Source organism: Promicromonospora sp. AC04 (genome assembly GCF_003058225.1).
Taxonomy (GTDB): Bacteria; Actinomycetota; Actinomycetes; order Actinomycetales; family Cellulomonadaceae; genus Promicromonospora.
On sequence record NZ_QBUG01000014.1, the window covers coordinates 1 to 114,206 of the forward strand.

Sequence of the window (114,206 nt, forward strand, 5' to 3'; positions counted from 1 at the left end):
CCATCGCGTCCAGTCCAACCTCGCGTGTGTCGCCCTGGGCCACCGTGTTCGTGGCGATCAGGCCGAGGGTGCCCTTCGTCTGCAGGAGTGAGGTCACACACCTCCGTATCAGCGCAGGTCGGGCACAGTAGCGGTCGTGAATATCAGCAGAGTACGTAGATGTGTCCTCTATGCCCGGCTCAGCGTCACGAAGGAGGAGTCTGTCTCGATCGCCCGTCAGCTGGAGGCTGGACGCAGGTATGCCGAGGCGCGCGGGTGGGAGGTCGTCGGCGAGTACATCGACGACGGCGTCTCGGCGACCGTCAACAGCCCCGAGGACCGCAAGGGATGGGCGGCACTTGTCGCCGCGGACGGCTTCGACGCTGTCGTCATCTGGAAGGTCGACCGGCTCGCGCGCCGCGTCTTGGACTTCCTTCATGCGGACGATACGCTCCAGAAGCGCGGCGCGGGTCTCGTTGCGGTCGAGGACCCAATCGACATGACCAGCCCGCAGGGCCGTGCCTTCGCTGTCATGCTCGCCGTGTTCGGGGAGATGGAGGCCGAGGGGATCCGGGCTCGCGTTCGCGCAGCGCGCGCCCACCTGATCAAGGACGGTCGCTTCGTCGGCGGTGGCATTCCCTACGGCTACCGCTCAACCGCAAACCCAGATGGACCTGGCCGGATGCTGGTCAAGGATCCCGAGCGCATCCGCTGGCTCGGCGAAGCCGTGCGCCTCGCACAGCGCGGCGAGACAGTAAACGCCGTCGCGACATGGCTCACCGACCGGGGCGCGCCCCTCCCCATCCGACGCAAGCCCCGGCTCGACCCGGGGAACGTCGCGTGGAACCGTCAAACCGTCGAACAGTTGCTGCGCAACCCGATCCTGGCCGGGATGACGCCCCACAACCCGGGGCGGGCGAGGAGCGATAAGCGGGCAGACCCGTTTGCGGTCGTCCGCGATCCTCACGGCGTCCCCGTGATCGACGAGTCGCTCGCGATCATCACCTTCGACGAGTTCACGCAGGTGCAACGCATCCTCGACGCGCGCGACAGCCCACAATCCCGCAAGCGGCCCGAGAGGGACACGACCAGCCCGTTCCTGTCGCGCGTCGCGCTCTGCGACGACTGCGACGTGTTCATGTACCGCGGGACGAACCAGAAGAAGCCTGTCCTCTACTGCCCGAAGTGTCGGCAGACGCTGAGCCGTGTGCCGCTCGACCCACACCTCACGAACCGGCTCCTCGCCGAGCGCGGAGACGAACCCTGCGCAGGATCCACCGTCCAGGACCGTTGGGACGCGGCCGGTACTGACGAGCTGGCCCGGCGCGAGATCCTCCGGACCCAGCTTGAGAGCCTGAGGATCCGCCGCGGCGTCGTCGGGCGCTACTTCGATGCCGAGCGTGTGTTGCTGCGGTGGCGTCCGGGAACCGTGCCTGCCGGAGCGCATGGGGCCGCGCGGGCCAAGCCGGCCCCCACACCTACCGCCGGATAGCTGCCCGAGTGGGGATCCCGGACCGGCCCCTGGAACTCAACCACGCTCGCGCCGCCGAGTAGCCGCGGTCAGACCTCGTCGGTCTCTTGCTTGCTCGCCGGACGTCCCTTCCGGATCTCCGTGAGGTGGGGGTGCGGGGTCTCGACGGGGATCGTAATCGGGCATCCCGGAACGGCGGCCAGCAGGGTCCGTGCCGTGAGTGCTAGGTGGTCGTAGAGAGCATGTGACGCCCACGGCCCAAGCGATTTGAGAAGTGCGTTGGCTCCGTCAACGTTTGGAGCGGGGGCGTCAGTCCTGTTCCTAAAGAGGAGGGCGCTGCTGGCGGAGACAGCGAGAAACCAAGGACCCTTGGAGACCTGGAGGTCGGAGATAAGAGCGAAGGACGCTTCGTCTCCGTCTTCGGCAGGCACGCAGAACATGTGCAGATTCAGGTCTTGCTCGTCCGACGCAGGCCGTCCACCAGGGAGCCGGCCCTGAATGGTTGCCTGGAATACCTGCACCCCTCCGAGTGCCGCGGACGGGGAACCATCGGGAAACACGTTGACCGGGTTCTTAGCAGAACTGCCCATGGGTGCGGTGCTGTCAGTCATGGCTTGCCCCGACGTTGTACTCACCCGCACTGGCGGGGAGGGGCTCCCATTGCTCGACGAAGGTACTCGGCACTTGAGCGCCCCACGCTGCGGCAGCTGTTGGCGCGCTCGAGACACCCTCGGTGCTGAAATGTGTGATGGACTCCGAAGCGCTCGTGTCCCCACAGCCTGCCGGGTCGACCTTGTGATGGACCATCGCTTCGAGCGCGCGTGCGTACCGACGAACGGTCGACATCCGAGGGTCGTTTCCGACACGCTCGAACAGGCTGACAGCAGCCTGGCTCACACCCATGCGTTCAGCGACAGCCGCCTGGGACAGGCCGAGCTCACGACGCAGCATGACCAGCGAATGCAGGAGGTGCTGGTCCTCTTGCGCGAGTGCTTCTGCCAGGGCCGTCTCAGGCGATGCCAGTAGGGCATCGATCTCATCCGGGTTCATGTAGCCACCTCCTAGTACAAGGTAAACCTTATATCGTGCCGCGCGCTCGCGATACCCTGCTGAGAGTTGATCCGCATCACGGCAGCCCCCACCTGGTGGCATGCCCGAGCGCCAGCCGCCTGCTGGCGATGTCGATCTCGGCGTTCTGCAGGTCGGCAGTCTCGTCGTCGGTGACTCCAATGACCTTCTGGTGCACGTGCAGCGCAAGCACGTGGTGCGGGAGCTCCGGGAGTTCTGCTGTGTAGATGCGGATCAGAAGGCCGAAGGACTCGAGCTGGAATCGAACCTCGAACAGGTTCCGGTCACGCGTGATGTTCTTGACGTCATCCGGATCGATAGCCTGACACGTCGTGATGCGCTGCAAGACCGCCTTGATGTCGGCGATGGCGTCCGGCAAGGCGGCGCGTGGGACGTGCGGCAGCACGGCGGTGACCAGCTCGCGTTCCACCCTGGTGTCGCTGACGACAGCCCAGTGAAGTTGTTGCGGAGCGTTCGACGGATCCGTGCACCTCGACATCCGGTAGTCGCGCGGGTCCATCTGCCTCCTTCTGCGCTGTTCGGTTTGCCGCAAGAACTCTAGTTCGTTGCGGAGGGGAGCGCGCGGTAGCGCGTCAGGATCATCCGGCTGAAGTTCCCCACGCCGATCCGTTCACCCGCCGAGGTCGCCAACTGCCGGGTACCGTGACGGTGACCAGCCAGTACGCAGTGTCGACGGAAGGATGATCGAGGTGAGCGGGGTCTCGACAGGCTCGACTGCCGGTACCGGCTCGACCGCCGGAGCGGCGGGTTCGGCCGCAGCGCCCGAGCTGTCCAAGGAGGCGCGCGAGTACGAGCTTTCGCACCATCCCGCGGGGGAGTGGGACTCGTGGACCGTACGGGAGAACCTGTCCGACATCCTGGAGCGCGAGCTCCTCGGTCCCGCCCACGGGGACGACGAGGCGCTCGAAGCGCAGCCTGATGCGCTCTATCTGGTGGGGCGCATCGCGCCGGCCAAGCTTGTCGGGAAGGGCCCCGTACACCAGGCCGATGCAGAAGATGCTGACGACGAGATCGTATCCGGCGATGAGGCCGACCAGCTCCGCGGTGTCCCGATGTCCACGACAGGCGAAGACCCTGCCTCGGCGGACGACGACGGGGTCGAGGACGCTCCGATCCGCAAGGGTTTGATGATTCCGGCGTCGATGGGGCTGCGCTTTCAGGTGCCGTTGACCCAGGATCGTGTCACCGTGCACGCCTCGTGGGGCTCATACCGAGCCGAGGTCTCGGGTGAGGTCACTCCGAGCGGGCGGCAGGTCCGCCGGTATCGGCGCACGGCACATGACTACTCGAAGTCGGTCGAAGTCGGCTCGCTCACCCCGGGCGAGACGAAGAAGGTCTGGCTCGAGCAGCAGGTGCTGCTCCAGATCGACGTGGTGGACTCCGTGCACTGCCGCATCGTCGAGGTCGCGCTGTGCAACGACCGTGAGACGCCCCGGAAGATCCCGACGGACGCGTGGATGTACCAGACACAGCTCCATGTCGAGGCGGAGGGCAGGGACGCCTTTCTTCCCGTCAACGACGTGTTGCAGGAGTCGACGCTGGACGCGGAGAACGAGCTCGCACGGCTGCAGCTGCAGTACCGGGACAGGCTGGAGTTCGCGATCGGTCGGACCTGCTCGGTCGACTGGACGGTGGAGCCAGGGGCGCGGCGCGCCACGCAGGTTCGAACGCGTTGGCTCCCGGTCGCAGAGACCCCGCAGACGCAGGCGCGCGAGATCGAGGGCGCGCTGCTCGACATGACGATTCTGGCCTCGACGCCGGTCGAGGAGCTGAACGCAGGCCTGCGTCCGATCGTGGCGGGGTACCGGGAATGGCTCGGGACCCAGGACTCGGTGGCGGCGGAGCTGCCGGATCATCTGCGGGAGGTGGCAGAGGACGCGATCCAGGACGCCCGCAAGGTCGCCAAACAGTTAGAGCGCGGTCTGGACTTCCTGCTCGGGGACGAGGAGGCGCTGCGCTGCTTCCGGTTCATGAACCAGGTGATGGCAGACCAGCGCATCCAGTCCCAGGTTGCGGCCCTGCGCGCCGAGAAGCCGGAGCTCGACCTGGCGGCCGCGCGGTCCGAGGTCGAGAGCCGCGGACCCGAGGCGCACTCGTGGCGCACGTTCCAGCTGGCGTTCGTGCTCATGCAGGTCGAGGCGCTGGCCGTGCCTAGTCTTCCGCGGCGATCGGGGGAGGCCGCGAGCGCTGAGCTGTTGTTCTTCCCGACCGGCGGTGGCAAGACCGAGGCCTACCTCGGCCTCGCCGCTTTTGCGTTCGCGGTGCGGCGTCGGCAGGGCGTCGTCGAGAGCGTGGATGGCAAACTCGATGGTGGTGACGGTGTCGCCGTCCTTATGCGCTACACCCTGCGGCTCCTGACCGCACAGCAGTTCCAGCGCGCCACGGCGCTGATCTGCGCGGCGGAGGTGGAGCGCCGGCGGGCCCCGGAGGTGTGGGGAGACGTGCCGTTCCGGATCGGGCTGTGGGTGGGCACGTCGGTGTCGCCCAAGCGGTACAAGGAGGCCGAGGAGCAGCTCAAGAAGGCCAACGAGCTGAACAGCAAGTACGGGCTCACGGTGCTGCAGCTTCAGCGTTGCCCGTGGTGCGGCACCCTGATCGAGGGTGCCAGGCACGTCAAGGGTGATCCGGTCGCGCGGCGGGTGCTCGTGTTCTGCGGCGATGCGTTCGGGGACTGCCCGTTCGCGGAGGGCGCCGGTGACGGGGAGGGGCTGCCTGTCCTGACCGTTGACGAGGAGATCTATCGCCTCACCCCGGCGTTCGTGATCGCGACGGTCGACAAGTTCGCGCGCTTGGCTCGCGAGGGTGAGGCCGCGTCACTGTTTGGGTACGTCGGTCGTCGCTGCGATCGTCACGGATACGTGCACGAGGACTACGAGGGGTGCGATATTCAGCTGGGCGGGATGCACCCCCGCAAGGACGCGTACCCGTCGGCTCGATTGCGGCGAGCTGACCGGCTTCGTCCGCCGGACCTGATCATCCAGGACGAGCTCCACCTGATCACCGGGGCACTTGGAACGGCTGTGGGCGCGTTCGAGATGGCCGTGGACGTGCTCACCACCTGGAAGGACGCCTCGGGCTCCCCGGTACGCCCGCTTGTCGTGGCCTCGACCGCAACGGTGCGGAACGCCGTCGACCAGATCCGGGGCCTCTACGGGCGCAAGGTGACCATGTTCCCGCCGCAGGTGCTGGATGTGGCCGACACGTTCTTCTCCAGCGAGGTCCCGGTAACGCCGTCGACGCCGGGACGTCGATACGTGGGAGTAAGCACGACCGGAGTCCGGCTGACCGCGGCGGAGATCGTGGTCACGAGCAACCTGCTGTCTGCTGGGCAGCTGCTGATCGACCGAGCGGGTAAGGCTGCGGATCCGTATCTCACCCTCGTGGGGTACTTCAATGCGACACGCGAGCTCGCCGGTATGGCGCGGTATGTGGCCGACGATGTGCAGACGGCGATCCGGAAGAAGCGACCTGGCAAGTACTTCCCGACGAGGTTCGGTACTGCATTCAACTCGCTGAACGTAGCTGAGCTGACGTCGCGTGTTGCGAGCAGCGAGATCACCACGACGCTGGACCAGATGGCCGTGGCGTTCGACCCCGCCCACGACTCGACCGAAGCGCGTCGAGAGCGTGGTGACAAGGCCAAGGCCGGGCAGACTCTTGAACGGCGCGACATGAACCCGTTCGACGTCGTGCTGGCCACGTCGATGCTGCAGGTGGGTGTCGATGTGACGCGACTGGGCCTCATGCTGATGGTGGGGCAGCCCAAGAACACGGCGGAGTACATCCAGGCATCCTCCCGTGTTGGCCGGGATCCCCGCTGGCCAGGTCTCGTGGTAGCCCTCGGCAACTGGGCTCGGCCGCGCGACCTGGCGCACTTCGAGCAGTTCCGGCACTACCACGAGACGTTCTACTCGCAGGTGGAACCGCTGTCGGTTACGCCATACTCGCTGACGTCCCTTGAGAGGTCCTTGGACGGCGTTCTCATCAGTGCTGCTCGAGTCCTCGAGGCGCCCCGTGAGAACGGTTTGTCGCCGGAAAGGGCTGCCGGACGTATCGATGATGCTGCCCCGCGCGTCGAGGAACTGATCGAACGGATCGTTGCCCGTGCAGCGATTGCTGGGGGTGAGGCAGCCGCTTACGAGGTCTCCGAGCGGTTGAAGAACAGGCTCGGGCAGTGGCTTGCGCGTCGCAAGGTCGTGGCACAGAAGCACCACGGCCTGGTCTATGAGAAGGTGCGGGACGAAACCAAACAGAGCGCCCTCCTGTTATCGCCTGAGAACTCCCGAGCGGACCAAGGGATCGACAGCGTTCCGTTCACCGTGGCCAACTCGATGCGTGAGGTGCAGCCGGAGATCAATCTCCTCGTGAGTCCGATCAACGAAAAGCTCATGGCGGGAGAGCTGTACGCAGAACCGGAGTGGATGATTGCGACTCCTGGCGAGACGAACGGTGGCGCAGATGACTGACACCCTTGATGAGCCCGTGGGCGACATCCTCGATCCGCTCGGCGATCTCGATGCGGTCGATTCGCAGAAGGCGACCAAGAACCGTGCCAGGGTCGGCTCGGCACGACCGTCGAACCTGCTCTACAACTACGGCCCGGGCGCGATCATGGACCTCCCGCACTTCACCGTGATGCCTGCAGGGCTCGATGACTGGGACCGGATCTGGGCGCGCCGTGGCAGCATCCCCACCGTCTACGCGCCGCGCCTCCTCGATGCCGTTCGACGATTTCCGGGGCAGTTCAGCGTTCGGGAGCTGAGGCCCTTTCCGTGGGCACCGAAGCGGAACCAGGCGTCCAAGGAGGGTGACGATCTTGGGGTGCCGTCGAGGGTGTTTCCGCAGTGGCTGCGCTGCACCGGCTGTGACCTCCTCGCGCCGCTGACCCGGTTCAACTACGTCAACACCAATCCGTTCCGGCCTGACATGGCCCGCTTCGAACACGCGAAGTGCCCAGGGCATCGCGGGAAGCCGAGCAAGGTTCCCCGGCAGGCAGTGCCTGCTCGATTCCTGTTGGCCTGCCCGGACGGTCACATCGACGAGTTCCCCTACGACTGGTGGGTTCACCACGGTGAGGCTTGCCCGGCGGGTGTCGAGCGCGCGCCGCTGAAGATGACTGAGCGCACGGTGGGTAAGGGCGCGTCGGCGACTGTGCACTGTGGCGCCTGCGGTCAGTCCCGTCCGATGAACGCTGCTCAGGGCGAGGCCGGCCGGGACAAGCTGCCGCGGTGCCGCGGGCGGCACCCGCACCTCGGTATGTTCGATCCCAGGGGCTGCAGAAATGCCACGCGGCTGATGTTGCTCGGCGCGTCGAACCTATGGTTCCCTGCGACGCAATCGATCGTGGTGATGCCGGAGTCCGAGTCGGCTGGTGCGGCGGCCAATGACCTGGGGTATCTCTTGGTCACGGAGGCAGGGCACAAGCGGGTCGAGAAGTACCAGGACAGGCTTGACCGAATCCGCGAGTTCCTGGAGGACGAAGACTCGGAGCTCGCGGCATGGTCGGATGAGCAGCTTCGCACGGCTGTGGAACAGGCTCTGGCGCCTGAGCCAACCGAGGAGGAGGTGTACGAGGCTCTCGAGAAGTGGGACCCGATCGACCTCCTTGTCCCGGAGTGGAACTACCTGCAGCAGGAGCCGCTTGGGCCACAGCACGAGGCCGACAAGCAGAGTGGGCTTGCGCTGACGAAGCAGGACGTTCAGGTCGAACTGGAGAAGTTTTCGGTCTCACGGGTGCTCTCGATCGACCGGTTGCGGAAGGTGAACGCAGTCGTCGGCTTCACACGGATCGACGAGATGGAACGGGCCAACGACATGCCCGCGCGCATCGCTCCACTGACCCGGAGTGGTCGACCTACGTGGGCGGTGGCGACCGAGGATCGTGGCGAGGGAATCTACCTTCAGCTCGACGAGGACGCCGTCGGGCGGTGGGAGACGAAGATCGAGGCGACCGACCTGTGGAAAGCGCACCGCGCCGCCCACGAGCGGAACTTCAACGCGAGGTACTCGGAGACCTCCAAGGACGTAGACCCGGACAGCAGGCTCCTGCCCCCGCGGTACTGGCTGCTGCACACCCTCTCGCACGTGCTGATCCGAGAGATGGCAATGTACTCCGGGTATTCGGCCGCGTCGCTCACGGAGCGGATCTATGCGTGGGCGCCGAACGAGGACCGGCCGCCTGCCGCAGGGCTGATGATCATCACGACGGCGTCGGACTCGGACGGGACCCTGGGTGGGCTCGTACAGCTTTCGCGGCCGGACCAGCTATGGCGGGTGACCGAGCGGGCGCTGGAGCGAGCGAAGCGATGTTCGTCCGACCCGGTGTGTGCGCAGCGCACGCCGAAGGATCCGGAGGACTTCCTGCACGGCGCCGCGTGCCACACCTGCGCGATGGCGTCGGAGACGTCGTGCGAGCGCGCCAATCGGTTCCTCGACCGGCGATTCCTTCTGGATCTGCCTGGGGCGCCGGGGCTTGGGTTCTTTGACTTCGCGGGCTGAGGCGCTGCGCGCTCTCGGCGCCCTCCTGACCGGGACCGAGGCGCGGCTTGTCGCGACGGCTTTGGAAGACGAGGAGTCTGTGTCGTCAGCGTTCTCGATGGTGGACCTGGAGCGGCGACCCCGGGCGCTGGAGCTGGTGTCTGTCGCTGGGCTGCGCCTCGACCGGGACCTGCTCGTGGCCGTGCTGCGCGGCGTCGAAGGCGCGCGCTCGGTGACGCGGCGCGTCGAGACAATTTGGACGATGCCCGGCCACCTTGCAGGCGGAGGCGGCCTGACCACCTCGCTGGTGCGTCTGGTCGAGGGCGCGCGGGAATCGGTGGTGTGCTCGACGTTCAACTTCCAACGGTCCTCGGGGATGTGGGGCGCGCTGCAGGCTGCTTCACGGCGGTCCGGGGTTGGGGTGCGCGTGTACGTCGACGCTGGTGCAAGCGCTGATGCGTCTGGTCCCTCGGCCGGTGAACTTGCGGAGTGGTTGGCGCCTGGGGAGGTGTTCCGGACTCGGGACTTTGACGGGAAGCCGGTGCGCAATCACGCGAAGTTTCTCTCGGTGGACCACCGGTTCGTGGTGGTCACCAGCGCGAACTTCTCCTGGAGCGCCGAGAATGGGAACGTCGAGCTCGGGGTGCGAATCGACGATCCGGGCCTGGCCGATCGTGTGGAGCGGGAGATGCGGGACGCGGAGGACGTGCTGTACGAGGTCGTCGAGCGCTGACGTGGGGCCCTACTCCGTATTGGGAAGTAGTTCGCTCTTCTTGCCGTCCCAGATGATCACGAGTTGGTCCCGGGCCCGGGTGGCGGCCACATACAGCAAGGAACGCTCCTGCTGCAGCTTCTCCGTGCGTTCGTCGTGCGGAACCTTGTCGACACCGGCCGGCATGACATCGGATGACACACCGAACAACAGCACCCGCCGGAACTCCATGCCCTTGGCGCGGTGCATCGTCATGACCGGGACGTTGCCCTTGCCCAGTGCGACGCGGTTCCCGACGTACTTGGCGGGGAGCCCACGCTCGACGAGGTCGATGGACAGGTTCTCCCCTTCTTGTCGGTTACGGATGAGTACCGCCAGATTCGAAGGATCGTCATCTGCCCCGAGCCAGTCCCGCAGAATGTTCGCGGCGGCCTCGTACGCCTCGTCTGGCTGGTCAAAGCCATACTCCTGAGGCGGGGGGCCCACACGTGAGGAGCGGTAGCCAAGAGAGGAGGTGTCGGTCTCCTCCATATCGATCATGGGCTCGCCGCCGAGCACGCCCACCGCGTACCGGAGTGTCTGTGCTGTTGTGCGGTAGTTCAGGGTGAGCCTGCGCGACCGGCCCGTCAGGTGGATGCCCAGGTGGCTGGGAACCACATGCTGGCTATAGATGCGTTGCTGGGAGTCCTCTGCGACGAACAGGTCGTTGCTGCCGGGCGCAACCAGTGCCCGCAGGAGCAGGAGCCTGCTGGGGCTGAGGTCCTGGGCTTCGTCGACGAGCACGTGATCGGCGAGCCGAGGACGTCCGTTGGCAGCCAGCATGTCCAGGGCGGAAGCGACGATCAGTGCCCGCTCGTCGTAGTCCGTTGTCCCCGCGTGGGCCGACCGGGTGCGGTACGCCTCGATCACGTCCCAGACTGCTGAGCGATGCTGCCTGCTCAGCCGAACGCCCCGACCCTCACGGTTCGTGCGCAGGTAATCGTCACGTGTCGTCATGCGGCCGGGCAGGACCACATGCGCGTACTCGGCAGAAACGAATGGAACGGCGCGGAGCGATTCGGGAAGTTCCCAGCCCGCCTCCTTGAGCGCCGCTCGCCATACCTGCTCCTTCGTGGTGTCCAGGAGCGACCCCTGCCGTGGTCCGCCGATCACACTGAGCGCAGCATGGACCGGAAGTCCGATCCGTGCCGCGCTGTCTACCAGATGCCAGGTGATGGCATCGACGGTGCCCACGTAGATCCCGGGTTCCCCCGGGGTGGTCGCAATGGGGGCGGAGGGGGCGAGGAGCGCCAGCTGCGCTCGCAGCGTCTCGGCGAGGGTGCGGTTGAACGTGGTCAGCACGATCCGCGCTGTGGGGTTCGACGCCGCAAGCCGGTGTGCTCGATGCAGCAGCACCACCGTCTTGCCGGTGCCCGCACCTCCCGACAACCGGAACGAGCCGCTCATCGACTGCTCCGCATAACGGCTCTGCTCCGGATGGAGGAACAGGCGCCAGCGTCCGAAGTCCGGATCCTCGATGGCGTCACGGAGCACCGCATCGTCCTCGACGTAGGCGAACTCCATACGGGTGGCACGGCGTTCAAGGGCCTCGAGCACGCTCTGGTCCGACGTCGGGTCTCCGGCAGACGGGCGTAGGTCGTAGAGGGCACGTACCTCCGCCAAGGGAGTGCCCGCGGCCAGTTCGAGCAGTGCCTCACCCTGCCACGTGGCTGGGGCGTTATCCGTGAGATCCGCCAGCGCGTTCTCGTCGGCCTCGGTGATCACCCGGTCAGCGAGGTCCTCGGCGATGCCGAGGTCCAGCAGGTCGGCGCGAGAGATGCCGTAGCGCGCGAGGATCGCCGGACGGCCGGTGGCAGGTGATGCACTCGGCGGCGCGCTCCAGTCGCTCGGCTGATCGGGCAGCCAGCTGTCGGATGACGGGGCGGGGGCTTGCTCCCGTAGCAGCTCAAGAACGCCGCTCGCCGGGTTCACCTGCAGGCGGGCCTTCTTCGCAAAGGCGATCGCATCGTCGTGCGGGTAGGTGCCGAGGTAGATGTAGTGGGCCTCACCGCTGCTCGACGCGGTCAGCTTCACCAGGACAGCGCGCCAAAATTGGTCGACGCGTCCGGTGCGTACACGTGGGTCGGAGGTCCCCGTGATTGGCTCGATGTGCAGGCCAGACGTGGTGTCGTCCGTTCGGAGCTTCTCGAGGAACGTGAACGCTTTTCCGCGCACGCTTCCGTCGAGTACAGGGCGCTGCGGCGGTCCGAGTGTCACGTGGGGCACACCAGGCAGGATACGTCGCCCGGATCCGGAAATCTCGGCTTAGGTGCCGCTGGTCGTGATGTTGAGCAGCAGGTTTACCCGCGCAGGGAACGAACTGCCCGCTCGGTGTCCTCGACCAGGTGACGGAACGAGGTCAGCTCGGTGACCGGACCGTCGAGGTCGAGCCGGTCGAGCAAGACGCGACGGTGATCGTTGAACCGGCCGCGTGCCTGCTTCAGACGCCTTCCGCTCGCCTCGCTGGCTCGGACACACGCGTCCGCAAGAATCTCCTTGGGGTTGCTGGTCTGCTCGATCCTTCTGACGCTCGGCAGGCCGAGTGCTGCGCGTCCACGGCTGCGCCCGACGACGTCGCGGATCGCCTGCTCGTCGGTGAGTAGCCACGCCTCCGTCTCCTGGACCGGGACCACGGGCACACCCCTGATCCCCTGTTCGGTGAGCGCGGTGCGCACCTCTTCGATCCGCGGAGTCGGGTCCATGGAATCGGCATCGCGATGCAGGAAGACAAGGTCAAAGGGCGTGGCTGTGTCCTTGGTGAGCTCAGCGAGCTTCTCCCTCGAGGAGCCGGGCCACTGTCGCGGCAGCCCCTCCACCTCGTCCGCGCCGGCTCGTCTGACCAGCTCGCTCAGGATGCCGACCAATGGGTAGTCGCTTGTGCCCTCACCGATGAACACGAACGAGACTGAACGGAGCCCCATCAAGCGTCGGCTCCGGTGCCGGTGGTCAAGTCGACGACGAGCTGATCATCGTCTTGCGTGACCAGGTACGCCTCGACGTCAGCCTTGGACAGGGCGAGGCGCGCCCTCTCGGCGCGCCAGCTACCGCGCATGGGATGGAGGCGAAGTGTTGTGGCCGCGCGATTAGCCCGGGTGACCGTGGTGTTGAGCGCCAAGACGAGGTCTTCGGCGTTCTGCATGCTTACGAACCGCGGCGAGTGGGTGTTCACGATGACCTGGCGCACGGGGTTGGCGGAGTCAAGAGGCTCGTCAGGGTCCACAGCCAGGCTGCGGACGAGGTCGACCATGGCACGCATCCGAGCGGGATGGATGCCGTTCTCAGGTTCTTCCATACAGATCACGCCGCCGAAGTCAGGATCCTCGACCATGATGCAGAGGGCCAGGAACCGCAGGGTTCCATCGGACAAGTTGCGGGCGGGGACCGTTCGCCCCGGGCCTATGCCTGCGTACAGGGTGAGTAGCTCGCGCTTCTCATCAGAGTCGACATCGACCTCGCGGACGTCGGTCAACCCCGAGGCTGTGGCCTTGACTCGTTCGTACGCCGCGCCGTCGTCGAGCGCGGCCATCCGGCTCAGCGCCGAGGCCATATGCGCGCCGTTCTCGGAGATCGTCGTCGGTGAAGTGACCTCGTCAGGTTGCCGCATCGCGGAAGGCTCCAGCGCCAACAGGCTCCAGAGCCGCATCTCATTGCGGGCCGCGAGGATGGTGGGCGCCTCAATCGTCGTCGTTGTGCTCACCGCGGTCCGAGGTGCTCTGCGTGCGGGGGACTTCTGGGGCCGGCCGTCGTGACCGTCTGGATGAACGAGAACAGCGACTTCACCGTCATCCTCCGTGAGCGTCGAGATGAGGTCGGTGCCCTCACTCCCGCTCGTGATCAGGGCTTGACGGAACTTGTCGCGTCTGCGTAGCCACGGCATCCTTTTGCCCGGGATGTCTGTAGTGAGGCTGGTCAGGCTCTCGTGCAGGAGCCGGATCCCACCCGTGCGGCCATGGGACTCTACGGCCGTCGGTACGTCCTCGAGCTCGAGTTCGTAGCGGAGATACGTCGTCGTCGTAGCGCCCAGCCGTCCGAAGTCGTCGGTGACCTCTCGGGGCACGATCATCTCGGCAGCGAGCCTCATCTTCCGGGGCTCGCCGGGCTTTGCCCCGTCCCAGAACAACAGGGATAGGTCGGGCGGCCCGCCATCGATGGCGCGTACTCGCGAGGCAGCCTCGATGAACGTGGTGTCCGCCAGCATCGACAGGAACCGGATTGCGTCGAAGATGTTCGACTTGCCGACCGCGTTAGGCCCGGCAATGCAGGTGTACGGACCGAAGTCCGCTTCGAATCCGAGCAGGTTCTTGAACCCGTCGATCTCCAGTCGGGTCAGCACGGATCGACCCTACCTGTGGGGTCACTGACCGGCTCTGTTGTGGCGGTCCGCGTGTCGGTTGCCTTTACCGGTTTCCGCTACCCGACCGGTGCGTGCGAACGGGTGTATGCCTCGGTTCCATTCCCCGCGGGGATGTACTCCGCAACAACAAGGGGTCTCCGCATCTTGTCGTGTGGCTTTCCACAGTCTTCTCCTGGCCCCGTTTTCCTAGGTTGAACGGCATGTCTACGACTCCCAGACCTCGCCGTGCCCGGCGTGTCATCGCGGTCCTCCTGGTCGTCGCTGTCGCGGCGACAACAGCGGTAGGCGTCTCCCTGACGTTCGCGCGCAGGCAGGTGCTCGCCGCAGTCACGGCGAGCGCGGCGGCGTCGACCTCGTCGACCCTCCTCACCGCCACCGAACCGGGGCCCTGCCAGCACCTGGACGTCCGGCTCCCCACAGCCAAGCGGCACCGCGCTGCCGTCGGGCACAGAACACTTCCGGATCGGCAGCATCACCAAGACCTTCGTGGCAACGGCGATCCTGCAGCTCGTCGACGAAGGCAGGATCAACCTCGACGCCCCCATCGGGACCTACCTACCCGGGGTCGTGCCGAACGGCGCCAACATCACCGTGCGGCAGATCCTCAACCACACCAGCGGGCTGTACGACTACATGAAGGGGGAGGGCTGGTCCACCAACCGGTGGCGCGGCGATGCGCGCTTCGCCACCTTCTCGCCCGACCAGCTGCTGGACGCCGCCATCGGGCACAAGCCGTACTTCGCGCCGGGAGCGGATTTCCGCTACTCGAACACCAACTACATCGTGGCGGGCAAGCTCATCGAGGCTGTCACCGGGCACCCGTACAGCAGCGTGATCGAGCACCGGATCCTCCGGCCATTGAACCTGACAGGGACCTCGTTTCCGGGCACCGAACCAACCGTCCCAGAACCAGCCATCCACGCGACCGCAACGCTCGAGGACGGCCGGAGCGTGGACGTCACCGAGCAGAACGTCTCCCTCGACTGGGCTGCCGGCGAGATGGTCTCCACGACTCGCGACCTGCAGGTCTTCTTCGACGCGCTCCTCGGCGGCGAACTGATCAGTGAGGAGTCCCTGGCGCAGATGTGAACCACCGTCCCGATGGGCATGGGCTTTCACTACGGCCTCGGCCTGGAGCGCTTCGACCTGCCCTGTGGCGGCCAGATCTGGGGCCACGGCGGGCAGCTTCTCGGCTACGTCACCTACGCCTACCGGCGCGACGACGGCCGGAGCCTCACCATGCTGCTCGCCTCCGGCAACGGCGACGGCTTCATCTCCTTCGCGGCCGCCACCGGAGCGGCGTACTGCCTGACGTGACGGGCAGCCAGGTCACTCCTCCGGATCAGACCACGGGCAAGCCAGACCAGGTCTGTCAACGACCCGCGAGAGTGCACCACTCCGGCCGCCCCGGGACAGCCAGCGACCGCTGGCCATGTCCACCGTCGGCTATCGGCCATGCACCGGCAGCTCCCGTTCGGTTCAGGACCTCAGAGCGGCATACCTTCGGTGATCCACTCGAAAGCCCTCGCCTTGTCGGCGCTGCCCTCGCCTGCGACATCTTCGAGCGCGCCGTCGTCGAGCGGATATGTGGTGTCGGACCACCTGGTCGCCCAGAGACTCCCGAAGAGCCTTGTGTCGCCCAGCACGTGGCGAAGGGCTCCGGTCACTTCCTCCCACTCCTCACGGGCGACAACCGCGGCCAGACCCGCCGCGGTCTCCCGCGCGCCGAAGCTGCCGTACACACCGAGCCGCTCGACCAGCCGTCCCAGGGCGATCTGGTCCAGAGCCACGGCGATCGACTGCGGTCCTGTGCCCAACGCACCTTTCCAGTTGACGCGCGCGCCGGTCGCGAGATCCGAGAAGGCCCGGACGACCGCGGTGAGGGTGAGCAGCCGACAGAGCACCTGGACCTCTTCGACGGGGTCCTGGTACGTGGTCAGGTCCTCGGACTCCAGGACGCCCCAGGCATGCTCTGCCCAGCGGAGCTCCGACCCGTCCGCCCAGGAGGCCGGCATGGCCTTCATCAGCGGCAGGATGTCATCGAGGGCAACGACGGAACCGGCGGGCAGGGACATGTCGAACACTCGCGTCGTGGACATGACCCGAGCATATGAGCGACGTTGGAGGTCAGCCACGAACGCGCGGTGGTTATCCACACCCCTACGGCGCCGGGTCGTGGGCAGGGAGGCGGGTTCCGCACCGCACCAGGCCGTTCCACGATCGTGACAGCCAGTGCCCTGTCGAGCTCACGACTCCAGCCACCGCAAGATCGCCAGCACCCGCCGGTTGTACCCGTCCTCCGCCAGCAACCCGAGCTTGTCGAAGATCGCGTTCGAATGCTTCTCCACCGCCGAAGTCGACACGAACAACGCCCGAGCGATCCCCGCATTCGTCCGCCCCTCGGCCATCAGCCCCAGCACAGCCCGCTCCCGCTCGGTCAACCCACCAAGCGCATGCGAGGTATCGCGAAGAAGCTGCCCCACCACCTCCGGATCCAGCACCAGCCCCCCGGCCCGCACCCGATCCAACGCATCCAAGAAGTCGTCGACCCCCATCACCCGGTCCTTCAGCAGGTACCCCACACCCCGCGCCTCATCACCCAGCAGCACCCGCGTAAACCCACGCTCCACATACTGCGACAGCACCAAGATCCCCACCTCCGGCCAGCGCTCGCGGATCCGCACCGCCGCCCGCACACCCTCGTCGGTATGTGTGGGCGGCATCCGCACATCCAGCACCACGACGTCGGGCCGCTCGGCCCCCAGCCGCGCCAGCAGGGGCTCAGCGGAGCCGTAGGCAGCGACGACGTCGTGCCCCTCATCCGTAAGAAGGCTCCGGATGCCCTCCCGCAGCAGGGCGGAGTCCTCCGCCAGCATCACGCGCACGGCAGCGTCACCTCGATCCTGGTGGGCCCACCCACGGGACTGACCACGCCCAACGCCCCGCCCGCGGCAGCCACCCGCCCAGCCAGTCCCGCGAGCCCGTGGCCGGGTCGCGCCACAGCGCCGCCGACGCCGTCGTCGCTGATCACCACGTGCACGACGCCCCCGTCCGGGCGCCCGTCATCAGACCCAACAGCCTGACCAGCAACAGACACCAAGACTCTCGCCTCCCCAGCCCCCGAATGCTTCGCCACATTCGTCAGCGCCTCCGCCACCACGTAGTACACCGTCGTCTCCACACCAGATGGCAGCCGCCCCGCCGCACCCCAGTCCAGCACCGTCGGCACCGCCGCATGCGCCACCAGCTCCCGCAGCACCGGCTCCAGCCCGTGCGTGTCCAGCGTCGTGGGCCGCACCCGCCACGCGACGTCCCGCAGGTCCGTCACCAGCCGCTCCGCCTCCCGCCCGGCCTGCTCCAGCAACAGAGCCCCAGAAGACCCCGGAGCGACAGCCCGCCGTGCCCGGTTCACCAGCAGCCCCACGGCGACGGCGCGCTGCTGCACGCCGTCGTGCAGGTCCCGCTCGATCCGGCCGCGTTCCGCGTCCAGGGCGGCCAGCAGGTCCGCCCGGCTGACAGTCAGCGACTCGACCTGCGCCTCCAGGCGCTCGCTGCGGCTCGGAGAGAACCACCGAGCGGCCGCAGCCCGGTCGAGCAGCCCAACCCCGACCAGCCCCATCAGGTCCAGGTACAGCAGCACCAGGCCTACGGGCACCATCGCGAGCAGGGCGCCCGTCGTCAGCCCCTCGCTCGACTCCGGGTCCACGACCGTCACCCGGATGTCGAACAGCCACGACAGCAGCCCCGCCACCGCGGCGAACAGCCCGTAGGCGAGCAGCCCGAGCACCAGCGTGCCCACCAGCCCGACCCCGACCCGCGCCAGCAGATACCCGGCGGCACGTCGGGTGGTGAGCGGGGCGCCGTCGTCGGCCCAGCCGAGAAAGCGCGCCGTACGACGGCGGTGCCAGGCGACCAGGGCCCGAACCGGCCCGGGCGGCGTCGGGCGCCGCGCCCCGACGAGCGCTACGACAGCGCAGGCCAGGTCCAGCGGCCACGTCAGAGCGCCGAGGGCCGCGCCCCACAAGATGCGGGCAGGGGTGCTGCGCCATACGGGCGGGGCGGGCTTCACCTCGCCAGGATAGGGACGACGCCGGCCGCGCGGACTGCGGTAAACCACAGCGCGCCCAGGCGGGGGAGACGTGCCCGCTATGGGTTGAAAATCACCCATACGAAGGCTACGGTGACATCCGGGAAAACGTTCCCACGTTGGGCCGCCGAGGGCGCACGGCGACATTGCCCCGGCATCGCAACGCCGCTTGATGCAAAGGAGCATCATGTCCCATCGCGATAGTCACGACACGACCGACCAGCAGGATAACGTTCTCCTCGGCATGCCCGTCCGACGGCGGGACCTGCTCACCGGCGCCCTCGCGGTCGGGGGACTGGCCGCCGCCGGGCTGGGCGGCCTCACGATCGGCGCGCCCGCCGCGCAGGCCGCATCCCATCCCGGCATGCTGCACACGCAGGCCGACTTCGACCGCATGTACGCGAAGGTCAGCACCAACACCCAGCCGTGGCGCGCGGGCTGGGAGAAGCTCATCGCCAACGGCCACGCCCAGTCGACCTGGGCGCCGCGGCCCACCGCCACGATCATCCGCGGCGGCGACGGTCAGAACTACCCGCAGCTCTACAACGACATTCACGCGGCCTACCAGAACGCTCTGCGGTGGAGGGTCTCGGGCAACACCGCCTACCGCGACACCGCCGTCAACATCTGCAACGCCTGGTCGGGGACCCTGACCACGCTGACCGGCAACGCGGACCGGTACCTGGCGTCGGGCATCTACGGCTACCAGTTCTGCAACGCCGCGGAGATGCTCCGCGGCGCACCGGGGTTCGACCTGGCCCGGTTCCAGCAGATGATGCTGAACGTGTTCTACCCGCTCAGCGACCGGTTCCTGAACGAGCACAACGACGCGTGCATCACCAACTACTGGGCCAACTGGGACCTGTGCAACATGTGCAACGTCCTGGCCTGCGGCATCCTCACCGACAACAACACGCTGATCAACCGCGCCGTCGACTACTTCTGGAACGGCGGCGGCAACGGCTCGATCAACAACGCCATCCCGTTCATCCACGGCAACCTCGCGCAGTGGCAGGAGTCGGGCCGCGACCAGGCGCACTCGATGATGGGCATCGGACTGATGGGCACGTTCATGGAGATGGCCTGGAACCAGGGCATCGACCTGTACTCGGCCCGCGGCAACGCCTTCGCGAAGGCCGCCGAGTACGTCGCCCGGTACAACCTCGGCTACGACGACCTGCCGTTCACCACGTACAGCTGGGGGACCGGCCAGAACTGCGCGTACCAGGAGCAGACGGTGCTGGGGGCGGGCGGCCGCGGCGAGGTCCGAGCGGTCTGGGAGACGGTCTACCACCACTACTACGGCCGGCGCGGCATGGCCCTGCCGAACGTCCTGCAGATGGTCCAGCAGAACAGCCCGGAAGGCGGCGGCGGCGACTACGGCACCAACTCGGGCGGCTTCGACACCCTCGGCTTCGGCACCCTCGTCTACACGCGGGAGCGGACGCCGTCCGCGCTGAACCGGGTGCAGTCCTACAACTTCCAGGACCGGTACGTGCGGCACAGCAACTTCGACGTGCGCCTGGACGCCGCCGTCAGCCCGGCCGCGGACGCGCAGTTCCGGCTCGTGCCCGGCCTGGCGAGCTCGGCCGGGGTCTCGTTCGAGGCGTCGAACTTCCCGGGCTACTACCTGCGCCACTGGGACTTCGACTGCCGGCTGGACCCGAACGACGGATCGTCGACCTTCGCCGCCGACGCCACCTTCGCCCGGGTGGCGGGCCTGGCCGATGGCGCGTGGACCTCGTTCCGGTCCCACAACTACACCGACCGCCACCTCCGGCACGCCAACAACCTGCTGCGGATCGACCCGATCAGCGACGCGACCGGGCGCGCTGACGCGACCTTCCGGGTCACCACCTGAACCCGTAGCGGTGGTGCTCCGCTACCGCTGCGCGGTCAGCCCTGCCCGGTCCACCAGCACGGCCAGCTCGGCCCGCGTGTTCAGGCCGAGCTTGGCCAGGGCGCTGCTGAGATGCTGCTTCACCGTCGAGGCGGACAGGTGGACCCGGGCCGCGATCTGGTCGTTCGTCAGCTCACCCGCCCAGGCGGCGACGTCCCGCTCGCGGTCGGTGAGGGCGGCGAGACGGCGGACGGCGTCCGCGCGGCGGGTGTCGCGCCCGTCGGCGACGATGCGGTCGACCACTATCCGGGCGGCTGCGCCGTCCAGGGCGCCGTGCCCCGCCGCGGCGTCGCGGACGGCGTCGGCGATCTTCTCGGGGTTCTCGTCCTTGACAAGAAAGCCGACGGCGCCCGCCCGCAGCGCGTCGTGCACCGCCTCGTCCTGCGCGAACGAGGTCAGCGCGACGATCCTTGGCGGGTTCGCGCGCCGCTGCAGGGCGCTGATCGCCTCGATACCGCCCACGCGGCGCATGACGAGGTCCATGAGCACCACGTCGGGGTGGTGCAGGTCTACGGCCTCGGCGACCTCGTCGCCGTCCGACACCTGGCCGACCACGTCGATGCCCTGCCGGGTGAGGATCGTGGCCAGCAGCGACCGGGCGAAAGGGTCGTCGTCGACGAGGAGTACGCGCGTCACACGGGCAGCCTAGGGGGGTTTTCGGCATCGTCGCAGGTAAGGCTAGTCAGTCACCTCCTGCCGGACCCAGGGCAGGTGAGCCTGGACCGTGAAGACGCCGCCGACGTGCCGGGTCTCGAGCAGGCCGCCGATCCGGTCCGCGCGTTCCCGCATGCCGGTGATGCCGGAACCGGTGCCGACAGTCTGGATCGCCGCGCCCGGGGTCGTGGGGTTGACCACGGTGATCGACACGCCGTCGGCCGGCGTGGCACGGACGGTGACGTCGACCGGCCGGCCGGGCGCATGCTTGAGCGCATTGACCATCGATTCCTGCACGATCCGGTACACCGCTCGCGCCAGTACCGGCGCGGCTGTCTGCCCGTCGGTGACGAAGATCGAGGCGCTGACGAGGCCGCCCTGCTCGCGCAGGTTCGTCAGGAGCGTGGTCAGGCTCTCGAACGTGCTCCCGCCGCCCTCGCTGCCCGAGCGCAGCAGGCTGAGCAGGGCGCGCAGCTCGGAGTTCGCCTTCTGCGACGCCGACCGCATGCGGCGCGCAGCTTCCGCGACCTCGTCGTCGTCGGCGTGTGGCCCCACCTCGAGGGCGGACGCCTCCAGGGAGATCTGGCCGAGGGCGTAGGCCACGGTGTCGTGCACCTCCCGCGAGATGAGATCGCGCTCCTCCTGCCGGTTCATCCGGTCACGCAGGACGGCGGTCGCCGCCTCCTGGGTGACGCTCCGCGCCTCGGCGACCGCGGCCCGACGTCGGACCCGCAGGGCGTAGCCGACACCGAACGCGACCGCAAGGGACAGCACGCCGATGGCGACGAACGTGCCGGGCAACGGGTAGGACAGCTCGCCCGTGGCCGGGTCCGTGGTGGTCCAGATCATGTCCGTCGGATCTCCGGCGGCGTCGCGCAGGGTTGCCGCGGCGGTGGCCGCACCAGCGGCGACCGTGCACCAGACGACGGTGCGCCAGGGCCGGGTCGCCACCACGGTCACGAGCGCGACCAGGGCGGTGAGGGAGTCGTAGGGCAGCGCGAGCGGGATCGCGGACGCGACCAGGGTGAGCTGGACGGGGTACCGCTTGCGCACGACGACGCCCCAGGACAGAAGCGGCAGGACGAGCATCGCGAGGATGCCGGTGACGCCGAACGCGGGTGCGCCGTCCTGCAGCGGCACCCCGAACGACCAGGCGACCACGGAGCTGAACAAGCACAGGAGCGCCAGGACGCACGTCCAGACGACCGACCAGACCGTGGGATGCGTCGTGGCGATCGCCGACGGCACCCAGCGGGGCCACCACGCCGCACGCTCGTCCGGCGGGGTGCGGGACGACGCCGCCGGGGTGCGGGACGACGCCGCCGGCGGGGAGCCGTGGAACGGCTGTGGGTCGTGCATGCGGCGACAGTACGGCCGGCCCGCGGTGCCGCGCGCCGTCCTCGCGGGTGAACTTGGCCGGCGGCGACCTGCCCGTCCGGGCGGTCCGAGGTGCCCGTTCGGGTGACCGTCCGTACCCGGTCGTCCGATGTGCCGTGCGGCGGCGCCCGGAAGGGTGGTCCCACTGGCAGCCGAGAGGGTTGCTGACCACACCCAGGAGATCGAGATGAACCAGCTGAAGAACGGAATCAGGCCGCGGGCACTCAGGCTGCTCGCGGGCATGCTCGCCCTCGGCGCGGCCGCCACGGTCATGGCCGCCGCTCCGGCCAGCGCCGCCACGTGGGAGGACGACCTCGTGGTGCGCGACTCGTACGTCAACTTCTACACGGGCGAGCTCGTCGAAGCGCGCTGCCGCGTCGACGTCTACCCGATCGCGGCCAAGAACCTGCCCGGCTACGTCACCGTCCAGGGCAAGGTGCGGTGCAACCACCGCATGCTCGCCGGGGGAGGCCTGGCCTTCTACGTCGGCAGCCACGGGGGCGACGCCGCGTACGTGGTCGCGGACCTGCGCCGCATCCGCACCGGCAGCTCGCCCGACAAGAACGCGACGTTCTCGGAGCGGATCTACATCTCGCCCGCTGACTACCGCAACGTGGGGGGTTCAGGTACCTGGGCGGTGCGGGGCCTGGACCTTGGAGTCAGTGTTCGCACGCTCGACAACAGCCGCCTGTTCCTCTGGGGCTACGGCAACAACACGGTCGAGACGTTCCGCGCGTACTGATCGGTCTGCACGGAGCGGCCCTGGCGCGAGCCGGGGCCGCTCGCACGTCAGCTCGCGGGCGGACCCGGCGACGGGGCATGGGCGGCCGGGTAGCTGCTGGACCAGCCTGATCAGGGGCGAGTCGAGATCTGCTGGACACCCCATGAGTTGCCGTCGGGGTCGTTGAAGAAGCAGAACCCCACGTTGTCGAGCGGCTCCGGCATCGGCGTCGGGTTCTCGCCGAGGACCTGGACCTCGGTCACGTCCACGCCTCGTCCGGCTAGCTCCGCCCGAGCCTTCGTGACGTCGTTGACGACGAGCTGCAGGCCTTTGAGCGATCCTGGCGGCATGGCCGGCACGACTCCTTCGCCGATGACGACCGAACATCCCGAGCCGGGCGGGGTCAGCTGTACGACGCGCTGGCCCTCGCCGATCTTCGTGTCGTGGTCGACGTGGAAGCCGAGCTTGTCGCTGTAGAAAGCTTTGGCGCGGTCGACGTCGGATACCGGCACGATGACGACTTCAAGTGTCCACTTCATGGTTGCTCCTTGTGCGGGTGGGTGAGCTCGGTGAGGACTGCGTCGAGCCGGTCGTATGCCTGACCGACTCCTCGCGTCATGGGGTAGCGGAGCACGATCTCGCGTGCCTCCGGAGACGGGTAGCGCAAGGTGCTGGTCAGCGTCGTGGTGTTGTCCAGCTCGGTGAGCTGGTGCGCGATCAGGGTCTCGCCGGGATAGGACTGGTCGTCGAACACCTCGGTGTATACGAGCCGCGACGGCCGCTCGACCTCGCGGTACATTCCGGACTGGACCAGCTCGGCGTCGTCCGGGCCGCGGGAGACGAACCGGTAGCGCCCGCCGACGCGCAGGTCGACCGTGCAGCCGACGAGACTCCAGCCGCGGGCGCCGTACCAGCGGGTCAGCAGATGTGGTGTGGTCAACGCGTCGAAGACGAGGCCGGCGGGAGCGCCGAACGTCCGCGAGAGCACGATCTCGCGATCGCCCGGCGCGGCGACGGTCAGGCGCTCGTCGGCACTCACGACAGGCCGCCCTGCGGGGGAGCGGTTGACTCCCCGTCGGCGGTGAGGTCGGCGAGCAGCGCATCGAGCTGTTCATAGCTCTCGCCCCAGTAGTCGCGGTAGTTCGCGAGCCACGCGGTGACGTCCCGCAGCGGTGCCGCCTGGAGCCGGCACGGTCGGCGTTGCGCGTCTCGGCCGCGGGTGACCAGTCCCGCTCTCTCGAGCACCTTCACGTGCTTCGAGATGGCGGGCTGGCTGATGTCGAACGGTGCGGCCAGCTCGGTGACCGTCGCCTCGCCTGTGGCGAGCCGGGCCACGATGGCGCGTCGTGTCGGGTCGGCGAGGGCTGCGAACGTGGCGTCGAGCCGCTCAGCGGTGACCGTGCCCATAACCAATCGGTTTCATAACCATATGGTGATGGAATCGCACTGGCGGTCGGCTTGTCAAGGCCTGGGTCGGCCTGACAGGGACGGCGTCGGCCGCGCGGACTGCGGGAAACCGCACCCCCTCGTGCGGCTCGCCACCAGGCTCAGGGGGATGAGCGCAGCAGGCCTCCCGCCCACACCCGACTAGCGTTGAGGCATGACGACACAAAGCCTCGCCACCACCGTCGCCGACTGGGCCATCGGCCTCATGGAGACCCTCGGCGCACCGGGCGCAGGCGTTGCGATCGCCCTCGAGAACCTGTTCCCGCCCCTGCCGAGCGAGGTGATCCTGCCCCTGGCCGGGTTCACGGCGTCGCAGGGCACCCTCGTGCTCTGGCAGGTCCTGGTCTGGACGACGGCGGGGTCCGTGGTCGGCGCGGTCCTCCTGTACGGGCTGGGCGCGTGGCTGGGCCGCGACCGGCTCCGCAACATCGTGGACCGGATGCCGCTGGTGAAGCTGGAGGACGTCGACAAGGCCGAGAGCTGGTTCAACAAGCACGGCGACTGGGCGGTGCTCATCGGCCGGCTCATCCCGATCGTGCGCAGCCTCATCTCCATCCCCGCCGGCGTGGAGCGCATGTCGCTGGGGCGCTTCCTTGCGTTCACGACGCTCGGCTCCGGCGTCTGGAACACGATCCTGGTCGGTGCCGGATACCTGCTGGGGGACCAGTGGCACATCGTCGAGGAGAGCGTCGGCGTGTTCCAGAAGGTCGTCATCGTGGTGGTGGTCCTGCTGGTGGTGTGGTGGCTGGTCAAGACGCTGCGCGACCGCCAGGACCAGGACACGCCGCGGCACGTACGGAAGCGTTGAGGACGAGCCGCGACTCAGTCAGCTGGGCTCGGCGGCTTCCAGCCGCTCGATCAGCTGGTAAAGAGTCATTTCACTTCACTGGAATCGACTGCTCGTGATGGAAGATGTCCGCAGGATCCCAGCGATGCTTGACGGCAACGAGGTTCCGCTCGTTCTTGCGGAAATTGTCGAGGAAGTAGAGCCACAGAGCGTCATCGACGTTGCCCTTGGCGTGTGTGCCGAGAACGCTGTCCGGGTAGTTGTAGTACGCGCCTGCGACCGTCCCGCTCGGATCATTGGCTGGGTCGGGGGTCCCGCCGTACTCGGCATAGACGTCCCGGTAGAACTCGTTGACCCATCCCACGTGCGCGTCGGCCTGGGCGTCGTAGGGAGCCTGGTGTCCCTTGCCAGGACGCGAGGCATTGAGCCAGTAGGTCTGATACTGCAGCTTCATGATGGCGCCACGCTGGGGAACAGCGGTCGCGCCGGGAGCGACCCGATTGATGGCCCCACCGTAGCTGTCGACCTGCAAGAGGCTCTGGCTCATGTCCGACTCGGAAACGCCTCTCGGCGTCGTGTTGAGCCAGCGGTAGATCTTCATGCCTTGATCCGAGGGAAAGGCCTTGTTCATGTACGCGGACTTGTACTTGCCGAACTGGTTGGGGCCCGAACCGTTCATGGTCTGCAGCGCTTCGAGGTAGGTGACGTGCTGCACGCTCTCGTTGCCAACGAGACCTGTCGTCCACCCGGGATGGCCGCCGAGCGGGTTCCGCAACGGCGTATGGTCGACGATCGCCCCGAAACGCGTTCGCGTATCTCGGTACCGTCGCTCGGCCTCGGCCCGGTGGTCGAGGTAGGTGGTCCCTGCGGGGGACACGGCTTGGACGATCATGCCGAGCTGCCCGGACGACACATGCGTCAGCTTCAGCAAGCTGAACTCGGTCTCGGGCATGTCACTCACGAACTCCGCGTAGCAGGCAAGCAGGTCCGCGAAGGAAGCCGTGTCGATCGATGACCAGTCCCAGGAGAGGGTGTAGATCGAGGCGAACTCCGGGGCCTCGGGCAAATCGTCAAAGTAGTAGCGCAGGATGACACCGAAGTTGCCGCATCCGGCCCCCCGGAGGGCCCAGAAGAGGTCTTGTTCGTCCTTCGTGCCGCTCGTCGCCGACACGTGGTGCAGCTCAGCACTGTCCGACGACGCGTTCCAGGTCACGATGTCGACCGCGCTGAGGTGGTCGACGACCAGACCGTGCAGTCGCGACAGGAGCCCGTATCCACCGCCGGTGATGTGCCCACCGGCGCCGACGGAGTAGCAGGATCCTCCGGGTAGCGTCTTGTTGAAGCCGTTCAGCAAGGCTCGGTAGCCGGACCAGTTCTCACAACCTGCCTCGACGAAGAACGCAGGCCGCCGTTCATCCCAGCCGACCCGGTTCATCGAAGACATGTCGATGATGGCCCTGGTCGTGTCGTTGTAGATGAAGTTCTCGTAGCAGTGGCGTCCGGACACGACCTTGACGTCGCGCCCGTAACGGGAGATGGCGTCGTTGATCTGGGTGACCGCCTCGGCATCGTTCTTGGGGACATAGACCGCCTCGAGCTTCGAGGCGAACCAGCGCCGGTCGAATCCTTGTCGGTCGCTGAGCACGACGGGACGTGAACCGATGCCTGCAGGCGAGGTAGACATGTTGAGGACTCCAGGATCGACGGGATGGTTGCGGAGCGCTGTCGAGAGGGCCTCAGTAGCCGCGCTCCAGAAAGCTGGCTTGTGCCTGGTCGTCGTATTCGCTCGCCCCGACTTCCCAGTAGTTCTGCCAGTAGTTGGGCGTCTGGTTGCGTTCGACCATGCGATAGGTCCATTGAGCAGTCAGAAGCCAGAGCACCAGATTCCCTGAAAGCCCGCTGACCGGACACACCGGCTCGTCAAAGCCCGGGATGTCGAGGACGCCCGCACCGTCGCCGCTGTGCGTGTTGATGGCGACATCCACATAATCGCTGAGCGAGCCGGCACCTCCATCTCCGTCGAAGGGGCCGAACGCGACGACCATCGCGCCGATCTGCCTGGCGTACTTCGCGACCTGGATCTCGTCGCTGTTGTCGGGGCTGATCGCGCCGATGAGCACCATGTCGGCGGCCGTGAGCTGCGTCTTGTACAACTCGTAGGGCTGCATGATCATGCTGCCGGCGGCCGTCTCGTAGGCCTCATTGACAAACATGTTCTGAGTGCCTTCGTAGGGCGTTCCGGCCTGCGAGTGCCCGTACACGAGAAGTCGCGGGTGATCTGCGTCCTTCGCGAAGAGAAGGACGCGGTCGGTCCAGGCGCGCGCCACGCGATCGATCACCTCGAATTCGTGTTCGCGGACAAGCTCAAAGCTCCTCAGGGCGTTGTCCAGGTATTCAAGAGCCGCGTCGGCGCCATCATCGGACCCCTCGGTGCTGATCTGCTTGCACAACGCGGCCGTGCAGGCCCAATAGACCAGGAATTGCGAGAGCCCGCTGGAAGAGATGATCTTGAACTCGGGAATCGCTGGAGTCGAGATCACGCCGCAGCTCCATGTGCAGCCGCTGTCGAGCACACGATCGCAGACCTGCTCGAGGGAGGTGCTCATCTTGACCGGCAGGAAAGCCCCGACAGGGGTCTTGTAGAAGCGGGCGTAGCTGCAGGTGATGCCGACGGTGTACGCACCTCGGGCGCGAGCCTCGTCCGGGCCGACATCGGGAATTGTTCCCTTGTCGGGGTTGATGAGCGACGCACCGTTCGTGAGCAGGAAGTCACCCGGTCTCATCTGGTTGTAATCCGCTGAGATGTTCCGATCGGCACGCTGTGGCAGCACCGAGGGCTGACCAGGAAGACCAGGGCTTGCCGCGAACATGGCGAAGTGTCCCACCAGGACGTGCGAGAAGATCTGGCCGCCGGAGGCCCGGCACTCGTAGGCGACCTTCATCGCCTCACAGATTCCAGTGATCTGCGTGTCTCGAATATGTAGACCGATGCGCTCGATCTCGGCGTAGAAGAGATCCATGTAGGACGTGCCGGAGAGCAGAGGGGAAACGGAAGGGTCGTTCATGCGTGTTTCCTTTCAGGTTTCGCGGCTGGGTCACCTGATCGGGGGGGGGCTGTTCGGTGATCGCGTGGGGCGAGGCTTCCGCTGCCGGTTATGCCGTCGATGGAGTCCAACAAGTCTTCCAAGATGATGCACACGCCTCCGATGATTGCCGGATCGATGCTCCGGTCAGTGGGGGAGGCGGAAGCGCACGCATTCGTGCGGCCTCATTGCCTTGACGAATCTGGAGATTTGAAGAGTGCTGCGCATTCGGCTCTGGATCAAGAGTCGCACGTCGCGCCGCGCGTGCAAGGCGGAGCGCTGCTGCGACACCAGACGCGGATGTCGTGCGGTGACGGGTCCCAAGGAAGGCGCCGGCACTGCGACATGGCGTTCGGCGGACTGGCCACCGGCTCCCGGACCTGCGTCGGGCGGGCTGTCGGCAGATTGTGTGTGACTCTTTGCCCCGCTTCCGGCATCGTGCTGCCTGGCGCCATTGGAGGCGCCGCCAGACCCGAGAGGAACCCGTGACCGAGGACCGCACCGCCCAGACCCTCCGTTCGATCGCCCCCTACCTCGCCGAGTGGGCCTCCTTCCAGGCCGCCTACCACGGCATCCCGGGCCTCCAGCTGGCCGTCGGACGGCGCGGCGAGGTCTTCGTGGACCTGGCCTGGGGCAAGGCCGACGTCGAGACCGGTGAGGACCTCACTAGCGACCACCTGTTCCGCATCGCGTCCCACTCCAAGACGTTCACCGGCGTCCTCGTGATGCAGCTCGTCGAGCGCGGCGAGCTGCGCCTGGACGACGCCGTGGGCGACCTCGTGCCGGAGCTCGACGGCTCGCGCGCCGCCGGCATCACCGTCCGCGAGCTGCTCGGCCACCAGGCCGGGATCATCCGCGACTCCTCCGACGGCGACTTCTGGCAGCACCACAAGCCCTTCCTCGACCGCGCGGAGGTGCTCGAGTGCGTGCGCGCCGAGGGCGTCGTGTTCGAGCCCAACGAGCACTTCAAGTACACGAACATCGGCTACAGCCTGCTCGGCATCGTCATCGAGCAGGTCACCGGCAAGACGTACGACGAGGTGGCGCGCGCCGCCGTCGTCGAACCGCTGGGGCTGACCCGGACCGGGACCGAGCTGGACCCCGCCCGCGCCGCTGAGTACGCCGCCGGCCACACCGGCCGCATCACGCACGACGACGCCCGCCGCGTCATCCCGCACGTCGACACCCGCGCCATGGCCGCCGCCACCGGCTGGTACTCCACAGCCCTGGAGATGGTCCGCTACGGCGCCGCCCACGTGTTCGGCGACACCACCCTGATCAGCGACGCCAGCAAGCGCATCATGCAGCGCGAGGAGTCCCGCCTGGTGGTGCGCGGCAAGGAGGTCGGCCGGTACGGCGTCGGCATGGGACTCAGGACGATCGGGGACCGCGAGCTCGTCGGGCACTCCGGCGGATACCCCGGGCACATCACGCGCACGCACATCGACCCGGTCGACGGGCTCGTGGTCTCCTCCCTGACCAACGCCGTCGACGGCGCCGCCGAGCAGATCGCCACCGGCGTCATCCAGCTGATCAACCTGGCGCTCGCGGCTGCGGCCGAGGTCGCCGCCGTGGAGACGGCGGGCGGGGCCGGGGTCGGCGCAGCCGGGAAGGGTGCCGACGGGAAGGGTGCCGACGGCGACCCGGTGCCGGCGATCCCGGCCGACGCGCCCCTCGGGCGCTTCGCCAACCTGTGGGGTGTCGTCGACGTCGTGGACCTCGGCGGGATCCTGCACGTGATCAACCCTCGCGCGGCGGAGCCCGCCGAGGTCGTGGAGCGGCTGGTCGTGTCCGAGGGCCGCCTGGTGCATGAGCCCGTCGCCGGGTTCGGCACGGTCGGCGAGCCGGTCCAGGTCGAGCGCGACGCCGACGGCGCCATCGTCTCCGCCCGGATCGGCGCCATGACGTCGTGGCCGGTCGAAGACTTCCGGGCCCGCGGTCCGGTCCCGGATCGGCAGGGCTGACCAGAACCCGGTCTCCCCACTACTGGCCGAGCCGGTCGCGCACCATCAGCTCCAGCACCTTCATGAAGCGGTGCGTGCCGGCTCGGCCAAGGACGAACGGGTTGCGTGCCCCAGTCGTCCCGTCGCGCAGCGCCCGCAGGCGGGCGAGCCCGTAGTCGGTCTGGGGGTGGTTGTTCAGCTCGACGTCGACGCCGGAGCGGTGCATCAGGGCGGCGTACTCGATCACCGAGCGCAGGTAGTCGCGCCTGCCCGACGTCGGCTTCGGGAGCCCCGTGCCGCCCCAGAGCATCGCCGTGTGCCGCCGCCCGTGCCACCACACGGGGAAGATCGGCGAGACGGTACCGGGGGTGTGGCCCGGCGTGTACGGGAGGTGGACGGTGGTGCCGCCCAGCGTGAGCCGCTGCCCGTCTGATATCTCCAGGTCGCGCTCGGGCACGTCGGGCGAGGGGTCCGTAGCGGCGAGGTCCCAGTCGGCGGGGCTCATCAGCACGCGGGCCCCGTACCGGTCGGCGAGGTACTGCGCCCCGCCGAAGTGGTCGGCATGCCCGTGGGCCACCACCACGTACCGGATCCGCGCGGGGTCCACGCCCAGCGCCCGCAGCTCCGGGACCAGGATGTCCGCGGCCTGGTCCCGGGACTCCAGCGCGTCGACGAGGAGCACGCCGTCGGCAGTCTCCACGGCCGTCGCCGAGACGAAGTCCGTGCCGACCACCGTGACGTTGTCGAATACCCGCGTGGGCTCCGGGTCCGGGGCGGACGGCGGCGGCCCGCCCGAGGTGAACGCCGCGATCAGCGCGAGCAGCACGGGATCGTCGCCCGCCAGCCGAGCGGCGCGCTCGGCCGGCGTGCCGGAACCGGATCCAGGCGACGCGGTATCGGTCGCCGTTGCGCCGGATCCTGCCGCGTCGGCCGGTGGCGCGGTCGACCGCGGGGAATCGGACGGCCGCGCGCCGGACGACAGGCTCGCGCTCTCCGCCGGTTCCTTGGCGCAAGCGGCCAGGGCGACAAGCGCCGCCGCGGCGAGGAGGGCGCGACGCGAGAGCTCGGCATGACGCGGGAGATCCATCGGCCGATCGTACGAAGGACCCTCCCGGCCTGCCGGTCGGCGCGCGAGGCCGACGCCAGGTCGAGGCCGTTGCCGCACGAGATGTGTTGCTCCGAGTGGACATCGTCTACGCAGGGCAACACACTCCCCGCGCGTGGGGCTTTCCGCGGCCCGCCTCGGAGCCGCACCCTGGTCCCGGAACCCGGGCGACCCTCGCCGGTCGCGGTAGCGTTGTCAGGTGACTTTCAGCGAGGGCGGGCAGTTCGAAGGCGGCCGGGTACGCAAGGGTGGCGGACGGCGCGGCGGAGTGGCCGTGGGCGGCGGCGGCGTCGTCGTGATCGTCATTGCGCTGGCGTACATGCTGCTGACCGGCAACAGCCCGGCGGACATCCTCGGCGGGACCACCTCCGACGCCGGGGGTGCCGGCGAGGAGGGCTACGTCGGCGACTGCACAGCGGAGCAGGCCAACACCGACGCCGAGTGCCGGCTGAACGCGGCCGTCCAGTCGCTCGACGCCTACTGGGCCGCGACGCTCCCGGAGCAGGGCGGCGTCGACTACGAGCTGCCCGAGGTCGTCAGCTTCACCTCCGCTGTCGACACCGGGTGCGGGTCTGCGACGTCGTCCACGGGGCCGTTCTACTGCCCGGCCGACACCACCGTGTACGAGGACCTCGCGTTCTACGACCAGCTCTCCAGCCAGTTCGGGGCCGAGGGCGGCCCGCTCGCGGAGATGTACGTGACGGCGCACGAGTTCGGGCACCACATCGAGAACCAGCTCGGGCTGTTCGAGCGGGCCGACCGGTCGGGCACGGGCCCGGAGTCCGACTCCGTGCGCATCGAGCTGATGGCCGACTGCCTCGCCGGCATGTGGGCCGGCAACGCCGCGACCACCGAGGACCCGGACACGGGCGTCACCTTCCTCGAACCCATCACGCGGGACGAGCTGGACCAGGCGCTGTCCGCCGCCGCTGCCGTGGGCGACGACAACATCCAGCGTCGGTCCGGTGGCGACGTCAACCCCGAGGCGTTCTCGCACGGCTCCAGCGAGCAGCGGGTCAAGTGGTTCTCGACCGGCTACAACGGCGGCACCATCCAGGACTGCAACGCGCTGGACGCGTCCACCCTCTGACGTTACGGTTGCTGCCATGTACTTCAGCGCACGCACGACGACGCCGGACCCCTCCGGCGCGCGCTGATCTGCACTCAGCAACCAGGCCCCGGAGCTCGCTCCGGGGCCTTTGTCATGCACGACGGCGCCGGGGCAGCTCCACCATCGAAGGAGCAACCATGAACGTCCCCGCCAACGCTGTCCGTGCCGTCATCGATCATCGTGACCTCGGTCGCGACATGCGGATCTTCGACACCAGCCCGCTGGTCGGGCCCGGCCTGCCGCTCTGGCTGCCCGCCGGGGCGGCCGTGCGGTACGAGCTGGAGCAGTACGCGCGGGAGGTCGCGCTGCGCACCGGCTGCGAGCCCGTGTACTCGCCTGTGCTCGGCAAGCGGTCGCTGTTCGAGCGGTCGGGCCACTGGGCGAAGTTCGCGGACGACATGTTCCCGCCGATGTATCTCGGCGGCTCGGGTTCCGGGGCCGGTTCGGGTCCGGGAGTCGGTTCCGGGCCCGACGGCGGTCCGCAGGGCGAGGCGGGCGTCGCCGCCCCCGACTTCGACCCGCTCGTGCTGCGCCCCGCCAACTGCCCGCACCACGCGCAGATCTACGCGTCCGAGCCCCGCTCGTACCGCGACCTGCCCGTCCGGTACTCGGAGCTCGCGCCGATGTTCCGCGCGGAGCGGTCCGGGGTGCTGTCCGGGCTGAGCCGCGTGCGGCAGATCAACCTCGACGACGCGCACGTCTTCTGCCGACCGGACCAGGTCGGGGCTGAGGTCCGTACCGCCCTGGTCGCCGTCCTGGAGGTGCTCGACACCCTGGGGATCGAGGTGTCGTACCTGCGCCTGTCAGGCCGGGACGACTCCGACAAGTGGCTGGGCGAGCCCGAGCAGTGGGCCGCGGCGGAGGAGGCACTACGGGAGGTGCTGGCTGACGTCGTCGCGCCGGCCGGGCTGCCATGGCAGGCCGAGGCGGGCGAAGCGGCGTTCTACGGTCCCAAGATCGACGTCCAGGTGCTCGACGCGCGCGGCCACGAGGAGACCCTCGCGACCGTGCAGCTCGACTTCAACCAGCCGGAGCGGTTCGACCTGACCTACGTCGCCGCCTCGGGCGAGCGTGAGCGGGTGGTGATGATCCACCGCGGCACCGTCGGGGCGATGGAGCGGATGGTCGCGTTCCTCCTGGAGCGGCACGCCGGGCGGCTCCCGTTCTGGCTCGCGCCGGTGCAGGTCTGCCTGCTTCCGGTGTCCGACGACGGGGCCGCTGCCGACGCGGCCGCGAAGCTGGCCGCCGACCTGCGCGCCCGGGGCCTGCGGGTCCGCGTCGAGCGGGACGGGTCGCTGGGCAACCGGATCCGCCTGGCCCGCAAGCGGCGGGACGCGCTGCTCGGCGTGCTCGGCCCGCGGGAGGTCGAGGCGGGGGTGCTCGCGGTGACCGACCCGGCGTCGGGCGCGAAGGCCGCCGTGCCGCTCGCGGAGCTGGGCGACCGGCTCGCGGAGGCGGCGCGGGGGCGGGTGCCGCGGGTCGCGCTCTGAGAACCGGCGCCGGGGGAGCGCCGGTACACCGAGCGCGGAGTCGAGGAGCTGGACGGGCCGACTGTGTGTAACCGACATTTCACCCAAAGGCGCTATCGTTCGCGCCGTGGAGAACCCGAGGCCAACACGCCACCTTGAGCACATCGAGCCGGCACGGGTCACCGCGCACGTGCCGGTTTCAGCACAGGGGCCGGTTCCGGTGCCTGCGTGGGACCTGGCGCCGCCGTCCGGTCCGCCCGTGGATGGTGAACCCGCGTCGTCGTCGGCGGACACCATCGGGGCCCGTCCGGTTCCGGACCGGCCGCGCTCGCGGTGGCCGGCGGTGGTGGCCGGCGGCGTGACGCTCGCTGTCGTCGCGCTGGGCACAGGCGGGGCGATCGCGCTGGGGGGCGACCACCAGAGAGACCTCGGTGCTGCCCCGGGCAGCGCGGAAGCCGTGGACGTGCTGGTCGTCGCTCCGGATGATCAGTCACCAGAAGATGCCGCTGGACCGGAGCGGCGCGGGGCCGGGGCGCGATCCGGTCCCGCCGACGCGCCGGAGGCCGGCCAGGGCGCACAGGGGTCGACGTCGTCGAACGGGTCCGGGGGCGCGGCGGCGGCATCCGGGACGCGGCCCGAACAGAACGGCGCAGGCGGTGCTGGCGAAGGGACCACCGAATCGGGCGGCTCCACCGGCTCGGACGGCGGCAGTACCGACACCACGGGCGGCACCGGTTCGGCAGGTGGGGCCACGGCGACGCCGACAGCCACGCCGACTCCGACAGCCACGCCGTCCCCGACCGTCGAGCCGACGCCGAGCGCAGAGCCCACGCCGGAGCCGACCCCTGACCCGACGCCGGACCCCACAGCTTCTCCCTCGGCCTCGCCCGAGCCGACCGGCACCCCGTCGTCGTCCTGATCCCCGCCGTCGTGCCGGATCCGGCGCAGGGGCTCTCGTCGACGGGAAGTGGTCCGGCCGGACGCTGGGCTCAGCCCGGCCAGGTGCGCCGGTCGCGGGCCGCCAGGTGCACGATCTCGAGCTCGCGCTCGGTGAGCATCGCCCGGCGGCTCTCGAGCCACGGCACGAGCTCGTTGTCGGTCAGCACCTCCACGCCGTCACGCGGCCCCTCGACCCGGGGCTGGTCGGCGCGGACGAAGACGATCACCGGCCGCACCGTGATCGGCACCTTCGTGGCGCGCCCCAGGATCTCCTGGGTCCGGCGCGCTTCGTACGCGGCGGCGTCGGCGGTGACGGGGAGCGTTGGCCGGTACACGGTGTGGATGGTGTAGACGCCGCCGGGCCCGATCACGAGCTGGTCGAGCTCGAGGGCGCCGCCGTCGGCCCGGACCGACTGCAGGACGCGCCAGATGGGGCGGTGCGCGACGAGCTCCCAGAGCTCCTTGGCCCCTGCGCGAGCACCGGTGATCCGGCGCCGCAGCGCGCGGTGCTGCTCGTCGGGGCGCCCGGTCAGCCGGCCGCGCAGCACGGCTGCGGTGTTCTGCCGGAAGTACGCGCGCCGCCGGGCGATCAGGTGCCTCGCCGGACGGTTGTTGGTGAGGTCCTCTCCACGGGCCAGGCGGCCCGTTCGGAGGTAAGGCAGTGCATCGGCGACAGTGACGGGAACGCTGGATGTTTCAGTGCCCATGAGCCGGACGGTACGTCCGCGACGCTGCGCGCGCGCGTTCTGGCAGTGAAGCAGAGAGACATCACCCGCCGGCAGGGCCGCGCGGGAACGCCCGCCGCCCCAGCAGCACGACGACGAGCGCCGCCACCACCAGCGCCCCGCCGACGTACGGCACGACGGCGACGCCCGCGCCGTCGAGCACGAGCGCCCCGAGCGCCGCGCCGCCGCCGATGCCGATGTTCGCGGTGGCGTTGACGAGCGCGCCGACGACGTCGGGCGAGGCGCCGCGCGTCCGGATGGCCGCCGTCTGGAAGACGGCGGCGCAGGCGCCGAAGCCGATGCTCCACACCGCCGCGGCCGCGAGCGTGCCCACCGTCCCGGGGAAGGCGAGCCCGAGCGCGAGGACCCCGCCGGCGACGACGGCGAGGGTGACCACCGTGGTCTGCCGGAGCCGGACGTCGAGCCGGGCGGCCGCGTACGCGGCGCCGATGAGGCCGAGCGCGCCGATCAGCAGCAGGGCGGGGCCGAGCGCGGCGGTGGCGAGCCCGGCGGCCAGGAGCAGCACCGATATGTAGGTGTAGACCGTGTAGTGGCCGAGATAGACCAGGGCGTTCGCCGTGGTGACGCCGGCGAGGGCGGTGCGGCGGGCACCGCGGGCGGCGTCGTCCGGGGGAGCGCCGCCACCCGGGACCGACGGCAGCAGCAGCGCCGTGAGCACGCCGGCAAGCGCGCACGCCCCGGCCAGGACGAAGAAGGAGGTGCGCCACCCGACGGCGGTGCCGAGCGACGTCGACAGGGGCACGCCGAGGACGAACCCGGCTGACGCCCCCAGCGTGACGAGCGCCAGGGCGCGGCCGGCGAGGTGCGGGCGCACCAGGCGCGAGGCGTACCCGATGCTCACCGAGAAGAAGACGGCGTGGGAGGCCCCGCCCAGCGCCCGGGCCACGGCGACGAGGGCGAACGTGGGCGCGAGGGCCACGATCACGTTGCTCAGGGTGTAGATCGCGAGGGCGCCGAGGAGCACGGCCTTGCGCGGCAGCCGGCGCGTGGCCGACGTCAGGGGGAGGGCGAGCGCCGCGACCATGAACGCGTACGCGGTGACCAGGAGCCCCGCGACGGCCTCGGAGACGGTGAGGTCGTCGCTGATCAGGGGGAGCAGGCCCACCGGGACCAGCTCCGTCGTGATGGCGACGAACGTGGCCAGGGCCAGGGCGAACAGGCCGCCGGCCGCCTCGCGGACATCGCCCGGTTGCCAGGGCGTGGGCCGGGGGCTCGAGGTTGGCATGGGTCCCATCCCAGACGGGGCCGGCCCGAATAACAAGGCGAACTGAAGAACAGTGAGATTCGTCGCGACCCGTCCGGTGCCGGGCCCGCACCCTCTAGACTGGACCGGCCCCCGCCGCCGTGGGCCGAACGACGAGCTGCCCACCCCTTAACTGTGAGGAACACCTGCGTGATCACTGCCCATGGCGTCGAGCTGCGCGTCGGCGCGCGCGTGCTGCTGAGCGAGGCCACCTTCCGGGTCGCCTCGGGCGACCGGATCGGCCTCGTCGGCCGTAACGGTGCCGGCAAGACCACGCTGACCAAGACCCTCGCGGGCGAGACCCAGCCGACGGGCGGGCAGATCGTGCGCGGCACCGACATCGGCTACCTGCCGCAGGACCCGCGCACGGGCGACCTGGAGGTCCTCGCGATGGACCGCGTGCTGTCCGCGCGCGGCCTGGACAAGGTCATCGCGAAGATGCGCGCGGCCGAGGGCGAGATGGCGTCGGCGGACCCGGCGACGCAGAACGCCGCGATGGAGCGCTATCCCAAGCTGGAGGCGCGGTTCCTGGCCGCCGGCGGGTACTCCGCCGAGTCCGAGGCGCAGATCATCACGGCGAACCTGGGCCTGGACGACCGCGTCCTGGCGCAGCCGCTCGGCACCCTCTCCGGCGGCCAGCGCCGCCGGATCGAGCTGGCGCGCATCCTGTTCAGCGGTGTCGAGACGCTGCTGCTGGACGAGCCCACCAACCACCTCGACGCCGACTCGATCATCTGGCTGCGCGACTACCTGCGGGCGTACAACGGTGGCTTCATCGTGATCAGCCACGACGTCGACCTGCTGCGCGCCACCGTGAACAAGGTGTTCCACCTGGACGCGAACCGGGGCGAGCTCGACCAGTACAACCTGGGCTGGGACAGCTACCTGGAGCAGCGCGAGACGGACGAGCGGCGTCGTCGGCGGGAGCGGGCCAACGCCGAGAAGAAGGCAGGCACGCTGCTCGCCCAGGCCGAGAAGATGCGGGCCAAGGCGACCAAGGCGACCGCCGCGCAGAACATGATCAAGCGCGCCGAGAAGATGCTCGGCGGGCTGGAGGCCGAGCGCGCCTCGGACCGCGTGGCCAAGCTGCGCTTCCCGACGCCCGCGCCCTGCGGGCGCACGCCCCTGACCGCGAGCGGGCTGTCCAAGGCGTACGGGTCCCAGGAGGTGTTCGCCGGGGTCGACCTGGCGATCGACCGCGGGTCCCGCGTCGTCGTGCTCGGCTTCAACGGTGCGGGCAAGACGACGCTGCTGCGCATCCTGGCGGGCGTCGAGGCCCCGGACACGGGCGAGGTCGAGCCCGGCCACGGCCTCAAGCTCGGCTACTACGCCCAGGAGCACGACACGCTCGACATGAACGTGACGGTCGTGGAGAACCTGCGGCACGCCGCGCCCGACCTCACGGACACGCAGGTGCGCTCGGTGCTCGGCTCGTTCCTGTTCAGCGGGGACGACGCCGACAAGCCCACCAGCGTGCTGTCCGGCGGCGAGAAGACGCGGCTGGCGCTTGCGACGATCGTGGTGTCCGGCGCGAACGTGCTGCTCCTGGACGAGCCGACCAACAACCTCGACCCAGCGTCGCGCGCCGAGATCCTCGGAGCCCTGAAGACGTACGAGGGCGCGGTGGTCATGGTGACCCACGACGACGGCGCCGTCGAGGCCCTGGAGCCCGAGCGCGTCCTCCTGCTGCCCGACGGCGACGAGGACCTCTGGAACGACAGCTACCAGGAGCTGGTCTCGCTCGCCTGAGCCCCGAGCGAACTGCCGGCTCAGGTGACAGAGCCGGAGCCCGGCGACGGGCCGGGGGAACCACTACATCTGCGGAGTGTGTTGCTCTGCGTAGACAACGTCTACGCAGAGCAACACACTCCGCAGACTTGTAGTCACCCCGGCTGCCCTGGCAGCGCAGGTCGCCCTGGCCGTGAGGTCGCGACGGCTTCGGAGGCTGCGACGGCTGCGACGGCCGCGCAGGTCGCGACGGTCGCGCAGGTCGCGCAGGTCGCGCAGGTCGCGCAGGTCGCGCAGGTCGCGCAGGTCGCGCAGGTCGCGACGGGCTGTTCGACCAACAGCTGCGGCTCGATCGACGGGCGCGCGCGCCTCAGTGCAGCTGGGCCTCGATCAGCGCGTCTTCCTCGTCCTCCGCGGTCGGACGGCGGTCGCGCGTCGGCCTGCGTGCGCGGACGCCGTCGCCGTCGGACGCCTCGCCCGAGGCCAGCAGCAGGTCGCCCGCCGATACGCTCTCGCCGCGCAGCGCCCCGCGCTCGCGGCGCCACAGCAGGATGTACCCGCCGATCGCGCCGATCGCGAAGATGCACCACTGGAAGGCGTACGACAGGTGCGAGCCGGGGTCGGTGTCCGGCTTGGGCAGGGCGGCGAGCTGGGTCTCGGGGGCCGGCTCCTCCGAGCGCAGGGCGCCATACGCGCCGACGGTGCGGCCCTCTGCCCACCCGGCGCCGTCGGGCCCTGCGGCGAGCACCTGCGCGGTCGAGATCGCCTGCACCTGCCCGGCGGGCGCGCCGCGGCTCGACGCGGGCTCGTCCGCCCGCAGGGAGGCCACCACGGTCACGGTGCCCGACGGCGGCGCGGGCACCGCATCGGGTGACGAAGCGTCGGACCCCAGCGGTACGAACCCGCGGTCGACGACGATCACGATGTCCTGCCCGGCGAGCTGCGCCTCGAACGGCACGAGCACGTGGTACCCGCCCTGCCCGCCCACGGGCCGGTTGCGGAGCAGCACGGTGGCGTCCGCGACGTACTCACCCTCGAGCTCCACCCGCTGCCAGATCTCGTCGTCCGGTACGACGGCGCCCGGCCCGTCCAGGATCTCGTCCACGGGCACGGCCGGCGCCGACCAGTTGGCGTTGATGAGGTCGATCTCGGCGTTGCGGGACTCGGACCGGTTCCACTGCCAGCGGCCCGCGACCAGGCACAGGGCGGCCAGGACCACCGCGGCCACCGCGAGGATGACCCACTGGCGGGTCGTGCGCGGTCCACGGGCGTCGTCGGCTGCGGCGGGACCGCTGGCCTGCGGGCCGCCGGCCTGAGGACCGCCGGCCTGCGGCCCGCCGGAACCAGGGGCGTGGACGTCCGGGCCGCCGGCCTCCGGGGCGTGGGCCAACCTGCTGTCGCTCACGACACCCGGTCCAGCTCGGCCACCGCCACCGTCTGCTTCCAGAACGACCGCGACGCCAGGAACTGCTCGAGGTGCTCGCGGTGCTCGTCGCACGCGAGCCACACCTTGCGCCGCTCGGGCGTGTGCAGCTTCGGGTTGTTCCAGAGCAGACCCCACGCGGCCTGCGTGCGGCAGCCCTTCGCGCTGCAGATCAGCTCGCCGTCGGGCACGGGGTCGGGTGCGGGGCCCGAGAGTCCGAGGAGGTCCATCGGTAGTCCCCTCAGTCGTCCACGTGATCGATGACGCGGCCTGCGCCCGGAGAGCCCGGAGAGCCCGGAGCGCCCGGAGCGCCCGGAGAGCCGGGCACATCGGGGGAGTCCGGGGTGCCGGCGGAGCCGGCGCCGTCGGGCAGCTCGGTGAGCGCCGGAGCGGCCGCGGGCGTGACGGGGGAGGTGTCGTGCGTCGCGTGGTCCCGGCCGGCGTTGGCGATGAGCACCGCCGAGTACGGCAGCACCACGGCGGCGGCCACGAGCGCCCAGCGGACCCAGCCGTCGACCAGGACGGCGCCGATGATGCAGACCACGCGGATCGACATCTGGATGAGGTAGCTGCGCGTGCGGCGTGCCTGGTCCACCGCCAGCGGCTCGGGGGCCGAGGTGATGGAGGGTACCGGCTCGCTCATTCCGCCAGTCTACGTGCGCGGGGAACCCGCAGGGCACGCGCCAGGCGTGCCTCGACACGCGCGGGCGGGTTGTAGGAAACCGACAAGGACCAGTGGATCACTGTGGCCCGCCGCGCGCGGCGCGGTTCCGACGCGCGGGGTAGCGTCGCAGCGGACCTGGGACGAGACCCGGGTCTCCCCAGGAATCCGGCCGCAGCCCCAGCCCCGCGCGGCCTCCATGCGAAAGCACCGTTCCAGCATCGAGGAGCCTCAGGTGACCACCACGCCCGCCACTCAGAGCATCGCCGACACCACCGGCCGGGTAGTCGTAGTGACGGGTGCCGCTCGCGGCATCGGCCGCGCCATCGCCGAGCGTTTTGTGGCCGACGGCGACCGCGTCGCCACGATCTACCGCGGCGGCGACCTGCCCAAGGGCGTTGAGGGCTATGTGGCCGACGTCACGGACACCGCGGCCGTCGACGCCGCGTTCACCGCCATCGAGGCGGACCTGGGCCCGGTCGAGGTGCTGGTGGCCAACGCCGGCGTGACGAAGGACCAGCTCCTCATGCGGATGAGCGACGAGGAGTTCGAGTCGGTCGTCGACGTGAACCTCACCGGGACGTTCCGCTGCGTGCGCCGCGTGTCGAAGGGCATGATCCGGGCCCGGAAGGGCCGCATCGTGCTGCTGGGCTCGATCGTCGGCATGTCCGGCGGGCCCGGCCAGGTCAACTACTCCTCGTCCAAGGCGGCCCTGGTGGGCATGGCCCGCTCGATCACCCGTGAGCTCGGCGCGCGCGGCATCACCGCGAACGTCGTCGCGCCGGGCTACGTCGAGACCGACATGACGGCCGCGCTGTCCGAGGACCTGCGCAGCGGCTACCTCAAGACGATCCCGGCCCGCCGCTTCGCCGCGCCGGACGAGGTGGCGGCAGTGGTCGCGTTCGTCGCGTCCGAGGCCGCGGGCTACGTCTCGGGTGCGGTCATCCCCGTCGACGGTGGGCTCGGGATGGGGCACTGACCCGTACTCTGACGCCGCTACCTGCGGTTTCGCCCGTACATATCCAACACTCTCGACATGAAGTACGGCGCGGAGTTTCGTTCCACGCCGTGATCCGCATTACGCTCGCACCCAGCGCAGGGGTCGCCTTCGGCACGCCTGCGCCTGATCGGAAGGACAACATGGGTCTCCTCGAAGGTAAGAAGCTGCTCGTCACGGGCGTGCTGACGGACTCGTCGATCGCATTCCACGCCGCCCGGCTCGCTCAGGAGGAGGGCGCTGAGGTCGTGCTCTCGTCCTTCGGGCGGCAGATGAAGCTTACCCAGGCCTTCGCGAAGCGCCTGCCGGTGGAGGCTCCGGTGGTCGAGCTGGACGCCACCAGCCAGGAGAACCTCGACGCGCTGGCGGACGCCGTGCGCGCGGAGGGCTTCGACCGCCTCGACGGCGTCGTGCACTCGATCGGGTTCGCGCCGCAGTCCGTCATGGGCGGCAACTTCCTGTCGGGCACCTGGGAGGACGTCGCCACCGCGCTGCACGTCTCCACGTTCTCGTACAAGTCGATCGCCGTGGCCGCCCAGCCGCTCATGACCGACGGCGGCGCCGTCGTCGGCCTGACGTTCGACGCGCAGTTCGCCTGGCCCGTCTACGACTGGATGGGCGTGGCCAAGGCGGGCCTCGAGTCCGCGAACCGCTACCTGGCGCGAGACCTCGGTCCCGAGGGCATCCGCTGCAACCTCGTCTCGGCAGGGCCGATCCGGACCACCGCCGCCAAGTCCATCCCGGGCTTCGCGACGATGGAGGATGCCTGGCCGACCCGAGCCCCGCTCGGCTGGGACCAGACCACCGCGGAGCCGGCGGCACGTGCCGTGTGCGCGCTGCTGTCGGACTGGTTCCCGGCTACCACCGGTGAGATCGTGCACGTCGACGGCGGCGTGCACGCCATGGGTCAATAGATGGGCAGGAGGCACTGATGGGCAGAGCGTCGGGCACGGAGCCCACTACGTCGCCGGTGCGGCGACTGGTGTTGCTCCGGCACGCGAAGGCGGAGCCGGCGTCGGAACTTCCCGACGAGAAGCGGCCGCTCGCCCTGCGTGGCCGGGACCAGGCAGCGAAGGTCGGTGCGGCTCTGGTCGCGTCCGGTCTCGTGCCCGACGCCGTCCTCGTCTCCGGGTCGCTCCGCACGCGGCAGACCTGGGACCTCGCGCGCAAGCACCTGGGCGATCCGCCGGTGGCCTTCACCGACGACCTGCTGGGCGCGATGCCCCGCGGGGTGCTCGCGCTGGTGCGTGAGCTCGACCCCGCGGCCCGGACCGTCCTCGTGATCGGCCACGAGCCCGCCATGGCGGGTACGGCCGAGCTCCTGGCCGGCCCGGGCTCGGAGGACGGCGCCGTCGCGCAGGTCCGCGTCGGCGTCCCGACGGCGACGTACTCGGTCCTGGAGGCCGACCTGGCCTGGTCGGACTGGGACCGAAAAACGGCCCGCCTGACGGAGGTAACCCGCCCGAACGCCTGACCCGCCAACAGCCCCCGGCGCCGGGGGCGGTTGAGGTCAGAGGAGGTCGAGGACGGCGTCCAGGCGGCCCTCGATCGAGTGCGGGGCCTGCTCGCGGACCACGGGCTTGGCGTTGAACGCCACGCCCACTCCCGCGATGGCGATCATGCCCAGGTCGTTCGCACCGTCGCCCACGGCGACCGTCTGCTCCAGCGGGATCCCCAGCTTCTCGGCCCACTCGCGGAGCGTCGCTGCCTTGGCCTCCCGGTCGATGACGGGGCCGATCGTGCGGCCGGTCAGCACGCCGTCGGCGACCTCGAGCCGGTTGGCCCGCACCAGCTCGATCCCCAGCTCGCTCGCGATCGGCTCGACGATCTCCGCGAACCCGCCCGAAACCAGCCCGAACTCCCAGCCGCGGGCGTGACACTCGGCGACCAGCTCGCGGGCCCCCGGCATCAGCTCCACCGCCGCGCGCACCTCGTCCAGCGCCGTGACGGGGACGCCGGCCAGGGTCGCCACCCGCTCCCGCAGGGAGGCCGCGAAGTCGAGCTCACCCCGCATCGCGCGCTCGGTGACGGCGGCGACCTCGTCCCGGGTGCCCGCGTGCTCGGCGATCAGCTCGATGACCTCCTCGCGAAAGAAGGTCGAGTCCACGTCGGTCACGATGAGTCGCTTCACGCGCACCAGTGTGCCGGAGTGCCTCGCTGGTCCGCCCCGCCGTCCACTTCCCGCGAGGGCGAGCGGCGAGCGTAGGGGTAGTCGCTCTCTGAGCACTCAGAGAGCGACTACCCCTACGCTCGCCCCGTCGCCCCTCGCAGGCGCCTAGTCGACGATCGTGCCCTTCGGGACCACGACCAGGCCCGACTCCGTCACCGTGAATCCCCGCGCGCGGTCCTCGTCGTGGTCCACGCCGATGCGGGCCCGCTCGTTGATGATCACGTTCTTGTCGACGATCGCCCGGTGCACGTGCGCGTACCGGTGCACCTGGACGTCGTCCATCAGTACCGAGTTGGACACGTTCGACCACGAGTGCAGGTGCACGCCGGGGGACAGCACCGACCCGGCCGCCTGCGCACCCGAGATGAGCACGCCCGGCGACACTATCGACTCCGCCGCGTGCCCCATCCGCCCCGGCCCCGCGTGCACGAACTTCGCCGGCGGCAGCCCCGTGTACCCCGTGTAGACGGGCCACTCGTTGTTGTAGAGGTTGAAGACGGGGTGCACGGCGATGAGGTCGGTGTGGGCGTCGTAGTAGGAGTCGAGGGTTCCGACGTCGCGCCAGTAGTCGCGGTCGCGGTCGGTCGAGCCGGGCACGTCGTTGTGGATGAAGTCGTACACGCCGGCGGTGCCCTCGGCGACGAAGGCGGGGACGATGTCGCCACCCATGTCGTGCCGCGAGTCCGGGTCGGCGGCGTCCTTGGTGACGGCCTCGACCAGCGCGTCGGCGTCGAACACGTAGTTGCCCATGGAGGCGAGGACCTCGCCGGGGGAGTCGGGCAGGCCCGTGGGGTCGGTCGGCTTCTCCAGGAACTCGCGGATCTTCGAGGGGTCGCCGGGGTCCACGTCGATGACGCCGAACTGGTCGGCCATGCCGATCGGCTGCCGGATCGCGGCGACCGTCGCGCGCGCCCCCGACTCGATGTGCGCGTCCACCATCTGGGAGAAGTCCATGCGGTAGACGTGGTCGGCGCCGACCACGACCACGATGTCGGGGCGCTCGTCGTCGATGATGTTCAGGCACTGGTAGATCGCGTCGGCGCTGCCGAGATACCAGTGCTTGCCGACGCGCTGCTGCGCCGGGACGGGCGCCACGAAGTTCCCCAGCAGCGGCGACATGCGCCACGTCTTGGAGATGTGGCGGTCCAGGGAGTGGGACTTGTACTGCGTCAGCACGACGACGTGCAGATAACGCGAGTTGACGATGTTGGACAGGGCGAAATCGACCAGACGGTAGATGCCGCCGAAGGGCACTGCGGGCTTGGCGCGGGCGGCGGTCAGCGGCATCAGCCGCTTTCCCTCGCCGCCGGCGAGGACGATCGCAAGGACGCGGGGGGCGGAAGCCATACGGTGAGATTAAGGCTTTTCGCACCGATACGTCAGGTGGCGCGCTGTGACTTCCGGCGCGCTAGGTTTGCACCGTGTCCGACGTCGCCCCCGCCCCCGCCCACCGCCCAGCCCCCGGCCCCGTCCCGGACGCCGCCCAGCGGCCCTCGGACACGCTCCGTGTGGACCTGCTGACCCGCGAGTTCCCGCCGCACGTGTACGGCGGCGCGGGCGTGCACGTGGCCGAGCTGGCCGCGGTGCTGGGGCAGCACGCGGACGTGCGGGTGCGCTGCTTCGACGGCCCGCGCGACGCCGCGACCGAGGCGTCCGGCGTCACCGGCTACGCCACCCCGGCCGCCCTGGCGGGCGCGAACGCGGCGCTGGCCACCCTGGGCACGGACCTCCTGATGGCCGACGACGTCGCGGGCGCCGACCTGCTCCACTCCCACACCTGGTACGCCAACATGGCCGGCCACCTCGGCGGCCTGCTGCACGGCGTGCCGCACGTCGTCACCGCGCACTCCCTGGAGCCGCTTCGGCCCTGGAAGGCGGAACAGCTCGGCGGCGGCTACGCGCTCTCCTCGTGGGCGGAGCGCACCGCCTACCTGGGGGCCGCGGGCGTCATCGCCGTCTCCGCGGGCATGCGGGCCGACATCCTGCGCGTCTACCCGGAGCTCGACCCGGAGCGCGTGCACGTGGTGCACAACGGCATCGACCTGTCGGGCTGGCGGCGCCCCGACGCCGGCGACGCCGCAGCGCAGGCCGCGGCCGAGGCCACGGTGCGCCGGTACGGGATCGACCCGGAGCGGCCCGCCGTCGTGTTCGTCGGCCGCATCACCCGCCAGAAGGGCCTGCCGTACCTGCTGCGAGCCGCCGCCGAGCTGCCGCCGGAGGTGCAGCTCGTGCTGTGTGCCGGCGCGCCCGACACGCCCGAGATCATGGCCGAGGTCCGGGCCCTCACCGCGGGCCTGCGGGAGTCCCGCACCGGCGTCGTCTCGATCGAGGAGATGCTCCCGCGACCAGACCTCATCGCGGTCCTGGCCGCGTGCACCGTCTTCGTGTGCCCGAGCGTCTACGAGCCGCTCGGCATCGTGAACCTGGAGGCCATGGCCGTTGGTCTGCCCGTGGTGGGCACGGCCACGGGCGGCATCCCCGAGGTGGTCGACGACGGCGTCACCGGCCTGCTGGTCCCCATCGAGCAGGCCGACGACGGCACCGGCACACCGCTGGACCCCGAGCGCTTCGTCGCCGACCTCGCCGCCGCGCTCACCCGCGCGGTGACCGACGCCGAGGGAGCAGCGGTGATGGGAGCCGCCGGCCGCCGTCGGGCCGAGGAACACTTCACCTGGTCCGCGATCGCGGACCGCACCATGGACGTCTACCGGCAGGTGCTCGCGCAGGCCTGAACGGTCCCAAGAGGCTCAGGCGACCCGGCCGTAGGTGGCCGCGCTCATGGCGTGGCGGGCCGTGCGGTCCACCTCGCGCAGTGCCGTGGAGCGCTGGTCGACCTGCCAGACGTTCACGGCGCCGCCGTCGTCCACCGTGCCCAGGGCGACGATCGCGCGCAGGCGCGCGGCGAGGTCGAGCACACGGGCGCGCCGGCCGTCCAGGTGCGGCACGGGCCACGACGACGTGGTGGCGGACCGGATCCGCTCGATCGCGTCGGCGGCGTCGTCGCGCCAGCGGGCGACGTCGAGCTGGTCCAGGGCGTCCGTCGCGGTCATCAGGCTCGTGCGCAGCTCTCGCTCGGCGTCGGCGATCGACCCGACGGTGCCGAGCACGAGGGTGGTCCACTCGGGGACCGCCAGCACCTGCCACGTCACCATGTGCCCCGGCTCGATGTGGCTGCCGAACGCCTGGACGCGCGGTATCGCGGCCCAGCTCCCGGCGGGCGTCGTGATCACCACGCACTCGCCGGCTTCGGTGGCCTCGTGGTTGGCCACGGCGGGGACACCCGCCGCGTCGCCGGGTGCGGGCAGCAGCGCGCAGACCTCGCGCGGCCCCGTCGTCCAGGCGGTGAAGAGGGTGTCGAGGTCGGTTCCGTCGGCAAAGCCGGCTAGCCCCTCCACGGTGTGCGGCTCGTCGTCGCCCACCACGGACTTCACGGCGTCCGAGGTGTCGCCTATGCCCTGCAGCCACAGGGCAAGCAGCACGCTCCGAGGGAGGTCCTGATCGGTGTCCACCGCAGAACTGTAAATGACTCCTCCTCAGGTAAGGTCGTAGCCCATGAGCTCGGTTCTCCAACTCGCGGGCGTCACCGTCCGTCGCGGCACCTCCACCATCCTTGATTCCGTGGACTGGCAGGTGAACGAGGGAGAACGGTGGATCGTTCTCGGTCCCAACGGCGCGGGCAAGACAACTCTCCTCCAGATCGTCGCAGCGCGCCTGCACCCGACGTCGGGCACGGCCACCGTCCTGGACTCGACCATCGGCAAGGTCGACGTGTTCGAGCTCCGCCCGCGCATCGGCATCTCGAGCGCGGCGCTCGCCGAGCGGCTGCCGACGGCGGAGTCGGTGCGCGACGTCGTGCTGACCGCCGCCTACGGCGTGACCGGGCGCTGGCGCGAGAGCTACGACGAGCTCGACGAGCAGCGGGCCAAGGACCTGCTGGCGGCGTTCGACGTCGACCACCTCGCCGACCGCACCTACGGCACCCTCTCGGAGGGCGAGCGCAAGCGCGTGCAGATCGCGCGTGCGCTCATGACCGACCCCGAGCTGCTGCTGCTCGACGAGCCCGGCGCAGGCCTCGACCTGGGCGGCCGCGAGGAGCTGGTGGGCGCGCTGTCCGAGCTCGCGAGCGACCCCACCTCGCCCGTGCTGGTGCACGTGACGCACCACGTCGAGGAGATCCCGCCGGGCTTCACGCACCTGCTGCTCATGAAGAAGGCAGGCATCCAGGCCGCCGGTCCGATCGAGGAGGTCCTCACCGCGGACAACCTCTCGGCGGCGTTCGGGATCCCGCTGGTCGTGGCGCACGGCGGCGGGCGCTGGCTCGCCCGTGCCGCGCGCTGACCGACGCCGAACCGCGCGGCTCCGCCTCGCCGATCCGCTCGGCTCCGCCCCGCAGATCACGGAGGACCGCCGCGCTGAAGCTGAAATGTTCGGCGCGCTAAAGAAAACTGGTTGAAACACCGATTTTGCTACCGCAGTGTCAGTGGTCCTTGGTAAAGTCCGGGCAAAGGTCCGAGGTAGCGGCAAATTCACCGCGAGGACCCGTCGTCGGAGAGGTTCCGGCGGCGACCGGTCGCCAGCCGGAGTGGACGCTCGGAGGGAGCACCCATGGCGTGGTTGTGGTGGGTAGGTGCGGCGCTGATTTTCGCGCTGATCGAGCTCTTGTCGTTGGACTTCGTCTTCATCATGTTTGCGGGCGGCGCGCTGGCCGCGGCCGTCGCGAACGGAGCCGGTGCCGACCTGTGGGTGCAGGCCATCGTGTTCGTGGTCGCGTCGGTGGTGCTGCTCGTGACGCTCCGGCCCACGCTGATCCGACACCTGCGCAACAACACGCCGAAGGCGCCCACCAACGCGGAGGCGAACATCGGCCGTACGGCGTCGGTGGTCCAGGAGGTCAGCACCGCATCGGGGCTGATCAAGCTCAGCGGAGAGGTGTGGAGCGCGCGGGCCGTGCCCGGCTCGCCCCTGCTGTCCGCCGGCACTAGCGTTCGTGTCGTCCAGATCGACGGCGCGACCGCCGTCGTCGAGCCGGAGTAGCTGCCTGGCGCCTGGGCGCGCCTTGAAGAAGGCGTGCCTTGAAGGCGTGCCTTGAAGTAGTCCCAGCGTGAAGAAGTTCCGGACAGCCCAAGCCAGAAGCTTGCTGTTCAAGTCAGAAGCGTGGCTGTTCAAGTCAGAAGCGTGATAAACCGTCCGTGCGGGCCAAGGCGCCCGCGTAAGGAGACGTCGTGGAGTCATTCGGGCAAGTCCTGCTCTATCTGATCATTGCCCTGGTCGTGATCGTCGGCATAGTCGCGGTGATCCGTGCCGTGCGGATCGTTCCTCAGTCGGTGGCGCTCGTGGTCGAGCGCCTGGGTCGGTACTCGAAGACGCTCGACCCGGGCCTGCACGTGCTGGTGCCGTTCGTGGACCGGGTCCGCGCCGGCGTGGACCTGCGTGAGCAGGTCGTGTCGTTCCCGCCCCAGCCCGTGATCACCAGCGACAACCTGGTGGTCGAGATCGACACCGTCATCTACTTCCAGGTGACGGACGCCAAGTCCGCGGTCTACGAGATCGCGAACTACATCACGGCCATCGAGCAGCTCACCGTCACTACCCTGCGTAACGTCATCGGTGCGATGGACCTGGAGCAGACGCTCACCAGCCGTGACCAGATCAACGGCCAGCTGCGTGGCGTGCTCGACGAGGCGACGGGCCGCTGGGGCATCCGCGTGAACCGGGTCGAGCTCAAGTCGATCGACCCGCCGCCCTCGATCCAGGGCGCGATGGAGCAGCAGATGCGCGCCGAGCGTGACCGCCGCGCCGCGATCCTCACCGCGGAGGGCATCAAGCAGTCGCAGATCCTCACCGCCGAGGGTGAGAAGCAGTCCGCGATCCTCAAGGCCGAGGGTGACGCCCAGTCGCAGATCCTGCGGGCCGAGGGTGAGTCGCGCGCGATCCTCCAGGTCTTCGAGGCCATCCACCGCGGCGACGCCGACCCGAAGCTGCTGGCCTACCAGTACCTGCAGACGCTCCCGCAGATCGCGCAGGGTACGTCGAACACCACCTGGGTCATCCCCACCGAGTTCACCGCGGCGCTGGGCAGCATCGCCCAGGGCTTCGGCGGCGGTGCCGGCCCGGCCGGCCCGAGTGTCCCGCCGCCCTCGGGCGACCGCCCCACCGGTCCGCGCGAGCCCATCGACTCCGTGCTGGACGAGCCCCTGCTGCAGGACCCGAGCGAGGCCCTCGCCGAGGCGCAGCGCCAGGCCGAGGCCGCGGTGGCCGACGCAACGAGCGCGGGCACCCGGTCGGGCGAGCCGTTCGACCCGGGCTCCGAGCGCGGGCAGCGCCCCGACGGCGGCTCGACGCCGCCCCCGCCGGTGCCCCCGGCACCGCCGGCCGGCTGACCGCCGCGCCCGGCCGGCGACGGCCGAGCTGAGCCGGCCCGTCGTCAGCAGCTGGCAGAAGCCCTCCGGTGCTCGCACCGGGGGGCTTCTGGCGTCCCGGGATCTGCTCACCGAAACTCTGCTCCCAGAATAATGAGTTGCGGAGTGAGCGCTCACTCATTTAGTGTCGCGGCATGGACAGTGCACGACGCCGGGCGGCCCCCATGGCACCCGAGGACCGCAAGGCGGCCATCATCGACTCGGTGCTCCCGCTGGTCGCGGAGCGGGGGAACGACGTGACCTCGCGCGAGCTGGCGCAGGCCGCCGGCGTCGCGGAGGGCACCCTGTTCCGGGCGTTCGGCGACAAGCTCGAGCTCGTGGGTGCCGTCGCGGTCGAGGGTCTGCACCGGGCCGCCGCGCCCGAGGAGACGCTGGCCGAGCTCACCGCCATCGACTCCGGCCTCCCGCTGGAGCGGCGGCTGGAGCTCGTGATCGAGACGGGCCGCGACCGCATGGCCGAGGTCATGCGGTGGATGTCCGTGCTGCGGCACCTGCGGGTCGCCCTGCCCCCGTCCCACGACGACGCCACCCGCAAGAGCATCAGCGAGTTCCGCAACGTGCTCATGGCCCAGCGCGCGAGCCAGCACGCGGCTACCGTCGAAGGCATCACCGCGGTCCTGGCGCCGGACCTGCACCGCCTGCGGGTCCCCGTCGAGGTCGCGATCTCCCTCGTCGAGGCAGCCATCGCCGGCACCCACTCGCGGCTCGACAACCTGCTCCCGGCGGTTCCCCCCGATGTCCTGGCCGACGCCCTGGTGAACGGCCTCGCCGGCCCCGAGCCCGGCTCCTCAGCCCCCCAGAACTGAACCCCCAGCCCCGAAGGGAACTCTTTTCATGCTTGTCACGCTTGCCCGAAAGTACTTGGGCCCGTACCGCTGGGCGGTGGTCGCGGTGCTCGTCCTGCAGCTGGTGCAGACGCTCGCGGCCCTGTATCTGCCCAGCCTGAACGCGGACATCATCGACGACGGCGTGGTGGTCGGCGACATCGGCCACATCTGGAGCACCGGCGGCTGGATGCTCGTCGTGTCGCTCGGCCAGGTCGTCGCCTCGGTGGTCGCCGTCTACTTCGGCGCCCAGGTCGCCACTGCCTTCGGCCGGGACCTCCGGCGCGACCTGTTCCACACCGTCCAGACGTACTCCGCGCGCGAGATGGCCCGGTTCGGTGCGCCGACCCTGATCACGCGCGGCACCAACGACGTGCAGCAGGTCCAGATGACCGTGCTCATGACGTTCACCATCATGGTGATGGCCCCGATCATGCTGGTCGGCGGCGTGATCCTGGCGCTGGCGGAGGACGTCACGATGTCGGGGCTGCTGCTCATCATCGTGCCGGTGCTGGCCGCGTCGGCGGGCGTCATCGTGTGGCGCATGGTGCCGCACTTCCGGCGGATGCAGAAGCGCATCGACGCCATCAACAGCGTGCTGCGCGAGCAGATCACCGGCCTGCGGGTGGTCCGCGCCTTCGTGCGCGAGCACCGCGAGAAGGAGCGCTTCGGCACGGTGAACGAGGAGCTGTTCGACACCTCGCTGCGCGCCGGCCGCCTCATGGCGCTCACCTTCCCGGTGGTCATGCTGATCATGAACATGTCGTCGGTGCTCGTCCTGTGGTTCGGCGCGCACGAGATCGAGGCGGGGGGCATGCAGATCGGCTCCCTGACGGCGTTCCTGAGCTACCTCATGTACATCCTCATGGCCGTGATGATGTCGACGATGATCTTCATGATGATCCCGCGCGCCGCGGTCGCGGCGGAGCGCATCGGGGAGGTCCTGGACACCGACCCGTCCGTCGTCGACCCGGAGTCCCCGGTCGCCCTGCCCGGGGCCTCGGCCACCCAGAACGGCTCGCCCGACGGCGACGGTGCCGGCCCCCGCGGTCGGATCACCTTCGAGAACGTCGAGTTCCGTTACCCGGGCGCCGAGGAGCCCGTGCTGCACGACCTGACGTTCGCGGCCGAGCCGGGCCAGATCACGGCGATCATCGGCTCCACGGGCGCCGGCAAGTCGACGCTGCTCAACCTGGTGCCGCGCCTGTTCGACGCGACCGGCGGCACCGTCCGCGTGGACGGCATCGACGTGCGGGACCTCCTGCAGCGCGATCTCGGCTCCCTGATGGGGCTGGTGCCGCAGAAGGCGTTCCTGTTCACCGGGACCGTCGCGGACAACCTCCGGTACGGCAAGCCCGACGCCTCCGAGGAGGAGATGTGGGCGGCGCTCGAGGTGGCGCAGGCGCGCGACTTCGTCGAGGCGCTGCCCGACGGCCTGGAGTCCGTGGTGGCGCAGGGTGGCTCGACGTTCTCCGGCGGGCAGCGGCAGCGGCTCGCGATCGCGCGGGCAGTGATCCGCAAGCCCCGCATCTACCTGTTCGACGACAGCTTCTCCGCCCTCGACTACGCGACCGACGCGCGGCTGCGGGCGGCTCTACGGCCACAGACCGCTGACGCGACGGTGATCGTCGTCGCGCAGCGGGTGGCGACCATCCGCGATGCCGAGCAGATCCTGGTGCTCGACCACGGCCGCATCGTCGGCCGCGGCACGCACGCGGAGCTGCTGGCCGACAACCCGACGTACCAGGAGATCGTGACGTCCCAGATGAGCCTGGAGGAGGCAGCGTGAGCGCGGAAGAAGACAAGCCCCAGGGCAGCACGGCCGCACCGGCGGCGCCGGCGCGCGGTCCCGGCGGACCTGGTCGCGGTCCGGGCGGCGGCGGGCCGATGGGCATGGGTATGGGCATGCCCGTGCAGAAGCCGATGGACTTCAAGGGCTCGATGCGCCGGTTCGCCGGTTCGCTGCGGCCGGAGCGCCTGAACATCGTGATCCTCATGGTGATGGGCATCGGGTCGGTGGCACTCACGGTGCTGGGGCCCAAGCTGCTCGGCAACGCGACGAACGTGATCTTCGCGGGCGTCGTGGGCGCGCAGCTGCCCTCGGGTGTGAGCACCGAGCAGGCGATCGAGGGCCTGCGCGCGCAGGGCCAGGACCAGATGGCCGACCTGCTCTCGGGCGTGGTGGGCGTCGTGCCGGGCCAGGGCATCGACTTCACGCTCCTGATGCAGACCCTCGGCTGGGTCGTGGCCGCGTACGTCGGGGCGTTCCTGTTCGGCTGGCTGCAGGCGCGCATCACCGCCGGCGTCGTGCAGCGGACCATGCGGGACCTGCGCGACCAGGTGGAGGCGAAGCTGCACCGCATCCCCCTGTCGTACGTGGACAAGCAGCAGCGCGGCGAGATCCTGTCCCGCGTCACCAACGACATCGACAACGTGGCCCAGACGACCAACCAGACCCTCGCTCAGCTCGTGACGGCCGTGCTCACGGTGATCGGCGTGCTCGGCATGATGTTCTGGATCTCGCCGGTCCTGGCCCTCGTTGCGCTGGTGACGGTGCCGCTGTCCGTGATCCTGACGGCGCAGATCGCCAAGCGCAGCCAGCCGCAGTTCGTGGAGCAGTGGGCGGCCACGGGGCGCCTCAACGCGCACATCGAGGAGTCGTTCACGGGCCACGCGCTCGTGAAGGTCTACGGGCACCAGGAGACCACCGCCGAGGCGTTCGCCAAGGAGAACGGCGCGCTGTACTCGTCGAGCTTCAAGGCGCAGTTCATCTCGGGCACCATCCAGCCCGCCATGGGCTTCCTCGCGAACCTGAACTACGTGGTCGTGGCGGTGGTCGGCGGCCTGCGGGTCGCGTCCGGCACGCTGTCGCTGGGTGACGTGCAGGCGTTCATCCAGTACTCGCGCCAGTTCACGCAGCCGCTCACGCAGGTGGCCGCGATGATGAACCTGCTGCAGTCCGGCGTCGCCTCCGCGGAGCGGGTGTTCGAGCTCCTGGACGCGCCGGAGCAGTCGCCGGACCCGGCCGAGTCGCAGAAGGTGGAGCCGGTGCGCGGGCACGTCGCGTTCGAGGACGTCACGTTCTCCTACACGCCGGAGCAGCCGCTCATCACCGGCCTGAACCTGGTCGCGGAGCCGGGGCAGACCATCGCCATCGTCGGCCCCACGGGCGCCGGCAAGACGACCCTGGTCAACCTCCTCATGCGGTTCTACGAGGTGGACGGCGGGCGCATCACGCTGGACGGCGTCGACACGCGCGACATGTCGCGCGACGACCTGCGCTCCTCGGTCGGGATGGTCCTGCAGGACACCTGGCTGTTCAAGGGCACCATCGAGGAGAACCTCCGCTACGGCGTGCCCGACGGCGCCACGGTCGGCGAGGAGGAGTTCCTCGCCGCGACCCGGGCCACCCACGTGGACCCGTTCGTGCGGACGCTGCCCGACGGCTACGACACCGTCGTGGACGAGGAGGGTTCGTCGGTCTCGGCGGGCGAGAAGCAGCTCCTCACGCTCGCGCGGGCCTTCCTCGCCGACCCGGCGATCCTGGTGCTCGACGAGGCGACGTCGTCCGTGGACACCCGCACCGAGGTGCTGGTGCAGGAGGCGATGAACCGGCTGCGCAAGGACCGGACGTCGTTCGTCATCGCGCACCGGCTGTCCACGATCCGCGACGCCGACGTGATCCTCGTGATGGAGCACGGCGACATCGTGGAGCAGGGCTCGCACGAGGACCTGCTGACGGCGAACGGCGCCTACGCCCGGCTGTACGCGAGCCAGTTCGCGGCCCCGGTCGTCGAGGAGGCTGCGGCGACGTGACCGGCGGCCGGCGACCCCTGGCGGTCACCAGCCGCACTCGATGTTGACCATGCGGTTACTCCCGGAAACGCGACCGTTCCGGGAGTAACCGCATGGTCATGTCTTTGGGTACTCGCCAGACGACTACCTCGGCAGATGACTACCTCGCGGGGGCCGCCGCGTGCGGGTCGGTGGCGTTCAGGGTTGCCACCACCGTGTCGTAGTCACCGCGGGCCTCGCCGTAGCGCAGGAACTTGACCCGCTCGACCTGGATCTCGTGCGCGTCCGGCTGGGACTCCAGGAGCGACATCACCTCGTCTACGAACTCGTCCAGCGGCATGGCGTGCGGGTCGGTGTCGTGACCGGGCATGAGCTCGGTCTGGACCGACGGCGGCACAAGCTCCACCACGGACACGCTGGTCCCGCCGAACTGCAGCCGGATGCTCTCCGACAGCATGTGGATGGCGGCCTTGGTCGCGTTGTACGACGGCGTGATGCGCAGGGGGCTGAAGGCGAGCCCCGACGAAACGGTGACGATCGTCGCGTCCGGCCGGCTCTGCAGGTGGTTGGTGAACGCGGCGATCAGCCGGATGGGGCCGAGCACGTTGGTCGTCACGATCGCCTCGGCGTCCGGGAGGAACGTCGGCGTGCGCCAGTTCTCGGCGCGCATGATCCCCGCCATCGGGACCAGCACGTTCACCTCGGGGAACCGCTCGATCACCTCTGCGGAGGCCCTGACGATCGAGTCGGGGTCGCTGGTGTCGATCACCACGGTGCCGAAGCCGTGCTCGGCGGCCAGGGCGTCCAGCGCGGCGGCGTTGCGCCCGCCCACGATCACGGTGTTGCCCCGGGCCTGGAGGCGAGTCGCGAGGGCGAGGCCGATGCCGCGAGTCCCGCCGGGGATGAAGACGGTGTTACCGGTGATGTTCATGCCACCACCGTGCGTCCCGCGCGCCTACGGCGGGAGAGACCCGGTGAACCAGGGACCGGCGATCCCTGGCTCACCTCGGCCGCACGACGCACGATGGGCACATGAACCGCGCTGCCCTCGCCGACTTCCTCCGCCGACGCCGCGAAGCCCTGCGCCCGTCCGACGTCGGACTGGTGCCGGGGCCGCGCCGTCGGGCACCGGGCCTGCGCCGGGAGGAGGTCGCCGCCCTCACCGGGATGTCCGTGGACTACTACGCGCGGCTCGAGCAGCAGCGCGGGCCGCAGCCGTCGGAGCAGATGCTCGCCGCGCTCGCGCGGGCGCTCCGGCTGACCGTCGAGGAGCGCGACTACATGTTCCGGCTCGCCGGGCACGGCGTGCCGCGCCGCGCGCCGCTCGACTCCCACGTGGCGCCCGCCCTGCTGCGCGTGCTCGACCGGCTGGAAGACACCCCGGCCCTGATCCTGACGGGCCCGGGCGAGACGCTCGTGCAGAACCGCCTCGCCGAGGCGATCTTCGGCGCGCCGCCGGCCAGCGGCCTGGGCCGTAGCTCGGTGTACCGGTGGTTCACCGATCCGGACTCCAGGAACGTGTACCCGCCCGACGACCACGAGCGGCAGGGCCGTAGCCAGGTCGCCTCCCTGCGGGCCGCGCACGCGGCGGCCTGTCCGGGCTCGTTCGCCGACGACGTGCTGCGCGCCCTCCTGAGGGAGAGCCCCGAGTTCGTCCGGGTGTGGGAGCTGCACGAGGTGTCCCGGCGGTTCGAGGACCACAAGACGCTGGTGCACCCCGAGCTCGGCCGGATCGATGTGGACTGCCAGCCGCTGTTCACCGAGGACCAGTCCCAGGCCCTCCTGGTCCTGACCCCGGCGCCGAGCAGCGAGGCGGAGGAGAAGATCCGCCTCCTGGCGGTCTTGGGCCACGAGACGTTCGCGTAACTGGCCGCCGGCCGCCGCCATGCGCCCCACTGCGTTACGGTCCGCCCGCCGAACCGCAACTTCCCCGTGTCCTGCTTTGCCGAACCGCAACGACACGCCGGTGCGGTGCGAAACTTCGGCGTGTCGCTTCGGTTCGACGAGCGGGCGCGTAGGTAACTTGCGGTTCGGCGTGGGTGGGCGGTGGGAGGATCGTCCCGTGCACGACGACGACCGCTGCCCCTGCCTCTCCGGCGACACCTACGGCGCCTGCTGCGGGCGCTACCACTCCGGCGCCGCGACCGCCCCGACGGCCGAGGCGTTGATGCGCTCGCGGTACTCCGCGTTCGCCGTCGGCGACGGCGCGTACCTGCTGGCGACGTGGGCGCCGGAGACCCGGCCGGACACCGCCGGGATCGGCGACGAGCAGTGGCGTCGCCTCGACATCCACCGCACCGAGCGGGGCGGCCCGTTCGACACCACCGGCGTCGTCGAGTTCACGGCCTACTACCGCTACCCGGCCACCGGCGAGCGGGGCAGCCTGCACGAGACCAGCCGCTTCGTCCGCGAGGGCGGGCGTTGGTACTACGTCGACGGCGCCCGGGAAGCCCACGACCGCTAGGTCCGCCGCCGACCGAAGCGAGTGTGCACCCGCTTCGTGGTTGCGCCACATCGAGTTGACTCGTCGCGGACGGCCCTGCTTGGCTGGGCCGCCGCCGCCGAAGAGGAGCCTTCTTTGACCACCCTGCGCAGCATCAGCCCGGATGAGACAGACCTGCTCAGCGAGGGCGAGACCGCGGAGAAGGCCGCAAGCCTGCGGGCATATGTGGACGGTCAGCTCGAAGCCGGCAGCATCCGGCCCGAGTGGTGCTTTGTCGCCGAGCGCGAGGGCAGGCAGTTCGGCAGCGCTGCGCTCTACGCCCTGCCAGGCGCGGACGTGCCGGCGTCGGTCGCGCTGCTGGAGACCTCCTGGGAGGAGCCGGCCGCCGGGCCGGAAGTGCTCCGGCTGGTTGCCGCGAAAGCCCGTGACCTCGGTGCCACCGAGCTGGAGTACGCGCTGGACACGCCGCCGAGCGCACCGCGGTTCCAGTACCACCCGGCCGAGCGGGAGGCGGCACTGCGCGCCGCCGGTTTCCGGCTCCTCCGGGACGGGATGCGCTGGCGGTGGACCACCGGTTCACCGGTGATCCCGCAGGACGACCGGCTCACCTTCCGGCCGCTTCCGGAGGTCGGCCGCGAGACCTTCGTGGACGTGCTGGGACGCACGATGGAGGGCACCGCCGACACCGACCTGGCCGACGGTGTCGCCAAGTACAGCCTGCGCGGCGCCGGCGAATGGATCTTCGACCTGATGGCGAAGTTCGACCACCGTGACGAGTGGTTCGAGATCGGCTTCGCCCCCGACGGCAGCCCCGCCGCGGTCAGCATGCCGGCACGCAATCCCAGCGTGGCCGTCATCGGGCACGTCGGCGTGGTCCCCGAGCACCGTCGCCGCGGATACGCCACCGCCGTGGTCGCCCGCGGTGTCGCCGTCCTCGCTGCGGCCGGGGCCACGTCCATCGTCGGCGACTGCGATGCCGCCAACACCGGCATCGCCCGCGCCTTCGCCACGAACGGCTTCGACAACTTCGTCAGCCGCCGCGAGTTCGGCCTCTCCCTCGCATAGCGGTCAGATCCAGCCTTCCTCCCAGGCGTGGTGGGCGGCCGCGTGGCGCGTGGCGACGCCGAGCTTGGCCATCGCTGACGACAGGTAGTTGCGCACGGTCCCCGGCGCGAGGTGCACGGCGGCCGCGATGTCCGCCACGGGGGCGCCGGTGCGCGCCTCCCGCAGGACCTCCAGCTCGCGGTCCGTCAGCGGGCACTCGTTCTCCGTGAGCGCGGACGCCGCGATCTCCGGGTCCACGTACCGGTGCCCGACGGCGACGTCGCGCACGATCTGCGCGAGCCGCGCCGCCGGCGTCGACTTGGGCACGAACCCGCTCACCCCGGCGGCCAGCGCCCGGCGCAGGACGGCGGGGCGGGCGTGCCGCGTGACGATGATGATCCGGGGCGGCGTGCCGTCGGCCCGGGCCAGGATCTGCCCGGCCGCGTGCAGCCCGTCGGTGGGCGGCATCTCGAGGTCGAGCACGGCGACGTCCGGCCGGTGCTGCTCGGCGAGCCGCACCGCGTGGGTGGTGGTGGCGGCCTCGGCCACGACCTGCAGGTCGTCCTCGAGGTCGAGGAGGGCGCGCAGCGCTCCGCGCAGCAGCTCCTCGTCGTCGGCCAGCAGCAGGCGGATCATCCGGCCACCGTCGCGGTGACCACGAAGCGGTCGTCGTCGCTGACCCAGGACAGGCGCCCGCCGACGGCGTCGAGCCGCTCCGCGAGGGACGCGAGCCCCGTGCCGTCGCCGGACCCAACGGCGCGTGGGCCGGTACCGGCGGGTCGGTCGGCGGCCCGCGCCCCGGCCCCGGCAGGTCCGTCGCCAGCCCGGATGCCGGCCACGGCGGGTCCGTCGCCAGCCCGGACGCCGGCCCCGCCAGGTCCGTCGCCCGGCCCGGCCCGACGCGCGCCGTCGTTGTCGATCACGAGGCGGGCGCCGGCGTCGTCGGGCACCAGGACTATCGCCGCGCGGGTGGCGCTGCTGTGCCGCAGCACGTTGGTGGTGGCCTCGCGCACCACCAGGCCGAGCAGGCTGCGCGGCGCCTGGGGGAGGGATGCCGCGAGGCCCGCGTCGACGTCGGCCCGGACCGTCACGCCCGCCGCGGCCAGGACCTTGGATGCGTTGGCGATCTCTGCGGAGAGAGTGGTCCGCCGGTAGCCCTGCACCAGGGCGCGGGTCTCGCGCAGGGCGTCCCCGGCGAGCTGCTGCACCTCGCGCATCTGCTCGGCCGCCCGCGCCGGGTCGGCCTGCGCCAGGCGCGCCGCGAGCTCGCTCTTCAGGGCGATCACCTGGAGGTGGTGGCCCTGGATGTCGTGCAGGTCGGCGGCGAACCGGAGGCGTTCGTCCGCGACGGCGAGCTCCCCGGCGAGGCGCCGGGCGTCGTCGAGGCGGGCCGCCACCTGCCAGCCGTGGAGCATGCCGAGCATGGCCGGGCCGAACGCCACGACCATCAGGGCGGGCATCCACGTCGCGTGCGCCACGCGGGGCTCGCCCATGGCCAGGGCCGTGACCAGGCCCACCGCCGGCAGGACGACCAGCGCGGCGCCCAGCACGAGCCACGCCCGGCGGGCGGGCAGGAACAGGACCAGTACCGAGATGGTGGCGGCGGGCGCGATCGACCAGATCCCGAAGTTGCCGACGGCGAGCGGCACCGCGGCGGCGACCGCCGCCGCGCAGCCGGCGGTCGCGAGCCAGATGGCCGACGGCGCCTCGTCCCGGATCCGCTGCCCCAGCAGGGCGCCGCACGCCACGATCGTGGCCGCCGTCGACAGACCCGTGACGGCGCGCACGCCGGCATCGACGTCCGGGTCCAGCACCCAGTCGCCGACGGCGAAGCCCAGCACGGACGCGACGGTGCCCGCGAGGCCCCACCAGAGGTTGCGGCGGAGACTCACGAGGCCGCTGCCGCCGTCGTCCGCGACGGTCCTGGTGGCGCTCATGCCGCCCATCCTGCCAGCGCCGACGCCCCTGAGGGGCGGCCTGCGGGTCCTGCATGACATCTGTCATGCGAGGTCGTGACATGTGCCCGCGCGCGGGTGCGGTCCGGCACTACTGGCCCCGGACGCCGTCCGACAGCGTGGAGACCAGCGGCGAGGAGCGCCGCCGGAGCGAGGAGACGGCGATGACGGAGACGACAGGTCGGGCCGCGGCGGGGCAGGCGCGCGTTGCGCACGGGACCAGGCACGGAGCGGTAGACGGGACGGGGCACGGGACGGGGCACGGGGCCGGCCACGGGGCCGGGAACGGGGCGGGGAACGGGGCGGGAGGTGGGGCCACGGACGGGGCAGGGCACGGGACGGCGCACGGGACGGGGCAGGGGACGGCGTCCAGGGAGGGGGACGGGGCGGCGGACGTGGCTGCGCCCGGGCCTGGGCCCGCGACAGTGCCCGCGACAGAGCCCGTGACGCGGGGGCGCAAGGTGCTGAGGTTCGTCGTGCACCTGGCCGAGATGGTCGTGGTGATGGTGCTCGGGATGATGCTGCTGGCGCCAGTGTGGGACTGGGCGGGCGCGGCCCTCGGGATCGAGGCGGTGCTGGGCCGGCCTGACGTCGCCGCGGCAGTGATGGTGCTCGACATGGTGGTCGCCATGACCGCCTGGATGCGCGTCCGGGGGCACGGCTGGGCCGCCACCTGGGAGATGAACGCGGCGATGGCGGCGCCGTTCGCGGTGCTGCTCGTGCTGTTCTGGACCAGCGTCGTCACGGCGAGCGACATGATGCTCTGGGGGCACGTGCTGATGGTGCCCGCGATGGCGGGAGCGATGCTGCTGCGGCGGGCCGAGTACACGGAGCACGTCCACGGCTTCCACCGGGTGCGGCCGGCGCACCGGTGACCCACCGGTGGCGGGGCACAGGTGACGGGGCACAGGTGACAGGCAGCTCGTAGCCGGACGCCGATGACCGGCCGCTGACAGCGACAAGCGACGATGAGCGGGACCCCGACGGCCCCGCTCATCGTCGCTCGCTCGTCAGCGCAGACGCTCGTCAGCGCAGGGGAGCGGTCACAGGGTCCAGCGCTGGTTCGCGCCTCCGTTGCACGCGTACTGCGTCAGCCGCACGCTGTTCGCCGTCGACGAGCCCGGCACGTCGAGGCACTTGCCCGAGTGCCGCGCCACGATCTCGACGTAGCCGCCGCTCACGCTGCGCAGCTGCCACTGCTGGTTGGTGCCGCTGCCGCACGTGTACTGGATGACCGCCGCGCCGTCGGCCGTCGAGGCGTTGTTGACGTCCAGGCACTTGCCCGAGTGCTGCGCGACGAGGTTGTAGTAGCCGTTGCCGAGGTCGTGCATGGCCCACAGCTGGTTGGCCGCCCCGCCGCAGGTGTACTGGATCACCTCGGCGGCGTTCGCCGTCGAGGCGCTGACCACGTCGACGCACTTGCCGGAGCTCTGGTTCACGATGTCCGTGGCGCCGCTGCCTGCGTTGCCCGCGTTCGGGTCGACGTTGTCGCCCCAGGCCCAGCGCAGGCGGTTGGCTCCGGACGCGTTGCGGACCGTGAGCGAGAGGTTGGTGCCGCTGCCGCCCTTGATGTACATCGAGTAGCCGTCGTAGCCGATGGTTCCGGGCTTGCCGCCGATCGCCGGCCAGTAGGTACCGCCCATCTGGTTCTCGCGCATGACGTCGGTGACCGCGCGGATGTGCCGGACGAAGTTGTCGGAGCTGTTGGGGTCGCCGTAGTTCAGGCCGCTGTTCATGGCCGCGCCGAACTCCGTCATCACGGCGCGGGAGGCGCAGCTGCCCAGGCGGGTGATGACGTGGTTGCGCCAGCCCTCGTAGGTGTTGGTGCCGTAGAAGAACGCGTAGTGGTGGTAGGACAGCAGCGTCCCGCTGAAGCGGCTGTCGTTGCACACGTCCCGCAGGTCCTGGCTGTAGCCGGTGCCGCCGATCAGGACCCGGCTGGGCACCGCGGAGTAGTGGTAGTCGAGCCAGTCGGCGGCGACGTCGCGCCACTCGGCGGAGCTGTAGCCGTGCGGCTCGTTCATGGGCTCGAAGTAGACGTTGCCGTTCGACCCGTACTGCGACGTCACGGTCGACCACATCGTGTTCCACGCGGCGTAGTCGGTGACCCGGCCGCCGGAGGCGGCGCCGTCCTCCCAGTAGGCCAGGATGACCTTGAACCCGCGTGCGGTCGCCGCGTCGATCGCGCCGCGGTAGTTGTTCCACCAGGCGGTGCCGACCGTGTGCGTGTTGACGGGCAGGCGGACGGTGTTGACGCCGAGCGTGGCCGCCATGTCGTCGTACACGGCGTTGGCCTTGGCCTGCACGGTCGCGTAGCTGTCGGAGCTGCTCAGCCCGTCGAGGACGAGCGGCCCGGTGCTGAAGTTGTCGCCCAGCACCGCCCAGTTCATGCCGCGGAACTGGCTGGTGGCGGCCGTCGCCGGGGTGGCGAGGGACAGTGCGGTGATCGGCAGCAGGACCAGGACGGCCAGCATGCTGACCAGCCTCCGGTGCAGGGGCTGTCGGGTGGGCGGAGCGGTGCGGTGGTGGCGGAGTGCGTTCATGGCGTCGACCTATCTCGTGCGTCGTTGCACGTAGTGGGACTTGAACTGGGGATCATGCGGACATAACGGTATTAACGTTAACATTCCGGGGACGTGCGTGGCGGTGTGCGCGGCACTGCTCGGTAGCCCTACTTTTGGGCGCTATGGAACGCGCGCAGCAACCCAGCCCGCAGCCCAGCGTCCTCGAGCTGCGCATCCATGGCGTCGCGAACACGGCCCCGCACCTCACGCTCGGCCTGCCGCGCGAAGAGGTGGTGCAGTCCGACGGCGACGGCCTGGGCAGCTTCTGGATCCCGAGGCCGGACGTCGAGGCGCGGGACAAGGCGCTCCCGCCGGGCGACGTGCGCGCGATCCGGCCCGACGTGCGCCGCGAGGCGTACTCGTGGGGTGCGATGGCGCGGCTCGGCGGCCTCCCGTTCGGCAGCGTGCTGGGGATCGTGGGGACGGTGGCGGTGCGCCTCCTGTGGGCGGCGATGGTCCCGTTCGGCCTGGCGAACGCCGCCTACTGGGCCCGCCGCATCCCGGCCCCGGAGTCCGGCGCCGACGGTCCGACGTCGGGCAGCCTGCGCCCCGAGGCGACCGCCGCGCTGACCCGGGTGTTCGCGCTCGGGCTGACGCTCCTGTTCGTGTCGGCCGTGGCGACGGTCTCGATGTCGGTGATCGGCACGCGCTGCATCGGCCTGGCGACGCCCGGGCCCGACTCGGTGGTCCCCGTCTGCGCCCGCATCCCGAGCATGCTGTACGGCCTGGCGCGGATGGACGTCGGCGACCGCCTGGCGCTCCTGTCCCTCGCCCCGGTGCTGCTGGTCGCGGTGCTGGTGGCGGTGGCGCACAACGGCCAGGTCCGGTTCGAGTCGAAGTTCTCGGTGATCCGCGCCGGGCGCACGGTGCCGCCGTCGGGCCCGCCCCTGCACCGGGCCGGCTTCTGGTCACAGCGTTCGGGCTCGGGCCTGCTCTGGGCGCACCTGGGTGCGGCCCTCGCCCTGACCGGGCAGTTCCTCACCTGGACCCGGTACGCCGACGCCGGCCTGCCGATGCCCGGCCTGCCCCTGGTGGCCATGGCCGTGATCCTGGGGGCGTGCGTCTTCGTCGCCCTGCGCACCGACGACGACGGCGTCCAGGCCCTCACCTCCCGCTGGAAGGGCCGGGCCGGTCTCGGCGTGTTCGCTGCCGGGCTGCTGGTCTGGCTGCTGGCCTGCGTCGCGTGTGTCGCCGGGCCGCAGCCGGAGCGGATGCCGGCCCTGATCGGCCTGGACCTGGTGCCCGCGCTGCTCGGCGTCGGCCTGGGCGGCATCGCCGCGACCGGGCTCGCCTGGCGCACCACGCGCAGCACCCAGGCGGTGGCCGCCTGGACCGCGGTGCCGGTGGTCGCGACCGCCTGCGTGGCGTTCGTGCTGGTGACCGAGCCGGGCGCGCAGGTGCGGCACCTGCTCGTCGCGATCGCGGTGCTCGCGGTGCTGAGCCCGGTCGCGGTGGTGCTCGCGGCGATGCTGCTGCGCCGTCGGGTGCACGAGGGCTGGAACGGTGCCGGGCCGGGTGTGTTCCTGCTGGTGTCGGCAGCGGCGGCGACCGTGTACTCGAGCCTGCTCGTGCTCGGCGTGCAGTGGTCCCTGCGCAGCGGCGGGCAGGTGGCGCCGGTGCCTCTCGGTGACGGCCTGGTCGGCATCACCCATGGCGTGCCCGACGCCGAGCTCGTGCGGGTCCCGCCCGTCTACACCGAGTTCGGCACGACGTCGGTGGTGATCGCGCTGGTGTTCGTGGTGCTCCTCGTCGTGGCGATGGCCGGGCCGTACGTCATGGACACCCTCCGCGCCCGGCCGCTGTGGATCCCGGGCGCGCCGCGCACCATCGGGCCGCCGTACGGCCCGGCGGTGCCCGCCTGGCGCGCGGTGGCGGACGCCCCCGAGCCCGACGGCGGCCCGAACCCCGTGCTCGAGCGCGTGCTGCGCGGCCGCCAGGTCGCTGCGATGTCGCACCGGGTGGAGCTCGCGGCGGGCGCCCTGGCGGCGGCGTCCTACGTCGCGGCCCTGGTGGCCCACATCCCGCTGATCGCCCAGCACGACGACACCGGAATGGTCCAGGTGCCCGCATGGCTGTCCTCCCTCGCGGTGCCGGCCCTCGGGGTGCTCGCGGCGACCCTGGTGGCGAGCGCCCTGGCGGGCAGCTCGGGCGGCGTCCCCGGGCGGCCGTGGGGCCTGCTGTGGGACCTCCTGTGCTTCCTGCCGCGCAGCGCCCACCCGTTCGGCCCGCCCAGCTACGCCGAGCGCGTGGTGCCCGAGGTGCGTTCCCGAGTCGACGCCTGGCTCACCGGCGCCGACATCGCCGACGACGCCGAGCGCGAGCGCGTGGCCCCCACGCGCCGCGTGGTGCTGTCCGGGCACTCGATAGGCGGCGTGCTGGCCGCGGCGGTGGTCCTGATCCGGGCGGGCAACCCGGTGACCGACGTCGCGCCCGACGCCGGGGGTGGCCGCGTCGGCCTGCTGACCTACGGCATGCAGCTGCGCCCGATCTTCGGCCGGTTCCTCCCGGACCTCCTGGGCCCGAGGACGACCGGGACGCCGCCCTGCGCGGGCCCGGCCTGGTCGGCGGACCCGTGGGGCGGGCAGGTCGAGCGGGCGACCCAGGCCGAGTCGGAGAGGCAGGCCGAGCGGGACAGGCCGGCGACGGTGGGTTCCGGACCCGGGGCTGCTCCGGCGGCGCCGTTGACGCCGGAGGGCCCCGAGCCCGGTTCGGGGGAACAGGTCACGCTGATGTCCCTGCTGACCTGCGGTGCGAAGCCCGCGTGGGTGAACCTGTGGCGGCGCACCGATTTCCTGGGCTTCCCGGTGATTGGTTACGGCTTGAACGAGATCGACCGCGGGGCGGAGGAGATGGACCGGTCGGCCTATCTCTTCGCCGTGGCGGCCCACTCGGGGTACCAGTCGTCGTGGGCGTACCACGAGGCGCTGGACGAGGTGGTCGCGCGGCTGACGCCGGCTGGGCCGTCGGGTGCCCAGCCGGCGGTCACGCAGCGAGGGGAGCCGGGCTGACGACGTCGCGGAGCCGGGCCAGCGCCGTCTCGAGGATCTGCGCCACGCGCTCCTTGGTCACGCCGAGGCGGCGGCTGATCTCGTCGAGGGTGCGCGTGGTGCCGTCCACGAGCCCGAAGCGCAGCTCCAGCACCCGGGCCTCCACGGCGTCGAGGTGTCGCAGGGCCTGGCGGACGCGGCGGCGCAGCATGGTCTGCTCGGGGGTGGGGCCGCTCGGGCCGGCGTTCTCGGCCTGGTCGGCGGCGGCGACCGCGCGGACGATGGAGCGGCGCACCCAGCGGTGGGCGTAGGCGGCGAACGTGCCGTGCGCGGGGTCGTACGAGTCGGCGGCGCGTACCAGGCCGACGTTGCCCTCCTGCACGAGGTCCATGAACGGCAGGCGGCCCGAGTAGGAGCTCGCGATCGCCGGGACGAGGCGGAGGTGGGCGAGGACAAGACGCTCCTTTGCGTATTGCCCGTCCTTGACCCGTGCTTCGAGCTGTGTGCGGAGAGTGGGGGAGACCGCTGTGGCGTTGAGGGTGCGTGCCGCGTCAGCTCCGGCGACTGCTCGCTCGAGGAGGGACTCGAGCTGCGCGTCGTCCAGCGACGGTGTGCGCTCGATCATTGCCGCGTAGGACTGGGGCAACGCCGGGTGCGGGCTGGGTTCCTTGCCGCGTCGACCACGGGGCGACCGGGGATTCCTGGTAGTTCTCATCGCAACTCTCCTCATGAGTGAGACGAACTTTCCTTGACCGGAGAATATGGAGTCTTGGTGCTCCGAGGGAAGGGGGGAGAGTTTCGCTGTGAGAGATAACGGGACGATAACGGTGTGCCAGGCGGGTCTGGCGCGGCAACGCCAGTTCCAGCCACGTCGCAGCACGTGACAGCACGGGGCCGTCCCGGGAGACTCGTGCCATGGGCCCGCGCGTCTTCCGCTGGGTTTTGCACGTCGACCTCGACCAGTTCCTGGTAGCGGTCGAGGTGCTGCGGCGCCCGGAGCTCGCCGGGAAGCCGGTGATCGTGGGCGGGCGGGGCGACCCGACCGAGCGCGCGGTGGTCTCGACCGCGTCGTACGAGGCGCGCGAGTTCGGCGTCGGGTCCGGCATGCCGCTGCGCATCGCGGCCCGCAAGGTCCCGGACGCGATCGTCCTGCCCGTCGACCACGAGGCCTACCTCGAGGCCTCCGGGCACGTGATGGAGACCCTCCGCGGGCTCGGCATGGTGGTGGAGGTGCTCGGCTGGGACGAGGCGTTCCTGGGCTGCGACGCCGACGACCCGGAGGCGGTCGCCCGCCGCGTGCAGGAGGCGGTCCTAGCCGCCACCGGGCTGCACTGCTCGGTCGGCATCGGCGACAACAAGATCCGCGCGAAGATCGCCACCGGGTTCGGCAAGCCCGCGGGCGTCTTCCGCCTCACCGAGCAGACCTGGTTCGAGGTGATGGGGGAGCGGCCCACGATCGACCTGTGGGGCGTCGGCTCCAAGGTGTCCAAGCGCCTCGCCGCGCACGGCATCAACACCGTCGCGCACCTGGCCGCGGCCGACGGCGACGTGCTGGTCGGCGAGTTCGGCCCGCGCATGGGCGCCTGGTACGGCGACCTGGGCCGGGGGCGCGGCTCCGCCGTCGTCGACGACACGCCCTGGGTGGCACGGGGGCACAGCCGCGAGACCACCTACCAGCGCAACCTCACCACGCCCGAGCAGGTGGAGGCGGCCCTGCGGGACCTGGTGGCGCAGGTGCACGCCGACACCGAGGCGGAGGACCGGCCCGTCTTCCGGCTGGGCCTCAAGGTGCGCTACGCGCCCTTCTTCACCCAGAACAGCTCGAAGAAGCTCCCGGCCCCGACCCGGTCGCTCGGGGAGCTGACCGCCGCCGTCCTCGCTCTCGCGGCGGGGATGGAGCCGGGCCGCGAGGTCCGCCTGCTCGGCGTGCGCGCCGAGATGGTGATGCCCGACGGCGGCGACCCCCTCGAGCGCACCCCCGTCCGCGGGCGGATCTGACCCGTCGTCAGCGACTCCTCGAACGGGCGGGGAGAATGGTGCGGTGACCACCCTCGACGTCGTCCGCATCGACGACCCCGCCGACGAGCGCCTCGCCGACTACAACAGCCTCACGGACGTCGTCCTACGGTCCAAGCACGAGCCGGCCAAGGGTCTGTACATCGCCGAGAGCTCGACGGTGATCCGGCGGGCGCTGGCGGCGGGCCACCGGCCGCGGTCGTTCCTCATGGCGCCGAAGTGGCTGGACTCGATGACCGACGTGATCGCGGAGACCGGCGCGCCCGTCTACGTCGCCGAGGAGCCGCTGCTGAAGGAGATCACGGGCTTCCACCTGCACCGCGGGGCCCTGGCCGCGATGCACCGGCCCCCGCTGCCGGGGGTGCACGAGCTGCTCGCGGCAGCACGGGACGGGGCGGGAGCGCGGCGTGTCGCGGTGCTGGAGGACGTCGTCGACCACACGAACGTGGGCGCCGCGTTCCGCAGCGCCGCCGCGCTCGGCGTGGACGCGGTGCTCGTCTCGCCGCGCTGCTCGGACCCGCTCTACCGGCGCTCGGTGCGCGTGTCGATGGGCACGGTGTTCCAGGTGCCCTGGACGCGGGTCGAGGCGTGGCCCGACGGCCTGCACGACCTGCGGGAGGAGGGCTTCACCGTCGCGGCCCTCGCCCTGTCCGACGACTCGATAACGCTCGACGACCTCGTGGCGAACCCGCCGGAGAAGCTCGCGCTCGTGCTCGGCACGGAGGGCGACGGCCTGAGCCGGGGCGCGGTCGAGGCTGCCGACCTGGTGGTGCGCATCCCGATGTCCGGTGACGTCGACTCGCTCAACGTCGCGGCGGCGTCGGCGGTCGCGTTCTGGGCCACCCGCGTCTGACGCCGCCTGGCCCGCCACGCGGCTCGGTCGGCGCATCGCGGCCCGGCATCGGCCGGCAAAGGTTCATGCCCCGGTGACCTGAGTGCGTTCGATCAGGTCCTGGACTGCTTGGGCGGTTCGCCGCATGACCGCCGCGACCTCTTCCGCCGCGGAGGTGACGGCAGACGTGCTCGGCGGCGTGTCCGGTTCGAGCAGCCGGGCCACGCTGTCGGCCAGGATCTCGTCGGTATCGCCTTCGGAGCGTGGGGCCGAACCCGGTTCGGACATGGCGGCGCCGAAGCCGCTGAGCAGGGCGTGCATGATGTAGGACTGGTCGGGCAGCGGCCGGTCGTCCCGCAGCAGCCCGTGCCGGTGGAGGATCGGCATGACCGCTTCGCACAGCGCGCCGGGCATGGTCTCGACGAACAGCTCGCGGGCGCCGGACTGCTGGGCGAGGTGCCGGAGCAGGTCGAAGTCGCCGACACTGAGGCGGTCCACCAGGGCGATCTTCCGGCCGGTGCTCAGCAGCAGCGGGGCGAGGCGCCGCGGGGCCACGGCCGCGTGGTCGGCGGCGAGATGCTCGGTGACCGTATCGAGCAGGCTCAGCGCCTCGCGGGCGAACAGGCCGACGATGAGGTCTTCCTTGGCGGCCCAGTACAGGTAGACGGTGCCTTTGCCGACGCCGGCAGCCTTTGCGATCTCGGCGACGGTGAGCTTGCGGATGCCGTGATCGAGCACCAGCTCGCGGGTGCTGTCCAGAATGCGGGCGGCCTTGCGCGAGCGGTGCTCGATCAGCTGGCTCATCGGTGTGGTCTTTCTCCTGGGTCTCGTCCCGGGGGGGCTGGTGGCGGTTCAGGCGGCCGCGATGTCGATCGCCTTGTGTGCCATGTCCTTGGTCTGCAGCTTGCCGAAGGCGGCGCCGAGCCCCGGTGTTCTCATCAGGCGCATCATCGCGGCGCGCGCGATGTACTCCTTGCGGTCGTGCGGCGTGAACAGCCTACGGGTGGTGAAAGCACTTTCCTGCTCGGCGGAGATGAACGGCCGCAGCCGGTCCTCCCACGCCCGCAGCGCCCTCGGCAGGTCGTCGGGGTGACGTTCCAGCATGGTGCCCAGCAGCTCGCCGCCGGCGATGCCGCTGGAGGCGCCCATCCCGGCGTAGAGCGTCACGCACCAGGCGGCGTCGCCGAGCAGGACGACGCGGCCGCGGTGCCAGCTCGGCATCCGGACCTGGTTGACCGAATCGAACTGGGACACCTCGGCCGCCTCGAAGCGGGAGAACAGGTGCTCCAGCAGCGGGCCGGGTGCCTGCGGTCCGTAGGCGGCGCGGATGGACTCGATCGGCGGGCGGCTGAACTCGGCGTCGATGTCGTTGGTGCGGTAGGAGAACAGCAGGCTGGGTGCGTGGTTGCCGAACGGGAACGCCCACACCGACCGTCCCGGCTCCGCCAGGATCAAGCCCTCACGAGGGCCGAAGCCCTCGACCGGCTCGTCCAGCAGCGTCACCCCGACCATGTAGCCGAGCGCGTGCAGGTGGTCCTCAGGGCCGAAGACCAGGCGCCGGACGGTCGAACGCATCCCGTCGGCGCCGACGACCAGGTCGAACCGCTCGGTCACGGTTGCGCCGGAGGCGGTGTCGTGCAGCGTGACCTCGGCGGCCGTGGCGTCCTGAGTGATGCGGGTGGGGACGGTGGAATAGCGGATCTCCACGTCGGAGGGCAGAGCGGCGAACAGAGCCTCCTCCACATCGCCGCGCAGGAGCAGGCGTGGTGCCCCGGCCCCGCTGGTGAGCTGGGCGGGGTTCATGCCGGGGGTGCGGCGCCCGGCCCGGTTCACGTTGTAGCTGAGCACGTCCGGGTGGCTGCGGTCGCCGATCGCGTCCAGCGCCCCGAGCCTGCGCGCCGAGGCGACGCCGGTCCCGAACAGCATGATGAAGTACCCGCCTTTGCGGCGCTCCGGTGCTCGCTCGACGACCACCGGCTCCCAACCGACCTCGCGAAGGCGTGTCGCGGTGGCGATTCCCGCGATCCCGAGACCGACCACCAGTGCGCGGGGACGTCTGGCTGGCGTTTCCATGAGGCTCCTTGCTCTCGTTCGGTGATGTCCCGGCAACCCTAGCAAGCAAACTGACCAAAATGGTTCTGGCGGTCAGTTTTTCGGAGGAAATACCGCGAACGCGGTACACGGAGATACCGCGGCTGGGCGCGAGAGAGCGATCTGGGCTCCTCGCTCTTGGCGGCTGAGCAACGTACTGCGCTCGCAGTACAAAAGATGCCGCGACCGGGGGACGCGCAGGCGCGGGCAGCGTTCGAGGATGTTTGCGTGACTCAGACAGCCGGCTCCGAACCCGACACGACCGCCCCGCCCGAACTGGCCGGCGGCACCCGTCACGTGCTCCCGGTCTTCGCCGGACTGCTGGTGGCGATGCTGCTCAGCTCGCTCGACCAGACGATCTTCTCCACCGCGCTGCCGACGATCGTCGGGGAGCTCGGGGGTGTGAACCACATGCTGTGGGTCACCACCGCGTACCTGGTCGCATCGACGATCATGATGCCGATCTACGGCAAGCTCGGCGATCTCATGGGACGCAAGAGCCTGTTCATCGCGGCCCTCGTCATCTTCCTCGTCGGCTCTGTCGTCGGCGGCCTGACCCAGGACATGACGACACTGATCGTCGCCCGCGCGATCCAGGGCATCGGCGGCGGCGGGCTCATGATCCTCGCCCAGGCGATCATCGCCGACGTCGCCCCCGTGCGGGAACGCTCGAAGTACATGGGCTTCATGGGAGCGGTGTTCGGGCTCTCCGCCGTCGCCGGTCCGCTGCTGGGCGGCTGGTTCACCGAGAGCGTCGGCTGGCGGTGGGCGTTCTGGATCAACGTCCCGCTCGGCATCGCGGCGATCGCTCTCGCCGCCGTCTTCCTCAAGCTCCCCCGCCACGACAGCAAGGTCCGGTTCGACCTGTGGGGCGTCATCACGATGGCGGTCGCCGTCACCTCGATCATCCTGGTCGCCTCCTGGGGCGGGACCGAGTACGACTGGGACTCCCCGACCATCGTCTGGCTGATCGCCGCCGCCGCCGTGTCCAGCGCCGCGTTCGTCCTGGCCGAGTACCGGGCGAGCGAGCCGATCATCCCGCTGGCCCTGTTCAAGAGCCGCAACTTCGTCCTGGCCACCGTCGCCGGACTGTTCATCGGCATCGCGATGTTCGGCGCCCTGGCCTACCTGCCCACCTACCTCCAGATGGTCACCGGCGTGAACGCCACGGTCTCGGGACTCATGCTCCTGCCGATGATCGTCGGGCTCATGGCCGGAGCGATCACGACCGGGCAGCTGGCGGCGAAGACCGGCCGGTACAAGTGGATGCCCATCGCCAGCATGGTGGTCCTGGGCTTCGGGCTGTGGCTCCTGTCCACCCTCGCCGTCGACACGCCCCTGTGGGTGCTGCTGAGCTACCTCTTCGTCCTCGGCCTCGGCGTGGGCCTCGGCATGCAGATCCTCGTCCTGGTCGTGCAGAACTCCTTCTCCGACCGGCAGGTCGGCACGGCGACCGCCTCCAACAACTTCTTCCGCGAGATCGGGGCCTCCCTCGGCGGCGCCGTTGTCGGTGCCCTGTTCACCTCACGGCTCACCGACCTGCTCGCAGAACGGATGCCCACCGGAGGTGAGCAGGCCGGCGACCTCAACTCCCTCACCCCCGCCGCGGTGAACAGCCTCCCCGACGCGATCCACGACGTCATCGTCGGCTCCTACAACGACGCCCTCACCCCGGTGTTCGCCACCCTCATCCCCATGGTCATCGCCGGCCTCGTCCTCGTCCTGTTCATCAAGGAGGTCCCGCTGCGCTCCACCCTCGAGACCGACGGCGCCGCCGGGCCGGACGATGCGGACCCCGACGAGCTGCCCGTGGCGACCGCGTCCGTTGCCGGCTGAGGATCGCGCGATCAGCGATCGGGCCGAGGGTGCTCGAGAACGGTTTCAGGTTCGGCGGCCAGATGGACGTCGCAGACATCCGATCTTTCCGGTCCGGCCGAGGTATGGCGCCGATCCCTGCTCCACGACGACGTGCTCGACGCGTGGTACGACCGTGCTCGCGTCGCGCTGACCCGATCGACACGACGCTCTGTCGGCTGGTGATCTCGGCCGTGGCGCCTGGGCGCCATGTTGCACCGGGCGGTCCCTCGCGTTAATCCCCCGTTAAAACATCGGACCTTTGCGTGCGAACCTCTGGTCGGCCCATCAATTAACAGCTAGCGTGCCTGTTAATTAGCTGCCGACAGAGATAGAGGAGGTGCACGGGCATGGAACGCAAGGTCCTCTCCGCGAACGAGCGTCTTGTCGTCGAGCTGCTTCTCGAGCACGGATCGCTGTCGCGCTCCGCACTGGCGAGATCGACAGGGCTCTCCAAGCCCGCCACTACCGACCTCGTGCAGCGAGTGGTGGACGCGGGATTCGTCGCGGCCGTGGGGGAGGTCTCGTCGGCGCGCCGCGGCCCCAATGCCGTCCACTTCCGGGCGGTCACGGACCTGGCGTACGTGGCGGGCGTGGAGATGCAGCCCGAGCACGTGCGTGTGGCCATCGCGGGCCTCGGCGGGCGCCCGGTCGTCGAGCTCGACCTGCCGCGTGACGACGCGAGCCCGGCGGCGCACGTCGCGGAGGCGGTGCGCAGGGCCGCGGCGGAGATCGGGCTGGGGACCTCGGAGCTGTGGAAGGTCGTCGTCGGCACGCCCGGCGTGGTGACTCCCGACGGCGACGTGGACTTCGTCTCCGGCCATCCCGACTGGCACACCGGTCAGCGTGATCGCCTGTCCGAGGCTCTCGGCTGCCCGGTGCAGCTCGAGAACGACGTCAATCTCGCCGCGCTCGCGGAGTCGGAAGAAGGACGAGGGGCAGACGTCGACAGCTTCACGCTGCTGCGCCTCGACGAGGGCATCGGCGCGGCGACCGTGCTCGGCGGCGTCCTGCTGCGGGGCGCGCGCGGATACGCCGGTGAGCTCGGATTCGCGCCGGCCATGGCGTCGTCCGACCGGATCGGCGCCTCGGAGACGGGGTATCAGAGCTGGGTCGGGCGGGCGGCGATCGATGCGCTCGCGCGCGAGCAGGGTCTGAACCACATCTCGGCTGAGGACGTGCTGACCGCGCCGGACACGCAGACGGACGTCGCAAAGGTGCGGGCCGAGGTCGTCCGGCGGGTCGCGGCGCTGGTCGTCACCGTGTCGACGGTGATCGATCCGCAGCGGGTAGTCCTCTCGGGCGCGCTCGGCGAGGCGGGCGGTGTCCGTCTCGCGACGGAGATCGAAGAGGTCGTCTCCCGCGACTCCCCGCTCCGCGTACAGGTTGTCCCCGCCGCGCTCGGCAGCGGCTCCGTCGTCAGCGGCGCGCTCGCCCTGGTCATCGACGACCTCCGCGACCACGTCTACGGAATGCCCGCAGCCGCCGTCTCGCCGCGGGCCTGGCGGCACAGGAGAGGAGACACGTGAACCGTTTCCTCGCACCGGACCAACGCACGCACGTCTCCTGACCTGTCCAGCTCCTCGCACCTCTCGCGGGCGCGTTCCCCACGTGCCCGCTCCATCGAACCCCGGTACCCCATGCTGCCGGTCCTCGTCGTACCCCCAGGAAGAACCCCCCCCCCCGGAAGGAACCACACCATGTCCGAATACGTTGCCAGACCCCTCCACCGCCGCCGCCTGTTGAGCCTGGCGGCAGGTCTTGCCGTCGTGCCGCTCGCCCTGACCGGATGCGGCGTCGGTTCCGGCGCCGCATCCGACGCCACCGCGATGGCTGGGTCGTGCGAGCTGTCCGAGGCCGTCACGAACGACGAGCCGATCACCGGGGAACCCTCCGGCGAGATCACGTTCCAGACGACGGCGCTCAAGCAGTCGTTCAGCCCCTACTTCGAGGACCTCATCGCGGCCTTCGAGGAGAAGTACCCCGACGTGACCGTCACGTGGCAGGACGACCCCGGCGACGCGGAGTTCACGCAGCGGCTCGTCACGGACGCCCAGGGCTGCGAGCTGCCCGACGTCGTCAACCTCAACCAGACCACGGCCTACGCGCTGTACCGGGAGAACTTCCTCCTGAACCTCTCGACCAAGGCCCCCGACGTCGGGGGCGAGTTCATCACCTCGGTCTGGGACTCCCTCGTGTTCCCCGGGTCCGACGAGCACTACGTCATGCCCTGGTACTGGGGGCTCGGCGGGCTGCAGACCTACAACACCGAGCTGATGGAGCAGGTGGGGCTGGACCCGGACGCACCGCCGACCACGGTGATGGAGCAGTTCGACATGGCCGAGACCGTGGCGGAGAAGAGCGACGGGCAGTTCTACGCGTTCACGGCCAGCCCCACGCAGCGGGTGCCGAGCGACTGGCAGCTCATGGACGCGCAGATCATGAACGACGACGAGACCGAGTTCACCTTCGCCGACGACCCGAAGATCCTCGAGTGGCTCACGCGCTTCGCGGAGCTCTACGAGGCCGGCGCGCTGCCGAAGGACACGCTCTCGACCGACGTCGACGTGACGCAGCTGTACTCCGCGGGCGACGTGGTCTGGGGATCGACCAACGCCTCCTTCATGCGCTACGTCCAGGAGACCAACCCGGACACGTACGAGATCACCGGCGTCTCCTCGCTGCTGGACGCACGCGGTGAGGCGTTCCAGGAGGGGCAGCTCATCGCGGTCCCGTCGACCTCCGACAACCCCGTCGCGGCACTCGCCTTCGCGGACTTCCTGCTGAGCCCCGAATGGCAGACGAAGTTCGTCTCGGACGAGCGCATCTCCAACTTCCCCTCGACGACCGAGTCGCTCGACATCCCGAAGTTCACGGAGATCTCGGCGGACACCCCGCTGGGCGCGGCGAACAAGCTCTCGGTGGAGCTCGCCCCGGATGCCACGAACAGCTTCATCTACAACTGGTCCGACGCCGTGAACTCGGCGGTCCTCTCGGAGCTGCAGCTGGCGATCGCAGGGTCCAAGGACCCCGCGCAGGCGCTCGCGGACGCGCAGGACGCGGCCAACGGCATCCTCGCCGACCAGGGCTGATCGGAGCATTCGAGATGACCACTCCGGTCACGTCACGACGGGCGGTGGCGCGTGCGGCGTCACCGCCCGCCCGACGACGTCGTTCGCGCGGCGGGGCGACGTCGGGCGCCGCCCTGCACCGGCCCTGGTGGGTGCCCCTGCTGTGGACGGCGCCGGCGGTCGCCGTCATCGTCGGGTTCGGGATCTTCCCGTTCGTGAACACCGTGGTGCTCTCGTTCACCGATGCCAGGCCGCTCGGCGGAGGCGGATCGTGGGTGGGGTGGGAGAACTACGCCCGCCTGCTCACCGACAGCGACTTCTGGCTGGCCACCCGCAACTCGATCTTCTATGCAGTGGTGGCCGTGCCGCTGCTCGTCGTGCTGCCGCTCGTCCTCGCGCAGCTCGTCGTCAACCGGATCCCCGGGATCGGCTTCTTCCGGACCGCGTTCTACGCTCCCGTGGTCGCATCGATGGTCGCCGTCGCGCTGGTGTGGCAGAGCCTGCTCAGCGAGCGCGGCCCCGTCAACAGCGCGCTGCAGCAGTTCGGTCTGATCTCGTCCCCGATCCCGTTCCTGTCGGATACGACCCTCCTGCTCCTGTCGGCGATCGCACTGACCGTCTGGAAGGGGCTCGGGTGGTACATGATCTTCTACCTGGCCGCCCTCGCCAACGTGCCGAGAGAGCTGTACGAGGCGGCCGAGCTCGACGGCGCGGGCCCAGTGCGCCGGTTCCTCCACATCACGGTGCCCGGCGTGCGGCTCACGATGCTGCTGATCGCGATCATGTCCGGGATCGGCTCGCTGCGCGTGTTCACCGAGATCTACGTGCTTGGCGGGGCCACGGGCGGGCTCGGCGGGCAGGCGCGGACGCTGCCGTTCTACATCCGCGACACGGCCCTCGACCCGATCGCAGGCAACGCCGGATACGGAGCGGCGGTCTCCGTGGCGCTGTTCCTGCTCACGGTGGGGCTCGCCGTCCTCTCGCACCGTTTCGGGTCGGAGAAGGAGGAGGCATGAGCATCGTCGAAAGCTCGCCGCGCAGGACCGTCGGACGCTTTCCGCGCCGGACGCGGGAGCTGATCGTGCGCTACGCGATCCTGACCGGCGTCCTGGCGATCTCGATCGGGCCGTTGCTGTGGCAGCTCAGCTCGTCGCTGAAGGGTCCGGGGGAGGCGCTCTTCGGCACAGAGGCGACGCTTCTCCCGCAGGACCCCTCGCTCGCCGCGTACGCGACGGTGTTCGAGCAGGTCCCGATGGCGCTGTACATCCGCAACAGCCTCATCATGTGCCTGCTGACGGTGGCGAGCCAGGTGGTCTTCCCCACGCTCGCCGGATACATGCTCTCCCGCAGGCAGTGGCGAGGGCGCAGGGTGTTCTACTGGCTGCTCATCGTCTCGATGATGTTCCCCTTCGAGTCGATAATGGTGTCGCTGTACCTGCAGATCCGTGACCTGGGACTCGTCAACTCGTTCGTCGGGGTGTGGCTGCCGGGCGCGATCGCGGCGGTGAACGTCCTCATCATGCGGGCCACCTTCGCGGCCGTCCCCGACGAGGTCGAGGAAGCCGCCATGCTCGACGGCGCCGGCGAGTGGCGCCGCTTCGTCCGCATCTATCTGCCCGCCGCCAGGGGATCGCTCGTGGTGGTCGTCATCAACTCGTTCATCGCGGCCTGGGACGACTTCCTGTGGCCGTTCATCGTGCTCCGCTCGGAGGAGCTGTACACGCTCTCGCTCGGGCTGGCGCGGCTGTCCGCGTCGTCGTTGTCCTTCGATCCCCGCGTGCTGATGGCGGGGTCGGTCATCGCGATCGTGCCGATCATGGTGCTTTTTATCGTGCTGCAGAAGCACTTCTTCAAGGGTGTCGAATCAGGAGCCATCAAGTGACGATCCAGCACCATCTGAAACACCTCGTCCCGACGCCCGAGCAGCTGGCGTGGCAGCGCCTCGAGCTCGGGATGTTCTTCCACTTCGGGATGAACACCTTCCACGGGAAGGAGTGGAGCGACGGCACGTTGCCTGCCTCGTCGTTCGACCCGTCCGAGCTGGACGCCGACGAGTGGGTGCGGCTCGCCGTCGAGGCGGGCGCCCGCTACGTGGTGCTCACGGCGAAGCATCACGACGGCTTCTGCCTGTGGCCCACGGCGACGACCGACTACTCGGTCGTTTCGTCTCCCTGGCGGGAGGGGCGGGGCGACGTCGTGGCCGAGGTGGCGCGCGCGTGTCGTGACGCGGGCATCGGTCTGGGGCTCTATCTGTCCCCCTGGGACCGCAACCACCCGGCGTACGCGGACCCCGACGCCTATGCCGAGGTGTACGCCGAGCAGCTGACCGAGCTGTGCACGCGTTACGGCCCGCTCGTGGAGCTGTGGTTCGACGGGGCGGGCTCCGAGGGGTACGTGTACGACTGGGAACGCACCATGGCGATCATTCACGAGCATCAGCCGCAGGCGATGGTGTTCAACATGGGCGCGCCCACGATCCGTTGGGTCGGCAACGAGGACGGGATCGCGTCCGACCCGGTCGAGTACACGGTGAGCCACACCCAGATGAGCAACTACACGATCGTGACTACCCAGTTCGCCGATGCGCTCTACCTGCCTCCCGAGTGCGACGTCTCCGTCAGGCGGGGCTGGTTCTGGCACCCCGACGACGAGCCCAAGACGCTCGAGCACCTCATGGCCATCTACTACCGCTCCGTCGGCATGGGGGCGAACCTCCTCCTCAACGTCCCGCCCGACACGCGAGGACGCATCGACCCCGCCGACGCCGAGGTGATCCGCGCCCTCGGCGGGGAGATCCGCCGGCGCTTCGGCGCCCCGGTCCCCGCTGCGCTCGAGCGGGCCGGCGACGGCCGCTGGAGCGCGGTGCTCGGGGACGAGGCGGTGACCTTCGACCACGTGCTCGTCCGGGAGGACCTCTCCCGCGGTCAGCGCGTGGGCGCCCACCGGCTGCGGGTCGACGGGGACGACGTCGGCTCCGGTCTCACGATCGGCGCGAACCGGCTGCACGCCACCGGGACGCGGACGGCGCGCGTCATCGAGCTGGAGGTCGACGGCGACGACCCGGTGATCGACCAGGTGCTCGTCTACCGCACGGGGGAGCTCGTCGCGCCGACCGTCCCGGAGGGCTACGTCGCGCCCACCGCGTACCCCGAGGACTGACGTGCGCGGAGACGGCGGTCAGGACATGTTGCGGACCTTCGACCTCGCGGAGCTCGAGTGGACCGTGCGCCTGTCGAGCGCACCGGACGCGTGCGGAGCCGGCGCGGCGCTGTCGGCCGACGAGCTCGCGTCCGTGCGCGCGGGGATCCCGGCGCGGGTCCCCGGCAACGTGCACGACGACCTGCTGCGTGCGGGGATCATCCCCGATCCCTATCGGGACGACGCCGTGAACGGGCTGGCCTGGATCGGGGAGGGCGACTGGACGTACGAGGCGCTGCTCCCGGACGGGGTCGTAGACGCCGGCGGTCGCGAGAGGGCGGAGCTGGTCTTCGAAGGCCTCCAGACCGTCGCCGTCGTCGAGATCGACGGCGTGCCGGTCGCGCACACGGAGAACATGCATCGGCGGCACGAGGTCGACGTGACCGGGCTGATCTCGCCGGACGGATCGCGGATCAGCGTGGGATTCGCCTCGGCGGCACGTGTCATGCGGGAGAGGGAGGCGGCGGATCCCGGTGGCCCGCTGCCCTACGACTGGGCCTACCCCTACAACAGGCTGCGCACGATGGCCTCCAGCGTCGGCTGGGACTGGGCGCCGACGCTCGTCAGCGCAGGGATCTGGCGGCCGGCCAGGCTGGAGGTGTGGCAGGGCGTGCGTCTCCGGTCGCACGTGCGCACCTCGCTCGCGCCCGACCTGACCGACGGGGAGCTGATCGTCGACGTGGAGCTCGCCGCGGCCGGGGACGCCGTCGCCCACGAGAAGGTCGACATCCGCCTGGGGGACCGGACCTGGACGATCCCGGTCGACGGCGCGACCTCGGTCCGCCTGCCCGTGGCCGCGCCCGAGCTCTGGTTTCCGCGCGGTCACGGTGACCCCGTCCTGCACGAGGTGGTGATCGGGGTCGCGGGCACGGGAACGTACGAGCGGCATCGTGTCGCCTTCCGCCATGTCGCGCTCGACACGACGGCCGACGAGTGGGGCACGAGGTTCGGCGTCGTCGTCAACGGGATCGCCGTGCAGGCACGGGGGGCGAACTGGATCCCCCAGGACCTGTTGATGTCGCGCGTGGACGAACAGCGCTGCGTCGGGCTCGTGCGTGAGGCAGTCGCCGCGAACATGACGATGCTGCGCGTCTGGGGCGGCGGCGTCTACGAGCAGGACGCCTTCTACCGCGCCTGCGACGAGGCTGGGCTCCTCGTCTGGCAGGACTTCGCCTTCGCCTGCGCGGCCTATCCCGAGGAGGAGCCGCTGCGGGCGGAGGTGGAGGCCGAAGCCCGAGAGCAGGTGCGGCGCCTTGCCGCGCACCCGAGCGTCGTCCTCTGGAACGGCTCCAACGAGTGCCTGCAGGGATGGGACGACTGGGGATGGCCCGAGCAGGTCGGCACGCGCACCTGGGGCGAGTCGTACTACCGGCGGCTGCTTCCTCAGATCGTCGCGGAGGAAGGATGCGGAACGCCCTACGTCCCGTCGAGCCCGTTCTCGTCGTCCCCCGGCGTTGCCCCCAACGTCGACGGCGAGGGGACTGTGCACCTCTGGGACCAGTGGAACCTGCTCGACCACACGACCTATCGCGATCATGTCCCGCGCTTCGTCGCCGAGCTCGGTCACCAGGCGCCGCCGGCCTGGGCCACGCTCAGGGCGGCGCTCACCCGGATGCCTGGCAGAGGCGACGATGCGCAGCTCGACCACCGGCAGCGGCAGACCGGCGGGATGAGACATCTCGTCCGCCGGCTCGACGGACACGTACCGGAGCCCGATGCGCTCCTCGACGACCTGGACGACTGGCTGTGGGCGACGCAGCTCCAGCAGGCGGAGGCCCTGCGCGTCGCGGCGGAGCACCTGCGCGGCAGGTGGCCGCGGACGACGGGCCTGCTGGTCTGGCAGCTGGGCGACGCCTGGCCGGGCATCTCCTGGTCGGTCGTCGACCACGCCGGACGGCGCAAGCCCTCCTGGTACGCCCTGCGCCGCGCCTTCGCGCCGCGCGCGGTCTCGCTCCAGCCGATCGACGGATCCGCGTACGTCGTCCTCGTCAACGACACGGACGAGCCGTGGCAGGCGCAGGTCGCCCTGCGCCGCGTGCACGTGGTCGACGGCGAGCTCGCGGCCGAGCTGCTCGAGGTGACGGTGCCGGCGCGGGACACCGTCCGCCGACGCCTCGGGCCGGAGGTTGCGCTTCCGCACCGGAGACGGGAAGAGGTGCTCGTCGCCGATGTCGGCGAGCTGCGCGCGACGATGGTGCTGTGCCGGCCCGACGGCGTGCGGTGGGCGGCGCCCCGCCCCGCGGTCCGCGCCGTGCGCGACGCCGACGGCTGGGACGTGACCGTCGAAGCGGACGTGCTGCTCGCCGACGTGTCCGTCATGGCCGACCGCGTCTCACCCGAGGCGAGTGCGGACGACCAGCTCCGCACGCTCCTTCCCGGCGAGAGCACGACCTTCCGCATCCTCCACGGCGGCCCGACGCCCAGGCCCGATCACACCGATCCGTCCGCCTGGTCGGTGCGCCCCCTGCTCCGAACGAGAAACGACCTATGGCACCGATGACACCTTCGCCGCCGCGGGCTCGCTCCGCCGTGGAGTCCGCCGTTGAAGCGCGGGCCCTGACAGCCGGCATGACCCTTCGGGAGAAGGTCGGACAGCTCAACCAGCGGCTGCTCGGCTGGCAGTGCGTCGAGCGGGTCGGCGGGCGCTGGCGGACGACGCCGACGCTGCACGAGGAGGTCGAGCGCTGGGGCGGGCTCGGTGCGCTGTACGGGCTCTTCCGCGCGGACGCGTGGTCCGGGCGCGACTGGAACAACGGCGTGCGGCCGGAGGAGCGGGCCGAGGTCGCCGAGATGGTGGTGGCGGAGGTTCGCTCGGCATCCCGGCACGGCATCGGCCCCCTGCTCGTCGAGGAGGCCCCGCACGGGCATCAGGCCCTGGGAGCGGGGTTGCTGCCCGTGAACCTCGCCGTGGGCGCGACCTGGGACGAGGGTCTGTACGCCGAGGCGGCCGCGGCGGTGGCGTCCGGCCTGCGCGCGGACGGTGTACACCTTGCGCTCGTCTCGGCGCTCGACCTCCTGCGGGACCCGCGCTGGGGTCGTGCGGAGGAGTGTTACGGCGAGGTGCCCGCGCTCGCGGCGGCCATGACCTCCGCCGTCGTGACGGGCATGCAGGGCGGCGGCCGATCTCGCCTCCTCGACGGGTCGGGCGTGGGGATCGTGCTCAAGCACTTCGCCGCTCAGGGCGAGGGCGTCGGCGGACGCAACGGGCACTCCGCGCAGATCGGCAGCCGAGACCTCCAGGAGCTGCACCTGCCGGCGGCCCTGGCGGGCGTGGCGGCGGGTGCGGTCGGGATCATGGCGGCCTACAACGACATCGACGGCGTGCCCTGCGTCGCCAACGCGCCGTTGCTGACGGGGCTGTTGCGGGACGGCTGGGGTTTCGACGGGATAGTCATGGCCGACGGGCTGGCCGTCGACCGCATCGTCGAGCAGGTCGGCTCGCCCCTGTCGGCTGCCGCCACGGCACTCCGGTCCGGCGTCGACCTCTCGCTGTGGGACAGGTCCTTCGCCCGGCTCGAGGAGGCGGTGGCCCTCCGGCCCGACCTGGAGCGCGTCGTGGACCGCGCCTGCGAGCGGGTGCTCGCCGTGAAGGGGCAGCTCGGTCTCCTGCCGGGAGCGCCGCGCCCGGCGCCCGCGGCCGAGCGCGCGCGGGAGACCGCTGTGCTCTCGCAGTGGATCGCCACCCGCTCGGTCGTGCTGCTCCCCGGCACCGGCGAGGACCGCGCCCGCGAGGCACTGCCCGTGCGCGGCCCCGGCGAGTGGGTGGTCACGGGACCGCGTGCACATGACGTCGAGGCCATGCTGGGGGACTACGTCCCGCCGCTCGCAGAGGAGGAGCGGGTGAGCATAGCCGCCGCCCTGGTGGCGGAGTCCCTCGGGTCGGAGGCATCGTTCGCCGCAGTCGACGCGGACGACGTCAGCGCGCTCGCGGCTGCGACGGGCGTGGTCGTCGTCCTCGGGGGGTCGAGCCACCGCCCCTACGGCGCTGCCTTCGCGGACAACGGGGCGAGCGCGGGACAGACGGCGGCGGACTGCGGCGAGGGAGTCGACCTGTCCTCGCCCACACTGCCGGACGGGCAGGTGGAGATGCTGTCCCGGGTGCGCCGGGCGGCCGGGGGGCCGGTCGTCGCCGTCGTCCTGGCGGGCCGCCCGTACGTCCTGAGCGAGGTCGCTCGTCTGGCGGACGTGATCCTGCTGGCCTTCTACCCGGGGCCGCACGGCGGGCGGGCCGTCGCCGACCTGGTCCTCGGGCGCACCCAGCCGGTCGGCAGGCTTCCCGTCACCATGCCGTCGGCGCCGGGCGCGATCCCCGTGCGGGCCGACGAGCGTCTGGGCGCCGGCGATGTCTATCGCGATGTGGCGGAGCCGGTCCTGTGGCCCGTGGGCGCCGGCGGCGGATACGGCCGGGTCGACGGCGTCCAGGTGACGGCGCTGCGCCGGGCGGACGTCGTCGTGGTCGAGCTCGAGGGGCACGTGGCCGAGGGCGAGTGGCCGGCCGAGGAGCTGGCACACGTGCGGGCCCTGCGGCGCGGGGGACACGCCTGGCCGCGCGCCGAGCTCGTCGCGTGGCGGCGGATCAGAGCCGCTCAGGGCACGCGGTTCCGCGAGCACCTGGAGATCCCGCTGCGCGACGTCTTCCTGCCGCCCGCCGAGCTCGCGCCCCTCGCTCGGGCGACGACCGACCTGGTGGTCACCCTCGGCTCGGCGCGCGTGACGCTCACCCTCGCCGACGAAGCCTGAAGACGATGCCTGAAGACGATGCCTGAAGGAGGCGCGGATGGCCCTCGAACCGGATGACGTGACGCTCGGACGCCTGCGGCGATTCGTCGACGAACGTCTCACGCCGGCGCTCGACACGGACCGGCTGCCGGTGCGTGCGCTCGCCTGGTCGCGCCCCGGCGAGCCCCCCGCCGTCTCCGAGGTGCTCGCCCTGTCCGAGGATGACCTCGCCGAGGTCGCCCTCGGCCAGCAGTGGGGAGAGCCGTGGTCGACCACGTGGCTGAGTCTCCGCGCGGACGTCCCCGTGGCGTGGGCGGGTCAGGAGGACCAGGTCGACGTGGTGGTCGACCTCGGGTTCACCCGGGACACGCCGGGGTTCCAGGCCGAGGGCACGGCGCGCGACACCGCCGGTCGTGTGCTCAAGGGCATCTCGCCGCGCAACAGGCACGTTCCCCTGAGTCTCCTGCTCGAGCGCGATCCGGTCGCGGCCCGGCGATGGCGCGCGGGCGAGGCGCCGTTCCCCGTGCGGCTCTGGGTGGAGGCTGCGGCGAACCCCGTGCTGGATCCGGACTTCGTGTTCGCGCCCACGGAGCTCGGGGATCCCGAGACGCTTCCGGCCCGGCATCAGTACCGGTGGGGCGAGTTCGTCGTGCGTCGGCGGCACCCTCAGGCATGGGCGCTGTGGCGTGATCTCGCCGTGCTCAGGGAACAGCGCGAGACGTTGCCGGCGTCGGACCTCCGCCGTGGGCGCATCCTGCGCGCCGTCGCCCGTGCGCTCGACCTCGTGCAGATCTCGTCGCCCGCCGCCGTGCGCTCGACGGCGGGGGCTGCGCGCGAGGCGCTCGCGCCCGTCCTGACGGAGCCCGCCGCACAGGTCGGGCATCACGTCGTGGCCGTCGGGCACGCGCACATCGACTCGGCGTGGTTGTGGCCGTTCCGCGAGACCCGGCGCAAGGTGGTGCGCACGTACGCGAACGCCCTGGCCCTGCTGCGGGAGTATCCCGAGACGACCTTCGCCACGTCGTCCGCGCAGCACCTGGCCTGGGTGAAGGAGGCGGAGCCCGAGCTGTTCGAGCGCATAGTGGCCGCCGTCCGCGAAGGGCGGTTCGTCCCGGTGGGCGGCATGTGGGTCGAGTCGGACACCATGCTCCCGGGCGGGGAGTCGATGGTGCGCCAGTTCGTCGAGGGCGTCTCCTGGATGGAGGCGGAGCTGGGAGTGCGGTGCCGCGGCGTCTGGCTGCCGGACTCGTTCGGGTACTCCGCGGCCCTTCCGCAGATCGCGCGTGCGGCCGGCCTGCGCTGGCTGCTCACGCAGAAGCTGTCCTGGAACGACACCAACCGCATGCCGCACCACACCTTCTGGTGGGAGGGCATCGACGGCTCGCAGGTGCTCACCCACTTCCCTCCGGTGGACAACTACAACAGCGACCTCGCTCCGCGGCAGCTCGCGCACGCCGAGACCAACGTCGCGGACTCCGATCCCGTGTCGGCGAGCGTCTCGCTCGCGCCGAGCGGATGGGGGGACGGCGGGGGCGGTCCCACGCGCGAGCACGCGGAGAGCGCTCGCCGGCTGTCGGGCCTTGCGGGAACACCCGCCGTGTCATGGGGCACACCCGAGGACTTCTTCACCGACGTCGAGCGGCGCGCCTCGGAGACGAGCGAGCAGGGCGCACCCCTCGGAACCTGGTCCGGGGAGATGCCCTTGGAGCTCCACCGGGGGATCTTCACCTCCCAGCACAGGACGAAGGAGGGCAACCGCCGGTGCGAGTCGCTGCTGCACGAGGCCGAGCTGTGGTCGGCCGTCGCGTCGCTGCGCTGCGGGGTTCCCTACCCGCTGGAGGATCTCCGTGAGCTGTGGCGTGTGGTCCTGCTCCACCAGTTCCACGACGTGCTGCCGGGTACGTCGATCGCCTGGGTCTACCACGAGGTCGAACGTGCGCACGCTCGGGTGGCGAAACGGTGCGAGGAGCTCGTCTCACATGCCCTGCGGGTGCTGGCGGGATCCTCGGACGGGCAGGGCGGAGACCTGAGGGTGAACTCCGGCCCCGTCGTGCTCGACGGCGTCGCCCCCTTCTCCGCGGGTGCAGTGCGGGAGGCTCAGCCCGCCCGTGCGAGCCGTTCCCACGATCTCTGGGTCCTGGAGGACTTGTCCGTGCGGGTCGAGGTCGATGCCCGCGGACACGTGGTCGCCCTGGTCGACCGGTCCAGCGGGCGCGACGCGATCGGGCCGGCCGGACCGGGAAACGTGGCCTCGCTGCACCGCGACCTGCCCAACCGCTGGGACGCGTGGGACATCGACGCGCACCACGACCGCGTCGTCCGGGACTTCCCGGAGGCGAGGGTGCGCGCACAGGACCACACGGTGATCGTCGAGCGCGACCTGCCGCGGGCGCGTCTCGTGCAGCGCCTGGAGCTCGACCGCGGTGCGCTCCGGGTGACGACGGAGGTCGACTGGCATGCGCAGGAGGAGCTCCTGACGCTGTCGTGGCCGTGGGACCTGCGCGCCGACGACATCGCCGCCGAGACCCAGTTCGGGCACGTTCGGCGGCCGCTGCATCGCAACACCACCTGGCAGAGCGCACGCTTCGTCGACGCGGCTCATCGCTGGGTGCACGTGGGCGAGCCCGGCTTCGGCGTCGCCGTCGCCAATCACGTCACGCACGGGTACGACGCCGCGCGGACGACCCGCCCCGACGGCGGCACCACGACGCGCCTGCGGATCCACCTGCTGCGCGGGCCGCGGTATCCCGACCCGCGCGCCGACGAGGGCAGCCATGTGTTCGTCCATCTCCTGCGACCCGGCGCGACCGTCGCCGACGCGATCGGCGACGGTCTGGCGCTCGCGCTGCCGTTGCGTGCGGTCCCCGGACCGGCGGACCCGGCACTGTTCGCTCCGCTCGTGCGGATCGAGGGCGAGGGGATCGTCGTCGACACCGTCAAGCTGGCCGAGGACGGCAGCGGTGAGCTCGTCGTCCGGCTGCACGAGGCATGGGGGACCCGGGCGACCGGCAGGATCGAGGTCGACCTCCCCGGGCTCACCCTGATGACCACTGACCTGCACGAGCACCCCCTCGCACCGGGCGACTCGGACGGCAGCCTCGACTTCCTCCCCGACGCTGCGCCCGGAGCGGAGCGCAGCGGCGCGAACCTGACGCTGCGTCCGTTCGGCATCGTCACCCTGAGGGCGTGCAGGTCGCGGTGAAGCAGCCCGGTAGCCCGCCGCCGAGCGTGGTGACGGCGGCATGCTCGTCGAGCTGGTCCGGCTCACTTCGGTGGTGGCCCGGACGACTCCCTCACCACGAGCTGTACCGAGAGAGTCTCGCTCGGGACCCGCGGCCTGGAGCCGGCTGCGTCGTCGAGCAGTGCCATGAGCGTCTCGACGCTACGCTCGGCGAGCTGGCTGCGCGGGGTGCGGACGGTGGTGAGCGGGGGCGAGGTTCCCGCTGCGGCCGGCACGTCGTCGAAGCTCACGATCGAGATGTCGCGTGGCACGCGGACGCCGAGCTCGCGCGCGGCGGTCAGCGCGCCGAGGGCGACCTCGTCGGCGCCGATGAAGACCGCGGTCGGCCGCTCGGCCGCATCGACGCTCATGATCGACGAGAGCACCTCGTAGCCGAACGCTTCCGTGTAGTGCCCGCTGTACCGGAGCTGGGCGTCGGGGTCGAGGCCGGCGCCCAGCAGCGCGTCGCGCCAGCCTCTGCGGCGCTCGTGCACCGACGACAGGTCCTCGGGGCCCGTCGCGACCGCGATGCGCCGGTGTCCCTGCGACACCAGGTGCTTGGCCGCCTGCCAGCCGCCTGAGTAGTCGGCCACCGCTATGCGTGGTGCGTCGCCTGCCTCGTCGACCGCCTCGTCGACGAGTACCAGCGGGATCCGTGCCTCTGCGATGTGACGTACCGCGGGATCGCGGCGCCGCTCCGCGAGGTAGAGCACGCCCTCCGGTCTCAGCGCGAGCAGCCGGGCCACGGCGTCGGCGTCCGCGGGTGTCGCGCCACGCGCCGAGACGATGAGCGCGGTGTGTCCCTGGGCGCGCAACGACGCGGAGATGGTCTCCGCGATCGTGCCGTAGTACGCGTTCGCGAGGTCGGGCACCACCACGCCGACCAGTCCCGTCCGGTTGCCCGCGCTCCGGACCGGTGCCACGTAGCCCAGCTGCCGGATGGCCCGTTCCACGGTGGTGAGGGTCTCGCCGCGGAGGGTGAGCGTGCCGCGCAGGAACCTCGACACGGTCGACGGCGAGACGCCTGCTTCCGCCGCGACCGCCCGCAGGCTGACCCGCTCGACTGCGTTCTCATCGTCCATGCCCAGCCTCCCTGGGTGTTGCGCAACACTGCGGCCGTCACAATCTCTTGCTGCCTTTTTCGGCTCAACTGTAACGTTCCTTTTACTTCGCACGATGCGCAACGAAACGCAACACGCACAGGATGGCGCGCAATCGAAGCCCGCGAGGAGAGCATCATGACACCGTCACCCCGCCGCCCGCCCACCCGGATCAGCGCCCTCGGTGGCGCCGTCGCCGCCGCCCTGATCCTGACCTCGTGCGTCAGCGGTGGAGCGGCCGCCCCTGAGGCGGACATCGATCCTGCTGACTTCGAGGGGCTCGAGCTCACGATGTGGTCGGGTGTCCCGTACGAGCCGTTCATGACGCTGAACCAGGAGCAGCTCAGCGCCTGCGCCGAGGAGATCGGAGCGACGGTCACCGCTGAGGCCTATCCCAGCGCCGAGTTCGGCACGCTCGTCCTGCAGGCGGGTGCCTCCGACGGCTTGCCCGACCTGCTCATGGTTCCCTCCAGCGACCTGCCGCAGTACGCCGAGGGCGGCATCCTCACGGACCTCTCGTCGTACGGGCTCGCGCCGGAAGACCTCGCGGCATCGACCGAGGAGATGGGGATGTACGACGGCACGCTGTACGGGCTCGCCTCCCATGTCGAGGTGGGCGCGCTGCAGTACGACACGTCGCTGGTCGACGCGCCGCCTGCCACGTTCGACGAGCTGCGCGCGCAGGCCGCGGAGCTCACCACCGACGACCGCTACGGCATCGCCCTGCCCGGGAGCTCCGACGGCGCTGCGTCCTTCTTCCTGCTCGGCTTCATCCTGAGCGCGGGCGGCGATCCCGGCGACTTCGAGTCACCGGGGACGATCGCGGCGATCCAGCTCTACAAGGACCTCGTCGCCGACGGCAGCATGTCACCGGAGATGGTCAGCTGGGGCTGGGACTTCCAGGACCAGTACAACTCGGGCGCGGCCGCGATGACGGTCAACGGCCCGTGGGCGGCGATGCCGGAGGAGGGGGAGCCGGTCCCTGGCTTCGCCCCCTATCCGACGTCGGACGGCGCCGAGTCCCGGCAGGCGATCACCGCCTCCGAGTGGACCATCCCCGCCACCGATCCGGTGCGCCAGGCCGCTGCGGCCGAGATCCTCGAGTGCCGCCTCGCGGCGGACAACCAGCTCGAGGTCGCCCAGGTCCAGTACTACATCCCGGCCCGGCTCGAGGTCGGCGCAGAGTGGGAGGCCGACGTCCCCTCTGTCGAGGCGTTCACGGCATCCGTCGAGGGCGCCTACAACCAGGGTGGTGAGCTCGGCGAGGACTGGTACACGACCAGCACCCAGCTCGCCAACGCCATCCAGTACGCGGTGGTCGGCGACCTGTCGGCGGCCGAAGCGCTGCAGCGCGCGGCGTCGGAGTAACCCGATGGCGCACGGAACCCCCCGGGCGGGGGCGGCATGACCGCGAGCACGGCAGTGGCGCAGCCGCGCACCGTCCCTGCCGCGCGCAGCACACGCCGTGGCCGCACCGGCCTCGGACGGCGGGTGCGGCGCGGGTACCTGTGGCTGCTGGCCCCTGCGTTCGTCTTCATGGGGGTGTTCTTCGCCTACCCGCTGGGTTACGGCGTGGTCATGAGCGTGACGGACTTCACCGCCGCCACGTTCATCAGCGGCGAGGCCCCGTTCGTCGGCTTCGACAACTTCGCGGCCGTGCTGTCGTCGCCCTTGTTCGCGGTGGCGCTGCGCAACACCCTGCTCGTCACGGTGTGCTCGCTCGCGGGGCAGCTCGCCGGCGGGATGGCGCTGGCCCTCTACTTCGAGCGCCGTTTCCCCGGCCACACGTGGATGCCGTCGGTGATCCTGGTGTCGTGGCTGATCCCGCTGGTCATCACCGCCACGACCTGGCGGTGGATCCTGCAGGAGAACGGTGCGTTCAACCAGGTGCTGGGCCTGTTCGGGATCGACGGACCCGCATGGCTCTCCGAACCGTCGCTGGCCATCTGGGCCGTTATCGGGGTGAACGTCTGGGCAGGTCTTCCGTTTACCGCGACCATCCTGTCGTCGAGCCTGCGTGGTGTTCCGCTCGAGCTGCACGAGGCCGCGGTGCTCGACGGCGCGGGCTACTGGCGGCGCGTGTGGTCGATCACCCTGCCGCAGCTGCGCCCGGTGATCTCGGTCCTGGTGGTGCTCGGCATCGTCGGCACGCTCAAGCTGCTCGACCTCGTGCTCGTCCTCACCGGGGGCGGGCCCGCCAACTCCACGCAGACTTTCGCGATGCTCAGCTACATCCGGTCGTTCCGCGAGTTCGACTTCGGGGCGGGTGCGGCTCTGGGCAACATCCTGCTCGCCATCACCGTCGTCTTCGCGATCGTCTACACCCGCGCCACCCGAGGGGAGCAGCGAGGATGAGCATGCTGAACGCCGCGAGCCCCCGGCGCGCCTGGCTGTGGACGCTGGGCGGGGTCGCCATCCTGGCGGTCTTCCTGTTTCCCGTGTACTGGATGGTCTCGGCCTCGCTGCAGCCGGACGTCGACTCGGTCAGCGTGTCGTGGTTCCCCGCCCCGGCCGACCTCGGCAGCTACGAGCGTGCCTGGCGCACGACCCTGCCCGGCCTGCGGAACTCGATCATCGTGAGCCTGGGCACGGTCGCGGTCACTCTGTTCGTCTCGGTTCCCGCGGCGTTCGCCCTCAGCCGCCTGGACGGGCGGATCGTGAACGTGGCCCTCCTGGCGATCCTGGTGGCGCAGATGGTCCCCAGCATCACGCTCCTCAACGCGCTCTACGCGATGTTCTCAGCGCTCGGCATCCTGAACACGTACCTGGCGATGATCCTGGCCAACTCCACGTCCGCCATCCCGCTGGCGATCATCGTCCTGAGGTCGTTCATGGTGTCGCTCGACTCCGAGGTCCTCGAGGCCGCGGTCATCGACGGCGCCACGCTGTGGCAGCGCATCACTCGGATCGTGCTGCCGCTGAGCCGGAACGCCGTCATCACGGCGTCAGTCTTCGCCTTCATCTTCACCTGGGGCGACCTGTTGTTCGGCCTGATCCTCACGACGCAGAGCGGCATGCAGCCGGTGGTGCTGTCGGTGTACCGCCTGCTCGACCAGCCCACCATCGACTGGTCGACCGTGATGGCGGCGTCCTTCCTGACGAGCCTGCCCGCCATCGCGCTGCTCGTCTTCTCCCTGCGCTACGTACAGGCCGGTATCGGCGCGGGCGCCGGCAAGTGAACGGAACTGCCCGGAACGGAACGGAGTCCGCGATGCCCCCTGCCCTCGAACGACCTACCTGGTCGGAGCCGGAGGAGCCGTATCTCGCCTTCCCGAAGGTGACCCTGCACGACCATCTCGACGGCTCGCTGCGCCTGGACACGATGCTCGACCTCGCCGACGCGCAGGGCGTGGCCCTGCCCTACGACGACCCCGCGCCGCTCGGCGACTGGATGGCGCGCGTCATCACGGAGCCACCGGAGCCGTACCCGCACTACAGGTTCGCCGTCACGACGTCGCTGATGCAGGACGCCGACAGCATCGTCCGCGTCGCGCGCGAGTGGGTCCGGGAGGCCGCGGCGGACGGCGTGCTCTACGGAGAGGTGCGCTGGGCCCCGGAGAAGCACATCGCCTGCGGCCTCAGCATGCAGGACGCGGTCGATGCTGTGGCCGAGGGACTGAGGCAGGGCGAGGCGGAGGTCACGGCCGCGGGCGGCACGATCACGGCACGACAGCTGCTCTGCGGCATGCGCGAGACCCGGCTCAGTGCACAGGTCGCGGACGTGGCCATCGAGAAGTTCGGCGACAGCGTCGTGGGCTTCGACATCGCGGGTCCCGAAGAAGGGTGGTCCGTCCTGGACCATCTGGAAGCGTGCGTGAAGCTCGAGCGAGCAGGCATTCCTTACACGATCCACGCTGGTGAGAGCGACGGCCTGCGCAGCGTCTTCGACACCGTGCACACCGCCCACGCGCTGCGCCTCGGCCACGGCGTGCGCGTCATCGAGGACGTGTCGCTCAACGGCGTGCCGCTCGACGTCCGTACGTGTGTGGCGGACGTCGCGGCCGCCCGCGCTGCGGGGCACGCCGAGCTCACGCTCGGACGTGTCGCCCGATGGGTGATCGACCGGGGCATCCCGCTGGAGGTGTGCCTGACCTCGAACTCGCGGCACGTTGTCGACGGCCGGGAGAACCACCCGGTGGACCTCCTGCGGGAGCTGGGCTTCGCGGTGACGATCAATCCCGACAACCGCATGATGTCGCGCACCTCGATCTCGTCCGAGATGCGTCATCTGCAAGAGCTGTTCGGCTGGAACGTACCGGAGTTCGCCGACGCCCAACGGATCGCCGTCGACGCCTCGTTCCTCGGCAAGGCCGACCGTGCTGCGCTGCGCATCCAGGTGGACACGGGGATTGCTGCCGTGACGGTCCCGCACGCCGCAGCCACGTAGGTCAGCTCCAGGTCGCCGACAACGGGGCGCGCACGTCAGCGCAGCTGGGAACGACGGCGGGGGGCGCCGTCCTCGCGCCGGATCTGCTCCTGCCGGCCCTGCCAGCCCTTGAAGTTCTCCTGCGCCGCCATCTCCGCTGCGCTGGGCGCCAGGCCGACCACCAGGAGCAGCATGATCGTGCTGATGGTGACGCCGATGATGAGCGGGCCGAGGAGCGCGGCCACGCCGATGCCGACGTCGGCCGCGGCGATCGCGCCGGAGACCTCCTCCGCCCGCATGGCCGCCATGCCCGTGTAGTGCATGCCGGAGACGGCGACGCCCATGATCAGCGTGGCGCCGGTGCCGGCGGCGAGGTTGTGCACCTTCGCGGAGAGCCAGAGGCCGGCGGTCGCGGCGACGATGGCGATGATCACCGACATGACCACCGTGACGGGGTCGTACGTGATCTCGACGCCGACGTGCAGGGCCCGCATGCCGAGGTAGTGCATGGCGGCGATGCCCAGGCCGGTGACCGTGCCGCCCGCGAGCAGCGCGAAGGGGCCGACGCCGGCCGCGCGGACGATGAACAGGCCGAGGCCGACGACGACGATGGCGAGCACGCCGCTCAAGATCGTCAGGGTGACATCGAACCGGGTCTCGGTGCCGCGGACGTGGAACCCGAGCATGGCGACGAAGTGCATGACCCAGATGCCGGTGCCGCCGATGGAGATCGCGCCGAGGGCCAGCCAGCCGGTGCTCGCAGCGCCGTGGGCGACGCGTGCACGGGCGGTGCAGGTCAGCCCGACGGCGCAGCCGGCGCACGAGAGCACGAACGAGAGGATCGGTGTGACCCAGCCGAGCGCGAAGTGATCAATCATGGGGAGCTCTCCAGCGAGTACGAGGGAAGCGTGACGTCGTCCGCGGACGGGGTGTGTCGCGGCGGCCGGATCGTTGGCCGGGTTCGATCGATGCTCGATCGTTGCCAAGCCTCGATCCATGCCAAGTAAACGGGTTTGCGGGGTGAGATGCACCCTTTGTGCCGGGTTAATTTTGCGCAGGCCGGGGTGATTTTTTTGTCTTCCGGAACGCCCTTTTCCCGCTCGTTACCCATTGTCGGTGGGCCTCGCGCAAAAGCCGTAGCGGGGTCGCGTCCATCACCCGGAAGGGGTGGCACAGGCCCGACAAAGTTAGGTTAGGCTCACCGTCGTGACCACCAAGACCGAGGGGCTCGAAGCCAAGCCCTCGCGAATGTTCGACGTCGAGGTAGCGCGCGTGACGCGCCTCTGCCCGTCCTTCGTCCGCTTTACGTTCAAGGGTCCGGACCTGGACAAGTTCGCGGACAACGGCCGCGACCAGCGCATCAAGCTGCTCCTCCCGTCGCCCCAGGGTGGCTGGGACGCCCTGCGCCGCGACGACCCCGACTGGTACGCCGCGTGGCGCTCGCTCCCGGACGAGCACCGCAACCCGATGCGCACCTACACGGTCCGCACGGTGCGTCAGAACATGCGCGAGGTCGACGTCGACGTCGTGATGCACGGCGACACCGGCCCGGCGTCGCGCTGGGCGCTGAACGCCGCGGCGGGTGACCCGCTGGTCATCATGGGCCCCAACGCCGAGTACGACGGCATCCACGGCGGCGTCGAGTTCGCCCCGCCGGCGTCCAGCCACGCGCTGCTGCTGGCCGGCGACGAGACCGCGGTGCCGGCCATCGCCGCGATCTGCGAGTCCCTGCCCGGCGATGCCGTGGGCGAGGTCTTCCTCGAGGTGCCCCACCCCGAGGACGGCTGGAACCTCGGCGCGCCCGACGGCGTGCGGGTGCACTGGCTGGCGCGCGACGGGCGCGAGCACGGCGACGTGCTGGTCCCGGCCGTGCAGGCAGCGGCGGACCGGCTGCTCGCGATGGGTGTGCGGCCGTCGTCGGACACCTCGCCCGCCCTCACCGCGGCCGGGGTGGACCTGTCGGGCGAGGCGCACGACGTCGACATCGACGAGGGGATCCTCTGGGAGGTGCCGATCGACGAGGCGGGCCGCCCCCTGGCGCAGGACACCGTGCTGTACGCGTGGCTCGCGGGCGAGGCGGGCGTCATCAAGGCGCTGCGTCGCTACCTCGTGAACGAGTGCCAGGTCGACCGCAAGTCCGTGGCATTCATGGGCTACTGGCGCAAGGGCCGCGCGGAGAGCTGACCGCGACGCCGCTCATCGCTCGATGCCCAGGTCCTCGATCACCTCGGTGCCCGGCATCGCGCACAGGAGGGGGCCTGGCATGAGGAGCTTGGACTTCCGCACGCCGGAGCCCATGAGCGCCGTCGTGCCCGCCTCGGCGAACCGGGCGTCGACGAGGACGCGGTAGCCCTCGGGCAGGCCGACCGGCGTGATGCCGCCGTACTCCATGCCGGAGTCGGCCACGGCGCGGTCCATCGGCAGGAATGATGCCTTGCGGACGTCGAGCAGCTTGCGCACGCGCTTGTTGACGTCGGCGAACGTGCTGGCGGGGACGACGCACGCCGCGACGCGCTCCTCCTCGCCCCGCTTCCCGGCCACCAGCACGCAGTTGGCCGACGCCTCCGGCGGCAGGCCGTGCAGCTCGTTGAGCGTGGCCGTGTCGGCGTGGTCCGGGTCGATCTCGGTGACGGCGACCTGGCCCGCGACACGCGGGTCGGCCGCGGCCCAGGCGGTCAGGGCCGCGAGCACTGGCTCCGCGAGGAGTTCCGGGTGGTCGAGCGCGGGCGCCCAGACGAGGTCGCCGAGGGTGGGCAGGGTGGCGTTGTCGCTCATCGGCTGTACGTCGCCGTCAGCGTGGCGCGCCCCAGCAGGTGGAAGTACACGTTGAACGCCACCTGCGCGTTGGTGTTGTCCGGGCCCAGGCCGAGCTCGCCCGGCGCTACGTCGAGGGCGTGCACGGCGAAGATGTACCGGTGCGGGTGGTCCCCGGGCGGCGGGCCCGCGCCCTCGAAGCCCGGGGTGTGGCCGTCGCTGCGCGTGTGGAAGGCGCCGGCGGGCAGGCCCGCGCCGTCGGGAGCACCCGCGCCGGTCTCCAGCGACGTGACGTCGGCGGGCAGGTCCGCGATGGTCCAGTGGTGGTAGCCCATCGGCGTCGGCGCGTCGGGGTCGAAGCAGGTCACGACGAACGACCTGGTGCCCTCGGGAAAGCCGCTCCACGTCAGGGCGGGAGAGATGTTCTGGTCGTGCAGGGCATGCGCGTCCGGCATGCGCTCGCCGTCGGTCAGGTTGGCGCTCGTCAGCGTGAAGGACGCGGGCGCGGGCAGCAGCGTGTACGGGTCCGGCGGATAGGGGCGCGTGAAATCCATGCCCCCACTCTGCCGAATCGCCGGGTCAGGTGCCAATGAGCTGCGCCTCCGGCTCAGCCGACGCGCAGGAGGTGGCGGAACGCGGTGCGGGCCCGCGCCGGGCTGGGCTCGTCGCCGGTGATGAGGTCCGCGTAGGTGAGCGACTCCGACACCCGCACCAGCAGGTAGGCGAGCTCCTCGGGGGTGATGGTGCCGTGGAACGGCGCGTCGCCCAGCTCGCGGGTCACGAGCCACTCGACGGTGGCGACGAAGCGGCGCTGGATGGGGCTCTCGGCGGTGGTGAGCAGGCGCAGGGCGCGGGCGGGCTCGCGGCGCAGGAAGGTGCGGAAGTAGTCGGCAACGATGAGGTCGCGCGTGAACGTGGTCATCAGGTCCGCCACCCGTTCGGCGCCCGCGAGGTGCTCGGTCGCGTGCTCGGCCTGCACGAGCGTCGGCACGGCGAGCGACCACAGCACCTCGCTGAGCAGCGCGTCCCGGTTGCCGACCCAGCGGAACACCGACGTGCGGTCCACGCCGAGCCGTGCGGCCAGGAGCCCCATGTCGACGCGGTAGCCCTCGATGAAGGTGTCGCGGGCGAGATCGAGCACGCGCCGCGCCTCGGGGCGCGTGTCCAGCCGGGCGGAGAGGCGGCTCGGCGCGGCTTCCAGTCCGACGGTCGCGATGCTCGACGCCGTTGTCGTCATGCGGGTCATCCAACCGCTGTCCGGGCGCCCGGTGCAACAAGATGCAGAACGATGCATAGGGGACATTGGCTGTCGCCCGGACCTGACGGTCAAACGGTACGGTCTGGAGACGATACGGAAAGGGAAACCCTCATGACTCGCATCGCCATCGTCACCGGCGCGGCCCGCGGCATCGGCGCCGCCACGGCCCACCGCCTCGCGCAGGACGGCTACGCCGTCGCCGTCCTGGACCTCCTGGAGGACCAGGCCAAGACCACCGCGGAGGCCATAGTGGCCGACGGCGGACGCGCGCTCGCCGTGGGCGTCGACGTCGCCGACGAGGAGTCGGTCGTCGCCGCCGTCGCCCGGGTCACCGCCGAGCTGGGCGCGCCCACCGTGCTGGTGAACAACGCCGGCATCCTGCGCGACAACCTGCTGTTCAAGATGTCCGTGGGCGACTGGGACTCCGTGCTGGGCGTGCACCTGCGGGGCGCGTTCCTGATGACCCGGGCCGTGCAGGCGCACATGGTGGAGGCCAAGTTCGGCCGCATCGTGAACCTTTCCTCGACCTCGGCCCTCGGCAACCGTGGCCAGGCCAACTACTCGGCCGCCAAGGCGGGCATGCAGGGCTTCACCAAGACCCTGGCGATCGAGCTCGGCAAGTTCGGCGTCACCGCGAACGCCGTGGCGCCCGGCGTGATCGAGACCGACATGATCCGGGAGACGGCCGAGCGCATCGGGGTGTCTCTGGCCGACTACCTCGGCGTGGCCGCCCAGGACGTCCCCGTAGGCCGTGTGGGCCAGCCCGAGGACATCGCCAACGCCGTGTCGTTCTTCTGCTCGGAGCAGTCCGGGTTCGTGTCGGGCCAGGTGCTGTACGTGGCGGGTGGGCCAAAGGCATGAGCGCGGGCGCGGGTCCCGGCGCGGGTGCGGGCGAGGACGGGGGCAGGGGCGGCGGCGTCATCGTCGTCGCCTCGCCGGCCGCCCTCGCCGACTCCGCGGGCAGGACCGCCACCGGCGAGTGGTTCGAGATCACGCAGGAGCGGATCGACGCGTTCGCCGACGCCACCGAGGACCACCAGTGGATCCACCTCGACGCGCGGCGGGCGGCCGCCGGGCCGTTCGGCTCCACGATCGCGCACGGGTACCTCACCCTGTCGCTGCTGTCGCACCTGGCGTCCCCGCTCGTTCAGGTGGGCGGCACCAGCATGGTGATGAACTACGGCCTGGACCGGCTGCGGTTCCTGGCGCCGGTGCCGGCGGGCTCACGCGTGCGGGCCGTCACGGAGATCCTCTCGGCCGAGCCGGCGTCGACCGGCGTGCGTCTCGCCTCGAAGGTCACCGTCGAGATCGAGGGGTCCGAGAAGCCTGCGCTGGTCGCGCACACGCTGTCGCTCTACATACCGGAGGCCTGAGGCTTCGCCGAGCGGTGTACGGACGGTCCTGAGGTGCCGCAGTGTTGCGGGGGAATGGTTTGACAGGCGCGCCAGCGCGCGGTGTACTGGAGTTATCGAACGTATGTTCGATGATGTCCCCGACCACCGGTCTCCACCGGCAGACACCATCGCTGGAGGGCCATGACCGTTGTAACAGTCTCCTCGGAGACCAGCACCGACGCCGACGCCGACGACGCGGTCGCGGACACCAGGCACGCCCAGGCGCTCGCAGCCCTGCGGTCTGCCGAGGCGCGCACCGGTGTGCGCAAGCAGGCCACGGTCGCACGAGCGGTTCAGCCGGTCCGCACTGAGCACACTGAGCAGGCCCGCACTGAGCAAGCCCGCACCGAACAGCGCCGTGCCGAACAAGCCCGCATCGAGCAGTCCCGGGTTCCGGTCCGGGCGCTGAGGGGTGGGCTGACAGCTGGGCCCGCGACCGAGCCTGCGCCGTCGGGCAGCCGGGCGGGCGCGGGCGGTCCGGGCGAGGAAGCGCGCGTCCTGCCCGTCCACCCGCATCTCGCGGCCCTCCTGCCCGACGGCGGCCTGCGCGCCGGAACCACCGTCATGGTCCGGGGCTCGACGTCGCTCCTGCTCACCCTGCTCGCCGAGGCGTCCCGCGACGGGGCCTGGACCGTGCTGGTCGGGTACCCGGCGGCCGGGATGGCCGCCGCGGCCGACGCCGGGTGCGACCTGGCGCGCACCCTGGTGGTGCCGCTGCCTGCCGGGTCGGGTGTGGACGCGCCCGCCGTGCTCGCGGCGCTGATCGACGGCATGGACGTGGTGGTGGTCGGGCCGGGTGTGGCGCTGCTGGACCACGACCGTCGTCGGCTGTCGGCGCGCGCCCGCGAACGGGGAACCGTGCTTGTCCCCGCCCTACCCGCCCCCGCGTTGAGCGCCGGATCTTCGACCCTCCGACGTCCGTTGGCAGGGCGAGGATCCAGCACTCGACGGGGAGTGGGGGACAACGGCTGGCCCGGCGCGCAGGTGGTGCTCGAGGCCGTCGGCGGGGGTTGGGCGGGGATCGACCATGGGACGGGCTGGCTGCGGCGCCGGACCTTGCGGGTGCGGCGCACCGGGCGGGGGAGCGCGGCGCGGCCCCTGCACCTGGACGTGGAGGTGCCGGTGTGCCGGGCGGCCGGGGGCGCGGAGCTCGCCGACGGGCTCGTCTCCACGGCCACGTCCGCGGTGACCGCGGTGACGCGAGCGGAGGCGCCGGACAGTGCGACCGAGAGCCGACCGCAGCTGGAGCTGGTCGGATGACGTCCCGTGCCGGTCGCGCCGGCCGCGCTATCCGTACTGACCAGGCCGCTCGTACTGACCAGGCCGCTCGCGCCGAGCGGGCTCCGGGAACGGCAGCGGCGGGGGTTGCCACCCGCACCGCCTGCCTCTGGGTGCCCGACTGGCCGGTCGTCGCCGCCCTGGTCGTCGCCGGGCTGGGCCCCGAGGTGCCCGCCGCCGTCACGGGCGGACCCGGCGGGCGGATCGTCGCGGTGTCCGCCCCCGCGCGCAGCGCCGGGGTGCGCCGCGGCATGCGCCGTCGCGAGGCCCAGGGGCGCTGCCCCGACCTGCAGCTCTGGCCCGCCGACGACGCCCGCGACGCCCGCGAGTTCGAACCCGTCGCCGTGGCCGCCGAGACCGTGGTCTCCGGGCTGGAGATCGCCCGCCCGGGACTGCTCCTGCTGCCGTCGGGCGGCGCGGCCCGCTACCACGGCTCCGAGCACGACCTGGCGCGCGAGCTGACCGAGCAGGTCGCCGTCCGCACCGGCCACGAGTGCCAGGTCGGGGTCGCGGACGGTTTCCTGGCGGCGGTCCTGGCGGCGCGCGACGACGCCGTCGTGCCGCCGGGCGCCTCGCGGGACTATCTCGCGCCCCACCCCGCGGCTGTGCTCGTGCACGCCCGGCCCGCCGACCGGGCGCTGACCGAGCTGGTCGACCTGTGGCGCCGCCTCGGCGTCCGCACGCTGGCCGACCTGTCGGCCCTGCCCGACGCCGCCGTCGCCGCCCGGTTCGGCGACCTCGGCGTCTGGGCGCAGCGCCTCGCCCGCGGCCAGGACGTGCGGCCCCCGGCCCGACGTCGGCTGGAGGAGGACCTGACCGTCACCGAGGAGCTGGACCCGCCGGCGCACCGGGTCGACGTCGCCACCTTCGCCGCCCGCCGCCTGGCCGAGCACCTGCACGACGACCTGCACCGGCGCGGCCTGGCGTGCGGGCGGCTGCGGATCACGGCGCGCGCTGTCGACCCGGTCACGGGCGAGGCCCGCACCCTGGAACGGCTGTGGCGCACCGACGACACGCTCGGCGGGCTGTCGGCCGCCCGGATCACCGACCGGGTGCGCTGGCAGCTCGAGGGCTGGCTCACGGCGTCGTCCCTCGGGCAGGGCGAGGCGCCCGCCCCGATCGCGGGCCTGACCCTCGCCGCGGAGGAGGTGGCCCCCGCGGGAGCCCTGCAGCCGCGCCTCTGGGGCCCCGGCGCGGGTGAGGATCTGCGCGCCCGGCGCGCCGTCGAGCGGGTGCAGGCCCTGCTCGGCGGCGACGCCGTGCTCACCGTGCGGCTCCAGGGCGGGCGCGACCCCCGCGACCGCGTCCAGCTCGTCCCCTACGGCGAGCAGGTCCCGCCCGAGCGCGATCCCGACCGGCCCTGGCCCGGCGCCCTGCCGCCCCCGGCGCCGTCGTTCGTGCTGCCCGAGCCCGCCCCCGCGCACGTGCTCGACGCCGACGGCCGCCCCGTCGTCGTCGACGTGCGGCTGGCGATCAGCGGCGAGCCGGCGCGCGTCGTCGTGCCCGGCGGCGGTGCGGGCGACGCGCGGGGTGGCGGTGATGGCGGCGGCGGAGGCGATGGCGGCGGTGCGGGTGGCGGCGGTGTAGGCGATGGCGGTAGCGGCGCGGGTGGCGACGTGGGTGGCGGTGCGGACGACGGCGACGCGTGGGCCGGCCTCGACGCCGTGGTCGTCGACTGGGCCGGGCCGTGGCCCGTCGCCGAGCGGTGGTGGACACCCCGGGGCAAGCGCCGTGTGTTCCTCCAGGTGGTGACTGATCTCCCGGGCGACGTGGGGTTGCTGCTGTCGTCGTCGGCCGGGCAGTGGTCGCTGGAGGCCCTCTATGACTAAGCCGTCCCGGCCAAGTCGGCAGTCTCCTGAGCTGGCAGCTCGACGTCGGCAGTTTGCGCCACAAGTTCGGCACTTTGCATCGAGGTCGGCTCAGCGCTGGACCGACCTCGATGCAGACTGCCGACCTCGCAGGGGGGCCTGGGATGGATAGGCACATGCCTTACGCCGAGCTGCATGCGCATTCCGCGTTCAGCTTTCTTGACGGTGCCTCCCACCCCGAGGAGCTTGCCGCCGAGGGTGCGCGCCTCGGGCTGAAGGCGCTTGCGATCACGGACCACGACGGGCTGTACGGGGTGGTGCGGTTCTCGGAGGCCGCGAAGAAGGTCGGGCTGCCCACCGTGTTCGGGGCCGAGCTGCATCTGCCGGTTGCCTCGACCGGCTCGATCGGCTCGATCGGCTCGATCGGCTCGATCGGCTCGATCGGCTCGATCGGCTCGGCCGGCTCGGCCGGCTCGGCCGGCTCGGCCGGCTCGGCCGGCTCGGCCGGCTCGGCCGGTAGGACGGGCTCGACCGGTAGGACGGGCTCGACCGGTAGGGCAGGCTCGGCCAGCGGGCGTGGCTCGGCCGCCGGCCGGGGCGCGCCCGTGCTGGACCCGCCCACCGGCACTCCCGACCCGCGCGCCACGCACCTGCTCGTGCTCGCGCGCGGCGATCAGGGCTACCGCAACCTGTCGAGCGCGATCGGCACCGCGCACCTGGAGACCGGGGTCAAGGGCGCGGCCAAGTACACGCTGGAGGGCCTGGGTGAGGCGTCGAACGGCGAGTGGCTGATCCTCACGGGCTGCCGCAAGGGCGCGGTCCGCCAGGCCCTGATGCCCCCGCTGAGTGCTGGATATCTGTCCCCTCGGAACGCGTCGATGGAACGGCAGGGGGAGAACCGGAGCGACCGGTTCGACGCGGGGCGGCGGGAGCTGGAGCGGCTGGTCGACAGCTTCGGGCGGGACAACGTCGCCGTCGAGATCACCGCTACCGGCGACCCGCGCGACGCCGACCTGCACGACGCGCTCGCCCTGCTGGCCGCCGAGGCGCGCCTGCCGCTGGTCGCCACCACCGCGGCGCACTACGCGCGACCCCGGGACGCCGACCTGGCGGGGGCACTGGCCGCAGTCAGGGCCCGGTCGAGCCTGGACGACCTGGACGGCTGGCTGCCCGGCGCCCCCACCGCTCACCTGCGCAGCGGCGCGGAGATGGCGCGCCTGCACCGCAGGTACCCGCAGGCAGTGCCGACGGCGGCCGCGCTGGGCGAGGAGTGCGCGTTCGACCTCGACCTCATCGCGCCCGAACTGCCGCCCTACGACGTGCCGCCCGGGCACGACGAGAAGTCCTGGCTGCGCGAGCTCGCCTACCAGGGAGCGGAGCGGCGGTACGGCCCTCGGGAGGGCAACAAGAAGGCCTGGAAGCAGATCGACTACGAGCTGGAGATCATCATCCGCCTGGGTTTCCCCGGGTACTTCCTCGTGGTCTACGACATCGTGGAGTTCTGCCGCACCCAGGGGATCCTCGCGCAGGGCCGGGGCAGCGCCGCCAACTCCGCGGTCTGCTACGCCCTGGGGATCACCGCGGTGGACGCCGTGAAGTACGGCCTGCTGTTCGAGCGGTTCCTCGCCGAGGCGCGCAACGGGCCCCCGGACATCGACGTCGACATCGAGTCGGTGCGGCGCGAGGAGGTGATCCAGCACGTCTACGAGAAGTTCGGGCGCACGCACGCGGCACAGGTCGCGAACGTCATCTCCTACCGGCCCCGGTCAGCGGTGCGCGACGCCGCCCGCGCGCTCGGCTACGACATCGGGCAGCAGGACGCGTGGTCCAAGAGCATCGAGCGCTGGGGCTCGCTGAAGCCGAAGGCGACCACGCCGCCGTCGGGCAGCACCGTGCCCGACGGCGAGACGACGGCGTCGACGTCCCCGTCGGCCACCCCACCGAACAGGACAGCTGCCAAGGATGCTCAGCTCGCGGCACTGTGGGGCCCGCGGGAACCGCGGCCGCACGCCGGTCACACGAGCACCGGGCGCACCGCCCCGGGACGCACGAGCACGGGCAGCCCCGGGGTCTTCCTCGACGTGCTCGGCGAGGACCAGCGCGCACCCGGGGAGCCGCGGCCGAGCCGCGCCGACGACACCCACGACGTCGTGCCGTTCCGTACGCCGCCGTCGGCCGTGGAGGAGGGGGAGATCCCCGACGACGTGCTCGACCTGGCCGACCGGATGCTCCGCCTGCCCCGGCACCTGGGCATCCACTCGGGCGGCATGGTCATGTGCGACCGCCCGGTGATCGAGGTCGTTCCCGTGGAGTGGGCCCGCATGGAGGGCCGCACGGTGCTGCAGTGGGACAAGGAGGACTGCGCGGATGCGGGACTGGTGAAGTTCGACCTGCTGGGCCTGGGCATGCTGACCGCGATCCGGTACGCGTTCGAGTTCGTGCACGAGCACACCGGGGAACGTCTCGAGCTGCACAGCCTGCCGGAGGACGACCCGCTCGTGTACGACCTGCTGTGCGCCGCCGACACCGTCGGCGTGTTCCAGGTGGAGTCACGCGCCCAGATGGCGACGCTCCCGCGCCTGCAGCCGCGAGACTTCTACAGCATCGTCGTCGAGGTCGCGCTCATCCGGCCCGGCCCCATCCAGGGCGGGTCGGTGCACCCGTACATCGAGCGGGCCCGCGGCCGCCAGAAGGTGGAGTACCCGCACGAGCTGCTGGAGAAGACGCTGAAGCGGACGCTGGGGGTGCCGCTGTTCCAGGAGCAGCTCATGCAGATGGCGACCGACATCGCCGGGTTCACGCCCACGGAGTCCGACCAGCTGCGGCGCGCCATGGGGTCCAAGCGGTCGGAAGAACGCATGGAGGCGCTGCGCGATCGGTTCTACGCGGGGATGGCGGACAACGGTGTCGAGCCAGACAAGCAGGACGAGATCTTCGAGAAGCTCAAGGCGTTCGCCGACTTCGGCTTCCCCGAGTCGCACGCCTACTCCTTCGCCTACCTCGTGTACGCGAGCGCATGGCTCAAGGTGCACCACCCGGCCGCGTTCTACGCGGGGCTGCTCGCGGCCCAGCCCATGGGGTTCTACTCGCCGCAGTCCCTGGTCGCCGACGCGCGCCGACACGGGGTGCGCGTGCTGCGCCCCTCGGTGACGCAGTCGCGGGCCCTGGCCACCGTGGAACGACTCCCGGCCGACGACGACGGCGGTGGTGGTGCGCCGGTTGACCATGCGGTTGCTGCGGGACCGCGGGCCGCTTCCGGTAGTAGTCGCATGGTCAACACGCCGGTCGACCTGCAGCTTGCGGTGCGTATGGGGCTGGAGTCCGTGCGGGGGATCGGGAAGGAGAAGGCTGAGGAGATCGTCGCGGGTCGCGACGCCGCCGTCGGGCGCGACGCCGGGCGCGATGCCGTCGCCGACCCGTCCGGAGGTGCGGGGTTCGCGTCGCTGCGGGACCTCGTGCAGCGGGTCGAGCTGTCGACAGCGCAGCTCGAGGCGCTCGCGACGGGCGGCGCGCTGGAGTCGTTCGGCGTCGAGCGCCGGGCAGGCCTGTGGGCCGCTGGCGCGCTGGGCCAGGAAGGGCCGACGACGCTGCCCGGCGTCAGCGTCGGCGTCGAGGCCCCGGTGCTGCCGGGGATGAGCGAGATCGAGCTGTCGCAGGCCGACTCGTGGGCCACCGGCGTCACACCCGACTCGTACCCGACCCAGCACGTGCGGCCCGGGCTGGAGGCGGCGGGCGTGCTCACCGTGGCGCAGGCGCTCGTGACGGAGGCGGGGCGCCGGATCGCCGTCGGCGGGGTGGTGACGCACCGCCAGCGGCCGGGCACTGCCGGGGGAGTGACGTTCCTGTCCCTGGAGGACGAGACGGGGCTGCTCAACGTGATCTGCACCGTGGGGCTGTGGCAGCGGTTCCGGAAGGTGGCGCGGTCGGCGTCGGCCATGGTGGTGCGGGGGCGGATCGAGGCGGCCGACGGCGCCGTGAACCTGCTGGCGGAGCACCTGTCCACTCTGACGCTGGGGGTGCCGGGGCGGTCGCGGGACTTCCGGTGAGCTATCGGGTCAGCCCCAGGTTCAGCAGGCCGGAGCTGGTCGCCCACAGCGCCGCCGAACCCGCGCCGACGAGCAGCGCGGAGGTCACGTAGAACCAGATCCGCATCTTGTGCCTGGCGATGCGCAGCAGCACAGCCAGACCGAGGGCGGCGATCGCGAGAGCCGGCGCGGCGAGGAACGGGTCGCCCGCCTGGGGGTCCTGGGTGACCAGCAAGTACACGGCCCCCACGAGGAGCAGCCGGGGAACCCAGCGCAGCAGGGCGCCGAGCAGGCGCAGCGGCCACGGCCTCCGGCGCGGCGGAACCGGGGCGGGGGCGGCAGGTCTCGGCTGCACGCCCGGCCGCGTGCCCGGCTGCATGCTCGGCGGGCGGCTCGCCGGGGGCTTCCGAACGGCGGGCTGCGGTACGGCGGACTGCGGTACGGCGGGCATCGGGCGAGTGGCGCGCACGGACGCGCGCGGCCCCGCCGGCTGCGGGGCCGGGCCGAGGTGCTTGACCGGGCTCTTGCGCGGCTCGAACGACTGCGGTGGCGGGACCACGTTGCGGACGACCTGGGTCGCCGCGGCAGCCGGGGGTGGGGGTGCGGGGGAGACGGACGGGGGCACGGGCTCCGGCCTGCCGCTGACGGGGACCCGCTCGCTCGCCGGGGCCGGCTCGGGGCTGCGGAACGCACGCCAGCCGCGGAGCGTGTCCGAGTGGCCGTCGGCGGGAGACGTGACCTGCCAGCGCATCGCCTCCCAGATCCAGTCCTTGATCTCGGCCGGGGTGCGGCCACCGGCGACGTGCGCGCCGATCTCCGCGACGTGGTCGGCGACCACCTGCTCCGCGGCGCCGTCGAAGCCGTCCGCGTGCACCTCGGCCAGGACGCTCATGAGCGCGCGGTCGTACACGAGGGCGTGCCAGGGCTCCGGGGTGCGCGGGGTGGGCGTTGCCTCGTCCGACCGGTCAGGGGCCTGCGGGAACATCCTGGTGTGGCCCCGGCCGGGCAGCACGTCCGTCGCGGGGAGCGCGGCCACCTCGGCGGCCGTCACGCCGTCGCTGAGGACCTGCGAGGTGAGCAGCAGCGTCGGGTCGGGCGCCGTGTTCGCGAGACGGGAGCGCACCACCCCCGCGATGTTCTCCAGCGGCGGGCGGTGGTTCGGCTGGTACCGGGTCATGGCGAGGACCAGCGACTGCAGGTGCCGGTCGACGGCGGGTGGCTCGGGCAGGGGGTCCTCGTCGGGGGCGAGGTAGGCCGGCTCCTCGTCCACGAGGTCGGCGGCCACCAGGTCCCGGCCCAGGAAGTTCAGGTCCAGCGGCAGCGTGCCCGTGCTCGCGTACACGAGCAGCAGCCCCAGGCTGTACACGTCCGAGCGTGGGTGCACGCGGCGCCCGAACAGCTCCGGCGCCATGTATGCGAAGGTTCCGGCCGGCTGCGTCGACGTCGCGGCGTCGAAGACCTTGGCGATGCCCAGGTCGATGAGTACCGCGCGGTCGCCGTCGACCATGATGTTCGCGGGCTTGAGGTCGCGGTGCAGGCAGCGCTCCTCCTGCAGCACGAGCAGCGCGTCGACCAGCTGCGCGGCCAGGCGCAGCGCCTCCGGCCCGGACAGCGGCCCTTCGTCGTGCACCCGGTCCCGCAGCGTGGTGCCGGGCACGAGCTCCATGGCGAACCAGGGCTGGCTCGCGTCCATGTCGGACTCCACGAAGCGCGGGAAACCGCGACCGTCCAGGCGTTCCAGGAGGTGGGCCTCCTGTGCGAAGCGGTCCCGGGCGTCGTCGTGCAGGGCGGTCAGGACCTTGAGGGCTACCTCGGCGCCGTCGTCGGCCTGCGCGCGGTACACGTGCGCGAAACCGCCGTGGCCCAGCGCCTCGGCGAGGGTGAACCGGCCCAGCTGCTCGCCGCTGGCGGGGATGCGCCGGACCGGGCGGACGGGGAGCCGTGCCGCGAGTGGTGCGGGCGCGGGTTCGGGATCCGGCACGGGAGGCGGTTCCGACGGCGGCTCGGCCGGCAGGGCGGGCGTCGGTTCGGCCTCTAGCTCCGACGCAGGTTCAGGTTCAGGCTCAGGTTCAGGCTCCGGGGCGGGTGCCTGGGCGGACCCCGGTTCGGGCTCCGGTTCGGCTGCCCGGGCGGGCTCCTGTTCGGGCTCTGAAGCGGGAGCTGCGGCTGCCGGGGCTGCGGCTGCCGGCTCGGACAACAGGACAGGACCGGGGTCGACGACTGCGGGCGCGACCTCGCCGACACCTGGCGCTGGTGACGTCATACCGGGCAACCTACCAGCGCCTTCGTACCGTTCCGAGGAAAGTCCCCGTCCGACGCCGGCAGGGGCGCTGAGACCGGGCCGCCAGGACGCTGGGTGCGGACTCGGAACACATCACACCCCCTGCTTCCGATACCACGCGATCTTCTCCCGCAGCCGCTCCTGCTGGCTGCGCAGCACGTCGATCGACTCCTGCACGCGCCGGTCGTGCTCCTCGAGCAGCGCCACCCGCGCGGCCAGGGTGGCCTCGTCCAGGGACAGCTCGGCGTACTGCTTGAGGTCGGCGATCGGCATACCGGTGTCGCGCAGGCAGTGGACCAGGTCGAGCCAGCCCAGGTCGTCCTCGGTATAGGTGCGGTGCCCGCCCGACGTCCGCGCGATGGGCCGCAGGATGCCCTCCCGCTCGTAGTACCGCAGCGTGTCGATGCTGAAGCCGGAGACCTCGGCGGCCTGCGCGGGCGAGTAAGTGGTCATGTTCCGATCCTGCCCCTTGACCTGGAGCGCACTCCAGGGTTTTCGCTCATCCCATGACCACATCGCAGGACACCCAGGGCACCATCAAGACCAGCCCCGAGGGCACCGCCGCCCACGACACCCCGCCCGCCGAGCGCCTCGTGCTCGGCGCCATGATGTTCGGCACCGCGGTGGATGAGCCGACGTCGTTCGCCATCCTGGACCGGTTCGTCGACGCGGGCGGCCGGTGGATCGACACCGCCGACTGCTACGCCTTCTGGGCGAGCGAGTCCGGCTACGGCGGCCAGAGCGAGGACGTGCTCGGCCGCTGGTTCGCCGCGCGCCCCGGCGTGCGCGACCGCGTGCTGCTCTCCACCAAGTTCGGCGCTGAGCCGCGCGACGCCGCCGACTGGCCCGCCTCCCGTACGGGCCTGTCGCCCGCCGCGATCCGCGAGCAGCTCGCCGGCAGCCTGCGCCGCCTCGGCACCGACCACGTGGACCTCGCGTGGGGCCACATGGAGGACCGGTCGGTCCCGATCGAGGAGACGGCGGACGCCTGCGCGGCCCTCGTGTCCGACGGCGTCACCGCCCGTGTCGGCCTCTCCAACCACCCGGCGTGGCGGGTCGAGCGGGCGCGGCGGCACGCCGTCGGGCAGGGCAAGGAGCCGGTCAGCATGGTCCAGCACGCCTACAGCTACCTCCAGCCCCGCCCCGGAACGCTCACCGGGAACCACCGCTTCGGCTGGCTGAACGACGACCTGGTCGACCTGGCCGACGTCGAAGGCCTGGAGGTGTGGGCCTACACCCCGCTGCTGTCCGGCGCGTACGACAACCCGGCCAAGCCGATCCCCGAGCTCTTCGACCACCCGGGCAGCACCCGGCGGCTCGCCGTGCTGGACGACGTCGCCGCCCAGGTCGGGGCCTCGCGCGGCCAGGTCGTGCTCGCCTGGCTCGCGGCCCGCGGCATCCGGCCGATGCTGGGCGGCAGCAAGGTCCACCAGCTCGAGGCCGCCGTCGAGGCCCTGTCGCTGGACGTCCCGACCGAGCTGCTGGAGCTGATGAACGGCGTGGACGTCACCCCGCCCGCCGCCTGACCGGCGTTGAGTGCTGGATATTCGCCCGGTAGAGCGTCCTGACGGGGCGAATATCCAGCACTCAACGACCGGGGGACAGATCGATCGTCAGCGGTTCGAATGGGGTCGCCGGCGGGTAGGTGCCGCCCCAGAGCTTCGCGCCGTCGTCGGTCAGCTCGACCTGCTGCCAGGTCAGGCGCGCGCCGTCGTCGGACCGCTCGGGAGCCCCGGCCAGGCGGAACGCGACGGTGCGCACGTCCGCGTCGCGGTCCCGGATGGACATGGCCCAGTCGGGGCCGCCGTCGGCGGGGGCGGTGACCTCGATGTCGGCGACCTCACCGACGAACGAGCCGAAGTGCCCGATGAAGACGACGGATCCCGTGAACGCGAACAGGGCGGCGTCGGCCGACGGATCCGGACTCCGTTCCGGGTCGAGCGGGAAGTGGAACGATGCGCCGGTGCCGCCGACGGCGTCGTCCTGCACGATGCGGCCGCCGGGCGCCCCCATCACGTACATCAGCAGGCTTGCCTTGATCTCCCAGTCCAGATGAGCCACCCGAGAACGGTACTCCCACCTGGCGATTCGTGATGCTTTGCACCCGGCGTGTGAGCCGGGCGTCCGGACCGGGGCGGGATGACCGGGCTCAAGGCGTGTGGGCGCGGCAGAACGCCCGGACGGCGTCGTTCACCAGCTCGGGACGTTCCAGGTTGCTCAGGTGGCCCGCACCCTCGATCACGACGAGCGTGGTGTCCGGGATCGCGTTCTCGAACTGGCTCGCGACCGTGAGCGGCGATCGCGCGTCCAGGCGTCCCCAGACCAGCAGGGTGGGGACGGCGATGCGGGGCAGCAGGTCGGTCAGATCGGCCTCGGCCATGATGCCCAGCTGTTGGGCGAGGGTGGCCGGGCGGACGTCGGCGGCGATCTCGGCGAGCAGCGGCACGAGCTCCGCCGGCGGATCGCCGGCGAAGAGCCCGGGGACCGTCGGGTCGAACTGAGCGGGAGGCGCGGCGAGCATCTCGCGCGCGCCCGCAACCCGTGCCCGGACCTCGTCCGTTGGCAGCGATCCCTTCCAGCCGGCGTAGGTGTCGATCATGATCAGGGTCGCGACGAGCTCAGGACGGCGGCGGTAGAGCTCGAGCGCCACGGTGCCACCCCAGGAGATGCCGGCGAGGTGCGCGGGTCCGAGATCGAGCGACTCGAGCAGCGCCGCGAGCCCGTCCGCGTAACCGGCCAGGCCGAAGCCCTCCGGCAGGTCGGAGGACCGGCCGGCCCCTGGCTCGTCCCATGCGACGACCGTGAAGTCCTCGGCCAGGCCGGCGAGCTGGGGTTGCCAGATGCGGCTGTCGTCGGCGGCGCCGTGGACAAGGACCAGGAGCGGCCCCTCGCCGGCCCGTTCGTAGGCGATGGTGAGCCCGCCCGCCTCGATGAACTCCACCCTTGGACGGTACCCGGGTCGCGCCGCGTTCACGCGGGCGTCGCACCGACGTTCTACCCACCATTCGCGTCTGGGGTCAGCCGCTCCGGGCGGGGCGGTCGGCATCGGTGGTTGCGTCGCCAGGCGTTGCCCGACGGCGCTCCCGGCGGCCGCGGGCCAGCTCCGTCGCCAGGGCGTCGAGCGGCTGGGCGAACGTGTCCTCGAAGCGGGCGAGCCAGGCGCGGGCGGCGGCCGTCCCGCCGTCGTCCACGGCGTAGAGGCGGCGCGTGCCCTCGGCGCGCACCCGCACCAGGCCGGCCTCGCGGAGCACCTTCAGGTGCTGCGAGACCGCGGGCTGGGTGATGCGCACGCGCGCCTGCAGGGCGGTGACCAGGGCTCCGGCGGGCTGCTCGCCCGGGACCAGCAGCTCCAGCAGCCGACGCCGGACCGGGTCGCCGAGCGCCTCGAACACGCCGGCCTGCGCCGAGTCGGGGGCGCCGCCATCCGGGGCGCCGCCGCCGTCGGGAGCGCGGCTGCCCGGCTCCTGATCGTCCCGCTCGCCGCGGCGCGGCCGGGCGGCCGCCGGCACTCAGGCCTCCGGCTCGGTGGTGGGCGGCACGGTGTAGAAGGCCAGGGTGCGCTCTCCCGCGGCGCGCGCCTGGTCGGCGTCCTCCCCGGCGGCGATCGCGGCGTCGGCCCAGTCGGTGCTCGCGAGGCGCACGAACTCGACGCCGACGGGGGAGAGGGTCCACTCCTCGAACTCGGTGGCGTCGTTGTCGGAGCCGGTGGCGAGGTGCAGGCCCAGGCCGACCAGGGCGAGGTCCCAGCCGACGCCGACGGCGCCCGGCCCGTACTGCGTCCAGAAGTCGGGGTCCACGGGGGCCTCGTGCACCAGCTCGAGCGTGGTGCCGCCGTCGGCGGGGCTGAGGGAGACCGTCACCCACGAGACCTGGCCGCCGAACTCCCAGGTGATGTTGAAGCTCTCAGGCGCGTCGCACCGCTCGACCGTGCCGCCGGCGTTGCCCTTGAGCTGGTAGCGGCCGCCCACCGACAGCTCGCCGTCGATCGGGAGGAACCAGCGGGGCAGGCGCTCGGCGGAGGTCAGCGCGTTCCACAGGTCGTCGCGCTCGCCGGCGTACGTGCGGCGGGCGACGGCGATCTTGGTCGGGACGCCGTCCCGGCTGCCGTCGCGGACCTCACGGGTCATGAGACCGGCGGTGGCGACGGGATCGATGGTGGTGGTCATGATGCCTCCTTCTATAAGCGGACACTTATGTTATGCCACGAGACTGCCACGGAGGCAAGTGCTGGCGCAAGTGCGGGGGTTGGCAGCCGCCGTCGATAAAAAGTGTGCCAAGCGCGGCTGTGCACGGGTGTCAGTGGCGCGGAGTAGGTTTCGAACATGGCCCAGATCTCCGTGGTGCCCGCGACCGCCGACCGGTTCGACGACATCGCCTGTGTCATCAACCCGACCGGCCGCGAGCAGGCCTGCTGGTGCATGCACTGGCGCGCGCCGCCGAAGGAGGACGTCACGACGCGCGGCGCCCGACTGCGTGAGCTGACGGAGCACGAACCGGCGCCGGGGATGCTCGCGTACCTCGGCGGAGGCGCGGGTCCCGGTTCGGCGGCGGGGGAGGGTGGTGAGGTCGTCGGATGGCTCGGGTTCTCGCGGCGGTCGGCGGCCCGGTCGCTGCAGCGGTCCCGTGTGCTGCCGGTCGGGGAACCGGAGACCTGGCCCACCGCCTGGGTGTTCATGTGCGTGACCGTGCGCGCGGGCTTCCGCAGGCAAGGGGTCGCGCAGGTGCTGCTCGACGCCGGGGTCGGCTACGCCGCGGCCCACGGGGCGACGATCCTCGACGCCTTCCCCGTCGAACCGGAGGCCGGCCGCCGGGTGCCCGTCAGCGCGGCGTTCGTCGGCACCGTGGGGATGTTCGAGCGGGCCGGGTTCGACCGGCTGGGACCCACGGACGCCACGAGCGGCCGGCTGACCCGCTGGCACATGCGGCGCGAGGTCACGGCGGCCTGAGCGCTACACCTCGACAGGCACGACCACGCACAGCTCGAACGTGTCCCGGCCGCGGCGGAGCAGGTAGCGCACGCGCTCCGCCGTCGCCTCCGACGCGTTCTCGTCCTTGTAGCTCCAGCGCACGTCGACCCACAGCAGCGCGTCGCCCACCTGCTCGACGGCGCGCACGTCCGGCACGGCGGCGACCAGTCCCTGCTCCCGGTAGGCGGCGAGCATGCTGCCCAGGCTATCGCGCGCGGCCTCGGCGTCGGGCACCACGATGGAGCGCTCCGCCTGCACCACCACCGACGGGTAGCTGAGGCTGTCCGTCACGGCCTCGAGGTCGCCCGACCCGAGCGCGACACCGTAGTCAACGAGGAACGCAAGCAGGTCGTCCTGGTCGTACGGGGTACTCGTCATGCCCTCACGTTAAGCGGACGCCGCCCACCCCACCACGCCACTCGTATCCGTCGGGTCAGTGCGGCCGAACCCAACAAGAGCCCGCACTCAGCGGAGGGCACGGGCGATTGCCTGGGCCAGGTCCGTCCAGAGGTCCTCCACGTCCTCCAGGCCCACCGAGAGGCGCACCAGGTCCGGCGAGATCCCCGCCTCCTTGCGGGCCACCTCGTCCATGATCCGGTGGGTAAGGGACGCGGGGTGCTGGATCAGGCTGTCCACGCTGCCCAGGCTCACGGCCGGGGTGATCAGCCGCACGGCGGAGACCAGGGCCACCGGGTCCACATCGGTCTCGAACGAGACCATCGCCCCGCCCAGGCGCGGGTAGTGCACCAGGGTCACCCGGGGATGCTCCGCGAGCCGGCGCGCCAGCTCCGCCGCCGTGGCCGACGCCGCACGCACCCGCACCGGCAGCGTCGCCAGGCCGCGGTGCAGCTCGTAGCCCGCGATCGGGTGCAGCATGCCGCCGGTCACGAACCGGACCTGCCGCAGCGACCGGGCGAGCTCTTCGCTGCAGGCGACGACGCCGCCCATCACGTCGCCGTGCCCGCCCAGGTACTTCGTGGCGCTGTGCAGCACCAGCGCGGCGCCCAGCGTCAGCGGCCGCTGCAGCACGGGCGTGGCGAACGTGTTGTCCACCAGCAGGGGCACCGGGGCGCAGGCATCGGCCAGCGCGCGCAGGTCCACCTCGTCCAGCGTGGGGTTCGCCGGGCTCTCGACGACCACCAGTCCGGTTCGGTCAGTGATGGCCGACGCCGCTTCGTCGGGCGACGCCCACGTCACCGAGGTGCCGAGCAGGCCGGAGCCGAACAGGTGGTCCGTGGTGCCGTACAGCGGTCGCACGCCGACGACGTGCGGCTTCCCCGCCGCGACCTGCGCCAGCAGGCACGCCGAGAGCGCGGCCATGCCGCTCGCGAACGCGACAGCGGCCTCCGCCCCCTCGAGCTCGGCGAGGGCGTGCTCGAAGCGGCGCACCGTCGGGTTGGCGACGCGGCCGTACACGGGCGGGCCGCCGTCGTCGTGCCCCGCGGCGAACTCGTCCAGGCGATCGGCCTCGGCGATCACGTCGTGCGAGGGGTAGGTGGTGGACAGGTCGATCGGCGGGGCGTGTAGCCCCAGGGCGGCCAGGTCGTCCTTGCCCGCGTGGACCGCGCGCGTGGTCCAGGAGTGCATGCTCATGAGGGACTATCGGCACCCCCGGCCGCCGACGCCGGTCGGGCGTGCTAGAAATTCGGTCCATGGCCCAGAACGTGATCCTGGATTCGGTGGACCGTGCCCTCCTGGACGAGCTGCAGAAGGACGGGCGCCTCGCCAACAAGGTGCTCGCGCAGCGGATCGGCGTCGCGCCGTCGACCTGCCTGGCCCGCACCCAGCGGCTGCAGAACGCCGGGGTGATCCGCGGGTACAGCGCCCAGGTGGACCCGGCCGCCGTCGGGCGCGGGCTGCAGGCCATGCTGATGGTGCGGCTCACCACGCACTCCCGGCCGCTGCTGGGGCCGTTCGTCGACTGGGTGCGCAAGCTTCCGCAGACGCGGGCCGTGCACCACGTCTCGGGTCCGGACGACTTCCTGGTCCACGTGGCCTGCGCCGATACCGACGAGCTGCAGCGCCTGGTCCTGGACCTCACGGCCCGCGGAGAGGTGGGCCGCGTGCAGACCGACCTGGTGTTCTCCTCCTGGACCTGCGGCCCGGTCACCCCGGCGGGATGACCGGACCGCGGGCTGGGCTCCGGACCGCAGGCCCGGACCGCAGGCCCGGACCGGTGGGCCCGGACCGGTGGGCCCGGACCGGTGGGCCCGGACCGGTGGGACCGGGCCT

The 114,206-nt window shown here is 71.1% G+C and carries 98 protein-coding genes; 53 read left to right on the plus strand and 45 right to left on the minus strand.

From position 1 onward, the window contains the following. Positions 1 to 136 precede the first annotated feature (136 nt). The gene (locus C8K30_RS27285) at positions 137 to 1,471 is read left to right on the plus strand and encodes a recombinase family protein (protein WP_108496057.1); all 1,335 of its coding nucleotides are present in this window, start codon (positions 137 to 139) and stop codon (positions 1,469 to 1,471) included. Positions 1,472 to 1,539: 68 nt separating this feature from the next. Here C8K30_RS27285 and C8K30_RS30515 read toward each other — a convergent pair whose 3' ends face one another. From C8K30_RS30515 to C8K30_RS27295, 3 genes are all read right to left on the minus strand, one after another. Next, on the minus strand, positions 1,540 to 2,061 hold the full coding sequence (locus C8K30_RS30515; protein WP_146197611.1) for a hypothetical protein: 522 nt from the start codon (positions 2,059 to 2,061) through the stop codon (positions 1,540 to 1,542). After that, positions 2,054 to 2,500, minus strand: coding sequence for a helix-turn-helix domain-containing protein (locus C8K30_RS27290; protein WP_158281135.1), 447 nt, complete (start codon positions 2,498 to 2,500; stop codon positions 2,054 to 2,056). The genes C8K30_RS30515 and C8K30_RS27290 overlap by 8 nt, the downstream gene beginning before the upstream one ends. Positions 2,501 to 2,576: 76 nt before the next feature. Next, entirely contained in the window at positions 2,577 to 3,038 is a 462-nt protein-coding gene (locus C8K30_RS27295) for a hypothetical protein (RefSeq protein ID WP_108496059.1), read from the minus strand. Between the two features lie 181 nt (positions 3,039 to 3,219). Here C8K30_RS27295 and drmA point away from each other — a divergent pair, with 181 nt between their 5' ends. Genes drmA through drmC form a run of 3 tightly spaced genes read left to right on the plus strand, consistent with a single transcriptional unit; the run spans position 3,220 to position 9,749 of the window. Next, on the plus strand, positions 3,220 to 7,005 hold the full coding sequence (gene drmA, locus C8K30_RS27300) for a DISARM system helicase DrmA (RefSeq protein ID WP_108496060.1): 3,786 nt from the start codon (positions 3,220 to 3,222) through the stop codon (positions 7,003 to 7,005). Beyond that, positions 6,998 to 9,037, plus strand: a complete 2,040-nt coding sequence (gene drmB, locus C8K30_RS27305; RefSeq protein ID WP_108496195.1) for a DUF1998 domain-containing protein — start codon at positions 6,998 to 7,000, stop codon at positions 9,035 to 9,037. The genes drmA and drmB overlap by 8 nt, the downstream gene beginning before the upstream one ends. Further along, positions 9,021 to 9,749, plus strand: coding sequence for a DISARM system phospholipase D-like protein DrmC (drmC, locus tag C8K30_RS27310; protein ID WP_108496061.1), 729 nt, complete (start codon positions 9,021 to 9,023; stop codon positions 9,747 to 9,749). Before drmB ends, drmC begins: the two co-directional genes overlap by 17 nt. Before the next feature lie 9 nt (positions 9,750 to 9,758). On the opposite strand, the gene C8K30_RS27315 is transcribed toward drmC, so the two are convergent. From C8K30_RS27315 to C8K30_RS27325, 3 genes are all read right to left on the minus strand, one after another. Further along, positions 9,759 to 11,993 (minus strand): 3'-5' exonuclease, encoded by a 2,235-nt coding sequence (locus tag C8K30_RS27315; RefSeq protein ID WP_233257515.1) that lies wholly within the window; start codon positions 11,991 to 11,993, stop codon positions 9,759 to 9,761. Positions 11,994 to 12,067: 74 nt separating this feature from the next. After that, the gene (locus C8K30_RS27320) at positions 12,068 to 12,688 is read right to left on the minus strand and encodes a DUF4276 family protein (RefSeq protein WP_108496063.1); all 621 of its coding nucleotides are present in this window, start codon (positions 12,686 to 12,688) and stop codon (positions 12,068 to 12,070) included. Next, entirely contained in the window at positions 12,688 to 14,100 is a 1,413-nt protein-coding gene (locus tag C8K30_RS27325; protein WP_108496064.1) for an AAA family ATPase, read from the minus strand. The genes C8K30_RS27320 and C8K30_RS27325 overlap by 1 nt, the downstream gene beginning before the upstream one ends. Positions 14,101 to 14,556: 456 nt before the next feature. On the opposite strand from C8K30_RS27325, the gene C8K30_RS27330 reads away from it, so the two are divergent. Together C8K30_RS27330 and C8K30_RS31060 are read left to right on the plus strand one after the other, a co-directional pair. After that, positions 14,557 to 15,210, plus strand: coding sequence for a serine hydrolase (locus C8K30_RS27330; RefSeq protein ID WP_199230741.1), 654 nt, complete (start codon positions 14,557 to 14,559; stop codon positions 15,208 to 15,210). Positions 15,211 to 15,228: 18 nt separating this feature from the next. Next, a complete protein-coding gene (locus C8K30_RS31060; protein ID WP_199230733.1) occupies positions 15,229 to 15,438 on the plus strand; it encodes a hypothetical protein in 210 nt (69 codons plus the stop codon). Between the two features lie 170 nt (positions 15,439 to 15,608). On the opposite strand, the gene C8K30_RS27335 is transcribed toward C8K30_RS31060, so the two are convergent. The 3 genes from C8K30_RS27335 to C8K30_RS31730 form a co-directional block, all read right to left on the minus strand. Then, positions 15,609 to 16,220: a hypothetical protein gene (locus tag C8K30_RS27335; protein ID WP_146197612.1), complete on the minus strand. Its 612-nt coding sequence runs from the start codon at positions 16,218 to 16,220 to the stop codon at positions 15,609 to 15,611. Positions 16,221 to 16,367: 147 nt separating this feature from the next. Beyond that, positions 16,368 to 17,006 (minus strand): response regulator transcription factor, encoded by a 639-nt coding sequence (locus C8K30_RS27340; protein WP_108496066.1) that lies wholly within the window; start codon positions 17,004 to 17,006, stop codon positions 16,368 to 16,370. Continuing rightward, positions 16,997 to 18,190, minus strand: coding sequence for a sensor histidine kinase (locus C8K30_RS31730; RefSeq protein WP_158281136.1), 1,194 nt, complete (start codon positions 18,188 to 18,190; stop codon positions 16,997 to 16,999). The genes C8K30_RS27340 and C8K30_RS31730 overlap by 10 nt, the downstream gene beginning before the upstream one ends. 205 nt (positions 18,191 to 18,395) lie before the next feature. Here C8K30_RS31730 and C8K30_RS27350 point away from each other — a divergent pair, with 205 nt between their 5' ends. Further along, positions 18,396 to 20,069 (plus strand): AbfB domain-containing protein, encoded by a 1,674-nt coding sequence (locus tag C8K30_RS27350; RefSeq protein ID WP_158281137.1) that lies wholly within the window; start codon positions 18,396 to 18,398, stop codon positions 20,067 to 20,069. Between the two features lie 21 nt (positions 20,070 to 20,090). On the opposite strand, the gene C8K30_RS27355 is transcribed toward C8K30_RS27350, so the two are convergent. After that, positions 20,091 to 20,744, minus strand: a complete 654-nt coding sequence (locus tag C8K30_RS27355; RefSeq protein ID WP_108496068.1) for a response regulator transcription factor — start codon at positions 20,742 to 20,744, stop codon at positions 20,091 to 20,093. A 42-nt stretch (positions 20,745 to 20,786) separates the two neighbouring features. Then, positions 20,787 to 22,121: a sensor histidine kinase gene (locus C8K30_RS27360; protein WP_158281138.1), complete on the minus strand. Its 1,335-nt coding sequence runs from the start codon at positions 22,119 to 22,121 to the stop codon at positions 20,787 to 20,789. A gap of 205 nt (positions 22,122 to 22,326) precedes the next feature. On the opposite strand from C8K30_RS27360, the gene C8K30_RS27365 reads away from it, so the two are divergent. Further along, entirely contained in the window at positions 22,327 to 22,881 is a 555-nt protein-coding gene (locus tag C8K30_RS27365; protein ID WP_158281139.1) for a hypothetical protein, read from the plus strand. 110 nt (positions 22,882 to 22,991) lie between these two features. Here C8K30_RS27365 and C8K30_RS27370 read toward each other — a convergent pair whose 3' ends face one another. Genes C8K30_RS27370 through C8K30_RS27380 form a run of 3 tightly spaced genes read right to left on the minus strand, consistent with a single transcriptional unit; the run spans position 22,992 to position 24,267 of the window. Further along, positions 22,992 to 23,399, minus strand: coding sequence for a VOC family protein (locus tag C8K30_RS27370; protein ID WP_108496071.1), 408 nt, complete (start codon positions 23,397 to 23,399; stop codon positions 22,992 to 22,994). Beyond that, the gene (locus C8K30_RS27375) at positions 23,396 to 23,899 is read right to left on the minus strand and encodes an SRPBCC family protein (RefSeq protein WP_199230734.1); all 504 of its coding nucleotides are present in this window, start codon (positions 23,897 to 23,899) and stop codon (positions 23,396 to 23,398) included. The genes C8K30_RS27370 and C8K30_RS27375 overlap by 4 nt, the downstream gene beginning before the upstream one ends. Continuing rightward, a complete protein-coding gene (locus tag C8K30_RS27380) occupies positions 23,896 to 24,267 on the minus strand; it encodes a helix-turn-helix transcriptional regulator (protein WP_108496072.1) in 372 nt (123 codons plus the stop codon). The genes C8K30_RS27375 and C8K30_RS27380 overlap by 4 nt, the downstream gene beginning before the upstream one ends. Positions 24,268 to 24,460: 193 nt before the next feature. Here C8K30_RS27380 and C8K30_RS27385 point away from each other — a divergent pair, with 193 nt between their 5' ends. Continuing rightward, positions 24,461 to 25,114, plus strand: a complete 654-nt coding sequence (locus C8K30_RS27385; protein WP_108496073.1) for a DedA family protein — start codon at positions 24,461 to 24,463, stop codon at positions 25,112 to 25,114. A 70-nt stretch (positions 25,115 to 25,184) separates the two neighbouring features. Here C8K30_RS27385 and C8K30_RS27390 read toward each other — a convergent pair whose 3' ends face one another. Together C8K30_RS27390 and C8K30_RS27395 are read right to left on the minus strand one after the other, a co-directional pair. Continuing rightward, positions 25,185 to 26,777, minus strand: a complete 1,593-nt coding sequence (locus C8K30_RS27390; RefSeq protein ID WP_108496074.1) for an FAD-binding protein — start codon at positions 26,775 to 26,777, stop codon at positions 25,185 to 25,187. Between the two features lie 52 nt (positions 26,778 to 26,829). Further along, complete coding sequence (locus C8K30_RS27395) at positions 26,830 to 28,158, minus strand: hypothetical protein (RefSeq protein ID WP_108496075.1); 1,329 nt, start codon at positions 28,156 to 28,158, stop codon at positions 26,830 to 26,832. A gap of 503 nt (positions 28,159 to 28,661) precedes the next feature. Here C8K30_RS27395 and C8K30_RS27400 point away from each other — a divergent pair. Beyond that, positions 28,662 to 30,140 (plus strand): serine hydrolase, encoded by a 1,479-nt coding sequence (locus tag C8K30_RS27400; RefSeq protein WP_108496076.1) that lies wholly within the window; start codon positions 28,662 to 28,664, stop codon positions 30,138 to 30,140. 19 nt (positions 30,141 to 30,159) lie between these two features. On the opposite strand, the gene C8K30_RS27405 is transcribed toward C8K30_RS27400, so the two are convergent. Next, entirely contained in the window at positions 30,160 to 31,206 is a 1,047-nt protein-coding gene (locus C8K30_RS27405) for an MBL fold metallo-hydrolase (protein WP_108496077.1), read from the minus strand. Positions 31,207 to 31,423: 217 nt separating this feature from the next. Between C8K30_RS27405 and C8K30_RS27410 the strand changes: the two genes are divergently transcribed. The 3 genes from C8K30_RS27410 (at position 31,424) to C8K30_RS30820 (ending at position 34,723) form a co-directional block, all read left to right on the plus strand. Next, positions 31,424 to 32,314 carry a neutral zinc metallopeptidase gene (locus C8K30_RS27410; RefSeq protein WP_108496078.1) on the plus strand — a complete coding sequence of 297 codons (891 nt, stop codon included), beginning with the start codon at positions 31,424 to 31,426 and terminating at the stop codon, positions 32,312 to 32,314. A gap of 158 nt (positions 32,315 to 32,472) precedes the next feature. Next, on the plus strand, positions 32,473 to 33,825 hold the full coding sequence (gene thrS / locus C8K30_RS27415; RefSeq protein WP_108496079.1) for a threonine--tRNA ligase: 1,353 nt from the start codon (positions 32,473 to 32,475) through the stop codon (positions 33,823 to 33,825). Positions 33,826 to 34,063: 238 nt separating this feature from the next. Beyond that, complete coding sequence (locus C8K30_RS30820) at positions 34,064 to 34,723, plus strand: hypothetical protein (protein WP_158281140.1); 660 nt, start codon at positions 34,064 to 34,066, stop codon at positions 34,721 to 34,723. Positions 34,724 to 34,793: 70 nt separating this feature from the next. Here the strand turns inward: C8K30_RS30820 and C8K30_RS27425 are convergent, their stop codons facing one another. Beyond that, on the minus strand, positions 34,794 to 35,450 hold the full coding sequence (locus C8K30_RS27425; RefSeq protein ID WP_108496081.1) for a hypothetical protein: 657 nt from the start codon (positions 35,448 to 35,450) through the stop codon (positions 34,794 to 34,796). A gap of 61 nt (positions 35,451 to 35,511) precedes the next feature. Beyond that, complete coding sequence (locus C8K30_RS27430; RefSeq protein WP_108496082.1) at positions 35,512 to 36,714, minus strand: MFS transporter; 1,203 nt, start codon at positions 36,712 to 36,714, stop codon at positions 35,512 to 35,514. Positions 36,715 to 36,882: 168 nt separating this feature from the next. On the opposite strand from C8K30_RS27430, the gene C8K30_RS27435 reads away from it, so the two are divergent. Continuing rightward, positions 36,883 to 38,481, plus strand: coding sequence for an ABC-F family ATP-binding cassette domain-containing protein (locus C8K30_RS27435; protein ID WP_108496083.1), 1,599 nt, complete (start codon positions 36,883 to 36,885; stop codon positions 38,479 to 38,481). A 349-nt stretch (positions 38,482 to 38,830) separates the two neighbouring features. Here the strand turns inward: C8K30_RS27435 and C8K30_RS27440 are convergent, their stop codons facing one another. The 3 genes from C8K30_RS27440 to C8K30_RS27450 are packed head-to-tail and all read right to left on the minus strand — an operon-like array spanning position 38,831 to position 40,526. Next, positions 38,831 to 39,865, minus strand: a complete 1,035-nt coding sequence (locus tag C8K30_RS27440) for an SURF1 family protein (protein ID WP_233257517.1) — start codon at positions 39,863 to 39,865, stop codon at positions 38,831 to 38,833. Further along, positions 39,862 to 40,113 carry a hypothetical protein gene (locus tag C8K30_RS27445; RefSeq protein ID WP_108496084.1) on the minus strand — a complete coding sequence of 84 codons (252 nt, stop codon included), beginning with the start codon at positions 40,111 to 40,113 and terminating at the stop codon, positions 39,862 to 39,864. Before C8K30_RS27445 ends, C8K30_RS27440 begins: the two co-directional genes overlap by 4 nt. Positions 40,114 to 40,124: 11 nt before the next feature. Continuing rightward, on the minus strand, positions 40,125 to 40,526 hold the full coding sequence (locus C8K30_RS27450; protein ID WP_233257518.1) for a DUF3099 domain-containing protein: 402 nt from the start codon (positions 40,524 to 40,526) through the stop codon (positions 40,125 to 40,127). Between the two features lie 253 nt (positions 40,527 to 40,779). Between C8K30_RS27450 and fabG (C8K30_RS27455) the strand changes: the two genes are divergently transcribed. The 3 genes from fabG (C8K30_RS27455) (at position 40,780) to C8K30_RS27465 (ending at position 43,015) form a co-directional block, all read left to right on the plus strand. Continuing rightward, positions 40,780 to 41,523, plus strand: a complete 744-nt coding sequence (fabG, locus tag C8K30_RS27455) for a 3-oxoacyl-ACP reductase FabG (protein WP_108496085.1) — start codon at positions 40,780 to 40,782, stop codon at positions 41,521 to 41,523. Between the two features lie 161 nt (positions 41,524 to 41,684). Further along, positions 41,685 to 42,455, plus strand: a complete 771-nt coding sequence (gene fabI / locus C8K30_RS27460; protein WP_108496086.1) for an enoyl-ACP reductase FabI — start codon at positions 41,685 to 41,687, stop codon at positions 42,453 to 42,455. 17 nt (positions 42,456 to 42,472) lie between these two features. Next, positions 42,473 to 43,015: a histidine phosphatase family protein gene (locus tag C8K30_RS27465; protein WP_108496087.1), complete on the plus strand. Its 543-nt coding sequence runs from the start codon at positions 42,473 to 42,475 to the stop codon at positions 43,013 to 43,015. A gap of 36 nt (positions 43,016 to 43,051) precedes the next feature. On the opposite strand, the gene serB is transcribed toward C8K30_RS27465, so the two are convergent. Next, the gene (gene serB, locus C8K30_RS27470) at positions 43,052 to 43,678 is read right to left on the minus strand and encodes a phosphoserine phosphatase SerB (protein WP_108496088.1); all 627 of its coding nucleotides are present in this window, start codon (positions 43,676 to 43,678) and stop codon (positions 43,052 to 43,054) included. A 138-nt stretch (positions 43,679 to 43,816) separates the two neighbouring features. Next, a complete protein-coding gene (gene glgC / locus C8K30_RS27475) occupies positions 43,817 to 45,058 on the minus strand; it encodes a glucose-1-phosphate adenylyltransferase (protein ID WP_108496089.1) in 1,242 nt (413 codons plus the stop codon). 161 nt (positions 45,059 to 45,219) lie between these two features. Here glgC and glgA point away from each other — a divergent pair, with 161 nt between their 5' ends. Further along, positions 45,220 to 46,443 carry a glycogen synthase gene (glgA, locus tag C8K30_RS27480; RefSeq protein WP_199230742.1) on the plus strand — a complete coding sequence of 408 codons (1,224 nt, stop codon included), beginning with the start codon at positions 45,220 to 45,222 and terminating at the stop codon, positions 46,441 to 46,443. Between the two features lie 15 nt (positions 46,444 to 46,458). Here glgA and C8K30_RS27485 read toward each other — a convergent pair whose 3' ends face one another. Next, positions 46,459 to 47,220 carry a hypothetical protein gene (locus tag C8K30_RS27485; protein WP_108496090.1) on the minus strand — a complete coding sequence of 254 codons (762 nt, stop codon included), beginning with the start codon at positions 47,218 to 47,220 and terminating at the stop codon, positions 46,459 to 46,461. Positions 47,221 to 47,263: 43 nt separating this feature from the next. On the opposite strand from C8K30_RS27485, the gene C8K30_RS27490 reads away from it, so the two are divergent. The 6 genes from C8K30_RS27490 to C8K30_RS27515 all read left to right on the plus strand — a co-directional run bounded on the left by C8K30_RS27490 (position 47,264) and on the right by C8K30_RS27515 (position 54,770). Then, a complete protein-coding gene (locus C8K30_RS27490; protein WP_108496091.1) occupies positions 47,264 to 48,049 on the plus strand; it encodes an ABC transporter ATP-binding protein in 786 nt (261 codons plus the stop codon). A 267-nt stretch (positions 48,050 to 48,316) separates the two neighbouring features. Next, the gene (locus C8K30_RS27495) at positions 48,317 to 48,745 is read left to right on the plus strand and encodes an NfeD family protein (protein WP_108496092.1); all 429 of its coding nucleotides are present in this window, start codon (positions 48,317 to 48,319) and stop codon (positions 48,743 to 48,745) included. A gap of 188 nt (positions 48,746 to 48,933) precedes the next feature. After that, positions 48,934 to 50,091 (plus strand): SPFH domain-containing protein, encoded by a 1,158-nt coding sequence (locus tag C8K30_RS27500; RefSeq protein ID WP_108496093.1) that lies wholly within the window; start codon positions 48,934 to 48,936, stop codon positions 50,089 to 50,091. A gap of 173 nt (positions 50,092 to 50,264) precedes the next feature. After that, positions 50,265 to 50,936 (plus strand): TetR/AcrR family transcriptional regulator, encoded by a 672-nt coding sequence (locus C8K30_RS27505; RefSeq protein ID WP_108496094.1) that lies wholly within the window; start codon positions 50,265 to 50,267, stop codon positions 50,934 to 50,936. Positions 50,937 to 50,964: 28 nt separating this feature from the next. After that, a complete protein-coding gene (locus C8K30_RS27510; protein WP_158281141.1) occupies positions 50,965 to 52,743 on the plus strand; it encodes an ABC transporter ATP-binding protein in 1,779 nt (592 codons plus the stop codon). Positions 52,744 to 52,859: 116 nt separating this feature from the next. After that, entirely contained in the window at positions 52,860 to 54,770 is a 1,911-nt protein-coding gene (locus C8K30_RS27515) for an ABC transporter ATP-binding protein (protein ID WP_108496200.1), read from the plus strand. A gap of 139 nt (positions 54,771 to 54,909) precedes the next feature. On the opposite strand, the gene C8K30_RS27520 is transcribed toward C8K30_RS27515, so the two are convergent. Next, positions 54,910 to 55,680, minus strand: a complete 771-nt coding sequence (locus C8K30_RS27520; protein ID WP_108496095.1) for an SDR family oxidoreductase — start codon at positions 55,678 to 55,680, stop codon at positions 54,910 to 54,912. Between the two features lie 101 nt (positions 55,681 to 55,781). Between C8K30_RS27520 and C8K30_RS27525 the strand changes: the two genes are divergently transcribed. The 3 genes from C8K30_RS27525 to C8K30_RS27535 all read left to right on the plus strand — a co-directional run bounded on the left by C8K30_RS27525 (position 55,782) and on the right by C8K30_RS27535 (position 58,257). After that, complete coding sequence (locus C8K30_RS27525) at positions 55,782 to 56,615, plus strand: helix-turn-helix transcriptional regulator (protein WP_108496096.1); 834 nt, start codon at positions 55,782 to 55,784, stop codon at positions 56,613 to 56,615. A gap of 196 nt (positions 56,616 to 56,811) precedes the next feature. Further along, positions 56,812 to 57,213: a YchJ family protein gene (locus C8K30_RS27530; protein WP_108496097.1), complete on the plus strand. Its 402-nt coding sequence runs from the start codon at positions 56,812 to 56,814 to the stop codon at positions 57,211 to 57,213. A 114-nt stretch (positions 57,214 to 57,327) separates the two neighbouring features. Beyond that, positions 57,328 to 58,257, plus strand: coding sequence for a GNAT family N-acetyltransferase (locus tag C8K30_RS27535; protein ID WP_108496098.1), 930 nt, complete (start codon positions 57,328 to 57,330; stop codon positions 58,255 to 58,257). Between the two features lie 3 nt (positions 58,258 to 58,260). On the opposite strand, the gene C8K30_RS27540 is transcribed toward C8K30_RS27535, so the two are convergent. Together C8K30_RS27540 and C8K30_RS31735 are read right to left on the minus strand one after the other, a co-directional pair. After that, complete coding sequence (locus tag C8K30_RS27540) at positions 58,261 to 58,872, minus strand: DNA-binding response regulator (protein ID WP_108496099.1); 612 nt, start codon at positions 58,870 to 58,872, stop codon at positions 58,261 to 58,263. Continuing rightward, the gene (locus C8K30_RS31735) at positions 58,869 to 60,173 is read right to left on the minus strand and encodes a sensor histidine kinase (protein WP_108496100.1); all 1,305 of its coding nucleotides are present in this window, start codon (positions 60,171 to 60,173) and stop codon (positions 58,869 to 58,871) included. The genes C8K30_RS27540 and C8K30_RS31735 overlap by 4 nt, the downstream gene beginning before the upstream one ends. A gap of 65 nt (positions 60,174 to 60,238) precedes the next feature. Between C8K30_RS31735 and C8K30_RS31065 the strand changes: the two genes are divergently transcribed. Beyond that, entirely contained in the window at positions 60,239 to 61,066 is an 828-nt protein-coding gene (locus C8K30_RS31065; protein WP_199230735.1) for a hypothetical protein, read from the plus strand. A 168-nt stretch (positions 61,067 to 61,234) separates the two neighbouring features. On the opposite strand, the gene C8K30_RS27560 is transcribed toward C8K30_RS31065, so the two are convergent. Continuing rightward, positions 61,235 to 62,734, minus strand: coding sequence for an RICIN domain-containing protein (locus C8K30_RS27560; protein ID WP_108496101.1), 1,500 nt, complete (start codon positions 62,732 to 62,734; stop codon positions 61,235 to 61,237). 143 nt (positions 62,735 to 62,877) lie between these two features. Between C8K30_RS27560 and C8K30_RS31740 the strand changes: the two genes are divergently transcribed. Then, the gene (locus C8K30_RS31740) at positions 62,878 to 65,763 is read left to right on the plus strand and encodes a hypothetical protein (RefSeq protein ID WP_108496102.1); all 2,886 of its coding nucleotides are present in this window, start codon (positions 62,878 to 62,880) and stop codon (positions 65,761 to 65,763) included. Here C8K30_RS31740 and C8K30_RS27570 read toward each other — a convergent pair. Then, the gene (locus C8K30_RS27570; protein ID WP_158281142.1) at positions 65,738 to 66,457 is read right to left on the minus strand and encodes a sigma-70 family RNA polymerase sigma factor; all 720 of its coding nucleotides are present in this window, start codon (positions 66,455 to 66,457) and stop codon (positions 65,738 to 65,740) included. The two genes, C8K30_RS31740 and C8K30_RS27570, sit on opposite strands and share 26 nt — an antisense overlap. Before the next feature lie 200 nt (positions 66,458 to 66,657). Between C8K30_RS27570 and C8K30_RS27575 the strand changes: the two genes are divergently transcribed. Both C8K30_RS27575 and C8K30_RS27580 read left to right on the plus strand, forming a co-directional pair. Further along, positions 66,658 to 67,740, plus strand: coding sequence for a DNA polymerase IV (locus C8K30_RS27575; protein ID WP_108496104.1), 1,083 nt, complete (start codon positions 66,658 to 66,660; stop codon positions 67,738 to 67,740). A 43-nt stretch (positions 67,741 to 67,783) separates the two neighbouring features. Beyond that, positions 67,784 to 68,611: an RNA methyltransferase gene (locus C8K30_RS27580; RefSeq protein ID WP_108496105.1), complete on the plus strand. Its 828-nt coding sequence runs from the start codon at positions 67,784 to 67,786 to the stop codon at positions 68,609 to 68,611. A 63-nt stretch (positions 68,612 to 68,674) separates the two neighbouring features. Here C8K30_RS27580 and C8K30_RS27585 read toward each other — a convergent pair whose 3' ends face one another. Together C8K30_RS27585 and C8K30_RS27590 are read right to left on the minus strand one after the other, a co-directional pair. Continuing rightward, positions 68,675 to 69,394, minus strand: a complete 720-nt coding sequence (locus tag C8K30_RS27585) for a TetR/AcrR family transcriptional regulator (protein ID WP_108496106.1) — start codon at positions 69,392 to 69,394, stop codon at positions 68,675 to 68,677. 48 nt (positions 69,395 to 69,442) lie between these two features. Continuing rightward, complete coding sequence (locus C8K30_RS27590; RefSeq protein WP_108496107.1) at positions 69,443 to 70,663, minus strand: FAD-dependent monooxygenase; 1,221 nt, start codon at positions 70,661 to 70,663, stop codon at positions 69,443 to 69,445. A 246-nt stretch (positions 70,664 to 70,909) separates the two neighbouring features. Here C8K30_RS27590 and C8K30_RS27595 point away from each other — a divergent pair, with 246 nt between their 5' ends. The 9 genes from C8K30_RS27595 to C8K30_RS27635 all read left to right on the plus strand — a co-directional run bounded on the left by C8K30_RS27595 (position 70,910) and on the right by C8K30_RS27635 (position 86,725). Next, complete coding sequence (locus C8K30_RS27595; RefSeq protein ID WP_233257519.1) at positions 70,910 to 72,517, plus strand: MDR family MFS transporter; 1,608 nt, start codon at positions 70,910 to 70,912, stop codon at positions 72,515 to 72,517. A gap of 368 nt (positions 72,518 to 72,885) precedes the next feature. Then, on the plus strand, positions 72,886 to 74,064 hold the full coding sequence (locus C8K30_RS27600) for an ROK family protein (RefSeq protein WP_108496109.1): 1,179 nt from the start codon (positions 72,886 to 72,888) through the stop codon (positions 74,062 to 74,064). Positions 74,065 to 74,235: 171 nt separating this feature from the next. Beyond that, the gene (locus tag C8K30_RS27605) at positions 74,236 to 75,627 is read left to right on the plus strand and encodes an ABC transporter substrate-binding protein (RefSeq protein WP_158281143.1); all 1,392 of its coding nucleotides are present in this window, start codon (positions 74,236 to 74,238) and stop codon (positions 75,625 to 75,627) included. A gap of 14 nt (positions 75,628 to 75,641) precedes the next feature. Next, entirely contained in the window at positions 75,642 to 76,622 is a 981-nt protein-coding gene (locus tag C8K30_RS27610) for a carbohydrate ABC transporter permease (RefSeq protein ID WP_108496111.1), read from the plus strand. After that, positions 76,619 to 77,488, plus strand: coding sequence for a carbohydrate ABC transporter permease (locus tag C8K30_RS27615; RefSeq protein WP_108496112.1), 870 nt, complete (start codon positions 76,619 to 76,621; stop codon positions 77,486 to 77,488). The genes C8K30_RS27610 and C8K30_RS27615 overlap by 4 nt, the downstream gene beginning before the upstream one ends. Beyond that, complete coding sequence (locus C8K30_RS27620) at positions 77,485 to 78,765, plus strand: alpha-L-fucosidase (RefSeq protein ID WP_233257520.1); 1,281 nt, start codon at positions 77,485 to 77,487, stop codon at positions 78,763 to 78,765. Before C8K30_RS27615 ends, C8K30_RS27620 begins: the two co-directional genes overlap by 4 nt. 25 nt (positions 78,766 to 78,790) lie before the next feature. Then, a complete protein-coding gene (locus C8K30_RS27625) occupies positions 78,791 to 81,304 on the plus strand; it encodes a glycoside hydrolase family 2 protein (protein WP_146197614.1) in 2,514 nt (837 codons plus the stop codon). 68 nt (positions 81,305 to 81,372) lie between these two features. Further along, a complete protein-coding gene (locus tag C8K30_RS27630) occupies positions 81,373 to 83,544 on the plus strand; it encodes a glycoside hydrolase family 3 N-terminal domain-containing protein (protein ID WP_158281144.1) in 2,172 nt (723 codons plus the stop codon). 37 nt (positions 83,545 to 83,581) lie between these two features. Continuing rightward, positions 83,582 to 86,725 carry a glycoside hydrolase family 38 C-terminal domain-containing protein gene (locus tag C8K30_RS27635; RefSeq protein ID WP_108496115.1) on the plus strand — a complete coding sequence of 1,048 codons (3,144 nt, stop codon included), beginning with the start codon at positions 83,582 to 83,584 and terminating at the stop codon, positions 86,723 to 86,725. A 62-nt stretch (positions 86,726 to 86,787) separates the two neighbouring features. Here C8K30_RS27635 and C8K30_RS27640 read toward each other — a convergent pair whose 3' ends face one another. Beyond that, positions 86,788 to 87,825 (minus strand): LacI family DNA-binding transcriptional regulator, encoded by a 1,038-nt coding sequence (locus C8K30_RS27640; protein WP_108496116.1) that lies wholly within the window; start codon positions 87,823 to 87,825, stop codon positions 86,788 to 86,790. Positions 87,826 to 87,981: 156 nt separating this feature from the next. On the opposite strand from C8K30_RS27640, the gene C8K30_RS27645 reads away from it, so the two are divergent. The 4 genes from C8K30_RS27645 to C8K30_RS27660 are packed head-to-tail and all read left to right on the plus strand — an operon-like array spanning position 87,982 to position 92,230. Then, positions 87,982 to 89,211 (plus strand): extracellular solute-binding protein, encoded by a 1,230-nt coding sequence (locus C8K30_RS27645; protein WP_108496117.1) that lies wholly within the window; start codon positions 87,982 to 87,984, stop codon positions 89,209 to 89,211. Between the two features lie 36 nt (positions 89,212 to 89,247). Beyond that, positions 89,248 to 90,198, plus strand: a complete 951-nt coding sequence (locus C8K30_RS27650) for a carbohydrate ABC transporter permease (RefSeq protein WP_108496118.1) — start codon at positions 89,248 to 89,250, stop codon at positions 90,196 to 90,198. Further along, positions 90,195 to 91,022 carry a carbohydrate ABC transporter permease gene (locus C8K30_RS27655; RefSeq protein ID WP_108496119.1) on the plus strand — a complete coding sequence of 276 codons (828 nt, stop codon included), beginning with the start codon at positions 90,195 to 90,197 and terminating at the stop codon, positions 91,020 to 91,022. The genes C8K30_RS27650 and C8K30_RS27655 overlap by 4 nt, the downstream gene beginning before the upstream one ends. 32 nt (positions 91,023 to 91,054) lie before the next feature. Then, on the plus strand, positions 91,055 to 92,230 hold the full coding sequence (locus C8K30_RS27660) for an adenosine deaminase family protein (protein ID WP_108496120.1): 1,176 nt from the start codon (positions 91,055 to 91,057) through the stop codon (positions 92,228 to 92,230). Between the two features lie 35 nt (positions 92,231 to 92,265). Here the strand turns inward: C8K30_RS27660 and C8K30_RS27665 are convergent, their stop codons facing one another. Then, a complete protein-coding gene (locus C8K30_RS27665) occupies positions 92,266 to 93,087 on the minus strand; it encodes an MHYT domain-containing protein (RefSeq protein ID WP_108496121.1) in 822 nt (273 codons plus the stop codon). A 328-nt stretch (positions 93,088 to 93,415) separates the two neighbouring features. Here C8K30_RS27665 and C8K30_RS27670 point away from each other — a divergent pair, with 328 nt between their 5' ends. Further along, a complete protein-coding gene (locus C8K30_RS27670) occupies positions 93,416 to 94,393 on the plus strand; it encodes a siderophore-interacting protein (RefSeq protein WP_108496122.1) in 978 nt (325 codons plus the stop codon). 12 nt (positions 94,394 to 94,405) lie between these two features. Here C8K30_RS27670 and C8K30_RS27675 read toward each other — a convergent pair whose 3' ends face one another. The 3 genes from C8K30_RS27675 to C8K30_RS27685 are packed head-to-tail and all read right to left on the minus strand — an operon-like array spanning position 94,406 to position 96,200. After that, positions 94,406 to 94,984, minus strand: coding sequence for a YbaK/EbsC family protein (locus C8K30_RS27675; protein ID WP_108496123.1), 579 nt, complete (start codon positions 94,982 to 94,984; stop codon positions 94,406 to 94,408). Next, the gene (locus C8K30_RS27680) at positions 94,981 to 95,517 is read right to left on the minus strand and encodes a YbhB/YbcL family Raf kinase inhibitor-like protein (RefSeq protein WP_108496124.1); all 537 of its coding nucleotides are present in this window, start codon (positions 95,515 to 95,517) and stop codon (positions 94,981 to 94,983) included. The genes C8K30_RS27675 and C8K30_RS27680 overlap by 4 nt, the downstream gene beginning before the upstream one ends. 53 nt (positions 95,518 to 95,570) lie before the next feature. Continuing rightward, a complete protein-coding gene (locus C8K30_RS27685; RefSeq protein ID WP_108496203.1) occupies positions 95,571 to 96,200 on the minus strand; it encodes a QsdR family transcriptional regulator in 630 nt (209 codons plus the stop codon). 132 nt (positions 96,201 to 96,332) lie between these two features. On the opposite strand from C8K30_RS27685, the gene fabG (C8K30_RS27690) reads away from it, so the two are divergent. From fabG (C8K30_RS27690) to C8K30_RS27710, 5 genes are all read left to right on the plus strand, one after another. Beyond that, on the plus strand, positions 96,333 to 97,082 hold the full coding sequence (gene fabG, locus C8K30_RS27690; RefSeq protein ID WP_108496125.1) for a 3-oxoacyl-ACP reductase FabG: 750 nt from the start codon (positions 96,333 to 96,335) through the stop codon (positions 97,080 to 97,082). Further along, positions 97,079 to 97,594, plus strand: coding sequence for a MaoC family dehydratase (locus C8K30_RS27695; RefSeq protein ID WP_108496126.1), 516 nt, complete (start codon positions 97,079 to 97,081; stop codon positions 97,592 to 97,594). Before fabG (C8K30_RS27690) ends, C8K30_RS27695 begins: the two co-directional genes overlap by 4 nt. Positions 97,595 to 97,756: 162 nt before the next feature. Next, the gene (locus C8K30_RS27700) at positions 97,757 to 98,875 is read left to right on the plus strand and encodes a hypothetical protein (protein ID WP_108496127.1); all 1,119 of its coding nucleotides are present in this window, start codon (positions 97,757 to 97,759) and stop codon (positions 98,873 to 98,875) included. Beyond that, positions 98,872 to 100,722, plus strand: a complete 1,851-nt coding sequence (locus C8K30_RS27705) for a DNA polymerase Y family protein (protein WP_233257521.1) — start codon at positions 98,872 to 98,874, stop codon at positions 100,720 to 100,722. The genes C8K30_RS27700 and C8K30_RS27705 overlap by 4 nt, the downstream gene beginning before the upstream one ends. A gap of 155 nt (positions 100,723 to 100,877) precedes the next feature. Continuing rightward, positions 100,878 to 104,747, plus strand: a complete 3,870-nt coding sequence (locus tag C8K30_RS27710) for a PHP domain-containing protein (RefSeq protein ID WP_146197615.1) — start codon at positions 100,878 to 100,880, stop codon at positions 104,745 to 104,747. Between the two features lies 1 nt (position 104,748). On the opposite strand, the gene C8K30_RS31745 is transcribed toward C8K30_RS27710, so the two are convergent. Together C8K30_RS31745 and C8K30_RS27720 are read right to left on the minus strand one after the other, a co-directional pair. Then, positions 104,749 to 106,707: a serine/threonine-protein kinase gene (locus C8K30_RS31745; RefSeq protein ID WP_158281145.1), complete on the minus strand. Its 1,959-nt coding sequence runs from the start codon at positions 106,705 to 106,707 to the stop codon at positions 104,749 to 104,751. A gap of 393 nt (positions 106,708 to 107,100) precedes the next feature. Next, positions 107,101 to 107,460 (minus strand): MerR family transcriptional regulator, encoded by a 360-nt coding sequence (locus C8K30_RS27720; RefSeq protein WP_108496131.1) that lies wholly within the window; start codon positions 107,458 to 107,460, stop codon positions 107,101 to 107,103. 53 nt (positions 107,461 to 107,513) lie between these two features. Between C8K30_RS27720 and C8K30_RS27725 the strand changes: the two genes are divergently transcribed. Continuing rightward, positions 107,514 to 108,533 carry an aldo/keto reductase gene (locus tag C8K30_RS27725; RefSeq protein WP_108496132.1) on the plus strand — a complete coding sequence of 340 codons (1,020 nt, stop codon included), beginning with the start codon at positions 107,514 to 107,516 and terminating at the stop codon, positions 108,531 to 108,533. 61 nt (positions 108,534 to 108,594) lie between these two features. Here the strand turns inward: C8K30_RS27725 and C8K30_RS27730 are convergent, their stop codons facing one another. The 4 genes from C8K30_RS27730 to C8K30_RS27745 all read right to left on the minus strand — a co-directional run bounded on the left by C8K30_RS27730 (position 108,595) and on the right by C8K30_RS27745 (position 111,173). Continuing rightward, positions 108,595 to 109,068: an HtaA domain-containing protein gene (locus C8K30_RS27730; protein WP_108496133.1), complete on the minus strand. Its 474-nt coding sequence runs from the start codon at positions 109,066 to 109,068 to the stop codon at positions 108,595 to 108,597. Positions 109,069 to 109,156: 88 nt separating this feature from the next. Next, positions 109,157 to 109,948, minus strand: a complete 792-nt coding sequence (locus C8K30_RS27735) for an alpha/beta fold hydrolase (protein WP_199230736.1) — start codon at positions 109,946 to 109,948, stop codon at positions 109,157 to 109,159. Between the two features lie 76 nt (positions 109,949 to 110,024). Next, complete coding sequence (locus tag C8K30_RS27740; protein WP_369941504.1) at positions 110,025 to 110,516, minus strand: ArsR/SmtB family transcription factor; 492 nt, start codon at positions 110,514 to 110,516, stop codon at positions 110,025 to 110,027. Further along, complete coding sequence (locus C8K30_RS27745) at positions 110,517 to 111,173, minus strand: SRPBCC family protein (protein WP_108496135.1); 657 nt, start codon at positions 111,171 to 111,173, stop codon at positions 110,517 to 110,519. Between the two features lie 156 nt (positions 111,174 to 111,329). Here C8K30_RS27745 and C8K30_RS27750 point away from each other — a divergent pair, with 156 nt between their 5' ends. Continuing rightward, on the plus strand, positions 111,330 to 111,953 hold the full coding sequence (locus C8K30_RS27750; RefSeq protein WP_108496136.1) for a GNAT family N-acetyltransferase: 624 nt from the start codon (positions 111,330 to 111,332) through the stop codon (positions 111,951 to 111,953). Positions 111,954 to 111,956: 3 nt separating this feature from the next. On the opposite strand, the gene C8K30_RS27755 is transcribed toward C8K30_RS27750, so the two are convergent. Together C8K30_RS27755 and C8K30_RS27760 are read right to left on the minus strand one after the other, a co-directional pair. Next, the gene (locus C8K30_RS27755) at positions 111,957 to 112,352 is read right to left on the minus strand and encodes a hypothetical protein (RefSeq protein ID WP_108496137.1); all 396 of its coding nucleotides are present in this window, start codon (positions 112,350 to 112,352) and stop codon (positions 111,957 to 111,959) included. A gap of 87 nt (positions 112,353 to 112,439) precedes the next feature. Then, on the minus strand, positions 112,440 to 113,567 hold the full coding sequence (locus tag C8K30_RS27760) for a PLP-dependent aspartate aminotransferase family protein (protein WP_108496138.1): 1,128 nt from the start codon (positions 113,565 to 113,567) through the stop codon (positions 112,440 to 112,442). Between the two features lie 59 nt (positions 113,568 to 113,626). Between C8K30_RS27760 and C8K30_RS27765 the strand changes: the two genes are divergently transcribed. After that, positions 113,627 to 114,097: an Lrp/AsnC family transcriptional regulator gene (locus C8K30_RS27765; protein WP_108496139.1), complete on the plus strand. Its 471-nt coding sequence runs from the start codon at positions 113,627 to 113,629 to the stop codon at positions 114,095 to 114,097. Positions 114,098 to 114,206: the final 109 nt, after the last annotated feature.

Excerpts from the sequence above, each read along its gene's own strand:
- C8K30_RS27520 (WP_108496095.1), bottom strand. The coding sequence starts at position 55,680 with ATGAACATCACCGGTAACACCGTCTTCATCCCCGGCGGGACTCGCGGC.
- C8K30_RS27405 (WP_108496077.1), bottom strand. The coding sequence starts at position 31,206 with ATGGATCTCCCGCGTCATGCCGAGCTCTCGCGTCGCGCCCTCCTCGCC.
- C8K30_RS27630 (WP_158281144.1), top strand. The coding sequence starts at position 81,373 with ATGACCCTTCGGGAGAAGGTCGGACAGCTCAACCAGCGGCTGCTCGGC.
- C8K30_RS27650 (WP_108496118.1), top strand. The coding sequence starts at position 89,248 with ATGACCGCGAGCACGGCAGTGGCGCAGCCGCGCACCGTCCCTGCCGCG.
- C8K30_RS27510 (WP_158281141.1), top strand. The coding sequence starts at position 50,965 with ATGCTTGTCACGCTTGCCCGAAAGTACTTGGGCCCGTACCGCTGGGCG.
- C8K30_RS27590 (WP_108496107.1), bottom strand. The coding sequence starts at position 70,663 with ATGGAAACGCCAGCCAGACGTCCCCGCGCACTGGTGGTCGGTCTCGGG.
- C8K30_RS27430 (WP_108496082.1), bottom strand. The coding sequence starts at position 36,714 with ATGCCAACCTCGAGCCCCCGGCCCACGCCCTGGCAACCGGGCGATGTC.
- C8K30_RS27695 (WP_108496126.1), top strand. The coding sequence starts at position 97,079 with ATGAGCGCGGGCGCGGGTCCCGGCGCGGGTGCGGGCGAGGACGGGGGC.
- C8K30_RS27665 (WP_108496121.1), bottom strand. The coding sequence starts at position 93,087 with ATGATTGATCACTTCGCGCTCGGCTGGGTCACACCGATCCTCTCGTTC.
- C8K30_RS27335 (WP_146197612.1), bottom strand. The coding sequence starts at position 16,220 with ATGTCCACGACGCGAGTGTTCGACATGTCCCTGCCCGCCGGTTCCGTC.
- C8K30_RS31735 (WP_108496100.1), bottom strand. The coding sequence starts at position 60,173 with ATGAGCGCCACCAGGACCGTCGCGGACGACGGCGGCAGCGGCCTCGTG.
- C8K30_RS27385 (WP_108496073.1), top strand. The coding sequence starts at position 24,461 with ATGACGACACAAAGCCTCGCCACCACCGTCGCCGACTGGGCCATCGGC.
- C8K30_RS27515 (WP_108496200.1), top strand. The coding sequence starts at position 52,860 with ATGCCCGTGCAGAAGCCGATGGACTTCAAGGGCTCGATGCGCCGGTTC.
- drmA (WP_108496060.1), top strand. The coding sequence starts at position 3,220 with ATGATCGAGGTGAGCGGGGTCTCGACAGGCTCGACTGCCGGTACCGGC.
- C8K30_RS27575 (WP_108496104.1), top strand. The coding sequence starts at position 66,658 with ATGGGCCCGCGCGTCTTCCGCTGGGTTTTGCACGTCGACCTCGACCAG.
- C8K30_RS27615 (WP_108496112.1), top strand. The coding sequence starts at position 76,619 with ATGAGCATCGTCGAAAGCTCGCCGCGCAGGACCGTCGGACGCTTTCCG.
- C8K30_RS27700 (WP_108496127.1), top strand. The coding sequence starts at position 97,757 with ATGACCGTTGTAACAGTCTCCTCGGAGACCAGCACCGACGCCGACGCC.
- C8K30_RS27755 (WP_108496137.1), bottom strand. The coding sequence starts at position 112,352 with ATGACGAGTACCCCGTACGACCAGGACGACCTGCTTGCGTTCCTCGTT.
- C8K30_RS27605 (WP_158281143.1), top strand. The coding sequence starts at position 74,236 with ATGTCCGAATACGTTGCCAGACCCCTCCACCGCCGCCGCCTGTTGAGC.
- C8K30_RS27655 (WP_108496119.1), top strand. The coding sequence starts at position 90,195 with ATGAGCATGCTGAACGCCGCGAGCCCCCGGCGCGCCTGGCTGTGGACG.
- C8K30_RS27540 (WP_108496099.1), bottom strand. The coding sequence starts at position 58,872 with ATGATCCGCCTGCTGCTGGCCGACGACGAGGAGCTGCTGCGCGGAGCG.
- C8K30_RS27570 (WP_158281142.1), bottom strand. The coding sequence starts at position 66,457 with ATGAGAACTACCAGGAATCCCCGGTCGCCCCGTGGTCGACGCGGCAAG.
- C8K30_RS27505 (WP_108496094.1), top strand. The coding sequence starts at position 50,265 with ATGGACAGTGCACGACGCCGGGCGGCCCCCATGGCACCCGAGGACCGC.
- C8K30_RS27560 (WP_108496101.1), bottom strand. The coding sequence starts at position 62,734 with ATGAACGCACTCCGCCACCACCGCACCGCTCCGCCCACCCGACAGCCC.
- C8K30_RS27525 (WP_108496096.1), top strand. The coding sequence starts at position 55,782 with ATGAACCGCGCTGCCCTCGCCGACTTCCTCCGCCGACGCCGCGAAGCC.
- C8K30_RS27290 (WP_158281135.1), bottom strand. The coding sequence starts at position 2,500 with ATGAACCCGGATGAGATCGATGCCCTACTGGCATCGCCTGAGACGGCC.
- C8K30_RS27760 (WP_108496138.1), bottom strand. The coding sequence starts at position 113,567 with ATGAGCATGCACTCCTGGACCACGCGCGCGGTCCACGCGGGCAAGGAC.
- C8K30_RS27395 (WP_108496075.1), bottom strand. The coding sequence starts at position 28,158 with ATGAACGACCCTTCCGTTTCCCCTCTGCTCTCCGGCACGTCCTACATG.
- C8K30_RS27350 (WP_158281137.1), top strand. The coding sequence starts at position 18,396 with ATGTCCCATCGCGATAGTCACGACACGACCGACCAGCAGGATAACGTT.
- C8K30_RS27365 (WP_158281139.1), top strand. The coding sequence starts at position 22,327 with ATGAACCAGCTGAAGAACGGAATCAGGCCGCGGGCACTCAGGCTGCTC.
- C8K30_RS27360 (WP_158281138.1), bottom strand. The coding sequence starts at position 22,121 with ATGCACGACCCACAGCCGTTCCACGGCTCCCCGCCGGCGGCGTCGTCC.
- C8K30_RS27685 (WP_108496203.1), bottom strand. The coding sequence starts at position 96,200 with ATGACGACAACGGCGTCGAGCATCGCGACCGTCGGACTGGAAGCCGCG.
- C8K30_RS27705 (WP_233257521.1), top strand. The coding sequence starts at position 98,872 with ATGACGTCCCGTGCCGGTCGCGCCGGCCGCGCTATCCGTACTGACCAG.
- fabI (WP_108496086.1), top strand. The coding sequence starts at position 41,685 with ATGGGTCTCCTCGAAGGTAAGAAGCTGCTCGTCACGGGCGTGCTGACG.
- fabG (WP_108496125.1), top strand. The coding sequence starts at position 96,333 with ATGACTCGCATCGCCATCGTCACCGGCGCGGCCCGCGGCATCGGCGCC.
- C8K30_RS27750 (WP_108496136.1), top strand. The coding sequence starts at position 111,330 with ATGGCCCAGATCTCCGTGGTGCCCGCGACCGCCGACCGGTTCGACGAC.
- C8K30_RS27625 (WP_146197614.1), top strand. The coding sequence starts at position 78,791 with ATGTTGCGGACCTTCGACCTCGCGGAGCTCGAGTGGACCGTGCGCCTG.
- C8K30_RS27370 (WP_108496071.1), bottom strand. The coding sequence starts at position 23,399 with ATGAAGTGGACACTTGAAGTCGTCATCGTGCCGGTATCCGACGTCGAC.
- C8K30_RS27465 (WP_108496087.1), top strand. The coding sequence starts at position 42,473 with ATGGGCAGAGCGTCGGGCACGGAGCCCACTACGTCGCCGGTGCGGCGA.
- C8K30_RS27745 (WP_108496135.1), bottom strand. The coding sequence starts at position 111,173 with ATGACCACCACCATCGATCCCGTCGCCACCGCCGGTCTCATGACCCGT.
- C8K30_RS27610 (WP_108496111.1), top strand. The coding sequence starts at position 75,642 with ATGACCACTCCGGTCACGTCACGACGGGCGGTGGCGCGTGCGGCGTCA.
- C8K30_RS27720 (WP_108496131.1), bottom strand. The coding sequence starts at position 107,460 with ATGACCACTTACTCGCCCGCGCAGGCCGCCGAGGTCTCCGGCTTCAGC.
- C8K30_RS27320 (WP_108496063.1), bottom strand. The coding sequence starts at position 12,688 with ATGGGGCTCCGTTCAGTCTCGTTCGTGTTCATCGGTGAGGGCACAAGC.
- C8K30_RS27295 (WP_108496059.1), bottom strand. The coding sequence starts at position 3,038 with ATGGACCCGCGCGACTACCGGATGTCGAGGTGCACGGATCCGTCGAAC.
- C8K30_RS31740 (WP_108496102.1), top strand. The coding sequence starts at position 62,878 with ATGGAACGCGCGCAGCAACCCAGCCCGCAGCCCAGCGTCCTCGAGCTG.
- C8K30_RS27490 (WP_108496091.1), top strand. The coding sequence starts at position 47,264 with ATGAGCTCGGTTCTCCAACTCGCGGGCGTCACCGTCCGTCGCGGCACC.
- C8K30_RS27660 (WP_108496120.1), top strand. The coding sequence starts at position 91,055 with ATGCCCCCTGCCCTCGAACGACCTACCTGGTCGGAGCCGGAGGAGCCG.
- C8K30_RS31060 (WP_199230733.1), top strand. The coding sequence starts at position 15,229 with ATGGGCTTTCACTACGGCCTCGGCCTGGAGCGCTTCGACCTGCCCTGT.
- C8K30_RS27380 (WP_108496072.1), bottom strand. The coding sequence starts at position 24,267 with ATGGGCACGGTCACCGCTGAGCGGCTCGACGCCACGTTCGCAGCCCTC.
- C8K30_RS27635 (WP_108496115.1), top strand. The coding sequence starts at position 83,582 with ATGGCCCTCGAACCGGATGACGTGACGCTCGGACGCCTGCGGCGATTC.
- C8K30_RS27445 (WP_108496084.1), bottom strand. The coding sequence starts at position 40,113 with ATGGACCTCCTCGGACTCTCGGGCCCCGCACCCGACCCCGTGCCCGAC.
- C8K30_RS27640 (WP_108496116.1), bottom strand. The coding sequence starts at position 87,825 with ATGGACGATGAGAACGCAGTCGAGCGGGTCAGCCTGCGGGCGGTCGCG.
- glgC (WP_108496089.1), bottom strand. The coding sequence starts at position 45,058 with ATGGCTTCCGCCCCCCGCGTCCTTGCGATCGTCCTCGCCGGCGGCGAG.
- C8K30_RS27450 (WP_233257518.1), bottom strand. The coding sequence starts at position 40,526 with ATGAGCGAGCCGGTACCCTCCATCACCTCGGCCCCCGAGCCGCTGGCG.
- C8K30_RS27495 (WP_108496092.1), top strand. The coding sequence starts at position 48,317 with ATGGCGTGGTTGTGGTGGGTAGGTGCGGCGCTGATTTTCGCGCTGATC.
- C8K30_RS27390 (WP_108496074.1), bottom strand. The coding sequence starts at position 26,777 with ATGTCTACCTCGCCTGCAGGCATCGGTTCACGTCCCGTCGTGCTCAGC.
- C8K30_RS27765 (WP_108496139.1), top strand. The coding sequence starts at position 113,627 with ATGGCCCAGAACGTGATCCTGGATTCGGTGGACCGTGCCCTCCTGGAC.
- C8K30_RS31065 (WP_199230735.1), top strand. The coding sequence starts at position 60,239 with ATGCGAGGTCGTGACATGTGCCCGCGCGCGGGTGCGGTCCGGCACTAC.
- C8K30_RS27675 (WP_108496123.1), bottom strand. The coding sequence starts at position 94,984 with ATGAGCGACAACGCCACCCTGCCCACCCTCGGCGACCTCGTCTGGGCG.
- C8K30_RS27710 (WP_146197615.1), top strand. The coding sequence starts at position 100,878 with ATGCCTTACGCCGAGCTGCATGCGCATTCCGCGTTCAGCTTTCTTGAC.
- C8K30_RS27645 (WP_108496117.1), top strand. The coding sequence starts at position 87,982 with ATGACACCGTCACCCCGCCGCCCGCCCACCCGGATCAGCGCCCTCGGT.
- C8K30_RS27680 (WP_108496124.1), bottom strand. The coding sequence starts at position 95,517 with ATGGATTTCACGCGCCCCTATCCGCCGGACCCGTACACGCTGCTGCCC.
- C8K30_RS27725 (WP_108496132.1), top strand. The coding sequence starts at position 107,514 with ATGACCACATCGCAGGACACCCAGGGCACCATCAAGACCAGCCCCGAG.
- thrS (WP_108496079.1), top strand. The coding sequence starts at position 32,473 with ATGAACGTCCCCGCCAACGCTGTCCGTGCCGTCATCGATCATCGTGAC.
- drmB (WP_108496195.1), top strand. The coding sequence starts at position 6,998 with ATGACTGACACCCTTGATGAGCCCGTGGGCGACATCCTCGATCCGCTC.
- C8K30_RS27425 (WP_108496081.1), bottom strand. The coding sequence starts at position 35,450 with ATGGGCACTGAAACATCCAGCGTTCCCGTCACTGTCGCCGATGCACTG.
- C8K30_RS27600 (WP_108496109.1), top strand. The coding sequence starts at position 72,886 with ATGGAACGCAAGGTCCTCTCCGCGAACGAGCGTCTTGTCGTCGAGCTG.
- C8K30_RS30515 (WP_146197611.1), bottom strand. The coding sequence starts at position 2,061 with ATGACTGACAGCACCGCACCCATGGGCAGTTCTGCTAAGAACCCGGTC.
- C8K30_RS27585 (WP_108496106.1), bottom strand. The coding sequence starts at position 69,394 with ATGAGCCAGCTGATCGAGCACCGCTCGCGCAAGGCCGCCCGCATTCTG.